The sequence below is a fragment of the Caldimicrobium sp. SLHALR3 genome (assembly GCF_058692735.1).
This window is the reverse complement of sequence record NZ_CP182484.1, coordinates 57,672-170,531: the sequence shown is the minus strand read 5'-3', so window position 1 is coordinate 170,531 and position 112,860 is coordinate 57,672. Positions and strand designations below refer to the sequence as shown.

The window sequence follows — 112,860 nt, the reverse complement described above, 5'->3', positions numbered from 1 at the left end:
TGCCACATTGTCATTAACAGTAATTGCACGGTTCATAAACTCTTCAACCTTAACACGCTCGGTAAAAGGCTTTTTAACTCCTGCAGTGATAAGTGCCACTTCATTAAAGACATAACGAGGATCTATATAGCCTAAGATTTTTTCATTTTTGTCTACCACAGCAATACCTTTAACTCCACTTTGTTGGATTAGTACTATGGCATCAATAATTCTTGCTGAGTCAAGAACTGCGTCAACATCAAGCTTAACATCTTTTAGTGGAGTATTTATAGTATGTCCAGCAACAAGGGCTTTAAGGAGTGATCTTTCTTCTACAATACCAACATATTTTCCGTTTTCAGCAACTATAGCAACGCGGTGTCCCTCTTTTTGCATTTCTTTCATCGCTTCACCAATACTCATGTTAGCAGGCAAAATAAGAGCTTTTTGAACAAACTTTCCAGCAGAAAGCTCTTCCCAGAGTCTTTCCCCCTTGGTTTCCCATCCTTTGAAAATATAAAGAAGGCCCATGATCATGGGCACAATGGTTGTCCAAATTATTACGGCCAAATAGTGATTTCCTGTCCACTTATAGAGCAAGGTAATTACAAAGGGAGTAAGTCCACCGAATACACCATAACCCATGTTATAGGTAAAACCAATGGCAGTGGTTCTGATTTTGGCAGGGAAGAGCTCAAGGAGAAAGGCAGGCATAGCCCCACTATAAGCAACTCCATTCATAAAGGTTCCTGCATAAATCAAAAGGAAAATCATATTTGTATCTACTGGATTTACATAGTTTTTCATAAGGGCATAGGTAATGGGGAAGATTAAAGCATTGAGATAGATACCTGCAATAAGAATGGGGCGTCTTCCAATTTTATCTGAAAGCCATCCGAAGAAAATATAGGTCCACATAGCAGCATAGGTTGCATAGGCAAGAAGCTGATTGGTTAGTTTATCAGGAACTCCAAGGTCTTTAAGATAATATTTTACATAGAGCTGGTTATTGTAAAAGACAGGACCGTGAGCACCAATTACGCCAATCCAAGCAAGCAAAAAGAGCCAGAAATAATGCTTATTTGTAAAAAGCTCTTTAACAGGGGCACTGGTAACTCTTCTGATTTGTTTTAAAGCTGTAAAAACGGGAGTTTCCCTATAGAGAAGATGAATAATAAGGGCAACGATAAAGACCACAGAACCTGCAATAACAAAAGTCCATCTCCAGCCAAAGGCTTTAAAAGCTTCCTCCCCAAAATATCCTTGAAGAAAAGCAACCAGATTAGCAGCAATTCCCATTCCAAGAGCTGCAGTGGTAAAGAGAAAGCCAGTAATGAAACCTCTACAATGATCAGGGGTAAATTCTCCAAGATAAGTAACAGCTGCTCCAAAACCTCCACCTAAGGCTAATCCCTGAATAATTCTCAGAATAAAAACTCCAAGTGAAGCTATAATTCCAAGAGAAGCATAGCCTGGAAGCAGGGCAATTCCTAGGGTTCCAATTAGCATCATCGAAATAGCTGTTAAAAAGGCAATTTTTCGCCCATACTGATCACCAATTTTTCCAAAGAGAAGAGCTCCAAGAGGACGAAATAGAAAACCAACTGCCAGAGCCCCAAAGGAAGCTAAAAGCCCTGCAAGAGGATCCTTGGAAGGAAAAAAGACATCTGCAAGAAGTTTGGCTAAAATAGCATACACATAAAAATCTACCCATTCAAGTAAAGCACCTGCCCAGGCCACAATGGCAACTGGTACAACCTCTTTAAATTGAACTCTCTCTTCTTTCATACCCCACCTCCTAACTTAATTTAAAACCATTTAATACTTATTAGAAATTTTTTTCACAATCTTTAGATAAGCATTTCCCATTTCACCTCCTCCTTTTTATATTTTGATACTCTATTTTAGATAACATATTTTTTTTAACTTAAAATAGATAAGAGAAAAATTTCACAATAGAAGTTTTTAAAGCTCTTTATAGGTTTTGATTATACGATAATGTTTAAGAGGTTCTTCTATCTTTAGATTTTCTTTTAGGAACTTCATAATTGAAACGCTTTTATCTGAAAAGCTTATAATGTAAGGTTTTTCTCGGGAAGCTTTTTTATTAAGAGGATAAAGTACATAAACAACCTCTCTTTTTGGTGAGGAAGGTTTAATTTTTCCTGTAAACCTTGCATCTTTAAAATATAATCCTTCGTAAATTTTTAAACCTTTTAAAGCTTCTTCAGAGATTTTTTCTTTTAAGGCAATTGCAAGAAATTCTCCTTCAACTTCAATTCCTACAGGAGGGGCTTCAGCGCATACAAACCTTGGTCTTGGATTAAACCCTTGAGTATAAGAAATAGGTATTTTTTTTCTCCTCAAAATAAGTTCAATCAGTCTTAAGATTTCTAACTGAGATAAAAATTTAGATGGACCAACTTTATCGTAATAAATTTCATACCAAAACTCTTCTAAAGGCTTATCTATTTCTGCAGTATCTACTGAGGTTTTTACTTCAAATTTTTCGTTAAAATTTTTACTCAAATAATTTTTAATCTCACCCTTGCAAACCCCGCATTTTACACAATCATTCCATCTGCAATCTTGAGTATAAAGCTCTTGATAAGCTCTTTCTCTCTCTTTTAAAAGAAATTCTTTTTTCACTCCAAGATCAATATGTTCCCAGGGAAGACTTTCTTCTAACTTTCTTTCTCTTAAGTATTCTTTTAAATCTATTTCAAGTTCAGAGGCTGCAATTTCCCACAAAGAAAAATTGAAATATTCTCTCCACGAATCAAGACGAGCCCCTTTTTTAAAAACATTTTCCAGATATTTAAAGATTTCCCTTCCACTTCTTGCTATAACACCTTCAAGAAAACTCTGCTCAGGCTGATGGTATTTAAAGTTTTTGCCAAGTTCTTTTTTAATGTATTTTATTTTTTCAAAGGCTTCTTCAACAGTTATTTGTCTTTCCCACTGAAAGGGTGTATGTGGTTTGGGAACAAAGATTGATGCAGAAATGGTTATATCAAGAGTTTTGAAAGTTCTTTTTAATTCTCGGTAAAACTTAACTAATTCTTTTAAATCTTCTTCTTTTTCTGTGGGAAGACCTAACATGAAATAAAGTTTTATTCTTCTAAAGTTAAACTTTTGAGCAAGTTCTAAATCTTTAAAAAGAGCTTCTATTTCTACTTTTTTATTAATAACCCTTCTCAACCTTTCTGAAGCTGCCTCAATTGCAAGGGTAATCGTTGAGGTTTTACCTTTTTTAAGAAAGTTAAGGATTTTTGGGGTTAAACTTCCAACTCTCAAAGAGGGCAGGGAGAAGACATATTCTTTTTGAGCTGAAGAGTAAAATTCTTTTTCAAGAAGGTCAATCAGTTTTTCAAGCGAAGAATAATCACCAGCAGAAAGGCTCATTAAAGAAGCCTCTCTATAACCTGTAAGTTCAAAAGCTTTTTTAACCTCAGCAACCAATTCTTCGGGTGTTTTTTCTCTTACTGGGCGATAGTAAAATCCTGCTTCACAAAAACGACACGATCTTGTGCAACCTCTTGAAATTTCAAGAGATACCCTATCATGAGAAAGAGGAATTACAGGAATAGAACTTAAGAGAGGAGTTTCTCTTTTAAAAAGATAAATTCTTCTTTTTGTCTTATTTTTAAAAAGAGGAACGTAAATCCCTTCAATATTTTTAAGGATTTCCCAGAGGGTTTCTTTGCTAAGTTTTTCTTTTTTCCATTCTTCAATTTTTTTAAGAACCTCAATAATTACTTCCTCTCCATCTCCTATTATTACGGCATCAAAAATATTAAAAAGAGGTTCTGGATTACCACAACAAGGTCCACCTCCCAAAATTACAGGATCAGATTCTTTCCTTTCTTCAGCTTTTATAGGAATCTTTGAAAGCTCAAGAATTTGGAAAATTCCTGTTACCAGAAGTTCATAAGCATAACTTAAGCCAACAACATCAAATTCTTTTAAAGGTTTTTTATAGTTACAACTTAAAAGCGGAATTTTTCTTCTTTTTAGCTCTATTTCCATATCTGGAGAAACTGCATACGCAAGATCACAAATATAGTTAGGTACTTCATTAATTATTCCTGCAAGAATGTTAATTCCCAGGTGAGATCTTCCAACTTCGTAAAGATCTGGATAGCAGAGGCAGACCTTAATTTTTGTCTTATTCCAGTCTTTATAAGGAAAAAAAGGCTCCTTACCTAAATATCTTGAAGGTTTTTTGACACAAATTAATAATTCATCTGGATAATCTTGATACATTATTTTTTAAATTTTAATATACGAATTATTTTTTGAGGAGTAAAATTTAATTTATGCTAAAAAAAAGATTTGCCCAACATTTACTTATAAGTTCAGGTGTTTTACAAAAATTGGTAGAGCTTGCTGAAATAAAACCACAAGAAGTGGTGGTAGAAATCGGACCAGGAACAGGAAATCTTACTAAAGTACTTTTGAATACTCCACTAAAAAAACTATATCTTATTGAAATAGATTCTGAAATGATAGAGCATTTAAAAAAGACTATAAAAGATGAAAGGGTAGTTTTTATTAAGGCAGATGCTACAAAGTTTGATTTTTCATCCTTAGGAGAAAAGGAGTTAAAGTTAATAGGGAATCTTCCCTATAATGTTGCAAGTCTTATTATAGAAAATACGGTTATGCAAAAGGATCTTATCCCTTATGCTTTTTATATGGTTCAAAAGGAGGTTGCAGAAAGGCTTATTGATGGAAAATCCTGGCTTTCCATTTTTGTAAAAACCTTTTACGAAGTCAAATACTTAATGAGTGTTCCTGCAAGATTTTTTATTCCTCCACCAAAGGTGGTTTCTGCTTTTATAAAACTGGAAAGAAAAAATTTTGAAGAAATAAAAGATCTCAAAGAATATAAAGAATTTTTAATCAAGCTTTTTTCTCAAAAAAGAAAAATGCTTAAACATAAAATAGAGGAAACCCTTTTAAAAGAAGCCGGGATTTTAGGGGAAAAAAGAGTAGAAGCTCTGGAACTTAAAGATTTTCTATCTCTTTACTATGTTTTTCAGAAATTAAGGAAGAATTTGAATTCTGATTGAATTCATTGTTTCTAATCTTTTTAATCATTTCTAAATGTTCTTTATAGGTTTTTGAAAAGTAATGCGAACCGTCACCTTTAGCAACAAAATAAAGATAAGGCACTTTAGCAGGAAATAGAACTGCTCTTATGCTTTCCTCTCCGGGGTTACATATAGGAGTTGGAGGAAGTCCAGAATTTAAATAAGTATTGTAGGGACTTTTCACTAAATAGTAATCCTTATAGGTAAGTCTTCTAAAATCTTTTAAAGCATAATTTATAGTTGGATCAGCTTGAAGAGGCATTCTTTTTTTGAGTCTATTTAAATAAACAGCTGCAATAACAGGTTTTTCCTCAGAATAAAACGCTTCTTTTTCTACTATAGAAGCCAAAGTTATAACTTTTTTAAGAGGCATTTTTTGTTTTTCTGCAATTTTTTCAAATTTTTTCCAGTGTTTCCAAAAATTTTCTACCATAGTTTTAATGACAACTTCTGGGGGTGTATTTTTATGAAAAAAGTAAGTATCTGGATACAAATAACCTTCTAAAGTTGGACCTGGAAGACCAAAACTTTCAGCTACTTTAGAATTTTCAGCAAGAGACAGAAAAGATTCACTCTTACAAATTTTGTTTTTTTCTAAAATATCTGCTATCTGCCAAAGAGTTGTCCCTTCTGGAATTGTAATTTTATGAAGATAAACTTTTCCTTCTTTAAGATAAGTAAGAATTTCTTCTATACTCTGATAGGGATAAAAAGCATATTCTCCTGCTTTAATTTTGTTATAAGCTCCGGTTTTAAAAGCTTTAAGTATAAAAATGAGCTCACTCTTTATAAGCCCTCTTTCCTTTAATTTTTTAGCAATCCTAAATATACTGTCTCCCTTTTCTATCTCTACTATTACGGGTTCAAGATTTGCGTTTTTTAATAAAGGGGGTTTACTTTCAAAATAATAAAACACAGTTAGAGTTATCACAAAAATACTAAAGATTATAAATAGGTAGCCCACAACTTTTATTTTTTTATATCTTGAGAACTTCATAATTAATGGTATCTTTTACTTAACTTTTAGGAGGTTAGATATGATAACAGAAGAAATTCTTATAAAGTTAGAAAAAGAAGCCATGGAAAATCCTCATTCTGTTTTTGCTCAGCATAGGCTTGCTATAGCTTACTTTAATTTAGGAAAAATTCAAGAGGCAAAAGAAACCCTAAAAAAAGTTCTTAAACTTGACCCGTTTCATTTTGAAGCTATGGTAAATTTGGGGATTTTATTTGCACAGGAAGGAGAACTTGAAGAGGCAAAAAAAGCCTTTACTTTTACTCTTAAGTATTATCCAAAATCTATTGAAGCATGGAATAATCTTGGTTTAGTAGAATTTGAATTGGGGAATCTTGATGAAGCTGAAAAGTGCTATAGAAAAGCTCTTGAAATAGACGAAACCTTTGCAGATGCTTGGGTAAATCTTTCAACCGTTTTAATTGAAAAAGGGTTATTTAAAGAAGCTATAGAAGCGTTAGAAAAGGCTAAAACCTATGCACCTGAGATGTCTGTCATTTATAATAATCTTGCTGTAGCCTATTATTATTTAAAAGATAAAGAATCGGCTAAAAAAAATTTGAATTTGGCAAAAGAAATGGGATATCCTGTAAACCCGGAATTTGAGAGAAAATTAAATGAAGAACTTTAACTCACCTACCTGTCCTTTTTGTGGAAGGGTTATAGCAAGACCTACCTATTTACCTATTGGTTTTTCTGATTTAGAAGCAGGGATTTGTGAGTGTGGAAGTGTGTATGTATGCGATGTTACTGGATACAACAGAGGAACTGCCTTTGTTGAAGCACTTCTTATAGCCTGCGCAGGAGATTGGGATTTAGCTTGGGATTTAGAATATGGAGAAGATTATAAGGAAATCTGGATTGAAAACTATGATCTTGCCTCTCATTCTATAGTTTCTTCTTCGGAGAAAAAAAGAGGAGTTCTTTGTTTTATAAAGCTTGCTGATGAAATAAGAGAATTGAAATCTTCAAAACTGAGGAATTTGTTAGATAGAAAAGTTAAAAAAGAAGAATTTCCAAAAGTTGAAAAAAGAAAACTAAGTAAGCAAGAATTAGAAGCTTTGATACAAAAAGAGGAAATTTCATTGTTGATTGCCTATCATATTGCTGAGCCTTTAAATTTAAATGTTTTTCAAAAATTACTTTATCATCCCGACATAGTTTTTAGGAAAAAAGCCATAGTAGCTCTTGGAAAGGTAGCTCAGGTTCTTGCAGGTGTATATCCAGAAAAGGTGCTTGAGCTTTTAAAAAGATTAATTTATGCCTCTGCAGATTCAGCAGCTTCTGCCTGGGGAGCTTTGGAAGCAGTTGGAGAAATTATAAGAAATACAGAGGAAAGATATTCTATCTTTATAAGAAATCTTTTAGCCTTTATGAATTATCCAGAATATCGTCCTTATGTGCTCTACGGACTTTACAGAATTTCTGAAAGAAATCCTCAGGCACTTAAAAAACACAGCTACTTAAAACTTTTAAATTATATTGAAAATAGCTCTCCTGAAATACAGGGACTTATTCTAAAAATTTTTGAAAATTTAAATTCTAAAGAAATACTTTCTTATTTGACAAAAATCAATCCTGAAAAGCAGTTTGATTTTTTCAATTATAAAACCTTTTCCTTTGAAAAAGTAAGTCTTAAAGACTTAATAAAAAGTTTACAAATGGAGTCTTAAATGGATAAAACTCTTCTTGAAAGAGAAAAGGAATCTATTTTTAATCTTGCAGGAGTTCCAGAGAGTCTAAAACCTGCTTATGAACTTTGCATAAAAGGTTATAAATGCTGGAAAGAAGGTCGTATTCTTGATACTATTGAGTTTCTTGAAAAAGCTCTTGAAATATTTCAAGAAAACAATTCCTACAAAGAAATAGCCAACATACTTGATTTTCTTGGAGATCTTTATAGTATGAGGGAAAACTTTGAGAAAGCTCTCAGGGCTTATAAAGCCTGCTTAGATATTTGTGAAGATTTTGAAGATGAAATTAGTACTGCAATCATTGCAGAAAAAATTGTGCGCATTTATAGAGAATTAAAAAAATATGACAAAATGCTTCCCTACTTATACAGAATTCTCGAAATAGCAGAAAAGTACAGAGATGCTCATAGAGCTGCAAGGGCAATGGTTGGGATAGGGGATGTATATCGGCATAAAAATGAAATTAATACAGCTAAGGAAGCTTATGAAATAGCCCTAAAGATTTATAAAGGATTGGGAGCTGGGGAACTTGCTGATATTGTAGAAAAGGCACTTAAAGAGTTGAATAACGATTTTTGATGAATTTCAATAAATTCTCTTGATTCTTACTTTATAAACCGACTTTTTTCCTTTTCTAAAATAAAAGAGCATTAATCTGATTAGAAAAAAAGCTATATAAATTCCCAGAAAAGTAAAAAAGAAAAATAAAAAGCTTCCCAGTGCTATTCCGAAGAGAAAAAAGAAGAGCACAAATAATAAAGGAGACAATATTACGAGAACCCAGAATAGGAAACGAGACATTTAAACCTCTAAATTTAAAAAGTTATTTGCTGTAACCCGGTAATTCTATATGGGTGCAAGTTCCGGTTGGGCAGGAATGGGTCTCTGTAATTCTTGGTTTATCCGAGGAACTTCCCGAATCTCCTATAATAGAATTGACAACACTCATAAGTCTTTTAATATTTTTACTTTGACAATTTTTACATTTAACTTGAGAAACCTCTTCTTTATTTTTTAAAAATACTTCAAATTCATTTCCACAGTCTTCACATTTAAACTCATATATAGGCATTTTTAAAAGCCTCTAATAAAAAATTTTTTAAAATTTATTTTAAATACAGAATCCAAAATTTCAAGAAGAAAATTTCTGGTTTTGCTCTTGACAAAATTGATTTTAATTTTTATTTTGAAAATAAATCTCAATTAACGGAGAGAATTATGGAATTGATGTCTCAAATCATAAAAGATTTTAAAAACTTTATAAAGAAAAAGGGATTGAAGTATACTCCAGAAAGAGAAGAAATATTAAGGGAAATTTTAAAGTTTAAGAATCATTTTGATGCAGATAAACTTTACACGGAGTTAAAGAAGAAAGGTAGCAAAGTCTCTAAATCTTCAATTTATAGAACTATTCCCCTTCTTATTGAAGCAGGGTATATTCAAGAAGTTTATAGACAAGATGCAAGATCATATTATGAACTTACTTTAAACAAAATTCCCCACCTTCACTTTATATGTATTAAATGCAAAAGAGTTGATGAAATAGTAGATGAGAGCCTTGTTGAACTTATACAAAAAGAAGCTAAAAGTAGAAATTACACACCACTTACCTATCATCTTGAGATTTTCGGAATATGTGAAGCCTGTAAAAAAGAGAGGGTATAGAAATGTTATTAATTGATGCAAAATGTGGAGATAAAGTAGAAATTAAGGAAATTCTTGGAAACGACACAATTTTTAAAAAAGTAGAAGCTATGGGATTGAGAAAAGGAGATATCTTTGAAGTTATACAAAAATGGGGGAGAAATCTTATAATTAAGAATGGAAATAATCGGATTATTATTAGTTCAGATATAGCCAAAAACATTGAGGTAAATCTAATAGAAATAGGAACTGCCTTAACTCCCTGTGGTTGCAAACCTTGTAAAAGAAAAAGATGGAGATGGGGTTGGTTTAAGTGAAAAGAAAATTTACCAGAATACCTGTTTCTAACACCGTAGAATTTTTGTGGCAAAATGAAAGCTATAAAGGTATTTTAAAAAATTTGAGCTATGGTGGATTATTTATTGAAAGTAAAATTATTCCTTCCTTAAACGAAGAAATACCTATAATACTTTTTTTAGAGGGAATCCAACCTACAATAAAACTTTTTCTTAAGGGAAAAGTAGTAAGAATAGAACCAGAAGGATTTGCTGTTAAATACACCTATATTTCTCCTGAAAGCTTTGAACATTTTAAAAACTTTATAACTTACAATTATCCATCTGTAGAAATAGCAGAAAGGGAACTTTATAGATTTCTTGGAGAAGCTCATCCTTTGTTTAAAGGTTTTATAAGTATTAATATTACTGCTTTGAAGAATGAACTTTTGAATCACATCTTAGATAGAGCTTTTTTGTATAATGCTGAAAATCCATTTGTTCTTTCAAGTGGAAAAAAGAGTCCCTATTACCTTGATTGTCGAAAAATAACGCTTTTTTCTCCTTCTTTTAATCTGATAGGTGCTTTATTTTGGCAGAAAATTAAATATCTTGGAGTAGACGGAGTTGCAGGGATGAGTATTGGTGCAGATCCAATTGTGTGTGCTATTCTGGCAAAATCTGCAGAAGATAACCTTCCTTTAGAAGGTCTTTTGATAAGAAAGGAACCTAAAAAGTATGGGACTCAGAAACAAGTTGAGGGGAATGTTAAAGAAGGGATGAATGTAGTTTTAGTGGAAGATGTAGTAACTACAGGTGGATCAGTTCTTAAAGCTGCTGAAATTCTTGAAAAAGAAGGGTTAGAAATAATTAAAATTTTAGCTCTCATTGACAGAGAAGAAGGGGGAAAAGAGAATATAGAAAAAAAAGGATATGAATTTGAGGCTTTTTTTACTTTTGGTGAGATATTAGAAAAAGTTAAGAAAAAATAATGTATTTTAGATTTGGGAGGAAGAAAATGAAGAAAATAATATTTGTTTTTCTTTTTTTAATAATAGTTGCAGTTTTTGGTTGTAAGAAAGCTTCTGAAAAAACAGAGGCTAAAAAGTTTATTAATGGAGCTGGTGCAAGTTTCCCATACATTCTTTATGCAAACTGGGCTAATGAATATTACAAATTCTCAGGGATAAAAATTAATTATCAATCCATAGGTTCTGGGGGTGGTATAAGACAGGTTATAGAAAAAACTGTTGATTTTGGGGCAAGTGATATGCCTCTTGATCCAAAGGAAATAGAAAATAAAAAACTTTTGCAGTTTCCTACAGTTATAGGTGCTGTTATTCCTGTGGTCAATCTTCCTGAACTAAAAAATTCCCTTTTAACCCTTGATGGAGAAACTCTTTGTGAAATTTATATGGGAAAGATTACCAAATGGAATGATCCCAAAATAAAAGCTTTAAATCCAGATCTTGAACTTCCTTCTACTTCTATAACTCCTGTATACAGAGCTGATGCATCTGGAACAACTGCTATTTTTACAAAATATTTAAGTCAGGTGTGTAAAGTTTGGGAAAAGAAGATCGGATTTGGAACTTCTGTAAACTGGCCTGTAGGAATAGGGGCTAAGGGTAATGAGGGAGTGGCAAACTATGTAAAAAGAACCCCTTATACCATAGGTTATGTAGAATTAGCTTATGCAATCCAGAATAAGCTATCCTATGTCAAGCTAAAAAATTCTTCTGGGAATGTAGTTGAACCTAAGGAAAAAAATATTAAAGAAGCAATACTTCACGCTGAGCTTGATCCTTCTAAACATTTTTATGCTTGGTTCACTAATACACCTGGAAAAAAAGCTTGGCCTATTGTAGGAGCAACTTACATCCTTCTTCATAGAGATAATAAAGAAATTAATAAAGATGTGGTTAAATTTTTTGATTGGGCTTTTAAAAACGGAGATAGAATTGCGGAAAGATTAACCTATATTCCTTTACCTGAAGAGATTAAAGAAAAAGTCAGATTTTACTGGAAAAAATATGAAATATATTAAATTATTCAGTCAATTTAAAAAATTTTCGGCTTGAAAAAAAATCATAAATTATTAGAATAAAATCAGATTTTTGGAAAAGTCTGTTTTTCTTTTCTAAGGTTTTAGGTGGAAAAGAAAAATTATTATTTAGAAAGGATAATAAAAAATTTTTTGGGATTTTTGGCTTTTTTTTCAGGAGCTATCTTTCCTTTAACAGTTTTTCTTATACTTTTTTATGAATCCCGTTTAGCTATTAAAAACTTTGGTGTAGTCAAATTTTTGACTACTTCTACTTGGGATCCTGTTTCTGAAACCTTTGGTGGTCTCACTATGATTGTAGGAACTCTTATAAGCACTTTTATTGCTATCCTTATTGCTGCTCCTGTAGCTATAGGAATAGCAATTTTCATAACTGAACTTGCTCCTTCTTGGCTTAAAGGAATTATTGCAAGTGCTATTGAGCTTCTGGCAGCTATTCCAAGTATAATTTACGGAATGTGGGGATTTTTAATTCTTGCTAACTTTATGAGATCTTATGTAGAGCCTTTTTTACAAAAAATATTTTTACCTATTCCTTTGTTAGGTAGACTCTTTTCTGGAACCCCAACGGGAATTGATGTTTTAACCACTTCTTTGGTTCTTTCAATAATGGTTATTCCTTTTATGGCTTCAGTGGTAAAGGATTCATTTAATCTCGTTCCCTCTGTAATGAAAGAATCAGCTTATAGTCTTGGAGCAACAAAATGGGAAGTAATAAAAGATGTGGTAATTCCTTATACTGCTTCTGGGATAACAGGTGGTCTTGTTCTTTCAACAGGAAGAGCCTTGGGAGAAACCATGGCAGTTACTTTCTTAGCAGGAAATGTAGCTCAAATTCCCACATCTTTATTTTCTCCTTTTACCACCATAACTGTAGCTTTAGCAAATCAATTTACAGAAGCAGATACCCCTCTTTACCTTTCTTCTCTTTTTTACCTTTCTTTCATACTTTTTGTCGTTTCTTTTATAATTCTTAGTCTCGCAAAACTTATGGTTCTTCGCCTGCAAAAAAGATGGAAATAAGAGTTTTTAAAAGAAAATTAGTAAATAATTTAATGTTATTTATTTCTTTGCTTGCTGCATTTTATGGTTTATTTTGGCTTTTTTGGATTCTTGGGACTTTATTTATTAATGGATTTAAGTATCTTAGTTTAGATCTTTTTTTACAGGATCCTACTCCTCCAGGAATTGAAGGAGGAGGGTTAAGGCATGCCTTTATAGGACACTTTATTATAACTTTCTTCGCTACTTTAATTGGTATTCCCATTGGGATTTGTTCCGGGATTTATTTTGCTGAATATGGCAGAAATTCAAAATTTTTTATGGCATTAAAAAATATTACTGACATAATGGTAAGCACTCCCTCTATTATTATGGGAGCAGTTATGTATGCTTTGATGGTAGTGCCTTTTAAGCAATTTAACGCTCTTTCTGGAATATTTGCTTTAGCGCTTCTTATGATTCCAGTAATAAGTGTAACTACTTACGAAATGTTAGATCTTGTTCCACATACCTTAAGGGAAGCAGCCTATGCTCTTGGAGCTTACAGATGGCAAATTATAAAAGATATTACTTTTAGAGCTGCTAAAGTTGGTATTTTAACCGGTGTGCTTTTAGGGGTTGCAAGAATTTCTGGAGAAACTGCTCCTTTACTTTTTACAGCATTCAATAATGCTTATCTATCTTTTGATCTTTTTAAACCAATGGCAACTCTCACTGTAACTATTTTTAACTACATTATGGGACCTTATGAATATTGGCATAAACAAGCTTGGGCCGCCTCTTTATTTTTGACACTTTTTGTTTTAATCCTCTCTCTTTTTGCAAAATCTCTTCTTCATTTTGGCACACTTAATCCCTTTAGGTGGAAAATAAAAAATAAATAAGGGTTTTAAAATGGAAAAAAATGTAGAGATAGAAGTAAGAAATTTAAATTTTTACTACGGAGAAAAGCTAGTTTTAAAAAATATAAATTTAACTATCTACAAAAATAAAATTACGGCACTTATAGGACCCTCTGGTTGCGGTAAAACTACTTTTTTAAGATGCTTAAACAGAATGCACGACCTCTATGTAGGAAATAGATATGAAGGAGAAATAATTTTTGAGGGAAAAAACATTTTAGAAAGAAATATAGACTTAATTGCTTTAAGATCTAAAATAGGAATGGTTTTTCAGAAACCTACTCCTTTTCCCATGAGTATATTTGACAATGTAGCTTATGGACTTAGGCTAAAAGGTATAAAAGGTTCTGAGCTTAAGGATAGAGTTGAGAAAGCTTTGAAAGATGCAGCTTTATGGGATGAAGTGAAAGACAAACTTAAAGAAAGTGCCTTTTCTCTTTCTGGAGGGCAACAACAAAGGCTTTGTATTGCAAGAGCCATTGCTGTAGAACCAAAAGTGCTTTTATTTGACGAGCCAACCTCTGCACTCGATCCCATATCCACCTCAAAAATTGAAGAACTTATAGTAACTCTTAAAACCAAAGTAACTGTCGTGATAGTTACTCATAATATGCAACAGGCAGCAAGGATTTCAGATTATACAGCTTTTATGTATCTCGGAGAATTAATAGAAGTTGGACCTACAGAGAAAATCTTTACCACACCCGAAAAAAAGCTTACAGAAGATTATATTACAGGAAGATTTGGTTAAAAAGAGGTGATCTGTGTTTATTCCAGAGGGTTTTCTTTTTTCGGCAGTTAGTTGTGGAATAAAAGAAAAAAATAAGTTAGATTTAGGATTAATCTATTCTTCGGAAAATCTTACTGCCTGGGGTGTGTTTACCACAAATACGGTTAAAGCTGCTCCTGTAATTTTAGGAAAAAGATTTATTAGAGAAGAAGAAATCCACGGAATTGTTGCTAATAGCGGTGTTGCTAATGCCTGCACAGGGGAAGAAGGAATAAAAAAGGCACTAACTGTTTTGAAAGAAATTGCCAAAAAATTAAACATTTCTTATAAAAGTCTTCTTCCCGCCTCAACAGGGGTTATAGGTAAACAATTGCCACTTGAAAAGATTTTGCCGAATATTGATAATCTGATATCCAATCTTTCAGCTGAAAATTATATTCAATTTGCTAAAGCTATTATGACTACAGATACTTTTCCAAAGGTAGTCTATAGAAAAACGAAAGAAGGAATAATTATACTTGGAATAGCAAAAGGCGCTGGAATGATAGCACCAAATATGGCTACCATGCTTGCTTTTATTTTAACAGATGCAAAGATTTCTAAAGATTATCTCAGAAAACAGCTTCCTAAAATTGTAGAACAAAGCTTTAATAGAATAACTGTAGATGGAGATACAAGCACAAATGACACAGTTTATATGCTTTGTAGTAACTTAAAGAAGGTTGAAGATTTAAAGGGGTTTAAAGAGAGTTGTTTAGAAGTAGCTAAGGAGCTTGCATATCTTATAGTAAAAGATGGGGAAGGGGCAAGTAAAGTTATAAAAATAGTTGTAAAAGGTGCAAAAACTAAAAAAGAAGCTAAAGCTCTTGCAAATTCTATTACTAACTCCTTACTTGTAAAAACAGCTTTTTATGGAGAAGACCCCAATTGGGGAAGAATATTTGCAGCTCTTGGCAAAACAGGAATAAAATTTGATCCAGAAGAAATTGAAATTTATTTAAATGGAATACCCTGGATTATTAATCTTAAAAAGGTTAAAAATGAAGATAAAATTAGGGAAGAGATGAGAAAACCTGAACTTGAACTTTGTATTAAACTTAAACATGGGAAACTAGGCTATGAGGTTTTAACCAATGATTTAACAGAAGAGTATATCAAAATAAATGCTCGCTATACAACATGAAGATACTTCTTACTAATGATGACGGAATTTATGCAGAGGGTCTTTGTGCTTTATATGAAGTTTTAAGTTTAGATCATGAAATTTATATAGTTGCTCCTGAAGTTGAAAGAAGTGCTGTGGGTCATGCCATTACTATTGACCAGCCACTAAGAGTGACCAAGGTAAAAAGGGGGAAATTTTTCTGGGGATATGCCATAAACGGAACCCCTGCAGATTGCGTTAAACTTGCAATTTATGAACTTATAGGACCTGTAGATTTGGTTATTTCAGGGATTAATAAAGGTGCAAATGTAGGAATTAATCTTTTGTATTCTGGAACTGTTTCCGCAGCAACTGAAGCAAAAATATTAGGATATTCTTCTATTGCTGTTTCCATAGATGCCTATAAAGATATAGACTATTGTTTTGCAGCAAATTTTGTAAGTAGGTTTATAAATTATGTATTTGATTTACCTCTTGATTTACCCTTTTGTTTAAATATAAACATTCCTCATATAAATCCTTATAAAATTAAAGGGGTGAAATTTGTGAGACAATCAACTGCTAAATTGAAAGAAATTTTTGATAAAAGACTTGATCTTCATGATAAAATCTATTACTGGCAGGGAGCAGAAGAATATACAGAAAAAGACCCTGATACAGATGTTGTTGCATTAAAAGAAGGATATATAACTATTACACCAATTCAATTTGACCTAACTAATTACTCCACATTAAATAATCTTAGACAAATAAGCGACAAATTAATCATAAACTTTTAATCTTGAATTTTGTTAAAATTGGTTTATTTTTTAATAAAAATATTTAAGTTGTAATGTAGGAGGGGCTGATAATAATGAGAAAAAGGGGAAGAATAGTAACCATTGATGATGTTAGATTTGTATATGAAAATTATGCTAATATGAGTGCTTCTGAAATTGCTGAAAAACTTGGAATAAGTAAGTTTCAGGTAAATAAAATTGTAAATGAGTTGAGAAAAAGAGGGGTTAATATTCCTAAAAAAATTGGAAAAAAAGTTAATGTATACGATAAATTTGTAGAAGAATTGAAAAAAGCTAATAAGCTTTAATATAAAACTTGGTCAATTAACTGACAATCTTTCTTAATTTGATTTTTAAGTTCATCTATGGATGAAAATTTTCTTTCTTCTCTTATGTATTTTACAAGTTCAATTTTTAAGATTTTTCCGTAGATGTCTTTATTAAAATTAAAAATGTGAACCTCAATGGAGGTTTCCTTTTCCTCAAAGGTGGGTCTTTTTCCTATATTTAAAGCCCCTTTAAATCTTTCGTTATCTATGGTTACCCACACAGCATAAACTCCTGCTGGCGGGAGTAGTTTATCAGGAGAAACCTCTACATTAGCTGTGGGATATCCCAAATGTTTTCCTCTTCCTTTTCCCTTTATCACTTTCCCCAGAATAATATAAGGTCTTCCGAGAAGTTTGTTAGCTTCTTCAATTTGAGCTTTTTTAATAAGATTTCTTATTACTGTGCTCGAAATTATAATACCATCTAAAATTACAGGGGAGATAGGTTTTAATATAAAGTTGTATTTTTGTGCCAGTTCTTTTAAATATTCTATATCTCCCGTTCTTCCTTTACCAAATCTAAAGTTAAACCCCACCACTACTCCCTTTGCTTTGAGTTTGTCTACTATATATTCTTGCACGAAAAGATCGGCAGAAAGATCAGAAAGTGCTTTAGTAAAAGGGATTAAAGCGACATCCTTTATTTCTAATTCAGAAAATAAGTAAAGTTTTTCTTCCAAAGTGGTTAGAAGTTTAAAATTGGACTCGGGAAAAAGCACAGTGCGAGGATGGGGGTTAAAGGTTACTACTAAAGGTTTTAAATTTAAACTTTTTGCAAGAGAGATAGTTTCTTCAAAAAGGACTTTATGTCCTAAGTGAATTCCGTCAAAGCTTCCTATAGTAATTACAGTTTCAAAGGAAAGTGGGAAGTCCTTAGGGGTATAAATTTTCAACTTTTCCCTCCACAAGATTGAGAAAGCTATCAAATAGATAAATGGAATCGTGAGGTCCTGGAGCGTTTTCAGGATGATACTGAACAGACATGGCTTTGAGCTCTGGAACAAATATACCTTCTAAAGTATTATCATTTAAGTTAATGTGTGTTATTATGGCTGATTTAGGAAGTTCTTCTTTTCTAACGCAGAATCCGTGATTCTGAGAGGTAATTTCTACCCTTTTGTTAAAAAGATTTAATACGGGGTGATTTATTCCTCTATGTCCAAACTTGAGTTTATAAGTTGTTGCGCCAAGAGCCTGACCTAAAATTTGATGCCCCAAACAAATTCCAAAAATTGGCTTTTTACCAAGAAGCTTTTTAACATTTTCAACTATTTTAGTTAGTGGGGCAGGGTCACCTGGACCATTTGATATAAAAATTCCATCTGGATTGTGAGAAAGAATTACTTCTGCATCTGTATAGGCAGGAAAAACTAAACACTCACAATCTCTTTCAGTAAAAAGCCTAAGCTGATTGAATTTTAAGCCACAATCAATAACAGCAATTTTATATTTAGCTTCTCCTTTAAATGTTTTAAAATTCTCTTTTCCATTTTTACCAAAGTAGTATGTTTCTTTACAAGTTACATATTTTACCAGATCTCTTCCTACATAATCAGGGCTTTCTTTAACTTTTTCTAAAAACTTTTTAGGATCAAGGGTTTCCGTAGTTATACCTCCCTTCATAGCTCCATAGAGTCTGATATGTCTTGTAAGTGCCCTTGTATCTATACCTTCAACCCCTATTATATTGTTTTCTGATAGCCAGTCTCCTAAAGATTTTTCAGCTCTCCAGTTGCTATAAAATGGTTGATACTCCTTTACTATAAATCCTGCTACCTGAATTTTTTCACTTTCTACATCCTCATGATTAACCCCATAGTTTCCTATTAAGGGATAGGTCATCGTAACTATTTGTCCATAATAAGAGGGATCGGTAAGTATTTCCTGATAACCAGTCATTCCTGTATTAAAAACTATTTCCCCAAAGGTTTCACCTTCTACAGTAAAAGAATATCCCCAAAAGTGCGTTCCATCTTCTAACATAACAAGTGCTTTCTTTTTTTTCATTTTTTCAAATCTTAAACTAATTTTTTAATTTATTTTTTGACTCCCACAAAAGGTATTCTCTTATAAATTCGTCAATTTCTCCATCAAGAACTTCCTCAACTTTATAGGTTTCGTATTGGGTTCTATGGTCTTTTACCACTTTGTAAGGATGTAAAATATAAGATCTTATCTGATTTCCCCAGCTTATTTCTTTTTTTTCTCCAATCAAACTTTCTTTCTTTTGCTCAAGTTTTTGTTTTTCCAATTGATATAATTTTGATTTTAATATTTTAAGGGCGGTCATTTTATTAAGATATTGACTTCTCTCATTCTGACAAGTTACTACTATTCCTGTTGGAATATGAGTTATTCTTACTGCGGTTTCGGTTTTGTTAACATGTTGTCCACCGTGTCCACTTGCTCTCATAGTTTCAATTTTTAAATCTTCTGGTTTTATTTCTACTTCAATATCTTCTTCAATTTGTGGTATAACTGTAACTCCTGCAAAGGAGGTATGACGTTTTGAATTTGCGTTAAAGGGAGATATTCGTATAAGTCTGTGGACACCTTTTTCTCCCTTTAAATATCCATAAGCATTTTCTCCTTCCACAAGGAGAACTGCATTTTTTATCCCTGCTTCTTCTCCTGGAAGAATATCAACTATTTTTACCTGATATCCTTTTTTTTCAGCCCATTTTACATACATTCTAAGGAGAATTAATGCCCAGTCCTGTGCATCTGTTCCACCTGTGCCAGCGTGAATACTTAAAATCGCAGATAACTGATCGTATTCTCCAGAAAGTAAAAGCTTTGATTCCTCAGTTTTAAAATTCTTTTCAAAAAAGAAGAGCTCTTCTAAAAGAGTATTGAATAGCTCCTGGGTTTTTTCTTCTTTATAAAGAGAATACCACTCTAAAAGTTCTTGAAACTTTTTATTAAGATTTTCAAAAATAGCCAATTTTTGCGAAATTTGGGCTCTTTTTTTGAGTAGTTTCTTTACTTCTGGAGAATCCCAATTTACTTCTCTTTGAAGTTTTTCTTCAATTTCAATTAATTGACTTTTTAATTTTGGGGGTTCAAAGACACCCCCTTAAATCTTGCAATTTCTCCTCATAAGTTTTTATCAATTTTTCTAAATCTACATTTTTATAAACTTGATAAGCTACCTGCATAGCAGATAAAATATAATCCATTTTTGAAGAAAATAAAGTTTTCAGAAAAATTTTAGAGAATCTTTTAATTGAGAAATATGCTTTTGAGAAATTTCTTTTCCGTCAAACATCAAATAGCTAAAATCCTTTTTAAAAAGAAGTTCTACCACCTTTTGAATTTCCTCAGAATCTATTTTAAAATCTTTGGGAAAAGGAAAAAGGTTGTTTAAACTCCAGAGACTTAAAAATTTTACTGCCAAATCTGAAGAATTAATAAGATGTTTATATATATGATGATGCACTTCCTTTTCTAAAAGTTCGTTTCTATACTTTTGGGCAAGTCTTCCCAGTCCCCATATAACACCTCTTTGAGCAGGGGGAAATTCTAAATAATTGTCAGCCTTATATTTTTGTACATCTCCCGGATCCCATATATAAGATACAAAAATGGAAAGATATTCATTTTTAAGTCCAGTATGATTATATAAAGCTTCAGCAAACCCTTCTGGAACACCCCAAGCCATACCTCCTGACTCTTCGTTAAGCATCCATATAAGACGCCTTATTATTATCCTTGCCTTTTCCATGTCTTTTTTAGCAATTTGAGAAACTATGTATCCAAATCCGATTATAGCTTTCCAGCGTATTTCTTCCTTAGGATGTAAAAAAGCTGCAATGAGATGACTTACGATTTTGGTATGAGGAAGTTGACAAAGAGAACTTAAAACGCTATTAATATCTTCTTTTTCAAGTATTTCCCAAACTTCTCTTTTTAAATAAACAGACAACTTTTCTCTAAGAACTTTCTTTTATTTTTTTAGCAACGTCTTTCCTAATTCCTCACATTGTTTTAATGTGTCATTATCAGGCGCAAACTTTACTTTTATACCTTCATGAACTACCTCAGCTTTTATTTCAGTTAAAATCTCATTTAAAATCTTTACAGATTCTCCGCTCCAGCTATAGGAACCAAAAGCAGCTCCTATTTTACCTCTTGGTCTTAAACCTTTCATGTAGTGTGTAAAACCAGCTACTGTTGGCATAATTCCATTATTTAAAGTAGGTGAACCAAGCACCAAACCCTTTGCAAGCATTACCTCAGTCATCACCTCTGTAATATCTGAGACAGAAAGCTTAAAAATTCTTGTCTCTAAGCCTTCCTTTACCACTCCATCTAAAATAGCATAAGCCATTTTCTCTGTGCTTTTCCACATAGTATCATAAACTATTACTACTCTTGGATCAGCAACATAATTGCTCCATTTATCATAAAGAGTAATAATTTCTTTAATGTTTTTTCTCCAGATTACACCATGATCAGGACAAATAAGCTCTATCTCAAGACCGAGATCCTTTATAGTTTTTAAAAGGTTTTGAACTTTGGGAGAATACGGTAATACAATGTTGGCATAATATTTAGCAGTTTCTTGAATTAACGCACAATAATCAACCTCATCGTCAAACCTTTGGGAAGTTGCATAATGTGCTCCAAAGGCATCCTGAGAAACGAGTATTTTTTCTTCAGGAATATAGCTTATCATACTGTCCGGCCAGTGAATCATAGGAGTTTCTATAAATCTAATAGTTCTTTTTCCGACTTTCACTTCTTTTCCTGTGGTAACTTCTTCAAAGGGGAAATCGTCTCTATGAAAATAACCTTTTAATCCATCTTTTCCTCTTTTGGTGATAAAAATCTTTTCTGGTTTTATAATTTCTACTAACTTTAAAAAACCACCAGCATGATCTGGCTCTATGTGATTTATAATTAAGTAATCTATTTTTTCCGGATTGATTATGCTTTTAATTCTTAAAAGTATTTCTTCTTCAAACCCATGTTTCACCGTGTCAAAAAGAGTGATTTTCTCATCTATTAGTAAATAAGCATTGTAGGTTGTTCCTCTTATTGTTGAATATCCATGAAAATTTCTTACATTCCAATCTATGGCTCCAACCCAGTAAAAATCTTCCTTTATCTTAACTCCCTCCATATTTAACCTCCATTCCTTTAAACTATTTCAGAACTGGCTCAGAATCCTCTTTAGGTGCTCCACAGGAAGGGCAAACCCAATCATCTGATAAGCTTTCAAAGGGTGTTCCAGGAGGAATGTTATTTTCTGGATCTCCTTCATTAGGATCATAAATATAACCGCAAACACTACATCTATATTTTTTCATAACCTACCTCCTATTTTAATGGTCACAGACTTTGGAAGATTCCCAAAGTCCGTGGAGATTGCAGTATTCTTTGGCAAGCACTTTTTGAGCATCAACTTCAAAGGTGGCTTCTGGTGCATCTCCAGGCTTTAAAAATTTGATGTAAACTCGGTCTTCATTTGCATGAAGCTCAATCCACTCAATATAATGCTCTTCGCTCATAGGATGAGGAGTGCTTCCCACTTTTACTTTGTATTCATTACCCCTCTTTTCAATTACAGGAACATGCTTTTCAGTAGCAGCATCAACTGAACCAGCAACTTGCAGTTTCATAGGCTGACCGCAACATACAAGCACACCCTTCCCACCGTGCATAACTAAAACTATATTCCCGCATACTTCACACTTATAAATCTCTAATTTCTCAGCCATCTTTTACCTCCTTGTTTAAAATTTTTTTAATTTTCAAATTAATACAAATTTGAATTTTGTCAATGAAATTTTTACAACTTTTCGTAAATATCTTTAAGTTCTCTTAAGACTTCCTTTATAACCCTTTTTAGAGCTTCCTCTGAGGAAAGTTTTTTCATTTCTTCTTTTTTGAGAAGGTTTTTAATACCATCAAGAGAATATCCCTCTTGAAGAAGTTCTTTGACTTTGGCAAGAAGAGCAACCTGTTCTTTTTTATAAAATTTTCTGTTAGAAATACGATAGGGTTTAAGCTGAGGAATTTTTTTCTCCCAGTAAAGAAGAATATGAGGTTTAACTTTAAGAAGATTTACAACCTTGCTAAAACTTATATAAAGTCCTTCATCCTGATTATTTTTGATTTTCATTATGTAGGTTAGCTCTAAATTGTGGAGCTATACGAAATACTACCTTTTTAAACGGTTTTATTTTTACTTCTTCTTTGGTTTTTAAGTTTCTACCCTTTTTTTCTTTTGTCTTGTAGGGAATAAAGCTTCCAAATCTTACAATTTTAACCTCTTCACACAATTCTAAAGCTTTTTTAATTTCCTCTAAAAGTTCATCAACTAAATTTTTTAAAACCCTTTTAGAAAGTCCAACCTTTTTACTTAACCTATCTACGATATCTTTTTTGCTGACGGTTGACATTATCTCGGTTTAGCAGAAAACCTTTCAAATATTTTTTTAGCAACATCTTCCTGTATTTGATTAACTTCTTCATCTTTTAATGTTCTATCGGGAGCTCTATACCAAAATCTTATGGTTACACTTTTTTCTCCTTCTGGTATAGGAGGCCCTTTATAGATTCTAATACAGGATAAATCTTCTAAATAAGGAATTGATAGAGTTTTCACAAAATCTAAAATGTCTCCTATTTTTATCTCCTTTTTAATTACGCAGGTTACATCTCTTACTGTTGAGGGATATTTCGGAGGCTTTTTAACAGTAAGTTTTTCTTGTAGCAATTCGTATTTTTCAAAAAGAGACTCTAAATTTATCTCTGCTACCAAAACATTGGTTTTCAAATCAAACTCTTTTAAAACCAGATTTTTCATCTCCCCTGCAAAACCTATTTTTTCTCCTTCAAGATAGAGATCAAATGAAACCCCCCTCTTGAGAAAAGGTTCTGTAGAATAGGGTTTAAACTTTACTTCTACTCTCAAAACTTCAAAAAGGGAGCTTAAATAACCCTTAAGATCATAAATGTCAAATTTTTTTGTTTCTTCATACCATACCTCTTTATTAGCATTTCCCATAAGTAAAATTCCTAAGCAAAGAGGCTCATCTGCTAAGAGATTTCCAGTTGGGAAAAATACCTTTCCAATTTCAAAAATCTTAAGAGAATTTACTTCTCTAAAAAAGTTAAAGCAGGCACTTTCAATAAGTCCAGGAATTAAAGTGGTTCTCATAATTGATTGAGAAGAAGAAAGAGGATTTGCAAGTTCTATAAATTTTAGCCTTTTATCATTTTTTTCTAAATTAAGTTTTTCTAATGATTTAGGATCTATAAAGCTATAGGTTATTACTTCAGAAAATCCAAAAGACTTAAAAATGTTTTTAATCTTTTTCTCAAATTGTAGTTTTTTTGAAGGTGCTTTGCAATAAAGTTCGCTTCTTGGAAAGGTGAAAGGAATTTTTTCGTAACCGTAAATTCTCGCAATTTCTTCTACAAGATCCTCAGGAATTTTTAAATCTTGACGATAGGAAAAGGGAATTACCTGAAATCCAAAACCACTTTTTCTAACCTCTCCAACTTTGCTTAAAATCTTTTCTACTTCCTCGTCCGGAATTGAAAACCCAAGCATTTTAGTAAGTTTTTGTTGAAAAAGAGAGATATGAGTAGGATTAAAAACTTTAGGATAGACATCTACTATTTCAGAATATGTTTCGGGTTTGGCAATTTTTAAAATAAGTTCACTTGCTCTGAGTAATCCCAATAAAACTCCCTCAGGATCTACATTTCTTTCAAATCTATAAGAACTTTCTGTGGTTATTTTATGCCTTTGAGAACTTTTTCTGATTCTTTTAGGATTAAACCAGGCAGATTCGAGAAATATGTCCTTTGTATTTTCTGAAACTCCGGTTTCTTCTCCTCCCATAATGCCAGCAAGAACCATTGCTTTTTTAGAATCTGCTATTACAAGGTCTTCCTCAGTAAACTCTCTTTCAACTCCGTCAAGCATAAAAAGTTTTTCTCCTGGATAGGCTTTTCTCACGAGGATCGTTTTCCCTTCTATTTTTTCCCAGTCAAAGGCGTGAAGAGGTTGTCCAAATTCTAAAAGAACATAATTTGTTATGTCAACAATATTATTTATTGGTCTTAGACCGCACAACCAAAGTCTTTTTTGTATGTAGAAAGGACTTTCCTTAACTTTTACTCCGCTAAAATATCTTCCTGCATATCTAAAGCATCCGTCTGTATCTAAAATTTTTATTTCTCCAGGGAACTTTTCTCCATATCTTAAAGATTCTTCAAAGTTAGGTAGTTTTAGTTCCCATGAAGTAAGAGTGTGCAATTCTCTTGCTACTCCTATAATTGAAAGTAAATCTCCTCTGTTTGGAGTTATGGCAAGATCAAGGATGGTCTCAGAAATTTTGAGAATTTTGTATATGGATTCTCCAAGAAGAGAATCTTCTGGAAGAAGAAGTAGTTTGTCCTTTTCTTCTCCTATTCCTGCTTCATAAGGAGAAAGAAACATTCCGTAGGATTTGTATCCTTTAACTGATTTTATTTCTACTTTTTCTCCGCTGAAAATAAAACTACCAGGTTTTGCAAGTCCCACAATTAAACCTGGCTTAACTTGGTCTTTAGCAGTAGTGAGAACTGAGTAAACTTCTTTTCCATCTGTAACTTTGCAGAGAGCAAGATCCTTAAGGTCTTCTGGTTTTTTAATTTCTAAAATTTTAACAGAAATAAGTTCTCCAAGGCTTTCATAGGGATTTTCTATTGCTTCTACTTCAACCCCTCCCATAGTTAAAATTTCTGCAATTTTTTCCGGAGGCGCTTTTAATTCAATGAATTCAGAGAGCCAGCTTATAGGGACTTTCATTTAAATTCCCCTGAGTTTATGTTTACTTAAAGCTCTGTAAAAATACTAAGTGATTTTCGAAAAACATCCTTATGTCTTCTATTCCATATTTTATCATGGCGATTCTTTCTATTCCCAATCCAAAGGCAAAGCCCTGCCAGATCTCTGTATCGTAATTTACGGCTTTAAATACCTCTGGATGAACCATGCCTGCTCCGAGTATTTCTAACCATCCTGCGGATCCACATACTCTACAACCTTTTCCCTTACAAATTACGCACTCTATATCCATTTCAAGACTTGGTTCAGTAAAAGGAAAATAACTCGGTCTGAATCTAACCTTTGTTTTTTCTCCAAAAGTTTCCTTAGCAAAATAAAGCAAAATACCCTTTAAATCTGTAAAACTTACATCTCTATCTACCATTAAACCTTCTAATTGATGAAACATAGGTGAGTGTCTGATATCGGCATCGCAGCGATAAACTTTACCTGGAGCAACAATTCTTAAAGGAGGTCTTCTTTCAAGCATAGCTCTAATTTGCATAGGGGAAGTATGAGTTCTAAGTAAAGCTCCATTTTTAAGATAAAAAGTTGCCTGCATATCCCTTGCAGGATGCCAATCAGGAATGTTTAAAGCTGTAAAATTATAATAATCAGTTTCTATTTCTGGCCCTGTAACTATTTCAAAACCAAGTCTTGAAAATATTTCACATAGCTCATCTATAATCTGAGTTAGGGGATGAAGGGTTCCAATAGATGGAGTTCGTCCAGGTAAAGTAAGATCTAACCCTAAATCTTTGTCCTCTTCCTTTAAGAGAATTTCTTTTTCTTTTAGCTTTAGTTTTTCCTCTAAAAGTTCTTTTAGTTCATTAAGTTCTCTTCCTAAAAGCTTTTTTTCTTCTAAAGAAAGGTCTTTTAAAGATTTAAGGGCTGAAGTGATTTTGCCTTTTTTCCCTAAGTATTTAATCCTAAAATTTTCTAATTCAGAAAGACTTTCTATTTTTTCGAAATCTTCCCAAATTTCCCTTTTTAATTTTTCTATATCCTCAGAAACCATTTTTAAGATTTTTAACTATTGCCACTGTGCTTTAGCAATTTCTACTAACTTAGAAAAAACTTCTGGTTCGTTAATAGCAAGATTAGCAAGAACTTTTCTGTCAAGCTCAATACCTGCCTTTTTAAGTCCTCCCATAAACTTACTGTAATTTATTCCATTCAACCTTGCAGCTGCGTTTATTCTAATTTGCCACAACCTTCTGAAGTCTCTTTTTTTCTGCCTTCTATCCCTATAGGCGTATACCAATGCTCTTTCAACAGTTTCTTTTGCTCTTCTAAAAACATTCTTTCTTTGTCCCCAGTATCCTTTAGCAAGTTTTATGAGTCTCTTGTGTCTTCTTCTTGTTTTAAAACCACCTTTTGCTCTTGGCATAAAAATCTACCCCCTTTAAAGATTGATGAGAAATTTTAAAACTTATAGGGAATACATCTTTTTACATGAGAATAATATCCAGAAAAAAGTTCTTTTTCCTGTTTGAGATGTCTTTTTCTCTTTTTGCTTTTTTTTCTTAATAAATGACTTCTTCCAGATTTTCTATGCATAATTTTTCCAGTAGCAGTAATTTTAAATCTTTTTGCTGCTGATCTATTAGTTTTCATCTTTTGTTTTGCCACTTTCTCACCTCTTTCCTCAAATTTTATAACTTCAACACTTTACACCAATTTTTATTTGTTTCAACACCTCTTCAGAAATTTTGAAGCTCTCTTTTTCAGAGGGGAATTTTTTGTTTTTGCAATCTTCTATAAAATCTTCTAAAGCTTTTTTAAAAGTTTTATAACCATCAAAATAGGTTTTTACAAATTTAGGACGCATCATAGGATAAAGTCCTACTACATCGTGAAAAACAAGTATTTGTCCATCTGTATATGGTCCTGCTCCAATTCCTATAGTTGGGACTTTTACCCTTTCTGTAATAATTTTAGCAAGCTCGGCAGGAACACATTCAAGAATAATAGCAAAAACACCACAGCTTTCAAGAATTTCAGCATCCTTTATAAGTTTTTGTGCACTTTCTATAGTTTTTCCCTGAACCTTAAGTCCACCAAGTTCCATACTTCTCTGTGGTGTAAGACCAATGTGACCCATAACAGGAATTCCTGCCTTTACAATAGCTGAGACAATTTCAGCTACCTCTTCTCCTCCCTCAACTTTTACTCCGTGACATCTCCCCTCCTTTATAAATCTTCCTGCATTTAAAATAGCAACTTCTTTAGAAATCTGATAGGACAAAAAAGGCATATCCCCTATGCGAAGTATATTAGGAGCTCCTCTACTTACAGCCTTACAAAAAAGAAGCATCTCTTCCATTCCTATGGAATAGGTATCCTCTTCCCCAAGAACAACCATGGAAACGGAATCACCTATTAAGACAAAGTCAAATTGAGCTTCCTCAGCAAGTCTTGCTGAAATGTAATCATAAGAAGTTATGGCAACAATTGGCTCTTTCCCTTTTTTCTCTATTAAACTATAAGGACTTAACTTGAAAAGAGACACTGCTTATCCTCTTTGTAAGGAAGATTAAATTTTTCTTTTAGATATAAATATCCTTTTTGAGTGAGTATTCTTCCCCTTTTTGTGCGAGCAATAAAACCTAATCTTATTAAAGCTGGTTCGTAAATGGTTTCAAATTCTTCTTGAGTTATTTCTGCAGAAAGTGCAAGGGTATTAACTCCTACAGGACCTCCGTTAAATTCCTTATAAAGAGTTAGAAGACATCTTCTATCTTCAGGAGTAAGTCCCCATTCATCAATGTCAAGAAGCTTTAAAAATTTTTCAAATTCCTGCTGAGAAACCTTTATCGGCTTTTTTTCTGAAGATTTAGAATTAAGGAGAACAAATTCTCTTAATCTTCTTATAAGGTTTAAAGCCTGTCTTGGGATTCCCTTTCCCGCTCTTGCAAGTTTAAGGGCTGATTCCTCATCTAAGTCAAGCCCCCATTGTTTACTAACTTTTAGAATAATTTTTTTAAGTTCCTCATCTTTATAATAATTTAGCTTAAAAGTTAACTGAAATCTATCTCTTAGAGGAGCTAAACAAAGGTTGGGTTTGTTTGTAGCCCCAATTAAAGTAAACTTAGGAAGATTAAGTCTTATGGTCTTTCCAGTGTTTCCTTTTCCTATGACGATATCAAGAGCAAAGTCTTCCATAGCAGTATATAAGATTTCCTGACAGGGCTTTGGCATCCTGTGAATTTCATCAATAAAAAGGATATTTCCTTCTTTTAAATTGGTAAGAACTGCAGCAAGAGTTCCTGTTTTATCAAGAACAGGACCTGAGGTTATCTTTAAATCTCTTTTAAGTTCATAGGCTATAATTCTTGCAAGGGTAGTTTTGCCAAGACCAGGTGCTCCAATAAAGAAAGTATGAGGAAAAATGTCATTTCTTTTTTTTACCGAAGATATGTAAATAGAAAGTTCCTCTTTAATCCTTTGTTGTCCTATAAATTCGTCAAGACTACAGGGACGATAATAAATCATTAAAAAATTATTATAAAAGATTTGCCTAAATATACAAGAAATTAAATTCCTAAGTTACAACTCCTTTCTCAACTCTTTTAAATAAACTTCTTTCATTTTTTCAAATAAAGACATCAGCTTTGAATATAGGGAATCTTTTTCACTCATTAAACTTTTGAGCTTTTCTTTATTTCCACTGTTATAGGCAAGAACTATGTCTTTGCAGAGGAGGTGAAACCTTTTGTGCACTTCTTCAAATTCTGAAAAGATAGCATGTCCTTTAAACTTTTCTCCTTCATCTCCGTAATACCACTTACCAATTCCACAGGTTTTATAATCTCCGAGAAGTTCTGGATCAAGGGTATCAAGTCCCATAAGATGTCCCTCAACCCTGATAACTATTCTTTCGTCATCAGACTTAAAGATGTCAAAAAGAAGTTCCTTCAATTTTTCCGTAGTTACGGAGGTTGCAGTGTGTCTTAAATCTGAAGATATGCTTACTAAGTTGTAAATATTTTTTGCAAGCTCTTCTGTCAATTTAGTTACTTCTTCGGTTAGCCTTGCAGTTTCTGTTATGTTTTTACTTATCTCTTCACTTGCTATGGATTGTTCCTCAGTTGCTGCAGCAACCTGAGCTATAGCGTCTTTTACTTTTTGAGAAGACTCAACGATTTTTTCAAGGGCATCTCTCACTTTGTTTAAAGATTCCACTGCTCCTTCAACCTCTTTTGCAGTGACTTCCATGTTTTCAAAGGCTTTTACCGATTCTTCCTGTATGGTTTTTATTTTTTCTGCAATCTCGTCAGTTGCTTTAAGGGTTCTATCTGCAAGTTTTCTTATTTCTTCAGCAACGACTGCAAAGCCTTTTCCATGCTCCCCTGCACGGGCTGCTTCAATGGTGGCATTAAGAGCAAGAAGATTTGTCTGATCTGCAATATCTTTGATGAGTTGAACAACATATCCAATTTCACTGGCTCTTCTGTTAAGCGCTTCAATTACAGTTTTTAAAGTCATGGTATCCTCATTTGCTTTGATAATGGTATTTCTTGCTTCTTCAGAAATGCTTCTTCCCTCCATTGCAGCATTTATGTTTTGAACTGCAAGTTCTGAAACGCTTGCTGCATTTTTAGCAATGTCTGCAACTGTTGCACTCATTTCCTCAATAGCAGTGGCAACTTGAGATGCCTGTTGACTCTGGATTTTTGTATTTTCTAATGTTTTTTTAATGAATTTAAAACTCTCATCGGTTGATTCAGAAAGCCTTTGAGAATAAATAAGGGATTTCTCATTAAGAAATTTAAAAGACTGCAGTAGCTTATTCATACTTCTTGCAAGTCTTCCAACAACATCAACTCTATCCTGAAAATCAATCTTTATAGTCAGATCACCTTCAGCCATTTTTTCAAGAAGTCTTGCAAGTCTATTAAGTGGATTGTGAGTCACTACATAGGCTATGTAGAGAATTACCGGAGTAGCAAGAATTCCAAGAAAACCAAGAAAAGCAAATAATACCTGTATTTTTCTGATAGTAGAAAAAACTTCTTTAAAGCTCATATCTATTACCACACCCCCAAGAACGTCTCCCACTTTAACCCTGTGACAAGAAGTGCACATACTTTCAGCTTTTAAAACATAAATACCCTTTAAAACTCCATTAGTCTCGTAAACTATTCCTTCTTTTTTTTCTAAAAGAGCTCTGTCAAGAAGATTTTTTTCTTCAAGGGCGGGATAAAATTGAGGACCTTCAGTTCCAAATTGAGAATCAACCTTTTCGGTTCTGAAAATTTTTACATTTTTTAAAGTATTAAGGTAATAATTTCTCAGCTCTCTGTAGTTTGGGCTTGCCATGTCTTTTACCAAGGATGCTTTGATGGAAGAAAAGTAAACAGGAAAGGTTTTTGTCTTTGCGTGATAAAGAGTTATGTAGTGAAGAGAATATCCACTAACGAGAACAGTTATTAAGACTCCTATAAAAACGATAAAAGTAATAGGTATGATAAGTTTCCAGCGAATTTTCATTTTTTTATCAAGATTGCTTAAAAATCCCATCTTTCTCCTCCTTATGAAAATTTTAGTGTTATCAATATATTTAAAATCGGCATATATTTAAAATTATTTTAAAAATAGAGAAAAAAGTCAAGAATATTTTGAAATCTACAAGCTTAGATGGAGTAGCCTTTCATTTGGTTCTAAGAAGGAATTTAAGCCAGTCTTTCATGTTTTGTAGATTTTTATTTAAATACCACCTTCCACTTTCAAATACTCCATAATCTGCTCCGCCCATGGCTGAAGAAAATCTTACAGAATTTGCGTAAAACAGCCACTGTTCAACCCACATCTTTTCTATTGCTTCATCAAAAGGATTTGAATTATCAGCAACGCCTTTTTTCCACGCTTTGAGAACTATCATTGTAGCATCAAGAGTTTGTTTATTGGTTGTTTCTATACTATTAAAAAATTTTTCAAAATGTCCTTCAACCCATGAATTTGAATGACAGCTCAAACATACACTTTTCATTTTATTTTCCCTTTTTTTCATTTCTTCTTTATCTATCAAGGCTTCTTTTACAAACCCTCCTGTTAACTCTGTAGGAAGATTAAGACCAGCTTTATTTTTGATTTTATATGTTTCAGATTCCTTTGGATGAGGATGGGCATATGTAAGTCCAAAGATTCTCCAGGCAATTCTGTCATTCATCTGGTGAGTTCTTTCAACAATTATATTATCATTGCTATCTACTATTAAACTTACATGACATACAGCACAGGTAGGAGCTTTAAAGTCTTCTCCAGCCTTCCAAGGAGTATTTTTAAAATTCATTTCCTCTTGTTTAGAAAAAAATATATTTCCGTGTTTGCTTACAGAGTAAACTTTATAGGCTGGGACATCTGGTCCTTTATGACACTGAGAGCAGGTATATGGTTTTCTTGCAATTTCAATAGAAAATGAATGTCTTGTATGACAGGATGTGCAGGCTCCTTTGGAATTGTCAGGATTTATTCTTCCCACTCCATTATTAGGCCATTCTGAAAGAAGTGGAAATTCCATCTCTCCAAACACAGTCTTTCTAATTGTTTTATCTTTTACCTCAACCTTTGTTCCGTGGCATGCTAAACATGAATCATTTTCAGAATATTCATTTGGGGACATTTCAAGAATTGACTTGATAAGTTTTTCGTATAAAGGATTTTCCTTTAAATTAACATAGGCTTTTGACATAAGATTTTTTTCATATTCTTCAAATTCTTTTGTATGACAAATTTTGCAATCTTCTGGAGAAACTACGATATGAACTTTAAATCCATTATGATTGAAGGTGTCTTTATGAGATTGAGAATTCAGAGTGTGACACTCGGCACAACCTATTACTTTTTCTCCATTTTTTACCAAATTGAGATCTGCATTCACTTTACGGAAAAGTGGTTTCTTGTTTAGAGCTTCTTTTAAAGTTGTCTGAGAATGTAAACTTGCTTTCCAGTCTTTAACTATTCCAGGTGTAACTACTTCGTGGCAAGAAAGACATATCTGCGTTTCTTCACTTATCATCTTTTGAGCAAATACTATGTTAACAAAAGAAAATATAAAAAAGAAAAAGAGAATAACATTTTTAAACATAGCCCCTTCTACTTTTTATGTAATTTTCTAAAAATATTAACCCTTTTCCAAATTTTATCAGGATTTTAGATTTAGTCCAATAGATGCAATAACACACTAACTTAGAACTTGACTAAAATATGAGGATCTATATAATCTTATACTATGTTACGGTTTAAAATTTTAGTCTTTTTATTAATTTTTAATGCTTCAATTTGCTATGCAGACATTTACAGATGTGAAGATCCTATAACTGGGGAAGTTATTTTTACCAACTTTAAAGGAATCTTTCAGGATAGGATTTGTCAAGTATATGTAAGAGAACCAAAAAAACTTTATTCGCGAAATAGACTTAAAGTAAACTACTACAATATAGAGGAGAGATGGTTTGAAGAAGTGGGTAAAGCCTATTCTATAGATCCGGCTTTACTTAAAGCTGTAGCTAAGGTTGAGTCTTCTTTTAATCCAAAAGCAGTTTCTCCTAAGGGAGCGCTTGGGCTTATGCAACTTTTACCAACAACTGCTAAGCTTGTAGGAGTTGAAGATCCCTTTGATCCTTTAGAAAGTTTAAAGGGGGGAGCTCTTTATTTAAAAAAACTCCTTGAGGAATTCGGAGACCTTTCTCTTGCCCTTGCTGCCTACAATGCAGGTCCTGATAAAGTAAGAACCTATAGAGGAATTCCACCCTATCCAGAAACAAAACAGTATGTGCAAAATGTCCTTTACTACTACAACCTCTTTCGCTCATATTAAATTACCACTTACGAAGTGGTAGATACTCAAATTTTGGGTTGAATATGGCAGTAGCTATGCTTCTTTTAACCTTCGGTCCAAGAGGATAGACTTTTGTTTCCAAAAAATTTTCTATTAGCTTTCTTTTTGTTTTTTCTACAAAGGGACAAGGATTTTTGATAATCCTCCAGCCGTTTTTTTCCGCAAAACGAGAAATCAAAGCCTTTTCAACAAGGATAAGAGGTCTTATTATGTAAAGCTTTCCTTTAAACATCTCCTGAACGGGTAAAATCGTAGAAAGCTCTCCGTGATAAAACATGTTTATAAAAAAAGTTACAATTGCATCATCCAAATGATGTCCCAAGGCAAGCTTATTTGCCCCTTTTTCTTGTGCAAGTTTGAAAAGATGCCTTCTTCTATGCCAAGAACACACAAAACAGGGAGAAGTTATGTCCTTTTCGTAAACCTCCATAGCCTGTATCCCGCAATCAGTTTTTAAAAAATAAAATTCAATTTCCAAGGAATTACAAAAATCTTCAAGCCACTTTACCTCTTTTTCGTACTCTTCCTCATCTTTTGGGAATCCCATATCTAAATGTACCCCTAGAAGTCTGCAATCTATCCTCATTTTTTTTCTCCAATCGCTTAAAAAATAAGCAAGGGCTAAACTATCTTCCCCTCCAGAAAGAGCAAGAATTACGATGTCTCTATCCTTTAACATTTCATAACGAAAAAGAGCCCTTCCAATGAGTCTTTTTATCTTGGTATAAAGATTCATAAAACCTTATTTAATCTGGAATCTTTACCTCAGGATTTAAAATGCCATCTGGATCAAAAACTTTTTTGAGCTTTTTCATTATTTCAATCTGTAAAGAATTTAGCTCAAGGTTAACAAAGTCTCTTTTTATGTATCCCACTCCGTGCTCTCCTGAAATAGTTCCAGAAAGCTCTAAAACGGTTTTTAAAATTTTTTCTCTAATTTTAAAAGCAGATTCTTCTTTTTCAGGATCAAAAAGGATGTTCACATGAAGATTTCCGTCTCCAGCATGCCCAAAGCAACTTATAGGTAAACATCCTTCTTTCTCAATATTTCTTATTCTAAATAAAAGCTCTTTCATAAATCTTCTTGGCACAACCACATCTTCTGCAAATCTCTTTTCCCCAAGAAGTTTCAAAGAAGGAGATATAATCCTTCTTATTTCCCAAAAAGCTTCAATACTGTCTTCATCTTCCGCTTTCTCAAAAGGGATTCCTAAGCTTTGGTAAAAAGCCTCTACAAGCTCTGATTCTTTATTAACAGAAGCTTCTTCTCCGTCAAGCTCTAAGTAAAGAAGAGAAGAAAAGCTTTTTCCTTTAAAAACACCTAAGGCATTTTTTTTAGATAAGGCAAAAAGAGTGGTTTTATCTATAAATTCAGCACAGGCAGGCGTTATTTTTTTCTTAAGAATTTCTGAAATTACTTCAAAAGGTTCTTCTTCTCTTTCATGCGCAGAAACAAAAAGAATCCTTTTTTCAGGAAGAGGAACTACCTTTAAAACGATTTCTGTAAATACTCCCAAAGTTCCCTCAGAACCCACAAAAAGTGGAGTTAAGTTGTAGGGAACTACACACTTTAAGGTAGAAGGTCCTGTTTTTAAAACTTTTCCTCCTGGAAGAACAACTTCTAAAGAAAGCACATAGTCTTTTGTGGTTCCGTATTTTAAACCTCTTGGTCCTCCTGCACCTGTTGCTACATTTCCTCCTATGGTTGAAAAGGCATAACTTGCTGGATCAGGAGGATAAAAAAAACCGTATTTTTTTAAAAAACTTTTAAGCTCTCCGTTTAAAACTCCTGGCTCAACTCTTACTATTCTTTCTTCTTCGTTAAATTCAAGGATTCTATTCATTCTGGAAAAACAGATTATAATTCCACCTTTGTGGGCAAGAGGACTTCCTGTGGTTGCTGTTCCTGCTCCTCTTGAAATAACAGGAACTTTATATTCCTGAGCAAGCTTTAAAATCTCAACTACTTCTTCCTTTCTTTCTGGTAATGCAACAGCTGAAGGAATTCTTATTAAAGAGGAAGAATCGTAAGAATAACTTAAAAGGTCTTCCTCTTTGGTAAGAAATCTCTCCTTTCCGAAAAGAGCTTCTAATTCTTTAAAAATTTTAGAAGGAATTTTCTGTTCCATTTACTTTGATACATTCTACCTCAAAAGACTGATCAGACAACTCCTTTGAAAGCTCCCTTAAGAGATAATCCAACTTTATTTTTAGGCTAAGATCCTTTGCCAGTTTGTTTTCAAGTGCTTTGATGTTATAGATTATCGTTGAATGCTCCTTTTTAAAAATACTTGAAATTTCCTTTAAAGGCTTGTTTAACACATTTCTTAAAATATACATAACTATCTGTCTTGAAAGAGAAAGTTCCTTTTTCCTTGAAGAAGAGAATAAATCTTCCCTTGAGATGCCAAAAAACTTACAAGTTGTTTCAATTATTAATTCTATCTGATTAGACCCTTCTTTTATTCCTATTTCGTTTATAAGTTCTTTTGCCAGAGAAAGGGTAATAGGTTCTTTGAGAAGAGTTGAGCGGGCAATTAAACCCAGAACAGCACTTTCAAGCTGCCTCACATCTCCTCTTATTTGACGGGCTAAGTATTCAACTACCTCATAAGGTAGCTCGTATCCGTGTTTTTTTGCCTTGTGCCTTATAATTTTTTTTCTTGTGGCAAGATCAGGAGCATTTAACCTTATTAACAAACCAGAAGAAAGTCTTGACCTCAAAGAATTTTCCATTTTTTGAAGTTCCTGAGGAAGTTTTAAAGAGGTAAAAACCACAGTTTTTCCCTGATCAAGAAAATAATCCAAAAGAAAGGCAAGCTCAGTTTGGGTGTATTCTTTTCCAGAAAGAAAATGAATTTCCTCTAAAAGAAGAATTTCACACTCATTTTTTATTTTTTCCTTAAAGCTTTCAAGCATTCCAGTGCGAAGGTATTTCATCATGTAATTTAAAAAGTCCTGGGCAGTAAGATAAAAAACCCTTTCAAACCCCTTTGAAATAAGTCCATTTCCAACAGCTTGAACTAAGTGAGTTTTCCCAAGCCCAAAATTTCCGTAAAGATAAACTAAATAACCCTTTGGTCTTTCTTCAGCTATTTGGTAACAAACATTAAAGGCAAATTCATTGCATTTTCCTACAATAAAGTCCTCAAAAGTATACTTTGGTGAAAGTCTTCTTCCTATTACAGAGACGGGACTGTAGGGAATAATTAACTGCTCTGCCTTTGGTTTTTCACGAACAAAAAACTTTAACTCACTTAATCCAAACTCACTTAAAACCTGACTTAAAAGACTTTTGTAATTTTCCTCAAGCCAGTTTTTCGTAAATTCATTTGGAACCTCAATAACTAACCTATTTTCCAAGACCTCTCCCTTTAATGGGGAAAACCAAACTTTAAAGATGGTCTCAGGTAATAACTCCTTAAGCCTATCTCTAATCTTTTCCCAGTTTTGACTCATAGATAAAATTAAAATACTTTAAAAAATTTTTAATACAAACTCAAATAAGGGAAATTAGAGCCAGATTTTAAAACTCAATTCATATTTTAAAAATATCAAAAAATCAATAATTTAAGATTAATCAATCTTTAAAGCCTTGTTAATTCTAAAATCTTTTTCTTGATTAATAAGGAAATTAAAAGGGATATTATTTATGAGCTTTAAATTTCTAAAGTTTTCTTTAAATTTTTTTAATTTTCTCTATTTTTATTTTTTCACTTTAGATTAGGAACTTAAAAAGAACCGATTTATCTTTTGAAACAGGCTATATACTGAAAGTCGTTTATTTTTCTTAGCTCTGGGAGTTTTTCTGAACAAATTTTTTCCTTTTCTTCGCATCTTGGATGAAATTCGCATCCAGAGGGTCTAAAAATAGGGCTTGCAATCTCTCCTCTAATTTTTTTAAAAAGAAAGGTTTTTGGTAAGAAGGGATCAGGAGATGCGTTTAAAAGCATTAAAGTGTAGGGATGGTGTGGAGTTTGAGAAAAAACTTCTTTTTTACAGATTTCAACTATTCTTCCAAGATACATTACTACAATCCAGTCTGAAAGATAAAGAACTACAGGCAAAGAATGGGTTATTAAAAGATAGCTAAGTCCAAATTTGCTTTTAAATTCTTTAAGTAATTCAAGAATTTGAGAGGCAAGAGTTGTGTCAAGTGCTGAGGTTGGCTCATCAAGAACGATAAGAGAAGGTGATACCATAAGTGCCCTTGCAAGGGCAACTCTTTGCCTTTCTCCACCACTTAAGGCATGGGGATACTTTTTTAAGACTTCAGTTCTCAGTCCAACAAGATTTAAAACCTCTTCAGCCTTCTCAATCCCTCTTTTTTTATTCTTTTCCACATTTATGAGATAAGGCTCAAGAAGAGTATCTATAATCTTATACCTTGGATTTAAAGAAGAATAGGGATTCTGGAAAACAGCCTGAATCTTGGCTCTTACTTTTTTATACTCTTCTTTTGAGAAACTTTCAAGACTTTTTCCAAACCAGAAAACCTTTCCTCTATCAGGCTTTTCAAGATTAAGAATGATTTTTCCAAGGGTAGTTTTTCCACATCCACTTTCTCCCAATAACCCAACTGTCTCTCCCTTTCTTATAGAAAGACTGACCTCTATTAGGGCAAAAAAAGAAACTCTTTTAAATCCCCATCTTTTTACTTCGTAACTTTTCCAAATGTTTTTAGCTTCGACAACAGTATCAGCCATATTTAAAACATCTTACCAAGTGATTTTCTTTAACTGGAATAAGTTCTGGATGAATTTTTTCTCCCTCTTTGCAGGGACTTTCACATCTTTCAAAGTATCTACACCCTTCTGGTTTTTCAAGCAGATTAACCACCATTCCCTTTAAAGTTCTTTTTATTTTTCCTTCTTTTGGATAAGATTCAATCAGAGTTTGAGTGTAGGGATGTAAGGGATTATTGAAAAGTTCCTCTGTATCTGCCATCTCAACCACTTCTCCTGCATAAAAAACGCATACCCTGTTGGCAATCCATCTTATAATTCCGAGGTCATGACTTATAAAAACTATAGTTAAGTTCTTTTTTTGGTTTAATTCGTAAAGCAATTCAAGGATTTGAATTTGAAGGGTGACATCAAGAGCAGTGGTTGGTTCATCAGCAACGAGGATCTCTGGCTCACCTGCAAGAGCCATAGCAATCATAGCCCTTTGACGAAGCCCACCAGAAAGCTGATGAGGATAACTCTTTATCCTTATTTCTGGATCAGGAATCCCCACCTCTTTTAAAAGCTTATAAATCCTTTCTTTTATTTCTTTTTTACTGAGATTAAAGTGATATTTTAAAACCTCTTCTATCTGTTCTCCAATCGTTAAAACAGGATTTAGAGAACTTAAGGGATCTTGCAAAATAATAGCAATTTTTTTTCCTCTTAGTTTTAAAACCTCCTCTTCTTTAAGGCTGTAAAGGGATATTCCATCTATAATAACATCTCCAGAATAATGTGTTATTCCAGGAGGAAAAAGCCTGAGAAGAGCAAAACCCGTAAGAGATTTACCGCATCCGCTTTCTCCAAGAATACCAAGGATTTCTCCTTTCTCTAAAGAAAAACTAACTTTGTCAACTAAAGGGACTTTTCTTTCTCTAAGACCTATAACAAGGTCTTTGACCTCTAACTTCATCCTCTCTCACAGCTACAGGCTTTAAATTCAGCAGAAAGAATCTCAAAGGAAGTTGCAGGTCTTGCTTCTAAGATTTTAATTTTCATAATAACTGTTTTTCCCGCAGCAGGATGATTGAAATCTGCTTTAATTTTTTCTCCCTTTATTTCAAGAACCTTAAAAGAAACCGTTGAGCCGTATTTATTTACTTCTTCATACCATTCCCCTTCCTTTACTTTTTCAGGATGTTTAAGTGTATTTATGTCAATTTCTTTTACAAGATAAGGCAGATGTGGTCCGTAAGCAGATTCTGGAGGAATAACAACCTCAATTTCTTCCCCTTCTTTTTTCCCCATTACCGCATCTTCTATAATCTTAAGAACAGGTTCCCTTCCCAAAATAAAACTTACTTCCATAGGTTGAGAAAACCAGGAAGGAGCCTTTTCATCTTTCAACTCTAAATGATACACTATCTTCACAAAAAAATCCTTTTTAATGAAGTCCATGGCAAATACCCTCAAAAATTTAGTTTTTTATTTTATAAATTTAATTACTTTCTAATAAAAATTCAAGAAGTGCCATGTGAAACCACATTTTATTTTCTGCCTGATCCCAGACTACAGATTGAGAACCCTCAAGAACTTCTTCTGTGATTTCTTCATCTCTGTGAGCAGGAAGGCAATGTAGAACTATTGCAGTAGGAGATGCCAATTTCAAAAGCTCCTTATTTACTTGAAAATCTTTAAAAGCAGAAATTCTTTTCTGAGTTTCTTCCTCCTGTCCCATGCTTACCCATACATCAGTATTAATAACTTCTGCGTTTTTAATAGCCTCCTTGGGATCGTAAACAATCTCAATTTGGGCTTTAAACTCTTTTTTTGCCCTCTCTATTAATTCCCTTTCAGGTTCAAAGCCTTCTGGACAGGCTAAGACAAATTTAAAGCCAAGAAGAGCTGACGCCTCAATCCAGGACTGTGCTACATTGTTTCCATCTCCTATCCACACTATTTTATCTTTATAAAGGTCTTTTCCCATTTCAACCACCGTCATCACATCAGACAAAGCCTGACAGGGATGAAATCTGTCTGAAAGACCGTTTATAACTGGAATGGTAGAATATCTTGCAAATTCTTCAATGGTTTCGTGCTTGTAAGTTCTCAAAACCAATATGTCAATGTATCTTGAAAGCACACGAGCGGTATCCTTTATAGGTTCACCCCTACTTAACTGCAAATCCTTAGAAGACAAAAAAATGCTATCTCCTCCCCACTTTACAATGGCAGACTCAAAAGAAATCCTCGTTCTGGTAGAAGGCTTTTCAAAAATTAATCCAAGAATTTTCCCGACAAACTTTCTCTCCCAGCTTTTATTTCTTTTAAGTTCTAAAGCCCTGTTAATGAGGCTTAAAGCCTCCTCTTTTGTTAAATCCCAAACCCTTATAAAGTGCCTTGCCATTTCTCTTCCCTTTTATTTAAAATTTTCTAAAAATTTAGAAATTTAATTTTTAACCGAAATTTAAATTTTGCCAATCTACAAATTTAAAAATTTTTTAAAAATTTTTTAAAATACCTCTAAAGTTTTTCATCAACTTGCCGATTTTATATAATGATAAAAAGGAGTCTGAAAGATGGAAATAAGAAAATTAGATATATTGCCTGTAAACTTAAATTTTAATGTTTCTGGAGATAAAGCTCTATTACCTTTAAATAAACCTAAAGGATCTTACAATTTAGACATTGATTTAGCCATTCAGAGAAGAAGAGAAATTCAAAAAGAGCTTGAAAGACTTTCTAAAGATATAAATCAGTTTCTTGAAAAACTAAATGAAATACTAAACCCCCTTAACAAGGAATTAAAAGTAGAAATAGATCAGGAGCTAAATATTCCCATTTTTAAAATTATTAATAAAATAACCAACGAGGTTGTCAGACAAATTCCTTTAGAGGAAGTTTTAAAAATTATGAAAAATATAGAAAAGCTTTTAGAAGCTCAAAAACTTAGCAAAAATCATCTGAAAGGTCTTTTATTAAAAGTGGAGGTATAGCTTTATGGCTGATGTTTATATGAGCAACATTACTGGTCTTCTTGATGTAGATTCACTCGTTAAGGGACTTCTTCAGGCAAAAACCAAAAACATTCAGAAATTGCAAAATGAAAGGGCAACTCTTCAGGCTCAGGCAACCTCTTTAAGTAATCTCTTGTCCGCTTTAAATGACTTAAATGACTTCGTAGAAGGCTTAAACACAGCCTCCCTTTTTACAGGGAAAAAAGTCACTGTCGGAAATGAGAACATTCTTTCAGCCAAGGCAGAAAGCAATACCCCAAACATTAACATAAAAAATATAACGGTTTCCAAACTTTCTCAGGAAGAAATAAGAATATCCTCAGCAGGAGTTACAGATTTAAACTCTACCCTTGACCCTCAAACATTTACTCTTAGGTACTGGACTTCAAATACCAATTACGAAGAAACTGTAATTAACTTTTCAGGGGGAACTCTGCAGGATCTCGTTTCTGCCATAAATTCAGCTCAAAATAAGGTTTTTGCATCTATCCTTTTTGACGGAACTACCTATAAGCTTATGCTTTCTGAAAAAAATGTGGGAAATTCTACTAAAGAAACCTCAGCTAATAGTGCAGTTATAGAAATAGGGAGTGGTAGTTTACCCACCCAGCTCGGAACCCTTGAAACACTTCAGCAAGCTCAGAATGCAGAGGTTCAAATAGGTAGCAATACCTTTACGAGTGCCTCAAACACTTTTGAAAACATCATCTCAGGACTCAGTATAACTGTTTATCAAACAGGCTCAACTGACCTTTCTGTAGAAAATGACTATTCTCAAATTTCATCAACCTTAAACAATCTCATAACCAAAATAAATGGCGTTATAGACCTTATAAATTCTCAAACCTCTAAGGGTGGAATCTTTCAAGGAAATGCAGTTATAACCCAGATTAAACCCCAAATATTTTCTCTTATGAGTCCTCTGGTAAATCTTGGCATTATAAACCTTGACGATAACGGAAAGTATTCCTTAAATACCAGTGAGTTAAATAGTGTTATAGAAACCAACCTTGCAACCTTACAGTCTTCTATCTCTCAGGTAAAAACCAATTTTACTTCCTCCCTTGGAAACCTCATAACTACCATAAACACTTACAAATCCGTTCAAGACAGACAAATCCAAAGAATTACCGATAAAATAAATGAACTTCAGCAAAGTTTAGCTAAAGAAGAAGAAAAACTAAGGCTTGAGTTTTCCAAAATAGAAGCGCTTATGTATAATAACGAACAGTTAAGGACGAGACTTGAAAACCTTGTAACTCCCCTTTCTGAGATACTGAAAAAAGACTAATTTAAAAGGATCTAAAGGAGGACCTATGCAGGTTTATAGCTATCTTGAAAATCAGGTAAAAAATGCTCATCCCCTTGACCACATCATTATGCTTTACAACAAAGCCATAGCTTGCTTAAAAATAGCTAAAAAATCTATAGAAGAGGGACTTAACAATCCTGAAAGTATAAAAAAGAAGGCAGAAAGTATAGGAAGAGCAACAGAAATAATAGCCTACCTTCAAGGCTCTTTAAATATGGAAAAAGGAGGAGATATTGCCAAAAATCTTAGTGAGATTTATGATATACTTTTATCTGAACTTGTTAAGGCAAACATAGAAAATGATACGGAAATTATTGTTAAGTCTCTTGAGATACTTGAAAACCTTAAAAAAGCCTGGGAAGAGGTAAAAAGGAACTTAAATGTCAGATTATAATCTCAGAGAAACCCTTGTTAAAGTGGAACTTGCCATAAAGAAAAACGAATTTGATAAAGCCCTTGAGCTTTACGAGAAAATAAATAAACACTGGGAAGAATACCAGAAAAACCTTAATCAAAAAGAGATAAAAGAACTTATTAAGCTTTTGGAATACATAAAAAATCTTCTTTTGGAAAAACAAAAAGAGCTTTTTGAGCGTAAAAAGCTTTTTCAGCTAAGAAAAGCCTACTCAAAATTTTAAACTCTTTAGCTTTAAAAAAATGAGAAAGCTAAAAATTTTTTACATTTTCTTTTTGAGTCTTTTTTTAATTTTTATAGGTTGTCAGAAATCTCCCTTTAGTTCAAAAGAAAAGCTAATCAGAGTAAGTGTTGAAAGGGTAATAGATGGAGACACGGTGGTTCTGGGAAATGGAGAGAGGCTTAGGTATGCTGGCATAAATGCCCCGGAACTTCATACAGAAAAAGGAATTCCCCAGCCCTTTGCTTTGGAATCTTACGAATTTAACAAAAAGCTCGTTGAGGGAAAAACCCTTTACTTGGAATTAGCTTTAAGAGAAAGAGACAGATACGGAAGGCTTCTTGGGGAGCTTTATTTTGAAAACGGAACACCTGTTTCAGAGCTTCTCGTAAGAGAAGGGCTTGCTTTTGTTTGCTATTATCCTGGAAGCGGAAAATACTACGAAAGGTATTTACCTATCCAAAAGGAAGCAATTAAAGAAAGAAAGGGCATATTTTCTCTTCTTGACAAAGAGCCAAAAGGCTTGGTTTATGTAGGAAACAAGGAAACAAAAAGATTTCATCATCCAGATTGTCCTTCTGCAAAAAAAATAAAAAGAAAGGTCTATTTTAAAAGCATTGAATCTGCTCTGTTAAACGGGTATTGTCCTTCAAGGGAGTGTTTTGACCTTATTTTTTCCTTTTAATAATTTCAAGCCCTCCCATGTAAGGGCGAAGAACCTCTGGAATGACAACGGATCCGTCTTTTTGCTGATAGTTTTCTAAAATTGCCATAACTGTTCTTCCCACAGCAAGCCCGGAGCCATTAAGGGTGTGCACAAATCTTGGCTTTCCCCCGTCTTTTGGTTTGTATCTTATGTTTGCCCTTCTTGCCTGATAGTCTTCAAAGTTTGAGCAGGAAGATATTTCTACAAAGCGATTTTGCCCAGGAGCCCAAACCTCTATGTCATAGGTCTTTGCTGCAGCAAAACCAAGATCCCCTGTGCAAAGAACTACAACCCTGTAAGGAAGCCCAAGAAGTTGCAAAACCTCTTCTGCATCAAGAAGAAGACTCTCAAGCTCATCATAAGAAGTCTCAGGAGTGGTAAACTTAACAAGCTCGACCTTATTAAACTGATGCTGTCTAATTATTCCTCTCACATCCTTTCCGTAAGAACCTGCTTCAGATCTGAAACAGGGAGTATAGGCTGTGTAGCAAAGAGGTAAAACCTCTTCTGGCAAAATCTCATCCTGATGAAGATTTGTTACTGGAACTTCTGCAGTTGGAACAAGGTAATATTCCCAGTCTTCAAGCTTAAAAAGGTCTTCTCTAAATTTGGGAAGCTGAGCCGTTCCAAAAAGGGCTTTCTCATTGACGATAAAAGGAGGTAAAACCTCTTTATATCCGTGCTTTTTAACATGTAAATCAAGCATAAAGTTTATCAAAGCCCTTTCAAGAAGTGCTCCCTCATTCCAATAGACAACAAATCTACTTCCAGTAATTTTTCCTGCCCTTTCAAAATCAAGAATGCCAAGAGCTTCTCCTATATCCCAGTGAGGTTTTGGCTCAAAGTCAAACTCAGGTAAATCTCCCCACCTTTTAACCACCACATTTTCAGTTTCGTCCTTTCCCACAGGAACGCTTTCGTGTGGAATGTTAGGAATGAGACTAAGCTTTAACCTTAAGTTTTCCTCAACCTCTTTAAGCTCAGCCTCAAGAGTTTTAATTTTTTCCCCTATCTCCTTAACCTCCTGAGATAAGACCTTTGCCTCATCCTCCTTTCCTTCCTTTTTAAGCTTTCCTATCCTTTCTGACTTTTCTCTTCTTTCGTGCCTTAAGCTTTCAACCTCCTGAATGAGCTCCCTTCTTTTTTTATCAAGAGAAAGCACCTCATCAATGGGATAATCTTCCCCTCTTGTCCTTAACCTTTCCTTAACCCACTCAGGGCGCTCCCTTATAATTTTTATGTCAAGCATGCCTTAAAATTTATCATACAATCCAAGTTTGTCAAAAATTTTTACAATAACTAAGAAAGTAAAAAATTTTTAAAATATCTTGATATATTTCAATTTTATATTACAAATTTTATATTATAAATTAACTTTTATTAATTTTGGGGAGGTGAAAAAAGATGTTTAAGTTATCTACTAAAGGAAGATATGCGGTAAGAGCGATGTATGAGATTGCCAAGGCTTATCCAAAGGAAGTTACTCTTGATCAGATTTCAGCCAATCAAGAAATTTCCCGGGTTTATCTTGCTCAAATACTGAACCGCTTAAGGCAGGCTCGTCTCATAAAGTCCTCCCGTGGTCCAGGAGGAGGTTATGTGTTGAGAAAAGAGCCTTCAGAAATCTCCCTTTACGACATACTTGAGCCCTTAGAGGGTCCTGTCTGCATTGCCTCTTGCATTGACCCTTCTGAAGGATGCGACCAGACAGAAGAATGCATAGCATATCCAGTTTGGGAAAAAATTGCCCACTACATTGAATGCCTTTTAAAACAGGTAAAGCTTTCAGATCTTATTCAGATTGAGACAGAAGAAGACAAAAAAGAATTTATTGAGAAAATCACCGCAAAGTGCTTGTAATGAACCTTTCAAACTATCAGGAATTCGTTAGAAATTCAAGAAAAATTGTTTTTCCCCTTGAAAAGAAAGAAATCCTTTATGATTTAAGGGAAGGAGACTTTCTTTTAATTTCAGGATGGCTTCTCTGTGCAAGAGACGAAACCCACAGAAAAATTATGGAAGCTTTGAAAGAGGGGTTTTTTTCTTTTGATTTTACAAATCAGGCAATTTATTATGTTGGTCCAACTCCAGCTCCACCTGGAAAACCTGTAGGCTCCTTTGGTCCAACAACCTCAGGAAGAATGGATGCCTACATGGAGTTTTTCTTAAAACTTGGGATCTCTGCAACCATAGGAAAGGGAAAACGCTCAAAGGAGGTAAGAGAGCTTTTAAAAAGGTATAAGGCAGTTTATCTTGCAACCTTTGGAGGAGCAGGGGCATTTTTGAGTCAGTTTGTTAAAAAAATAGAAATTCTTGCTTTTGAAGAACTTGGTCCAGAAGCCCTTTTTAGAGTAAAGGTTGAAAACTTCCCAGCTCTTGTTATAAATTCAATTTACGGAGAAGACTTTTACGAAAAAGCCCTTTTAAAGAAATGAACCCTTATTCAGAAGTCCCCTTTTATCGTACTCTCGTTTCAACTCCTTTAAAAGCCTTTAGAGTAGTCTATAAGGAGACAGATCTTTATGTCCTTGCAGAAAAAGAGCTCATCTCAGAAACCCTGGAATTTGTAAGAAAAATAAGGCTTCCTCTTGAGGCATACATCTTAAAAAATCCCCTTTTTCTAAAGAGCCTTGAGCCTCTTCCTGAGGATGAAAATGCTCCAGACATTGTAAAAGTGATGCTTAGAGCAGGAAGGATTGCAGGGGTTGGACCTATGGCTTCTGTTGCAGGAGCCATTGCTGAAAAAGTCGGAAGACTCCTTCTTGATAAGGGCTTAACCAGTCAGGTGGCAATCGAAAACGGAGGAGACATCTTTTTGAGCCTGAAAAAAGAGGCAAGAATTGCCGTTTTTGCAGGAAATTCCCCCTTTTCAGGAAAAATTTCTCTTGTCGTAAAAAAGGAGCTTATGCCCTGTGGAGTTTGCACCTCATCAGGTAAAGTAGGGCATTCTTTGAGTTTAGGTTTAGCTGATGCCGTAACAGTTATTCACAAAGATACCGCAACTGCTGATGCTCTTGCCACAGCCTTTGGAAACCTTCTGAGAGACTCAAAAGACTTTAAAAAAATTGTGAGCAAAGCCAAAAAAGTTGAAGGTCTTTTTGGTGTCCTTGCGGTTTTAGAAGAAAAGGTTTTTCTTTTTGGCAAAAATCTTAGAGTTGAACCAATTTGAATTTAAGCAAAAAATTTGAATTTAAGCAAAATTTAAAAAATTTTAAAAAATAAAGAAATTTAAAGAAAATGAAAGAAAAAAGCTAAAAATAAGCTCATAATTTTCACGAATAGAGAATTATATATGTTGACAAAAGTTCTCAATTCTGCTATAAATTTTAAAAACTACTAAAAATCGTTGTTAAAAATTATGGAAAAATTTAAAATTTTGCAAAAACAGGTCTTGACAAAAATGGCGAGATGAATAAAATTTAATTTATGATTAGTAATCAAAAAGAAAAAAATAAAGGAGGTGTAGTATGAAGGTAAGCAGATGGAAAGTTTTAAGTATTGCAGGAGCTTTAGTTTTAGGTTATGCAGTTTCAAGTGATGCTGCTCAAATCAAGGTTAGTGATGATACCTTTGCAGACCTTGGCTTTTGGATGAAGGTAAGGTATGTAAATCTTGATGAAAGAGCAAAAGGTGATCAAGGTACACTTTCTGCACCTGATTACAACAGAAATGTATTTGATGTGGTTGATGCAAGATTTAACATTGAGGGTCAGATTAACAAAATTGTTCAGTTCTATGGTGAAGTAGTAACAAGCGGTGCCTATACTTCAGATGTTTATAATGCAGTTGGTATTTCTGGTCGTGACACAAGTGCTAAACTTTCTGAGGGCGGTGTTAACTTAGTATTTTTACCTGAGCTTCAGTTGAGACTTGGAAAAATCCGTATTCCCTTCACTAGAGAACAGCAGGAACCAAGATATTCTTACATCGTTCCGACAGAATGGATCTACGATCCTCAAGGACTTTTTGGTTACTGGAGAAATGGACTTTTAAGACTTGCTGAGGGTGGAGCAGTTCTTCATGGAGAGATTGCAAAGGGAATGTTAAGATACGATGTTGGTATTTTCAACCAGGCATCAGATGATGAGCCTTTAAACAGTGTAGCCTGGTCAGCAAGAATTGAATTTACTCCAACCATGCTCGGATTCAATCCTGAAACCAAGACAACAGGAAGAGGATGGTTGCCTGGAACCTACCTTGGCAAGAAAGGAGACATTTTAACCATTGGACTTGGATACTTCACTCAGGATGTAGCTGTAGCAGATATGCAAACAGGAAGGGTTTATGGTGGAGCTTTGATACCGGGTGTAAGTGATAAGGCTCTTAAATACCTTGGGGTATCTCTTCCCAATGTCCCCACTTCAGTGTTAAAAGGTCTTAAAGAATTAGATGTTGATGCCTACACTGTTGACCTTTTCTTAGAAAAGAAACTTGGTTGCAGTGTTCTCAATCTTGAAGGTGCTTATGTCTATTTTGATGATAGTCACCTTGTACCAAGATATGATGCGGATTTAAATATTATAGGTAGTAAGAAAGAAGATTCCTATTACTGGTATATTAAGGGACAGATTCTCTATGATCAGGTAGTTGGAATTGGGAAGCCAGCTCTTTATGTATTGTATGAATACATGGAAGCTGATAAGATGTATAATAACAAGGATTATGAGCTTAATCGCTGGGGAGTTGGAATTAACTATTACATTGTAGGTAATGCAGCCCGCTTAACTGCTGGAGTTGATTTTGTAAATTATGACAGCGGTGCAGCAAAATTTCTAAAAGACTATGGTCTTGAAGACAACCTTACTGACTACTACATCCAGGCTCAAATCATGTTCTAACCAACTTAAACCCCTCAAAGAAAGAAAAAAAGGGGCTGGGGGGGGGAACCCCCAGCCCTTTTTTTCTTTAATCCTCTCCCTCATAAAAAACCTCATTTTAGAATCTACCACTTTGTATGTTATTAAGAAGTAGATTTTAAATTTTAGAAAATAAGTATATTGGAGCACCTTTTTAGGTTGCTCGGTTGCGAGATTGGTCAGCCTCCTCTAAGGATTAAAAGTTGTGAGTTTAAATCCAAGGAAAATTCCAAGACTTCTTGAAGTTGATTGCTTACTACAAAAATTCTAAAAATTTTGCCTTTTATCCTCTTGACAATTAACACATCTCTACGATGTGGTAGAAAGGTCTATTTTAGTAAACTCTTACAGTTGTTATAGTAAAAAGTTTTTTCTTGCTTGCTCCGCAAGAAGGAGGACGTAAAAAGTTAAAGCCGAGTTGAGTAAAGTAATTGTAAATCTTTTCTATCGTCCTGTAATTAAAACGAATTTCAAAATTACCGCTTATGTCAATTCGATTGTTATTACTTAAAGAATTGCTTATTACAGCTCCGTGGATTTTAAAGTTTCCATTCCCAATAGTAAAGTTGTTGTTTGCAGACGTAATAAATATTACCCCCCAGATATCAGCATTACCTGTTCCGCTTATACTGATATTATTGTCCGAAATGATAAGAATGGGATTTGTTGAGGTTCCGAGCTGGGTGTTTGACTGCAAGTCTATTTTCAGATTTCCTGTACCGCTTCCTCCACTGTAAATTAGTCCTCCTGCGACTATTAAATTATTGGCGTCTATCACGTAATTCTTGGCAAACATAAAAGTGTTTGATATATTCAGATTGTTCTGAGAAATATTTATTTTATCTTTTGCTACCAGAACGAGTTCTCCGTTAGGGTTCACATTTCCACTGAAATCAACCGTATTTGCTGACACGTAACCACCTCCAGAAAAATTCTGAAAAGTTATGGAAGCGCCTGGAAGCTCAACTTTAGAGTAGTACTTTTTGTCTTTATTGTATTGATAAGCTTTTTTGGCGGAATCCCAGGTAAATACGTCTTCATCACTTTCAGTTCCACAGACTATTTGAGATCCGCTTGCGGTACAGCTGTTTACGGTGTTAAGTGTTTTTTTGTCTTCGCCTTCAGTTCCGTTTAATCCGACAGGAGTTCCGTTATCAAAATTAACCTGAAAGTTACTGCTTAAGGCTGAAAGCAATTCACTTCTATCATTAGCACTGAAAAGTTTCGAAGTAAGATCTCCCATATTTGGATCATACACATAAGGATCTACTGTTGAAACAAGACCAGAGCCAAGGTTATTGAAATCGGTCTTACAGGCATTTAACACTTTTCCTGGATCAACTTTATTTCCTGTAACGAGAGCTGGAGATATGCAGGGGTTCCGATCATTACAGCTGTTTCCGTTTTCAGGACTGTCGTATCCTACGATAGCAGCATTACCTCCCAGAGAAAAATTGCCTAAGTTTCTGTATATTGCTGCTGCCCAGTTAGTTAAAGGAAATACGGAAGTTTTAACCACCTTTGCCCCTTTATACGTCCCTTCACTCCACAAAAAACAGTAATTGTGTCCGTCGTCTTTTACAGCTTTCACGTTTATTCCCTCTTCACTGTAATCACTGCAGTTTCCACTTTCAAGAACAGTAAGGAGTCCTTTTTCTGCTCTCTTTTCAGCAATCTGAAATTTAGCCTCTGCACTTACAGAAAAAAAGCCTATCTGAGTTATAAAAGCCGCACCTATTCCGATTAAAAGAAGAACTAAAAAGAAAATGAGAACTGTAAAAAGTGCAAATCCTTCGTCTCTCTTGCGAGTTTTTATTTGTCTTCTCATTTTTCACCTCCTATCTTGCAAAGTATCTTTCTACTTTAAAGGTTTTTTCTGGTTTTGACTGGCTCTGAAAGGTTACTTCCATTTTTATTCCTCTTCCATTTATTTTAATCTCACCATTTATTTTAATCTTAAAAAAGTCTGGTATTTTAATCTTAAAGGAGTCTGAATCCTTTACCCTTGCAAGTTTTGTAGGTGGGATATTTACATCCGGACGAGCCATATCAGTAATTTTCATAAAAATCCAGTATCCACTGGTTTCTGAATCGTAATCAACATACAGCCTTACCCTGTAAGGAACTCTAATTATTATATCTCCAGAATGAAGCTTATAGGTATTGTTAGAGCAATCTATGGTTTCGTTACCCCAGAGTCCCATGATAGCACTCGTGCTTAAATTCGGAGTTCCGTTAAAATTTATGCAATCTACAGAAGGAATGTTTCCACAAAAACCATATACAGGAGGATTATCTATCCCGTTCCAGTTTGCAATTTTATCTCCCTGCCAGATATAGTAATAATTCTCACTTTCGTTATCTTTACTCGTATATCCATCTTTTTCAAGTCTACAGCTTATTAAATTAGCAGAGGTTCCGTTCGTGCTTACTACGAATCCTGTTCCTTCAAGACTTGCATAAAACTCTACCTCACTACATCCATCAGAGGTTAAATCACCTCTTATACAGGTCATACACATAGGATCTGAGGGAGGGAAACCATCACAGGGAACGACGGAATCACTTAAAGTGCAGTTATTATTTTTGCAGGGAACCCCCGCTCCCCATCTTGAAAACACGAAATCAAGAGTGGCTACAGTACTTCTCATTTCTTCTAAAACATCAGAAACTGGTTTTGTTTGTTTAAAATATTTGTCGGCAACAAGATAAATTCCTAAAACAGCTATTAAAAGAATGGCACAAAGCACAATAACTACCAGAATTTCTACGAGCGTAAAACCTTTCGTTTTTTCAGCAAATTTTTTCACTTCAAAATCCTTCTCATTGGATTCAGTAAAAATTGCAAACTTTATCAGTTAAAGAAAAATTCCATCCCTTTGCTTTAGCAGTTACCGTAACATCTGAACAGGTTCCCTCAGGTGGATTACAAACTCCCTGGGTTATTTCTACATCAACTTTAATGTCTCCACACTCAATTTGAAAGTTCGTAAAGTTTCCGCTTTTACATGCGTTTATTCCTGAAGAAGCTCCTTCAATAAGACAGGACATAAGAATTCTATCAGAGGTTTTAGAGGCAAAACTCGTAACTACTCCAGCAACAATTGCAGACAAAACAGCTGCAATCAGTATGGCAATAAGAGCTTCAAGTAAAGTAAAACCCTTAATTTTTAACATCCCCCACTTCCTGCTTCAGTTATTATTGCACCTCTATTATTTTGTAATTTTACTTTAAAATAATTTTCTCCATCTGTAATACATACATTTCCTCCAAAAATAACTAAACCCCTTGGATCAAACATAAGCCCAGACTTACCTAAAGCTACATCAATATCTGAAGTCACCCAGGAGTCTGAAATCACCAGTGTTTTTAATACCTCTCCGGAGCAAGACGGATTTCTTGAAGTTCCCTCATTATAAACTACAATACTATTGTCTTTCTTACAAATAGAAACTCCTATACTTCTTTCTACAGCCGTTATTTTTGCCCACTTTACGAGGCTTTCAAGCTCAAATGCATAACTGTTAAATTTGTATGTTCTATAAAGTTTTCTTATGGCAGGAAATCCCAAGCTTGCCAAAATGGCAATTATTCCAAGGACTATGAGAAACTCTAATGTGCTAAATCCTCTTTTTTTAAGGTTGCTCATTTTTGCTTTTTATAATTCTATAAAATTAATTATAATAATGAGAAAAATAAAGTAAAGAGTTTAATATTTTTAAATTTTTAATCTTGTTTCAGGAATACCGTTCTTATAGGAAATGGAATTTCAATTCCTTCTTCTTTGTAGCGTCTGTGAAGTCTTTTTACAAATTCGTGAATAACGGCATATCTATCTGTATAGCTTTGAGCTCTCAATATAACCGTAAACTTAATGCTAAAATCTCCAAAGGTGTGATATCTTATAAACGGCTCAAAATCAGGCACACCTCCTGGAACTTCTTTCATCACCTCCTTTGCCACCTCAATGGTCACTTTTTCAACTTTCTCAAGATCACTATCATAGCTTACTCCCACCTGAACAGGCACGGCTAGATCCTTATCAGGAAGAAAATAATTGGTTACGATAGAGGAGGCAAGTTTAGAATTGGGAATAATTACTAAGTTGTTAGAAACTTGCCTAATAGTAGTATTTCTCCAGGTAATATCTTCTACAAAACCTTCCACCCCTCCTTCAATGGAAATAAAATCTCCTGGTTTTATCTGTTTTGTCATTAAAATGTGAAGTCCTGCAAAAAAGTTGCTTAAAGTATCCTGCAAAGCAAGTCCCACAGCCAATCCTGCAATTCCTAAAGAGGTAATAAAAGGCGTGATGTTTATATTCAAAGTGTTTAAAATAAGAATAAAACCTATAAAAAAGATTAAGACCTTAATAACTATTTCAAAAATAGAAACCTTTGGGGGAAGTTCGGTTTTTTGCTGAATGTAAAAATTTAAAATGTTTATGATAACTTTAGAAGAAATCCAGACTAAAGAAAGAATAAAAAAGATAAGCAGGAATTTGTTTATAATGCTTACAAGGTTGTGGTATTTTGGTGGTATTTCAGCAATAGAAATAGAAATGTGTATGCCTAAAAAAATTATCCATAAAAAGCAGATGTTTGAAAAAGAGGAAATGGTTTTTGAAGAAAGCCCCAGTTTGAATTTTTGATTTGCTAAAGAAAGCCTATTTTTGAAAATTAATTTAACAAAAAATCCGATAAGTATAGAAGAAAAAACTGTGATAAGGGAATATAGATAATCTTTAAGCATCGGTATTTAGTATATCTAACTTTTAAAACAAAGTCAAACTTTTCCGAGTGTGTTTTAATAAATAAGTTAAAAATTAACCCTGGCACAAAAATCAAAACTACTTTTTCGCCTTCTCCTCACTATTTTTAGGTTATACAACTCCTTTTGCCCGCATTGGCACCGCCAGAATAAACCCATATCCTATATTTTATATTAAACAAGCACCGGAAAACAAAGGCAAAAATCGGCAAATATTTCCACCTATGGACAATTTTTAGATGGCACATTTTTGGCACATGATAACTTTTGAAAAATAATGATACCTGAAATCCTGAAAAGAAGTGGGCCGTGGAGGACTCGAACCTCCAACCTATGGATTAAGAGTCCATTGCTCTACCACTTGAGCTAACGGCCCAATTTTCTTTTTAAAAATAATCTACTCTCAGGATTTGTCAAGTTTTTGTAAAACATTTTCTTTAGCCAAAAATTTTTAAGTAAAGCAACAAAAGTAATCCAGTAAAAACTGTAATAAATAAAACAGGAATGATGACAGTTTTTATAAACTTTCCTTCTTCTTTTCCAGTAACTCCTATAGTTGCAGCAGCATTAGTAATCTTTGAAGGAGTAATGGCTGAGGCTATACCCCCTCCTACAGCATGTGCAACAAAAATCCACATAAAAGCTGGTGCTCCAAGGGTTACAAGAGTTGTTTCCCATTGGATTTTAGCAAAAAGAACATTAGAGGCAGTTTCACTTCCTCCAACAAAAGCTCCTAAAAGACCGATAAAAGGAGCAACTAAAGGATAGGCACTACCGAAAATATTAGCAAGTGTAGAGGCTATTATTATGTTCATGTTATAATCTTTAAAATAGGGACCGGGAACCAGTTTATCATTAACTACTTCCATACCAGACCAAGCCATAATAAAGGCAACTGCAAAAAATAAAGAATAAGCAATAAAAGGACCACCTATACGAGTAATCCAGAGTTTCAAAACTCTTTTCATAACATCTGAAGAGGGTTTTAAAATTGGAATTGAAATAATTGATACAACAAGAATCCAAAACCATACATTTGCCATAATATTCAAATCTTCTTTTTTATCAGCAAAAACCTTAATAACTTCATAAGGTCCCAAAATATTTGCAAAGAAGTTTTTTTGCATCTGGCAAATTAACAACCAAAGAAAAAAGAATTAACAGAATAAAAGGAGAGGATGATTTAAAAACCTCTTTATTAAAAGAAAGTCTTTGGATATCTTTATTATTCTTGTTGCGGTAATATATGTTTACAAAAAGCATAGTGAGAAATCCGGCAAAAATGCCAATTACCTCTACGGGAACGATTCTTGTCCAAGCCATGAATAAGGCAGAAAGAGATAAAACAAGACCTGAAATGAGAGCTGGTTTCCAGTGCTTTAACAGAGCTTCTTTCCCACCCACACTCCAGAGCATAAGAAAAGCAAATAACACTGAAATAGGAGGAAGAAAAGCTGTAATTTTAAAGGTAAAATCCCAGATAAATTCCTGAAGGTTTTCTATACCTGGAGGTTGGATGTGAAAAACCTTAAAAGCTACCTCAGCAGGCAAAGTAATGGGTATGGAAAATAAGGCAAAAGAGGTAAGTGGGTCGTAGCAAAGAATACTTACTGCTATAGCTGCTACAGGTGTAAAACCAAGAAGTCTAAAAATAGGAGGAAACATAGCAGGAGTAACCATTCCTAAGGCTGTAGAAAGTGAGCCAAAACCCATCCCAAGAAAAAGTGCTTATTCTTCCTTTTCTTTAGCGATACCCTTTATGTATTCAATAACTTTACTTAAAGCTCCTGTTTCTTTCATCAAAAAAATTAGAAACATAGTGAAGGCAACTGCAAGGGTAATACCAAAGGCTTTTATTATTCCAACTAAACTTGCTCCCAGGACTACATTCCAGGGAGTGTGAAAATAATAGACTGCCAAAAAAATAGCAAGTATCCAGCCAATTACTGAAACAAAAACCCCTGAACGATAAAATACGATCATACCTATAAGAACAATTAATATAGGAAAAATTGCCAAAAAGAGCTTCATAGATCACCTCTTTCACGCTTTTTTATAGCTTAAAAGCGGATTATAGAACAAATTTTTTATATTTACAAGATAATTTTATATTGACTTGTTTAAAATTTATTATTAAACTTTGAGATGTTTTATGAAAGAAAAAATTACTAATTTAATTCTGGTAGGAACTGGAGGGCAAGGAATTGTCCTTGCAAGTAGAATCATAGCTTGGTGTGCTTTTAAAAGTGGATTTGATGTCAAAGAGAGTGAAATTCATGGTATGGCTCAGAGAGGAGGCTCTGTAATAGGGCAGATTCGTTTTGGAGAAAAAGTCTATTCTCCCTCAATTCCTGTAGGCAAAGCTCACATAATGCTTGCTCTTGAAGAAATGGAAGCTTTAAGATATAGCTATTTTCTTAAAAAAGAAGGAACCATTATATTAAATCTTAAACAAATCCTTCCTCCATCGCTTGATCCATCTCTTTATCCACAAAATGTTTCAGAAAAACTAAAAGAAAAAGGATATAAAGTTTTTGAAATAAAGGCAGAAGAGCTGGCAAAATCTCTTGGAAGCACAAAAATTGAAAATACCGTACTTCTTGGGGTGTTATCTCTTCTTTTACCCTTTCCTGTTGAGATCTGGAAAGAGGTATTGAGAAACTCAGTTCCAGAAAAAATGGTCGAGCTTAATATTAAAGCCTTTGAGGAGGGAAGAAACCTTGGAGAAAAGATACTTCAATCCTAAAATTGAACTACTTCCAAAAGAAGAATTAAAGGCACTTCAGTTAAAAAAACTAAAAAAGGTTTTAAATAGAGTATACAAAAATGTTCCTCACTACAGAAAAAAATTTGAGGAAGCCAGCGTTAAGCCTTCAGATCTTAAAAAGCTTGAAGATATAAGGCGCTTTCCTTTTACAACCAAAGAAGATCTTTTTGTTGACTATCCTTTTGGTTTGCTTGCAGAGCCATTAGAAAGGGTGGTAAGACTTCACACATCAAGCGGAACAACGGGAAAACCAAAGGCTTTATTTTTTAGTAAAAAAGACATCTGGGCACAGGCTGAACTCATTGCAAGGTCTCTTGTTATGAGCGGAGCAACTTCGCAAGACATACTTCAAAATTCTATGACATACGGACTTTTTACAGGAGCTTTAGTTATGCACTACGGAGCTGAACTTGTAGGAATGCTTGTTATACCAGCTGGACCAGGAAATACAGAAAGACAAATTGAACTTATGAAAACCTTTGGCACAACCTGTATTCACATGACACCAAGTTATGCACTATATGTGGCAACTGTAATTCAAGAAAAGGGACTTAAACCAGGAAAAGACATAAAGCTAAAAAGGGCTTATTTAGGAGCTGAACCTTATAGTGAGGAAACCCGTTGCAAAATTGAAAATATGCTTAAAGTTGATGTGTTTAATTGCTACGGTCTTTCTGAAATGGGAGGACCTGGGGTTGGATTTGAGTGTCCTGTAAAAAAAGGACTTCATATCTGGGAGGATGCTTTTTATGTAGAAATAGTTAATCCAGAAACAGGGGAACCTGTTAAAGAAGGAGAAGTGGGAGAGCTTGTTCTTACAAGCCTTGAAAGAACTGCTATGCCCTTAATTAGGTATCGTACAAGAGATCTGACCTACTTTATAACTGAACCTTGCCCATGTGGAAGAACTCACATAAAAATTGCAAGAATTCTGGGAAGAACAGATGATATGTTTATTGTAAGAGGGGTAAATATCTTTCCTCAACAAATTGAGTCAGTTCTTATGAGCATAAAAGGAGTTGCTCAAAACTATCAGATAGTGCTTGAAGGATACGATGAAATGATAGTGAGAGTTGAAATAGATAGAGACTTTTTTGATGGAAGAATTGAAAGACTTCTTAAGCTTAAAGAAGAGATTACGGAAAAATTAAGGCAGGCTATACAGGTTCGTCCAAAAGTAGAACTTGTTGAACCAGGAACACTTCCTATAAGTGAAGGAAAAGCAAAAAGAGTAATTGATAAAAGAGTGCTTTAAAGGAGGTAATAAAGCTATGAATTATGTGGAAATTATAAGCATTTTTGCTGAAAACAAACCTGGTAAACTTGAGAAAATAACAGAAGTTCTGGCAAAAGAAAATATAAATATTCTTGGTTTTTCCATAATAAGCGTTAAAGATTTTGGAGTTATAAAGTTTTTGGTGGATAAGCCTCAAAAAGCCTATGAGAAGTTTAAAGAAAGGGGATTTACAGTTGCTAAAATTCCTGCTATAGGGATTGAGCTTGAAGACAGACCAGGTGGGCTTTATGAAGTAGTCAAACTAATAAGTTCAAAGGGTATTAATATAGAAAGTGCCCTTGTTTATGTTGCTGAAACAAGGAAAAAAGCCTATTTTGTTTTTGAAGCTGATGATTTGAAAAAGGCTTTAGAATCTTTGAAAGAAGAAAAGGTTAAATTTCTTGAACCTTCTGATTTTATTAAAGAATAAATTTAGGAGGCTAAAATGTTTTGGAATAAAGAAATTGAAACACTTCCAAGAGAAAAGTTAAAAGAACTTCAGCTTGAAAGACTTAAAAAAGTAGTTAAATATGCCTATGAAAGAGTTCCTTATTACCGAAAAAAGTTTGACGAAGCCGGTATTAAGCCTGAGGATATAAAAACTCTTGAAGACATAAAATACATTCCTTTTACCAGCAAAGCTGACTTAAGAGAGGTTTATCCTTTTGGAATGTTTGCAGTTTCTCTTTCTGAAATTATTGAAATTCATTCATCAAGCGGAACAACGGGGAAACCTGTGGTTATGGGTTATACCCAAAGAGATATTGAAATCTGGAAAGAAGTTATGGCAAGATCTCTTACTATGATAGGAGTGACAAAAGATGACATTATTCAAATTGCTTATGGTTATGGTTTATTTACGGGAGGGCTTGGTTTTCATTACGGAGCTTTAGCTATAGGAGCAACTGTCGTTCCTACCTCTGCAGGAAATACAAGAAGACAAATTGAGTTAATGAGAGATTTTGGGACCACTGTTCTTGCCTGCACCCCTTCCTATGCACTTTATCTTGCTGAATATGCAAAGGACGAAATGGGTATTGATCCAAGAATTCTTAAACTGAGAGTTGGAAGTTTTGGGGCTGAAATGTGGACAGAGGAAATGAGAAAAGAAATTGAAAATAGATTTGGCATCAAAGCTTATAATGTTTATGGATTAACAGAAATTATAGGTCCAGGAGTAGCCCATGAATGTCCAGCTCAAAAAGGGCTTCACATATGGGAAGACCACTTTTATCCAGAAATAATTGATCCAGAAACAGGAGAACCTCTTCCTGAAGGAGAAGAAGGAGAGCTTGTTTTGACTACTTTAACTAAGGAAGGAGTTCCGATGATAAGGTTTAGAACAAGGGATATTACTTCCTTTGTTCCGGGAGAATGTTCATGTGGAAGAACATTTGTAAGAATTGAAAGAATTAAAGGAAGAACTGATGATATGATTAAAGTAAGAGGAGTTATGATATTTCCTTATCAAATTGAACAAGCTATTCTTGAGGTTCAAGGAGTAGAACCTCATTATCAGATTATTCTTACAAGACCGCATTATCTTGATGAAATAGAAGTTCAGGTTGAAATGTCAAAAGAGGTTTTTTCAGATGAAGTAAGAAAAATTGAAGAGCTCAGAAAAAAACTTGAAAAAAGAATAGAAGAAACTGTGGGAATAAGGGTTAAGGTTACCCTTGTTGAACCAAAAAGTTTACCAAGAAGTGAAGGAAAAGCAAAAAGGGTAATTGATAAAAGAAAACTGAGTTAGGAGGTGAAACAAAGATGAAAATTAAACAGATTTCTGTTTTTTTAGAAAATAAAAAAGGAAGACTATATGAAGCTTTAAGTGTGTTAGCCAAAGCAAATATAAATATTAGAGCTCTCTCCATTGCAGATACTTCAGATTTTGGAATTTTGAGAATGATCGTTAATAAACCTGAAGAAGCAAAAAATGCTCTGGAAGATGCGGGTTTTACTACTAAAATCACCAATGTTCTTGCTGTAGGAGTAAAAGACAGACCGGGTGGACTTGCTGAAGTTCTTAAAATACTATACGAAGGAGATATAAATGTAGAATATGTTTATGCTTTTGTTGAAAAAAGCGGAGAAGAAGCTCTTGTAGTTCTTCGGACAAATAACCTTGACAAAACCATAGACTTACTTCAACAAAAGGGTATAAAACTTTTAGATAGTAAAACTGTAGAGGCTCTCTAAGCTTTCTTAAACTTTTTAGCCACAAATATACAAGGTCTTTTTGAAATAACGACATGAACTCCCAGGGGTTTCAAGTCCTTTTTTTAAGGCTGAAACCATTTCCTCTTTTTTAAAGGGATCTATTTCTATCACAGAATCTACTCCACAGGCTTTACAAATTTCAACAAGACTTAATTTTTTAGTATCTTCTAACTTGGCAGTTAAACCAAGATGAGGTGTAGGCTGATGTCCTGTCATGGCAACAACAGAATTATCAAGAATACACACAAGTATATTAGCTTTGTTATAGACTGCGTCTATAAGTGCAGGTATACCTGAGTGCCAAAAAGTTGAATCTCCTATCACTGCAGCCACTCTCTTTACTCCCTGTTTAGAAATACCTATGGCTTTACCTATGCTTGCACCCATACAGAGACAGGTATCAAGCGCAGAAAGAGGGGGAAGACATCCCAGAGTATAGCACCCAATGTCTCCTGTAACAAAACTTGGCTTAGCTTCTAAAAGTGCTTTATAAAATTCTCTATGAGGGCATCCTGGGCATAAAAAAGGTGGTCTTGGAGGAACATTTTCAGAAGTTATCTCTTCTTTTTTCCCAAAAAGCTTTAAAACTGGATCAGGACCAAGTTCTCCTTCCATCGGTAAATCACCTGAAAGTTTTCCTCTAACTCTTGAATGAAAACATCTAACCTTTTTTTCTATAAAAGGATATCCTTCTTCGAGAACTACAACCTCTTCAAGCTCTTTTACAAATTCTTTGAGAAGGGCTTCTTCAACAGGATAGGCGGTTATCTTAAGAATAGGGAGGTTTTCTTCGAGTTCAAGAGCATAGGTAAAAGCAAGTCCACAGGCAATAATACCTGTTTTTCCTTCTCCAGGGATTACTTCGTTAAAACCATATCTTTTAAAAATTTCAAGTATTTTCGTTTGTTTAGCATTTAACTCTTTATGAAGTGGTATAACATGTTTGGGAATTGCAATAAGATGCTCTGGATCTTTATTAAGGTTTATCTCCGTTTGGGAGATTATATCTTCAAGAGTGACAGGGCTATAGCAGTGAAGAAGTCTTGTTTGGCTTCTAAGCATGACAGGAAGACTAAGCTCTTCTGAGATGTCAAAAGCTATTTTGGTATAAGATTTAGCAGTCTCACCATCGTAAGGCTCAAGGCAGGGAATTTTAGCAAAATAGGCATAAAAACGAGAATCTTGCTCATTTTGAGATGAATAAGCTCCTGGGTCGTCTCCTACTGCAAGCACAAATCCACCTCTAACCCCAAGATAACTTGAAGTCATAAAAGGATCGGCTGCTACATTAAGACCTACATGTTTCATAGAACACAAAACTCTTCTTCCTGTTAAGCTAACTCCATATGCTACCTCAAAAGCCACCTTTTCATTTATTGACCATTCGCAAGGAACTGAACTATTTTTGGCAATATATTCCAGAATCTGGGTTGCAGGTGTTCCTGGATAAGAGGTTGCATAAGATATTCCTGCTTCAATAGCTCCTCTCGCTATGGCATCAGCTCCAAGCATAAGAACTCTTTCCATAAGATTTCCTCCACATTTAAAAATAATTTTCTAAAAACAAATATAACATTAACATTTACTCTAAACAACTTAACTGTCCCTATAGGGACAATTTCAATTTTTAAATTGGTCCAATTTCTCAAAAATGCTAAACTATAATTAGGCATTAATTTTGCATAAATATCTTATGAGAATTTAAGGCTTGAGGGAGGAAAAATGAGGAAACAGGTCTTTTCAGTATGTGGAATGTGTTCTGCTCGTTGTCCTATAAGGATTGAGGTTGAAAATGGAAAGGTGGTCTGGATTGAAGGTAATCCTTATGTTCCTGGAATAGAAAGAGCTCTTTGTGCAAGAGGTTCTGCTGGACTTGTTCATCTTTACGATAAAGAAAGACCTCAGTATCCAATGATAAGAACTGGAGAAAGAGGTTCTGGAGAGTGGAAAAGAGCTTCCTGGGATGAAGCTTTAAACTATATAGCAGAAAAGCTAACTGCTATAAAAGATAAATACGGAGCAAAGGCTATAGCACTTCTTGATAGAGGAGGGGGTATTTTTGGGGAGATGCAAAGGGTTTTTATAAGAGCTATAGGTTCTCCCAATTACTTTAATCATGACGACCTTTGCAGAAAGAATGTGGACCTTGCTGCCCAAAGTCTTTTTGGAATCCCAAGAAATCAAATAAGTTATGATTTTAGCAATGCTAAACATATAGTATCTTTTGGTAGAGCTTTTTTTGATGCATTAGCTGTTAGAGAAGCAAACAATGTTTTAAAAGCCATTGAAAAAGGAGGAAAGTTCACCTACTTTGATCCAAGAGTTAATGTAACAGCTACTAAAGCTACTAAATATTTCAGAATTCGTCCTGGATCAGACTATGCCATAGTTCTTGCACTTATACATCAAATTCTTAAAGAAAATCTTTATGATAAAGATTTTGTAGACAGGTTTTTCTTAGGAATAGAGGAGCTTGAAAATTTTGTAAAGCCCTATTCTCCTAAGTGGGCAGAAAGTGTTTCTGAAGTGCCAGAAGAGGAAATAATCAAGCTTGCAAAAGAATTAAGTGAGGCAAAACCCCAAGTAATTATTTATCCATACTGGTTTGGTGCAAGATATATGGACTCTTTTTATTATGCCAGAGCAGTCTACATTCTCAATGCCCTTCTTGGGAATATAGAACAGAAAGGAGGATTAATTTTTGCTAAATCTCCTAAAGAAGTGGGAGCTAAGCCTTTGAAAAGCCTTCTTGAACCCATTCCTTCTCCTAAAGAAAAACGCATAGAAGAAGAACTTGGTAAAGGATTTCTTTACGATGGAGCAGGTCATATGCTACATCTTTTTAAAGCTATTAAAACAGGAGAGCCCTATCCGGTTAAAGCTTTAATTGTTTACAGATATGATCCCTTTGCAGGTATGCCCCTTTCTGACATTAAAGAAATTCTTAGTGGACTTGAGCTTCTTGTTCACATTCCTGTAGACTACGGAACAACAGGCTGGTTTGCAGATGTTATTTTGCCCGAATCTACTTACTTAGAAAGGGATGACATAATAGGACTACAAAGAGGGGCAAAACCTGCTTTTATCGTAAGAAAAAAGGCAGTTGAACCTGTTTACGATACCAAACCAAGATGGTGGATTTTTACCGAGCTCTGTAAAAGAATGGGAGTAGGTCAGTATGCGCCTTATGAAAGTATAGAAGACATCTGGAACTATCAGCTCAAAGATACAGGTATAAAAATAGAAGATTTTGACGAAAAAGGATTTGTTCCTCTGTGTAAAGAACCGCTCATTTATAGCCGAGAAGAATTAAAATTTAAAACGCCTTCCGGGAAAATAGAAATTGTTTCAAGTAAAATGAGAGAAAGAGAAGTTCCTTACTTTATACCTTATGAAGAGCCAGAAAGACCAAAAATTGAAGAAGGAGAATTTAGATTAATTTTTGGAAGAGTAGCCATTCACACCCACACAAGAACCCAAAACAATCCTGTGCTTAACGGAATACTTCCTGAAAATGAATTGTGGATAAATAGTGAGATAGCTGAAAAACTTGGAATTAGAGATGGAGAAATAGTTGAAGTCTCTTCAGGAGATTATTCAGGAAAGATAAAAGCTAAGGTTACTCCTTTTATACATCCAGAGTGTGTTTTTATGTATAGAGGTTTTCAAAACGACATACCCTGGCTTAGCAGAAGTTATGGGAAGGGACTAAATGAGGGGCGTTTGTTGAAAGGTGCTTTTGAGAAGTTTGGCAAAGGAAGTCATACAGGGGTATTGTTTGAAAACTTTGTAAGGGTAAGGAAAATTTAAAGGAGGAGGGATAAAGTGAGTATATATCTTATTGTTCAAAATTTGGAAAAATGTATAGGATGTCATGCCTGTGAAGTTCACTGTGTAATAAATAAAGGCTTGACCTCAGGGATCAAAATTTGCGAAATTCTTCCTTCTGAAATAAAACTTTCTGGTAACAAAGTGCTTCAGAATTTTGTTTTTGTTACCTGTTTTCATTGCGGTCGTCCTTTTTGTGTGGAGGCTTGTCCTACAGGGGCTATGCAAAAGAGGGAAAAAGATGGCATAGTATTTGTAGATAAAGATTTATGTATAGGATGTAAAAATTGTATTGAGGCTTGTCCATGGGGTATTCCTCAATATAATCCAGATGAAGGAGTAATTATAAAATGTGATCTCTGTAAGGATAGAATTGATCAAGGGCTTGAACCAGCTTGTGTTACCAAATGCACAACCCACGCCCTGAAATTGACAACCGTAAAGGATATTTCCTCAGAGAAAAGGAAAAAACTTTTAAAATAGATTATTAAGAGGGAAGCAATCCAAATTTTTTCATTTTTGTTCTTAGTTGTTTGCGGGATATTCCTAAAATTTTTGCAGCTTTACTCTGATTCCATCCTGTTTCATTTAAAGCTTTTATTATCAACTTTTTCTCTATTTCTAATAAATTAAGAGTTTCTTCTTTATTTTCTTTATTTTCGTTTTCATTTTCACTCTTCAATTTTTCTAAGATTCTTTTAGGCAAATGTCTTATTTGAATTATCCCTGAAGGAGACAACACGACAGCCCTTTCAATAACATGAGCAAGTTCTCTTACATTTCCAGGCCAGTCATATTCCATCAATATATCTATAACTCCTGGTTCTATTTCAGGAATGGGTTTGTTATTTTCTTGAGCATATTTGTTTAAAAAATGTCTAACAAGTAAAGGAATATCCTCTTTTCTTTCTCTAAGAGGGGGAAGATGAATTCTAACTACATTAAGTCTCCAGTATAAATCTTCTCTAAATTTTCCTTCTTTAATAGCTTTTTCTAAATCTTGATTTGTAGAAGCAATAACTCTAACATCAACTTTTATTCTGTTTAAACTTCCAAGTCTTTTAATCTCTTTCTCTTGCAAAAATCTTAGGAGCTTTTTTTGCAAAGAAAGAGGCAAGTCGCCTATTTCGTCTAAAAATAATGTTCCGCCATTGGATAATTCAACAAGTCCTTTTTTACTTTCGGTTGCTCCAGTGAAAGCTCCTTTTTCATAGCCAAATAACTCAGCCTCTAAAAGGTTTTCAGGAATAGTTGTACAGTCAACTATTATAAAAGGTTTTTCTTTTCTTAAAGAATTTTTGTGAATAGCTCTTGCCACAAGTTCTTTTCCTGTTCCTGTTTCTCCAGTAATAAGGACATTAGCGTTACTTTCAGCAACCATTTCAATGATTTTTAAAACTTCTTTTATGGCTCTACTTTTTCCTATTATTTCAGGAAACTTTCTTTTATAATACTCGTCCTCGTCTTCAAAAAATACTTTTTGTTTTAAAGTAGCTTCTTTTAATATATTTATCAGTAAATCTGTATCTACTGGTTTGACAAGAAAATGAAAAGCTCCCAATTTCATTGCTTCAACAGCTCTTTCAATGGTCCCAAAAGCTGTAATAATGATAACAGGAACATGATAATTTTCTTTTTTTAACCATTTTAACATTTCAATTCCACTCATACTAGGAAGCAAATAATCAAGTAAAATGCAGTCAGGTGTAAAATTTTGAAGTTTTGCTATTCCCTCCTCAGCTGTTTTAGCAGTAGTTACTTCAAATCCAGCTTTTTTTAAGATTAAAGATATAGTTTTCAAAGCATTTATTTCATCATCAATAAAAAGTACTTTAGGCTTCATATTCTTTAGGCTTCACATTTTAAAGGTATTTTAATTACAAATTCTGTTCCCTTATTAATCTCACTTTTAACTTCAATTTCTCCTCCGTGTTCCTTTATAATCCTTTCTACACAAGCAAGTCCTAATCCAGAACCTGAGGATTTAGTAGTAAAAAAAGGCTCAAAAATTTTCTTTAAATTTTCTTCTGATATCCCTATTCCAGTATCTTTCACAATTATTTTAACAAAATTATTTTCTTTTTTAGTTTTAAGAAAAATTGTATCTCCCTTTTTTGTAGCTTCCTCTGCATTTATTAAAAGATTTAGTAAAACCTGTTTAATTTGTCCTGCATCAAAATAAAACTCAGGAATTTGTAAGTCTAATTCAGTTCTAAAAATTTTTCCCTCCTTTTCAAATTCAGCTTTGATTAAATTAATTACTTCTTTTATCACTTTATTAATATCATTTTTTTCTAGCTTTAAAGGTAAAGGTTTTGCATAAAAAAGAAAACTGTTTACAAGATCGTTTAATCTGTTTACTTCTTTATCAATGATAGACAAAAATTCATTTAATATTTTTCCTTTAAAATTATTCTTTAAATAATTGGTAGCAGCTTTAATTGAGTTTAGAGGATTTTTTACTTCATGAGCAACAATTAACGCCATTTCGGCTATCGCTGCACGTTTTTCAAGTTTAAGTTTTTCTAAAGTGCTCTCTTTAAGCTCATTAAATGCTCTTTTTAATTTTACTAGCATTTCGTTAAAAGTTTCTATAAGATAACCAATCTCGTCTCCACAAGAAACTTTATAAACATAGCATTCATGACAATCTAAATTATATTTTTTTTTACAAATTTCAGGAGCTTGAAATATTAACCAGCATCTCGTTTTTCCGAAAGCAGGACAGTTTTCTTCATCACATTCATAAAAATCTTTACAGAGAATTAAATTTTCATTCTCACACAATTCAAGTGAATTGGCTTTCAAACCTTCCAATTTTTCTTTTAATTTCAAAAGAGGTCTGGTTAAAGTATTTGAAATAAAATAAGAAATAGCAACTGTTAAAAATATTGTGAATAAAGATATTAAAAAAATGTAATTTCTAAGTTTGGTAGAAGAATTTTTAACATAATCTTCTATTTCTCTTTTTGAAATCCCAATTCTTATAATCCCTAAAGGATAATCAGTTTGAAATATGGGAAGATTAATTTCCTTCAGCTCCCGACCTTCTTTTTCCCAATACAAAAAAGTATCTTTATCAACTTTTATATAGTTTCCTAATTCTTTACGATTACTATGAGCAATTATTCTGCCACTTAGATCAGCAATCATTACATACCGAATTCCTGGATAATGCATCAATGATTTTACTTTTTCGTCAAGTTTTAAAGGATCAAAAAATACTATATGGTCTACAATTTCGTAGTTAAAGTTTTCCAGATTAGCTTTTAATCTGTTATAAATTTCTTTTTTAAGTGTATATTCTTGATATTTAATTAAACAGAAATTTACCAAGGAAATCATGGTAAAAATTATTACAAAAAAGGAAAAAAATATCTTTGTTCTTATACTGAAAGATCTCCAAAAGATTAAAAAATTTTTTATAATATTTGTTATTTTATTTAATAAGACTTTTGAGAAATTCATAATCTTTATCTGATACCTTAGCAAAACTTTTAATTTTAGCTTTGTTTAAAATTTCTTTGTTGTTTATATTAAGTAATAATGTTTTTACCTTTTCTGCAAGCTCTGAATTTACATTAACTGCACAAAAAGGCCAGTTTGGAAGATACGAAGTAAAGGTAAGAATTTTTATCTTAGAAATATCAATTTCTCCAGAAAAAACAGAGAGGGCAGATTCTCTTACAAATCCTGCATCTGCTTCACCTCTATATACCCCTATTATTACTTTTTCTAGTCTTTTAGCATTAATAAGTTTTAAATCTTTATAAACATTAAATCCCTTTTTTTCTAAAAATATTTTTTGAGATAAAAATCCTCCTGCAGAATAAGGAGAGACGATTAAAACTTTTTTTCCTTTTAGGTCTTTTAAAGTTTTTATTTTACTATCATTTCTTACAATGATAACCCCTCTAAATAATTTGTCGCCACAAATTGTTTCTAAATTATTTACTATACAATCTTCTCCTACAGTAATTGCGAGAACTTTTAATGGATACCTTTTAGCAATAATCGCATATACATAAGGATTCTGATAAGAAAATTGTACTTTACCTTGACTAACAATCTGGATAAATTCTTCAAAGTCTCTGGGAACAACCAGTTTAAATTCATATCCCGTTTTTTTCCGTAAGATATCTCATCAAAGGTTCAAACCTTTTATAAATAGTTAAAGGACTATAGAGTGGAAGAATCGCAACTTTTATGGTATTTTTGGAATATTCTATATAATCTTTTCCTTTAAAATTGCGAATAAGAAATCTTATGTAGTCAAAATCTCTATCTTCTGCAGAAACAAAAGCTTTTATATTAAAACTTTGTAAAACCTCTTTATCAATTTGATTCAGCAAAAGTGACTTAATCTTCTCTTTTTCTGGAAAATCAGCTCTTGCAGCAATAAGAAATCTGGGAGTGAGTTCTGATTCTTTAATGATTTTAAGTCCATCTTCCAGATATTTTTTAGCCGTAAATTCACTAAGTGCCCCAACTTCGTACTCTCCTATGAGAACAGAAAGGGCAATATTTTCCTCATTTTTAATAATGTCTACTTTTTTAAAATCCTTTAAACTTAATCCTACATCCCTCAACATAGAAATGGGAATCAGATAAGAAAAGGAAGATTTTTCGTCTCCAATAGCAAGCTTTTTACCTATAGCATCAAAAATCTTTTCTATAGAAAAACTTTTTTTGGTTACAAAAACACTTTTTGTCTCACCATCTCCTCCTTCTGGTTTAACCAGAGGTATAATGTATCCGCGTGTTTTATATCTTATTTCACAGTAAGTAGCTGGATCAAGAACAAGAATGTCTATTTTCTTATCCCTTACCTTCTGGTAGTATTCCTCAAATTCTCTTGATATATCAATCTTTATCGGTCTTTGAAGTTTTTTTTCTAAAAAGACCTTAAGGGGATAAAGGGTGTTTAAAATGTTTCTGGGAGATTCCCGAGATAAAATACCTATTGTAAATGGATTACCTGTAACCTTTTTAAAATTGTTAAATTGAGTTTTTTCAGCTTTATTTTTACATCCAGCTAAAATCAGACCAAAAATAACTAAGAAAAACAAAAACTTCCTTGTGTGTGCATACATTGAATTTAATTTTATAAAAATTGCCTTAAAAATCAAGGGGGGGAATCCCCCGACTCTGTGTTAGACTTAGGTTAGACTTAGGTTAGAACTGTGCGTATATACCTATATACCACTGAGTAGTTGAATCTTCATAGTTTTTATCTTTAAAATATTTCTCTAAAGCATCCTTTGCATTCATAAAATCTATTCCAATGGCTATTCTCGTTGATAAAGTAAACCAGTAGTCAAGGCAAAAGCCCCAACGATCGTATACTAAGTCACTATGGATGTTATTGTATTTGTCTTTGTATTTTCCATCAATATCAATATATTCGTATCTAAAGGCTACTCCTGGATAACCCATACCAATTTTTTCACCATAGATAAAATGTCCACTCACATACCAGGTATAGGCATCTCCTTTCTTATAGCTATTGTTAGCAACCTGATAAAAATGAGTATCGTCAAAATACATATACCCTGCTTCTCCACCTATGATGTATTTTTTGGCAAGCTTCTTTTCAAAGGCGATGTCAGCCGCCCAACCCTCTCTTGTAAGGTCACTGCTTCCGTATATAGATTTGTTTGCACTGTCTAAGTGTTTTTCTCTGTGATAACCAAATCCAATGGTCATGAAATCCTGTGTGCCAAGATAGGTTTCTAATTCTCTTAAATCAGGTCTTAAAGGGGTTCTTTCAGCTTTAAAGCCCCAAATAGGTGGTGTAAATTCAATTCTAACATCGTATTCAAAACTATTTTTATCTTTTAATGTATCTAAAATTGTTGCATTATTCCACTTACCAGAAAGAGTCCAAACTTTATTAGTATTTGATCTATCTTCGTTAAAAACTCCGATGTAATATTTAAAAAGCCCATCTTTGACAAAACCAGTTAAAACTGCTCCAAAATCCGTTCTCTTAAAAGGATCATCGCTTTTATAGCCTCCTGGATAAGGGTTTATAGCTTTTAAAGCGTCTTTAAATTGACTCAATAGGAACATATTACCACTACTTGACATAACAGGGCTTACATAACGAGCTCTCATATTATTCCTGCTAAAGGGAACACGGAGTTTCCCTGCCTTCAAAACAAATTCAGGAGCAAAGGTAAACTGAACTCCTCCTTCCCATAACTCCATAGGTGATTCATTCGTATCTTCCTTATAGTTTGCATCAAACATCGCATAAAACTGCACAAGTTTATTAATTTGACCTTGTGCTGCTAGTCTTGTTTTTGTTACCTGAAAGCGCTGGTATCTATAATCATGTGTTTTATCTTCATCCTGATTTAAATAGTTAACCCTTATCTGAAAAGAAACATCAGCAAAAGTGTCATTATCAACTTTTATCTGAAAAGCCTTTGAAGAAGATGATAACCCTAAAACCATTAATCCTGCCAATCCTAAAACTCCTAATTTTTTCTTTCTCATAATTCCCCCCTTTCAATTTTTTATTTAAAATAATCCTAAAAGACTCAAAGCAAGTATAAGCAATCCAGCCACTGCTATTCTTTTAACAGCAATCGGACTAATTTTTTTTGCAATTTTTGGTCCAATGAATCCTCCAATTATAGCAGCAGGAAACATTAAAGCAAAAAGGACAGGATCAAAGTTTCCAAATCCATAATGTCTTGCTGTTCCCATAAGAGTATTAAAAAATATTGCAAGAAGCGAGCTTCCTACAACAACATACATAGGAAGCCTCATAAAAACTGTCATGAGAGGAACCATAAAAGGTCCTCCACCAAAGCCAAACATTGATGACGCAATAGCAATTAAGAAAGCTCCTGGAATACCAATTAACAAGTTAGCTTCAAATTCTTGTCCCCAAAATTCAATTTTAATTTTCATAACTAATCACCTCCACTTTTATTTTTTTTCTTTTTTTCTTCTTGCTTCTTCTTCCGCTCTCTTTCTAAACTCTTGAAGAATAGCTTGTTCTTTTTTGTGTTTCTCAATATAGCCTGGGGTTGTCTGCCAGAACATTAAACCTGCCAAAATTATCAAAATAATTCCAAAAAGAAATTTGTACTGCTCAAGGGTAATTAGCTCTGTAAGTTTTGGTCCGATAAATCCACCAGCTGCCATAGACAAACCGAGAATAATTCCAAGTTTCCAGTTAATAAACTTTATTCTGGAGTAGTTATATATTCCTGTTGCTTGAGAAAAAAGAACTGTAGGCATAACAGATCCTGCAACAACTGTATGGGGAAGACCAAGCATTACCAATATAGGATTTAAAATAAATCCACCACCTGCACCCATTAATACACCAAAAGCAGTAATAACCAAAGCAAGAATAAAAGGCAAGAAAATATTCACAGTTCTTCCAGCATTTGGAAGATATACATGAGGAAATGAAACTACATTTTCAAAAGAAAGTTGTTCACTTTTTGTATCTTTATCCACTTTTGCCACCACAAAGTATTTACCAGGTGCTGCATTTTTTGGAAGAGAAACTTCAGCCTTAAAAGATCCATCTTCTTCAATCTTTAAATTTGCTGAAAAAATAGCATCTACCTTTCCAAATCTTGCTTTTAATAATTGCATAGATCTTTTTTTGTTTTCTTTTTCGTCCATTGGTTCTAATTTTTTTCCTCTTGAACCAATTATACTTGCCCACAACGAGGTCTGATATCTATCAATTTTAATTTTTGCGGGAACACCGTATATAGCATCTGCTCCAGTGTTTTTTATAACCTCAGAAACGCTCCACTTTTTTCCTTTAGCCTTTGCATCCTCAAGAACAGATTTAAATTTTTCTGGAACAATAAGTTTATAAAAAGCAGGCATCTCATCTGTAATATAGAAAATATAAGGTCTTTTACCTGTTTTTGGATCAGGATCTGTATCAAGTCTTGCAGCCCTAACTTTCTTTTCAGCCCACACTTCAATATATACATCCCTTCCAGGTGGAGCTTTTCCGGTAATCGTTACTTTTCCTCCGTGAGAAAGCTTAGCCTTATCAACCTGAATTGTTACCGTTTCCTGAGAAAAACCATTAACAGTAAAAAAAACAATTGTTAACATAAATATTAAAAAGCTCAGAACATACTTCATATCTTCCACCCCCTATCCAAAGTAAAGGTTTTTAAAAACATTTATGCAAAAAATTTGCCAAATTTAAATTAGTAAATTTTTGAGGAGAACCTTTAATTAATTAAACATTTTTGATCTTTATAGGACAACTTAGAATTGAATAATTGTGCCAAATGGAACAATTAAATACATTTGATTTCGTAATTACTTTATGATAGCAATTTCAGCTAAAGCACGAGAATTTGATGAATTTTTAACTTTGAGCTTGGGTTAAGAATTTTTATCGTAAAACTCTTTATTTTCCGAAAAAGAAGCTATCTTACTGAAATTTTTTGGTTTAAAATGCCCGGGGCCGGACTCGAACCGGCACGGAGGTTTTACCTCCAGTGGATTTTAAGTCCACAGCGTCTACCAAATTCCGCCACCCGGGCAAGAAGAAAGCCCTAATCAATTACAAATATAACACAGCTACACATATTATCAATACTTTTTAAAATTAAATAAACATATTCACATCTGCATCAAGGGCAAGCTTCATATAACCCTCAGCGTCAATAATCTCAACTCCTTCAATAAAGTCTTCTTTTTTAAGGTTCATCATCTGAATGGTCATAAGACAGGCATAAAATTTTACTCCCTCAAGCTGACACATCTCTAAAAGATCTTCAGGTCTTGGAACACCTGCCCTTTCTTCAGCAAGTTTAATCATCATCTTTGTGAAAAGTTTGGGTATACCAGGTATAGCTCCTAAAAAACCTTTGGGATAATACTTAACCTTTTTAATGCCACCTTTAAGCACGACCTTAATCCCATCAAAGGTAAAAAATACCATAGATTCAGCACCTGCCCTTGCAGCTTGAAGAGAAAGAATTAAAGCTGGATAAACAGTATCTAATGTGTTGTCAGGGCAAATCAAAAGCACTCTCTTTTTTTTTCTTTTCTTCCATGTCCCCCCTCTATTTATTTACTATTTATATTTATTTTGTGAGCTAATATAAATTATTTCCAAATTTTTTCAACCGTCAATAACTTATTATTAAAATTCAGATTGAAAGTAAACTAAGTTGAATTAAAATTTTTAAAAGAGGGGCAGGGTTTAAGAGGTGGTTGCTCTGGAAGATCTTTGAAAGGATCTTCCAGGGAGGAAAGTCCGGGCTCCACAGGGGAGGACGCCGGGTAACACCCGGAGGGAGTAATCCCTGGAAAGGGCCACAGAAAACAGACCGCCAGCGGCTAAAGGAAGGCTGAGCCTTCCTTTAGTGCGGGTAAGGGTGAAAAGGTGGGGTAAGAGCCCACCGCACAGGGTGGTAACACCCTGTGGCACGGTAACCCCCGTCCGGAGCAAGGCCAAACAGAGCGCAAGGGTGCCCCGCCCAGAAGCGCTCAGGTAGGCCGCTTGAGGAGAGGAGTAATCCTCTCCCCAGAGAAATAACCACCGCCCGGGATAATATCCCGGGTAACAGAACCCGGCTTACTTAAACCCTGCCCCTCTCCACTTCTAAATATGTTTAAACACATAGAATTTGTTAAAAGCGTTTACGACTTAAAAGATCTTCCACCTCCTGAATTCCCAGAAATTGCCTTTCTTGGAAGATCAAATGTAGGAAAATCCTCTCTGATAAATGCATTTCTTAATAGAAAAAATGTCGCCCGCGTTTCCTCAACCCCTGGATTTACTAAAGCTATTAACTTTTTTCGCATAAACCATCAATTTTATCTTGTTGACCTTCCTGGATACGGCTTTGCAAAAGCACCTATAGAATTGCAAAAAAAATGGAAATACCTTGTTGAAGGATACCTGAAAGCAATAAGGGATTTTCGTCTACTTATCCTTATTTTTGATATAAGAAGAAAACCTGATGAACTTGATATCAATCTGATAGAATTTGTAAAATATCTTACAAAGCCCTTTTGCATAGTTTTAAACAAAATAGATACTCTTTCCAAAAATGAAATAAAGAAACAAAACGAAATTTATATAAAAGCCTTTAATCTAAAGCCTGATTTTCCTTTATTTCTTACTTCCTGCAAAAAAAAAGAAGGTACAGAACTGCTTAGAAAGTTCATTTTATCAAAAATTGCAGACTAAATTTTTAAACTCATCCCGTCATAACAGGCTCTTATTTTTATCCCGAGTTCTTTACTCAGCTCCTGAGCCACCTTAAAAGGATTTGCCTTAAGCATAGTCATACCAAAATGGGTAAGAATCACCTCTTCTGGCTTAATCTTCTCAAGTATTTTTTTTACATCGGGTATGCTTAAGTGCAAAACCTCTTCTTTTGGTGTATACCTTACAGTATTGATAACAAGAATATTTGCCTCTGAAAATTCTTCTTCCAATCCTTCAAAATAAGCAGTATCAGTTATAAAACCTACCGTCTTTCCTTCAGGAAAATAAAAAATAAATCCATAATTTTCTGCTGTGTGTTTGAGTAAAGATGTAGTTTTAAATTTAAAAGGGAGTTCTTCGTAAACCGTTTTTGGTTTTAAAGTTTCTATCTTTTTGAGATAACTTCTCAAGTAAGAAAGTAGAATTCCTTCTTTTAAGGCACTTTCTGTTAAATAAACAACTCCTCTTTTTTTGAAACCTCCTTCAGTTATGGCATCAACAATTACATTTAAATCTGCTGAATGATCTAAGTGCTGATGAGAAACCACAACAACTTCTATTTTTTCTACAGGTATTTTTCTTTTTGCAAGATAAACAAGAGTTCCAGGACCAGGATCTAAAAGTAAATAGGAGTTTTCAACCTTTATGACAGTTCCAGCAGAAGCTCTAAGTTGTTTAGCAACCACATAGCGTGCACCTGCTGTTCCAAGAAAAATAATTTCACTCATAAATGTTAAATTTTAAAAAAACTTTTGGTTCTTAACAAGCTTTATGATAAAATTAAATGCAAAATTTCCGTATGAGTAGGTAAATATGTTTAATTTTGGTTTTATAGGTTGTGGAGCTTTAAATTGGGATATGTTCTTTGAAGTAGAAAACCTTCATTCTCTAAAATTTGAAAATATTGTTATCTCTGCAGGAAGAGAAGTTGTTTTAGAAAGAGAACAATTTTTAAGATTTTTAAAATTTTTAGAAAGAGAAGGAAATTTTCTTTTTGAGTGTGGAGGGGGCTCATCAGCAAATACCATTTATGCTCTTTCCTGCTGGGGATTTAAAAGTGCTTTTATAGGAGCGGTGGGAGAAGATGAGGTAGGCAGGAAAATAGTTGACGAGCTTGAAGGGGTGGGAATAAATACGGAATTTATAGTGAAAAGTGGAGAAACAAGTCTTGCCATAATCCTTCTTGATAAAAGAAAAGATAGATTTATAGCTGTAAGCCCGGGGAATAGTGAAGTTTATCTTTCCCAATCAAAAGTCAAGTTATACGGGCATAGTACCTTATTTCATTTTTCCTCCTTTGCCAGCAAAACTGGTCAAAAATTTCAAAAAGACCTTTTATCAAAAATCAATACCAAAATTTCCTTTGATCCTGGAGAGATTTATGCGGGACTTGGAAAAGAATTTTTAATTCCCTTTTTTGAAAAAACTGAAATTCTATTTATTACCGAATATGAGTTAAAAAAAATTGGAGTGTCTGTAGAAGAACTATTTAATTTGGGGGTTGAAAAAATTTTTTTAAAAAAAGGAAAAGAAGGAGCAGAGTGTTTTACTAAACAACAAAAAATAGAAATGCCTGCTTTTAAAGTCAGAAATATCGTTGACAATACAGGTGCCGGAGATTATTTTAATGCAGGAGTTCTTGCGGGGCTTAAAATGGAATTTCCAGAAGAAAAGGCTTTAAAACTGGGAATTTATTCTGCAGGTATAAGTTTAAGAGACTACGGAAGGAAGGGATGTTTAACCAAAGAGGAGTTTCAAAATTATGTTAATTTGTTAAAATAAATTCTGTCTAAATTAACTTTTTTCAAGCATAATGGAACTTAAAGACAGGATTCCTAAAAATATTGAAAAACTTTTAAAGATTCTTTCTCGTTCCGCTCTTTTCGGAGAAATATACTTGGAACACAGGGAAGATTTTAGATTAGTTGTTGAACCAGAAAGGATTGATGAAATAAACTGGGGAGAAGAAAGGGGAATAGCCTTTAGAAAGATAGATAATAACTTGAAAATTCACTTTGCTTTTTCTTCTGATTTAGAAAACCTTTCTCTTTTAGAAGATCTGGCAAAAAACATAGACAGAGAAATAAATCTACCTCAAAAAGAGGTCCCAATTTTAAAAGAAGAATCAGAATTTTATAAAAATTATCTTACAGAAAGATTTGCAATTTTAGAGGAACTTAAAAAGCGGGTTAAAAAAGCAAGAGAAATTAAACACTATAAAATTGGATTAAGTGAGGTAAAAAAAGAGGTTCTTATTGTAAATTCTGAAGGTCTCTTTCTTGAAGATAAGCGGTTTTATACTAAAATTGTCGCCGTTGTCGTTGCAGAAAAAGAGGGAAAACTTGAAAGAGGATACGAAGTTTTTGGGGCATCCCTTTCTTTTGACAAAATTAAAGATTTACCTGAAGTATTAAATCTTTCTGAAAGGGCAAGTGATTTGGCTCTTATTATGCTTTCTGCAAAAAAAGCTCCAGCAGGGGTTATGCCTGTTATTCTTTCTGGATCTGCAGGTGGAACAATGATTCATGAAGCAGTAGGGCATGGTCTTGAGGCAGATCACGCTGAAGAGGGATTATCTATCTATTCAGGAAGACTTGGAGAAAAAGTAGCAAGTGAGCTTATTACTGTAATTGATGATGCTACCATCCCCTCTCTTTACGGATTTTACAATTTTGATGACGAAGGAACAAAAGCAGAAAAAGTTGTTTTAATAGAAAGGGGTATTTTAAAAAATTTTCTTTATGACAGATATTTTGCTTTAAAATATGGCAAAAAATCAAATGGACATGGAAGAAGGCAAAATTATAGATATATTCCTATTCCAAGAATGGCAAATACTTACATAGAGAAGGGACCGCATAAGCCAGAAGAGATAATAAAAAGTGTAGAAAAGGGGCTTCTTGTTAAAAAAATGGGAGGAGGGGAAGTAAATCCTTTAACTGGAGACTTTGTATTTGAGGTAAAAGAAGGATACTATATAGAAAAAGGAGAAATAGCTTATCCTGTAAAAGGAGCAACACTTGTAGGAAATGGACCAAAAGTTCTTGAAATAATTGATATGGTGGGAGACGATTTAAAATTTATTCCAGGAACCTGTGGAAAGGATGGACAAGGTGTTCCTGTATCAGATGGGCAACCCACTCTTAGAATCCCTGAAATAACTGTAGGTGGTATCTTAGATTGAGGAGGAATAAAATGTGTGGAATTTTTGGAATATATGGAGTAGAAAATGCTTCCAATTATGCCTATTTTGGACTTTACGCACTTCAGCATAGAGGTCAAGAAAGTGCTGGAATAGTAGTTTATGATGGAAAAAAGGTAAGGGAGTGGAAAGGGTTAGGATTAGTAAGTGAAGTTTTTAACGAAGAAATCCTAAAAAATCTTCCCGGATTTGTTGCTATAGGGCATGTAAGATATTCTACCACAGGTTCTACAACCTTTCAAAATGTTCAGCCCTTTTGCGTAAATTTTGCTAAAAAAACTATTGCCATAGCCCATAATGGAAATCTTGTTAATGCTTATCAAATAAGATGCGAACTTGAAGAAAATGGCCATATCTTTCAAACCACTATGGATAGCGAAGTTATTGTTCATTTAATAGTTAAAAATCTGAAAAAAGGATTGGTTAATGCAATTATAGAAACTATGAAAAAAATAAAAGGTGCTTATTCGGTTTTACTTCTTTATGAAGATACCTTTGTTGCTTTTAGAGACCCTTGGGGATTTAGACCTCTTTCTTTTGGGATGTTTAATGGCGGATATGTGGTTGCTTCAGAAACCTGTGCCTTTGATCTCATAGGAGTTCAGTATTTAAGAGATGTAGAACCAGGAGAAATACTTGTGATAGATAAAGATGGACCAAAATCTTATAAAGCTTTTAAAAAAGAAAAATTTTCTTTAAGTCATTGCATATTTGAATTTATCTATTTTTCAAGACCGGATAGTTACATTTTTAATAAAAATGTATATATGGTAAGAAAAAATCTTGGAAAAAATCTTTATAAAGAGTGTCCTCTTTCTGCGGATTTTGTTATGCCTTTTCCAGATTCTGGAAATTATGCCGCTTTAGGTTATGCACAGGCAAGTGGATTACCTCTTGAGTTTGCTATGATAAGAAATCATTATATAGGAAGAACTTTTATAGAACCTTCAGAAAAAATAAGAAATATTTCTGTAAAGATGAAGTTGAATCCTGTAAAAGATATTTTAAAGGGAAAAGAAGTAATAATAATTGATGACTCCTTAGTAAGAGGAACTACCTCAAAAAACAGATTAAAAAGTATTAAAGAAGCTGGAGCAAAAAAAATTCATTTTTTACTTTCCTGTCCACCTATTAGATTTCCTTGTTTTTTTGGGATTGACTTTCCTACTGCTTCAGAACTAATTGCTCATAAACACTCGGTAGAGGAAATAAGAAAATTTTTAGACATTGATACTTTATACTATTTAAGTGTTGAGGGACTTCTTGCAGCAGTTGAAGAATTGAGAGATAAGGTCTGCTTAGCCTGTTTTACCGGAGAATATCCCGTTGAAGTTGATTTTAGTTTTAGGAAAGATATAGCTGAAGTATAAAGTAATATGAGGGCATATAAAAATTTACAGGAATTTATAGAGGTTTTAGAAAAAGAAAAGGAGCTTCTAAAAGTAGATGTTGAAGTTTCTCCTGAGCTTGAAATTACAGAAATAACAGATAGGGTCTGTAAGTTAAAAGGTCCTGCACTTTTTTTTGAAAAGGTAAAGGGGCATAAAATTCCTGTAGTAACCAATCTTTTTGGGAGTTTTAAAAGGGTTTGCCTTGCCTTTGGAGTAAAGGAAATTGATGAACTTGCAAATGCTTTATTAGAATTTATAGAAATTAAAGAGGCTGAAGGCTTTTTTGGCAAATTAAAACTTATTCCCAAGCTTTGGCAAGCAAAAAATATTTTTCCGAAGATAGTTGAAAAAGCCCCTTGCCAGGAGATAGTATGGGAGGGTAAAGAAGTTGATTTATTTAAACTTCCCATTTTAAAGTGCTGGCCAAAGGATGGAGGACCTTTTATTACACTTCCCTGTGTAATCACTAAGGATCCTGAAACAGGCATTCGTAATGTAGGAATGTATAGAATGCAGGTTTTCAGTAAAAACGAAACGGGTATGCACTGGCAGATTCACAAAGTGGGGGCAAAACACTATCAAAAAGCAGAAAAACTTGGGAAACCACTACCTGTTGCTGTTGCTATAGGACCTGATCCGGCAGTTATTTATTCAGCAACAGCACCACTTCCAGAAGATTTAGATGAGCTTTTACTTGCAGGTTTTTTGAGAGGAAAACCTGTTGAATTGGTAAAATGCTTAACTGTTCCACTTGAAGTTCCTGCTGAATCTCAGATAGTTCTTGAAGGCTATGTAGAACCCTTTGAAAGAAGACTGGAAGGACCTTTTGGAGATCATACAGGATACTATACTCCTCCTGATTTATATCCTGTTTTTAAAATTACTTGCATTACTATGAGAAAAGATGCTATTTATCCAGCTACCATAGTTGGCAAACCTCCTATGGAAGATTGTTATCTTGGTAAAGTTACTGAAAGATTGTTTTTACCCTTAATAAAAAAGATTTTGCCAGAAGTTGTAGATATTTGCCTTCCTTGGGAAGGGGTTTTTCATAATTTAGCTTTCGTTTCCATTGATAAACGCTATCCTGGACATGCATTTAAGGTTGCTTCTTCTCTCTGGGGACTTTCTCAAATGATGTTTACCAAAATAATTGTTGTTTTTGATAAAGAGGTTAATGTCCAAAATCTTAGTGAGGCTCTTTTTTACATGAGCGGAAATGTAGATCCAGAAAGAGACATAATGATTGTAAAAGGTCCTGTTGATGTCCTTGATCATGCAAGTCCCTATCCTGCTTTTGGCTCAAAAATGTGTATAGATGCAACAAGAAAATGGAAAGAAGAAGGATATAATAGAGACTGGCCAGAAGAAATAGCTATGACACCGGAAATTAAAAAAAAGATTGATAAAATCTGGAAGAACCTTAAAATATAAACCTCTTAAATTGGAGGGAAAAAGTTTATGAAAGTTGCTATAATGAGCGATAGCCACGACTCTATTCCTAACTTGCAAAAGGCTGTAGAAATATGTATAAAAGAGAAAGTTGAAAAAATATTTCATTGCGGAGATCTTATCTCTCCTTTTATGGTGCCTGTACTTGGAAAATTTGATAAAGAAGTTCATTTAATCCTTGGGAATAATTCCGGAGATATTTATCTTCTCATGCAAAAACTTTCAGAGTTTCCTAATATTAATTTTCACGGAGAAAGTGCAGAGCTTAAAATAGATAATTATAAAATTGCTATGTTTCATTATCCCAAAATAGCTTATGCCTTTGCAAAAACAGGGGAATATGATTTTATTTTTTGTGGTCATACCCATAAATATGAGATCAAAAAGATAGGAAAAACTCTCGTTATAAATCCTGGAGAAATACTTGGCAAAGAGGGTGCTCCGAGTTTCGTCATACTTGACTTAAAAACAGGGGAGCACAAAAAGATAACTTTTTAAGGAGAGGTTAACCTATGCGTTGGAGAGAATACTTTATTCCGACTTTGAGAGAAGACCCCTCTGAGGCTGAAGTAATAAGCCACAAACTCCTACTTAGAGCAGGTATGATAAGAAAACTCGCTTCGGGGATTTATACCTTTTTACCCCTTGGATTTAAAGCTTTAAAAAAGATAGAAAATATTGTGCGAAGAGAAATGAACAATGCTGGAGCCCTTGAAATCCTTATGCCCCTTGTTCAACCTGCTGAACTTTGGAAAGAAACTGGTCGCTGGGATAATTACGGAAAAGAACTTTTAAGATTTAAAGACAGAAAAGAACACGATTTCTGTCTCGGTCCTACGCACGAAGAGGTCGTTACTGATATAGTAAGAAGAGATGTGAAATCCTATAAAGATCTTCCCCTAATTCTTTATCAAATTGCAGTTAAATTTAGGGACGAAATTCGCCCGAGATTTGGAATTATGAGGGCAAGAGAATTTATTATGAAAGATGCCTATTCTTTTGATGCAGATTGGGAAGGACTTGATAAAAGTTATCAACTGATGTATGAAACCTATGAGAAAATTTTTAGAAGCTGTGGTCTTAAATTTAAAGCAGTTGAAGCTCATACAGGAGCTATTGGTGGAGATGTTTCCCATGAATTTATGGTGCTTGCTGAAACAGGAGAAGATATTATTGCCTATTGTGAAAAATGTGGATATGCCTCAAACATTGAATTAACACCTGCTATTTTAGGAGAAAAACATCCTTCTGAATCAGAAAAACCACTTGAAAAAGTTCATACACCAGGTGTTAGAACTGCTCAAGAAGTGGCAGACTTTTTAGGACTCCCAGTTTCTAAAATAACAAAAACATTAATCTACATAATTGACGAAAAAGAAGCAGTTGCTGTATGCGTAAGGGGAGATCACGAAGTAAATGAGGTAAAACTTGAAAAGCTTTTTCCTAATAAAACTTTAAGAATGGCAACAGAGGAGGAAGTAAAAAAGATTGTGGGAGCAAGTCCAGGATTTATAGGTCCTAAGGGTTTAAAAATTAAAGTTATTGTTGATAAAGCACTTGAAGGATATCCCAATTTTGTTATAGGAGCAAATGAAGATGAATACCATTACATAAATGCTAATATGGGCTCAACCTTTAAACCTGATGTTGTAGCTGATATAAGAAAAGCTAAAGAAGGAGATCTTTGCCCAAAGTGTGGGAATCCTTTACAGTTTACAAGAGGCATAGAGGTTGGGCATATTTTTAAGCTTGGAACAAAATACAGTGAACCTATGAAGGCTACCTTTCTTGATAGAGATGGAAAAATGAAGCCATTTGTAATGGGATGCTACGGTATAGGAGTGAGCAGAGTTCTTGCTGCAACCATTGAACAAAACCACGATGAAAACGGAATAATTTTTCCGTGGGAGATTGCGCCATTTCAAATAGGTATAGTTTACTTAAAAGAAGAGTTTAAAGCAGATGCAGAAAAAATTTATACAGATCTTTCTCAAAAATGGGATGTCATTTTAGATGATAGAGACGAAAGACCTGGAGTAAAATTTAAAGATATGGATCTCATAGGGATTCCTATACAAATTATTTTAGGAAAAACCTATGAAAAAAATAGAGAAATAGAAATAAAAATTAGGAAAACTGGAGAAAGGAAATATGTTAAACCTGAGGAGCTGGAAAATTTTATAAAAGAGTTTGAAAATGAAAAGAATTAAAATTTCAGAAATTGCAAAAAAAATAGGTGGTGTCTTAATTGGAGAAGATTTGGAAATAGAGGGAGTTAATGCTATACCTCTTGCCAGTGAAAAAGAAATAATTTTTGTTGATTCTTTAAAATGGATAGAGCCTGCAAAAAAATCAAAAGCAAAGGCAGTTCTTTGTCCTGAGGGATTTTCTCAACATTTTTTAGAAAAATCAGTGATAGAAGTAAAAGATGTAAGGATTGCATTTGCTAAAATTACGGAATTATTTAAAAAAAAGATAGAACCAAAATGGGGCATAAGTCCACAAGCGGTTATAGAAGAAGATGTAATAATAGAAGAACCTTGTGCTATATACCCTTGGGTTTACATCGAAAAAGGAGCCAAAATAGGAAAAAATGTAATCCTTTATCCAGGAGTTTTTATAGGAGCTTATTCAGAAATTGGGGAGGGAACAATTATTTATCCTAATGTAGTAATTTATCCTTATACTAAAATTGGTAAAAAATGTATAATTCATGGAGGAGTTATTTTGGGAGCAGATGGATTTGGTTTTGCTCAAGAAAAAACTGAAGAGGGATTTATCCATCTTAAAATTCATCATCTTGGAGGTGTGAAAATAGAAGACAATGTAGAGATAGGAGCAAATACAACTATTGATAGAGCAGTTTTTGGAGAAACGACTGTTGGGGAAGGAACCAAAATTGATAATCTTGTTCAAATAGGGCACAATGTGAAAGTGGGGAAACATGTTATTCTTGTAGCTCAAGTTGGTATTGGAGGAAGCTCTATTTTAGAAGATTATGTAATGCTTGCAGGACAGGTAGGAGTAGCTCCTCATAGTATAATCAGAAAAGGGGCAAAGGTAGCAGCTAAATCAGGTGTTGTAGGAGAAGTTTCTCCAGGAGAAGAGGTTGCAGGTATTCCCGCAATAAAAGCAAGTATCTGGAGAAGGGCAACAGTTATTTTTGCTAAACTTCCTGAACTTTATAAGGAATTTAAAAAATTATTAAAACAAGACTCTAAATAAAATCTCTCAAAGCTCCCGCTACAGCTATTGCTCCCTGAGTGCTAACTGTTTTTATATATTCAGGATCAAAATTATTAGAAAATTTTATTTTTTTATTTAGCTCTATTAATCTGGTTTCAATTTTTAAAAATTCATTAAAAATATCACAGATATTAGGAATTTTTGCTCCTCCACCAACTAAAAATATATTTTCAGGAGTTAAATTAAACTTTTCTCTGACAAATTTAATGGTAATATCTACTTCATTGAGCACATTTCTAATATATTCTTTATAAACCTCTTTTGCCTTGGAATAGCCCTCTTTTTCTGGATTTACTATTAAAACCTCAGCTGTGTCTGCATCTACCTTCAGTTCTTTAATCATTTTTTTTCTAAGATTTTTAAATCCCAAATTAAAAAGTTCTCTACTGTATAAAGGAGCATCCTTTTCACAGAAAAGTAATCTAATTTTGCTATCCCCCCAGTCTATAATAATTTTAGGTTTTTCTCCATAAAGTGCTTCTGCAAGATTATGTAAATTTATAAAGTCTGCATCAATATTGTTTGCCTGATAGCCTAATTGCTTCATAAGTTCTTCATAACTTTCTACTATATCTTTTTTAGCTACAAGATAAAAAACTTGATAAAAATCTTTTTGGGGAATTAAATAATAGCTATAATAAACATCTTTAATTTTGTAAGGAATTTCTTCATTTATCTTATTTCTTATTTCTTCTTCCGTAGGGATATGTGGGCTTTTAAAGAAATCAAAAATTACGAGTTCATAAGGAAGGGAAAGGTTGGCTATTTTTACCTCAGCTTTAAAAACATCCAGAATATTCTTAACATTAGAAACCAAATATTGAAAATCATTAATTATTCCATTTATAATAACATTTTTATAGGTCCTTCCTTGAATAAAATTTGTTATAACCGGTTCATCTTTAATTATTTGAACTTCCGCAATTTTTATAGAATAGCTTCCCAAATCAAAACCCAATACCCCTTTTTTACCTACTCTACCTATAGTTACAATGTTTTTAACTGTTGAAAAGAGTTTGTTTATCATATACTTAGAACTCCTTTAAAAATTTTTGATTTTTGCATAGTTCATATCATTTTTATTTGTTATACTCTCAGGAGAGGCAGAGCTAATTTTTTTGCGAAATGTTTCCCAATCTTTCAAAAAGTTATCCTCAATAGATAAAAGCCATTTTTTTAGATCAATTTTTGAAGCCTTAAGATACGAATTAATCTGTTTTTTCCAGATTTTTTTAAGTCTCCTACTTTTTTCCTTTAACTTTTTAATTATATATACAGGTCCAACCAATGTAGAAACAGCAGGGATAGCCTTTAAAGGAATTGTTTCAGGGATGGCTACAGTAGCAATAATTCCTCCCGCACTTACTGCAATCCCTGGAGCTGCAGTTAAGGTTTTATCAAGTAATCCTTCTTCTTCCTTTATTTTTAAGGGATGTGGTTTGAAGCCTCCATTTTCTGAAAGAGCTTTATTTTTAATTTTTTCTCTAAGATTTTCTTTAAAAAATTCATATTGATGATCAAGATGCATACCCTTTATTTCCTCAAGTGCTTCTTTCATAAGATAGTTTAAAAGAGTATCAAGCAAAACCTCAGCCTTTTCTTTAAGAAGCTTACGGGGATAATATTTTATAAACTCCTTTAAAAAATAAGGATCCAAATCTTTATCCAAAATAAAATAAATCTCGTTTTTTATAAGTTCGATCTCTTTAGAAATATCTTCATCCAATTTTTTTTCTATCTGTTTAAGGGCTTTAGAATTTATCATTGCTATAGCCTGTTTAAAAATCCATCTATTATTTTTAATTCCCTTTCAATTAAAGCAATTTTTTTCTCAAGCATTAAAATTTCGTAGTCAATTCTTTCATTTGATTTTAATTCTTTTTTTAAATTTTCCAAATAAAGCCTTTTTCCTTCTAACAGATTCCCAATTTCCTTTTTATAAAATTCAAAAGCCTTGTAAAACTGATCTCTTAAGTTTTCAATCACATCTCCAAAACTCTCTATAAGATTATTTCTTAAGGCTTTAAAAAATGCTTCGTTGTCTAAAACTTCTCTTACTCCTACTACGACTTTTTTTGTTCTTCCAGATTTTAACCATTTCCAAGGTTTTAGAAAGTTCCAGTTTTCCATAATACTTTCTACGACCTCTTTTGTAATCTCCTCTTTTTTAGCTACTTCTTTTTTACACCGTTCCTCTATGGCAGAAAAATCTATTTTAGGAATTTTAATATTATATTCTTCGCTGAATTGCTCTCCCACCTGTTCAAGCTTTTCTTTGAAAAATTTGCTTATATTTTTTAAATTTTCCTGAACAATTAAGTTAAGGTCATTTTCTGCATCTCTGTAAAATTTTCTTAACTCTTCTATATCCTTAGCCTTCAAAAACCTGTCATAATAGTCTATTTTAAGCTGGTCAAGGGAATTTTCTATAGGAGAATGCACCCCCATAAAAATGGTAGCTGCTTCTTCTAAGACAAAATAACAGTAAGTTTCAAGTTTTTTTAATCCCTTTTGTCTTCTTTCAATTTCAGCTAAAAACTCCTCTCTATCTTTTTTCTGACTTTGAAGTAACCGAATGGTTTCATTATGGATATTTATCTGCTCTTTATATCCCTCTTTTATTAATTCAAGAATTTTTAACAATTCCTTAAAAGGAGCAGAAACTAAGAAATTTTCAAGAACTGTTACCAGCTCTTCAAATCCTGAATATTTGAGAAATGCCTCTTTTTCGTCTAATCCCTCTTCCTCTGCAAGATCCTGAAAATAGACAATCCACTTTCTTTTGTGCTTTTCTTCTTTTTTTATCTGAGCAAGGGTTTTACCCCTTTCCAGATCTTCATAAATTAATTTCAAAATACTGTCTACTGCAAAAATCCTATCAGGAGGAATAAGAGAACTATAGATACGCTTAGCCTCCTCTAAAAGTCTTTCCTTCTCTTCAAAAAACACTGCTGAATGTGTAAGGATTAAAAACAGATTTTCTTTGCTCTTATTTGTTATCACTGAAGAAATAAATCTTTTAAAGGATTCTGATTCAACTGGCTTTATTGGGTGAATAAAAAGAACTGCATTAGCTCTATCCAAAAAAGAAAAGGAAATATCATGAACTCCTCCAATAGCATTAACCCCTGGCATATCAACAAACCTTATCTCATCAAATTCCCAAGGAAAAGGATATCCAAGCTCTATTTTCACAGGAATGTTGTCTTTTGATCTTCTCATAGCATAGTTTTCCAATTTATACTTCAATTCCCTTAGATTTTCCATACCCGATCTTTCTTCTAGATATTTAAGAAATTCCTCATCTATTCTTGGGAGATCTCCATTTTCAAGTATATAAAGATTAATCAGATTAACAGGAATATCTCTGTATTCATCAGGAATTGAAGCTATCTCTTTTAATTTTTCTTTTAAAACCTCCTTTGCTTCATCCTCAATTGTTTCTATTCTTCCAGAAGCATAAGTTATTTTTAAATAAGGTTTTTGAGAATAAAAAATTTCTATTAGTGCATTAGTAGCTTGAAGAACATCTGTAGGTAAAATCTCTTCTTTTATTAAGCTATTAATAAAGGTTGATTTTCCTGCTTTTACCTCCCCTGCTACAGCAACAAGAAATTGATTGTTTTTAAGATTTTCTATTCTTGTCTCCAAATTCCTTATATCTATTCCATCATTTATTTCTTCTCTCAAATTTTTATAATTTTTAAACAACTCCAGAACTTGCTGTTTGTAAAGTTTATAATCACTTAATTTTAAACCATTTTTATGGAGAGCTCTTTCCATAAACATTCTGCTATCCTTTTAAGTAATATTCTATGTATTTTTCCCTCATATCTTCTAATTGTAGTTTTAATCTTCTGCTTATAGTTCTCAACTGTTGAAAGAGTCTTTCCACCTTTAAAGTATCTTCCATATTATAGGCAATTATCAACTCTTTTCCTATACTATGAAGAGTTTTATATGTCTCCTCAAATTCTCTAAAATCAAAATCTTTAACAATTTGTCTAAATCTTTCACCCTCTTCACTGTAATACCATTTACCAATAGGAAATGCCTGATAGTCTCCCCATCTTTCTGGATCAAGTCTATCAATTCCTTTAATATGTGCCTGCAAGCGAAGTATGTAGCGATCAACATCCTTTTCAAAAAGATCAAAAAGAATCTCTTCCATTTTTCTTGTTTTAACAGTTGAAGCTATGGTTTTTATGTAGGAAGAAATTAAAAGGGTTTCATAGGTGCTTTCGCTTATTTTATCCATTAACTCACTTATTTCGGAAGATATTCTGTTAATCTCGTCAAATGCTTGATTAATCACTTCTGAAGTTTTTACTCCTTTTTCAATATTGGTGGCTATTTTCAAGCCAAGGTCACCTATCTTATCACCCAAATTAAATACCTCGGTTAAAATTTCTTTTAATTCCATCTCACTTGAAACTTCTTGACATCTTTCAATTTTATTTTTTATTTCTTTAGCAATATTATTAATATTGCTCGTTATTCTTGAAATTTCACTTATAGTCAGTCCAAAATCATCAACCACTATAGAGGTTTGAGCCACCTTAAGGTTCTGAAGTTTTATTCTTTCATTTACATTATCTACTAATTTAAATATATCGTCAACTTGTTCAACTAATTTAACTGAGTAGTCAAGAGTCTTAGAAGAAAAATTTCTCATATATTCCAGAACTTTATCCACGCTGTTAGCAATTTTCCCTACAAGGTCCTCTCTATCTTTTAATTTTTCCTCTAAGGAAACAGTAAGGTCTCCTTCTGCTACTCTATTTAGAATGTTAGTTACTTTTTCTAAGGGTCTGTGAGCTATAAAGATATAAGTAAAGTATACTAAAATAGAAGCAGTAATAATTCCACCAAGTCCAAGAAAAATGTAAAGAGGAACAATTAGCTTAAGTTCTTTAAATATGTAATCTATGGGTAAAGTAATACTTACCGCTCCTATAACTTCGTTCTCTGACACATTATAATGACACCTCAAACAATCAGCCTGGGTTTTAATTGGGTATATTCCTCTTATAATCTCGTTTTTAAAATCAACGAGAAATTTTTCGTTCCCTTCTAATAATACTTGTTCCTCGTTTTTATCCATTGGATAATATTCAGGACTTTCTTTACCAAATAGTTCATCTATTTTTGAGGTTCTAATAATTCTTACATTTTTCTGTTTCTTCAAAAATTCATCTCTTATAGTTTTGTAATTTGTAATCGGAGCTCCCTCCATCTTCTCAATAAGTGCTCCGTGTTTGATGATAGTATCACTTATAAGGTTAAACTGATTTTTAAGAGCAACATCCTTTGCATGCTTAATACCAAAATAGTAAGCCATAAAAGAAGTAACCACAATGGTTAAAATAACTAAAATAGAAAAACAAATAACAATAATGGGAACTATTTTTTGATGAAGCTCTAAAGTTCTATTTAATCTTCTAAACCAGCTTCTTAATCCCATTTTTAAAAAACCTCCTTTGTTTACTTTTTTATTTTAGTTGCAATATAAGGACCGTATTTTTTATCCATAGTCATTATATGATTTAGCCACCAGTTTTTTAGAAATTTTAAAACTTTTAAGAAATTTATTTCTTCTTGTTGATTTTGTAAAATTTTTTCAAGCGTTTCTTTAAAATTTTTATGTTCTTCTTTGTGAAGGTCTGTCTCTGGATATTCATATTTTTCAAGAAGTTCTTCCTCCAGAGCAAAGTGTTTATCAAAATACTTAATTAAAGAGTCAAGAGCATCTTTAAGTGCCTTTTTATCTACACCCAGTCTTATAGCATCATAAATAGCATTAAACATATTAATAAGCTTTTTGTGTTGCATATCACATTCAGGTATACCTGTAGCTAAACTATCATTCCAATCTATAAAACGCATTTTCTCCCTCTTATTAAACAATTTTAGATAAAATTTATAATTGCGTCAAGTAACGAAATAAAGTTTAACAATTAAGGTAAGATTTAGATTGACAATTTTTCAAATTGTTATATTTTTAATAAAGATTTTTAAGATGCCCCCATCGTCTAGTGGACTAGGATACTGGCCTCTCACGCCAGAGACACGGGTTCGAATCCCGTTGGGGGCGGATAAAAATTATGATAAAAAAATTCCTTAAATTTTTACCTTTAATTTCTTTTTCAATTTTCATCTCACCCTTAATAAATCTTTCTATGGCTGAAAATCTAAACTTACCCGAAAATGGAAAATGGGAATTTCTTGGTAAAAATGAAAGAGAAGAAAAACTCTTTTATGATAAAACTTCATTAAAAAGAAAAACACCCTCTAAAATAGAGCTTGAACTTCTTTATTTACCCTCAAAGGATATATCTAAAAGATGTGAAGATTACTGGACAAATTGGTTTTTGATGAATGAATATAGAGAGGTTATGTGGATAGGTATTCCAGAAGAAGAAAAATTAAAATGTGAAAGTTTAAAATATGGTATTTATAAGTGGCAACTTAATTGCAAAAACAAAATATATAAAGAATTAGACTATTCTTGGTATAACGAAAAGGGAGAACCAGTTTATACCAGAAAAAATACAGGCATTTCATTTTTACCAATTCCTAAAACTTTGACAGAGAATTTTCCTTTTGAGAAATTCTGCCAAGATTAACATTAATTCTTAGATGGTTTATGATTTTCTTCTTATCAATCCCTGGATTTACGATTTTGCAGCTTATGACTTCTGGCTAAAACCCTATGGGCTTCTTTTTCTTGGAGGGAAATTAAGAAAACTTGGTTATTCTATTTACTATATAGACCTTCTTGATCCCTTTCATCCTGAACTCCCTAAAAACCTAAAAGAAAAGAATTCGGAACAGGTCACTTTTACAAAGAAAATATTCCAAAACCTGTCTATTTTAAAGATGTTCCAAGAAGGTTTTACCGCTATGGTATGCCTTTTAAAATTTTTGATAAAATCCTTTCAAAACTCCAATTTAAAGCAATTCTTTTAGGTATTACTATGACTTATTGGTATCCAGGACTTATAGCCTTGCTTGAAATTTTAACTTCTAAATATCCAGACACCCCCATTTACATAGGTGGAATTTATGCAAAGCTCTGTTATGAACATCTAAAATTTCAAATAGAAAGATTTTATTCAGATTATCCTATTTATATATTTAAAAATGAAGCAGAGGATTTTTTAGAGTTTATTGGAAAAAGATATAAACCCTCACAAGAAGCTTATGTAAATGACTATCCTATTTTTGATATGCAAACCTATATCCCCTATGTGGTAATTATGACAAGTTATGGTTGCCCTTTTAATTGTCCATATTGTGCCTCAAAAAAGCTTTATCCGAGATTTAAACCAAGAAATCCAGAAGAAGTATTTGAAGAGATACTTTTTTGGCACAAAAACTATGGAGTTATAGATTTTGCTTTTTATGATGATGCTTTACTCTTTAATTTTAACTCTCACTTAGCTTTAATTTTAGAAAAAGTGCTTTCCCATAATTTGAATCTTCGTTTTCACACTCCAAATGCTATACATGCAAGATTTATTACTCAGGATGTGGCAAAAATTTTGAAAAAAGCCGGATTTAAGACTATAAGACTTGGACTTGAAAGAGTGGAAAATAGATTTGACAATAAGGTGAGTGTTGAAGAATTCTTACAGGCTGTAGCCTATTTAAAAATAGCAGGTTTTAAAGAAAAGGAATTGGGAGCTTATCTTCTTTATGGAGTGCCGGAAGAAAATTTTGAAGAAGTAGAAAAGGGACTTCTTTTTTTAGAAAAACACAGAGTTCCTCCTTATTTGGCAGAATTTTCCCCTATCCCTGGGACTCCCTTTTTTGAGCTTGCCAAAGAGACTTCTCGCTATCCCATTTCAGAAGACCCCATTTTTCACAACAATACTGTATTTCCAGCTTTAAAAAATCCAGACTGGGAAAAAATAGAAAAATTAAAGGCACTTTCAAGAAAGATTCGTCACGCGCTTTTTGGTTCTCAATAGTTATTGGTTTTCTGAAAAAACAAACCATAAAAAGCTCCACTCATTCTCTTTCTGATGCTTTAAAAGGCTGAACCCTTTTTCCTGATAAATTTTTACGATTTTTTCTGCATCCTCAGTGAGTATTCCACTTAGAAAAAGATGAGTTCCTTTTTGAGAAAGAGCCTTTATCTTATCAGAAAGCTTTTTGAGTTCTCTATATCCGATATTGGCAAGGATTAAGTCAAAATTTCTTTTGGGAAGCTCTTTTTGGATATAAATTTTAGATTTTACTCTGTTAAGCCTTGTATTTAAATTGCAAGCTTTGAGTGCCTCTTCATCTATATCTATTGCCCAGATTTTACAATTTTTAAAAAGTTTTGCGCAGGCAATTCCAAGAATACCTGTTCCGCAGCCAAGATCAAGTATTTTTAGACTTTTTTGTTCAGTTTTTTCTAAGAAAATTTCTATGTTTTCAAGCATCATCTGAGTTGTAGGATGATGCCCTGTTCCAAAAGCCTGAGCTGGCTCAATAATAATTAATACTTCATTTTCATTAGCTTTGTATTCTTCCCAAGGGGGAATAATCACAAGTTTTTTACCCACTTTTAAAGGTTTAAAATTAGCCTTCCATAGCTCTTCCCAATTCTTTTCTTCCAAAATTTTAAAATCTACTTCTACATCTAAGTGTTTTGCCAAAAATTTTTCAATTGAAGCTAACTCAGGAGATTTATCTTCTAAAAAAATGTTAAATAAACAATAAGACCCTTCCTCTATTGTTTCCCAACCTTGAGAAATATGAAAATAGAGATAATCTTCAATAATTTTAACTTTCCTTTTTGGAACTTTTAATATAATTTGATAATACATAAACTTTAATTATAAACTCGTTTTTTAAAAAATGTTTAACAGAAAGCTTTTTTACATAGCTTTCATATATTTTTTTTCTGGGTTTCCCTTTGGTTTTTTTTACACCTTTATTCCTGTTTTTTTTAGAACCAAAGGTATAGACCTAAAAACCATAGGGCTTTTCTCTATAGCGGGACTTCCCTGGAGTTTTAGACTTCTTTTTGCTCCTTTAATAGATAGATATTTTTATAAAAGTTTCTGGATGGGTATTTCTCTTATTGGAATTTCTTTAAGTATTTTTGCCCTTTCCTTTTTTTCTCCAGCCACCCTGCCTTTTTTTCTATTTCTTTTCCTTCTCACCTTTTCTTCAACAATTTTTGACACCTCTTCTGATGGATTTGTAGTAGAATGGATTCCGCAAGAAGAACTTGGCAAGGCTAATGGGATCCGCATTTCAGCTTACAGAATATCTCTTATCCTTTTCGGAGGAGGAATTGTAGCCATAAGCCATTACTTAGGATTTACACCTATATTTTATCTCCTTTCCTGTATAACCTCTTTTGCAGGTATATTTCTGATTTTTAATCCCTTTTTAAAAACAAAACTTCAAAAAACCTCTATATCTTTAAGCTTACAGTTTATTCAACCTTTAAAAGAAATACTTAAAAGAGAAAAGGCTTTTTTACTTCTTCTTTTTGTTCTAACTTATAAAATTGGAGATGCCCTTCTTGGAGCTATGGTTTATCCTTTTTGGGTTGACAGAGGTTTTACCAGACTTGAAATAGGGCTTATTTCTGGAACCCTGGGAAGCATTTTTACCATAATTGGCTCTCTATTAGGAGGTTTTTTAACAAGTAGATGGTCCATTAAAGCTTCCCTTTTTTATTTGGGACTTTTTCAATCTGTCTCTAACATAGGATATGCTATTGCCTCTTTACCTCAATTACCAAAGGAAACAGTTTACTTTGCCTCTATATTTGAAAGTTTTAGTGGTGGTCTTGGAACAGCTGCTTTTCTAACCTTTTTAACAAGTCTTTGTAAAAAAGAATTTTCTTCCACTCAATATGCAGTCTTTTCAACCTTATTTAGCCTTGCTCTTACTTTTTCAAGAACCTTAGCAGGATATGGAGTAACCTACTTGGGATATACCAACTTTTTTCTCTTTACTTTTTTTATCTCAGTGCCACCTCTTTTTCTTGTCTTTTTAGTAGCCCAAAGCAAAAATTAGTAAATTTCTTCTGTCCAAAATTCTTTTTTAAACCTTACCACTCTATTTCTACCCAATTCTTTTGCCTTGTATAAAGCTACATCTGCAAATTTTATAGCCTCCCAGATAGCTTTCGTATCTACAGGAAATTCAGAAATACCTATAGATATAGTCCTTTTGATAGCTCCTTGAGGTATTTTAAATTCATGGGTCTCAATGATACTTCTCAATTTTTCTGCAATTTTAACGCTTTCTCCCTCTTTAACATCAACAAGCAAGATCAAAAACTCTTCTCCACCAAATCTTATTACCATATCAGATTTTCTCACATTGGAAGACAAAATTCTTGCGGTTTCCTTTAAAACTAAATCACCTACATCGTGTCCATATTTGTCATTTATAGATTTAAAGTAATCTAAATCGCACATAAGAATTCCAAGAATAGTTTCTCTTCTCAATATTTGAGCTACAAGGTTTTCTAAAGTTGCTTCAAGAAAATGCCTATTATAAAGCCCTGTAAGAGCATCTTTGAAAGTTTTTTCTTTTAAAGCTTCTGCGTATCTTTTAGCTTCAATAACAGGAACGGCTTCTTTTATAAAAAGTTTTGCCTTTCTGATAGTTTCTCTTATACTTTTAGGGTCTTTAAACATTTCTTCTTTGGGAATATATACAGCTAAAACACCTATGCACTTTCCTCCATAATTCATAGGGATGCAACAATGCTCATAAGTATCTTTAAGAGGAAATATTTTACAAATACCTGGAAACACAAGAGAATTGACCATCTCTCCCGTCCTTTTTGCTCTGCACTTATTAGCATCAAATATTATCTCCGAGGAATAGGTTATTTCTGGAGTAGAAATATACATAGGTTGCATGGTGTTTTGAGAATTTGAAACCTGATAAAGAATGAAGTAATCAATACCCAAATTATGCTTCAAATAATATCCAAGTCTTTCGTAAACCAATTCCAATGTTTCGTCATTTTCAATGGTTCTCTTAAATACTCTTAGGGTTTCATATTCATTTAAAATGTTATTAAGTCTGCTTATTATTCTTCCTATTTCATCTCTTGAAGAATAATCAAGAAGACATATTTCTGAAAAACTTAATTCTTTAGTTTCTTCCTTTGTAAAATATTCCAAACTCTCAGATATTTTATCAAGCGGTTTTTTGACCATATAATAAAAAGCCCATGTTCCCCAGAACAAAAAGGCTAACATAGTAAGAATAAGCAAAATTTGAAAATATTTGGAAAGACTTTGGTATGCGCTCAATTTTTTTTCTAACTCAAGTCTTTTGGCTTCAAAAAACCTGTTAAGTAAGGTTAGCTCTTGTTTAAGAATATCAAAATGGTTAGAATTATTTTTTATTTTTTCAACATGTAATTTAATCTGAGGATAATCTTTCCCTGCGTTTTCAAGTTCTTTTAAAATATTTTCAAGTTCCTCTTTAGCTTCAGAAGAGAGGTTTTTGTCTTGAAGTAAAGTAAGGGCTTTAGTTGTCAAAATTTCGTATTGATAGGGGATACTTTTATATAGTTCTGCTGTATGGTCAAAAAGATAGTAAAAATAAAGGGCAATAAAAAGATTAACAAAAAAACAGGATCCTATAAGAAATCCCACTTTCCAATAAAGGGATAGATTTAAAAACCAAGAAAGATAAGAGCGAATTTTAGTTTTTGTTAATTTAAAAATTTTTGAAAGTATCATTTTATATACTTAAGAATTTCTTTAAATTCTGGTGTTCCTGCCTTTTTAAGTAGCTGAAAAATAAGTGTTTCTGTAGTGGTAACAATTCCTCCAGCTAATTTTATCAAATCAAGTCCAGCTTCCCAGTCAAGTTTTTTTCTGCTACACACAGCATTCTTGGGAACAAAAACTATATATCCTCTTTTTGTCAAATCTAAAAAAGTCTGCCATACACAAATATGGGTTTCCATTCCAGTTAAAATAATTTTTTTTCTATTAGAATATTTTATAAGCTCCTTCTCAAATTCTGGTTCTAATAAAGAACTAAAAGTAACTTTTTCTATGGGTTTATATTCAGGTAATGAGTTTTTAATTTCTTCTACAGTCTTCCCCAATCCTTTGGGATATTGCTCTGTGAGAATAAGAGGAATGTTAAAAATCTTTGCTACTTCAATAAGAAGTTTGTTATTTTTTATAACCTCTTCTGCCACATCCTTTTTCATTGCATTAACAAGTTTTTCTTGAATATCGGTAATAATAAGCAAGGTTTCCTCTGAACTGATACAAAACTTATCACACATTTTAAAAACCTCCTAATTAGGTTAAATTTTCACTCCTTTAATAGCTTCTTTTTCTATTGCTCTATCTAAATTTCTACTTACTACTACATCAACTGGTTTACCTAATAAATTCTCAAGTTTGGAAGCCATTTTAATTTCTTTTTTAAAGAGATCGGTTTTATCTTTTAGAATTACAAAAATGTCTATATCTCCTCTTTTTTTTCTCTTAAACGGCTCCCAAATATAAATATTCTGCATTCTCCAAAAACCTCTTTTGCAACAGCTTTAATAGCTTTTATCTCCCACTTACTTAATCTTAGTTTCAATTTTTCTTTCAATTTTTTTTACCTCTATAAAATTGGTGAATGCTTGAATATGCCCCAATCAAATCCTGAAGCTTTGCAAACCTAAATGCAAGAGAATCAAGTAGATTTTTTCCTGAAACATCTAAATTATTATATTTTTTCACATCCAAAGGATAAAGACTTTTTAATGCATCTAAAACTTCTTTTAATCTTTCAATATGAATATACGCTTCTAAAAGATAATTTTTCAAACGACCGGAAACCATTTTAAAATTTTGCTTTTTAATTTTCTTTAAAGGTTTCCTCTTTTAATTTTGGAGAAAATTCCTTCAAAGCCTTTTTAAGTAAAGTTTCTAAGGTATCATTTTCTTCAAAAACTTTATATAAAACATTTTCTACTTCTTTGCTCTGAAATCCTAAGCTCATAAGACAACTTTTAGCCTCTTCAAGAAGCAATTCCTTTTCTGGAGGAATAATTATACCCTTTTTAGAGGGTTTTAGAAAGATACTTTTTAATTCTAAATAAAGTTTTTCTGCTCTCTTAGGACCTATACCAGGAACTTTAGAAAGTTCTTTTATACTTTTGTTAAGGATAATTTCTCTTAATTTTTCTGGTGTAAAAACAGAAAGCATATTTAAAGCAAGCTTTGGTCCAATTCTTGATAAAGTATTGAGTTTAATAAAAAGTTCTCTTTCTTCTTTTGCTAAAAAACCGTATATCTCTATATATTCGTTTTTTCTCAAAATAGGAACTACATAAAATAGGGCTTCCTTTTCTAAAAAATTTTCTTTTATAATGCTTGTAAGATTTAGAGGAATAAATATCTCCCAGAAGATATTTTCATTAGTTTGCAAAATAAGTCTATTAGGAGGAATTAGTTCTTTAATTAATCCTTTAAGTTGATAAAGCATTTTAGGATTGAAACTCCAGAGCCAAAGTTAAAGCAATTGCAAGGGCATCCATTTTGTGAGAATCAGATTTCAAACCAAAATCAGAGTTAATTATGTTTTCTTTTAAAAAAAGATTTAAGATATGGGAAATGTCTTTTTTTTCTGCTCTTCCATATTTAGTAAGAATTTTTTTAATCTCTGTGGGGTGATAGGTTTTTACTGGGATATTGTATAAACCTGCAACAAGAAGGGCTATTGCTTGAGCCTGAGCAAGTCTGCTTCCTGCTCTCGGATAAGTTTTAGCAAATGTTTCCTCTATTCCCATTATATCAGGTTTAAAATCTTCTACAATTTCCTTGAGTTTGTTAAAGATATAAGCAAGTTTTTCTGGGATATTTTTTTGGTTTTTAGTATTGAGTGTTTGCCAGTCCTTTAACTGGTAAGTTTCGTTTTTGACTTCAAGAAGAGCAAAGGCTAAATTATTTATACCAGGGTCAATTCCTAAAATTCTCATTTATTTAGGGCTTCCATAATTTTTTCGGGAATGTCAAAATTAGCATAAACCTGCTGAACATCGTCGTGATCATCTAAGGCTTCCATAAGTTTTAAAAGATTGTTTGCCGTAGCTTCATCCTCTACAGGCACAACGGTTTTTGGAACCATAGTTATTTTTGCGGAGGTTATTTCAATTCCAGCTTTTTCTAAAGCTTTTTTGATTTCTTCAAATTGAGAAGGATCGGTGATAACCTCTATTTCACTTTCATATTCTTTAGTATCTTCTGCTCCTTTTTCTATAGCAATTTCAAGAACCTTTTCTTCTTCCTTTTTAGGAACTACAATTAGTCCCTTTAGTTCAAATATCCAAGAAACTGCTCCTGGTTCTGCAAGACTTCCACCGTATTTACTAAAAAGATGTCTTAACTCAGAGACTGTTCTTCTTCTATTATCGGTAATGGCATTAATAAGAATTGCTACTCCACCTGGACCATATCCTTCAAAAACCGCCTCTTCGTAGTGAGTTCCCTCTTCCAATCCCAGAGCTTTTTTAATTGCTCTTTCTATATTTTCTTTAGGCATGTTGGCAGCTCGTGCTGCCTGAATGGCAGCTCTTAAGCGTGGATTAAGCTCAGGATCTCCACTTCCACCTGTTCTTACAGCAACTATGATTTCTTTTATAAGTTTGGTGAAAAGTTGTCCTCTTTTTGCGTCTTGAGCTGCCTTTTTTCTTTTTATCTGTGCCCAATGAGAATGTCCTGCCATAAAAACTTCTCCCTTTTAGGGATTATAAGGTTTTTAATTAAATATAATAGGTATTGTAAAAATTTCAAACTTTATTAGAATATATTTTTGTAAAAAGCCGAGGTGGCGGAACTGGAAGACGCGGCGGACTCAAAATCCGCTGGGGGTTAACCCCGTGCGGGTTCGACTCCCGCCCTCGGCATTCTTTACTATCTCAATCTTTTTAAAACTCGTAACTAAATTCACTTTTACTTTGACTTTCTAAAATTTTTACTTATAATAATCTTTCCAAAATTTTTGGTAGAGGTTTAAAAAAAATGAGGGATATTTTTGAAGAGTTTATAGAAATAACAAAATTGGAAGATTCGGAAAAAGAAGAAAAATTTCAAAAATTTTTTGAAAAACTTAATAAATTAAAAATTGAAAAATTTAATTGGGCTCAAGAAATTTTTGAAGGAATTCATGTTAAGAATAACGGTGAAAAAATAGCACTTTACTGGGTTGATTTAGACACTGGAGAAGAAAAAAAATATACTTACAAAGATTTTGCTAAGATTTCAAATGGTATAATAGAGTTTTTAAGGAAAAGGGGAGTTAAAAAAGGTGAGTTTTTTCATTTTATGTTGCCCTTAATTCCTGAAGTTTGGTTCTGCCATTACATTGCTGTAAAAGGTGGATTCATAGGTGTTCCCCATGCAAACATACTTAAAGAAAGAGATTTAGAGTATAGATTTAAAATTGCCAAACCTTCTGCAATCATAGCAGATGAGTATTCAGCAGAAATTGTTGATAAGGTTTTGGAAATTATTAAATTTAAACCAAAAGTAAAAATTGTTGTTGGGGAGAAAAAAGGATGGGAGTCAATAAACTGTATAGAACCGACAAATTGTGAAGGGGAAAATACAAGTGCAGATGATCCTATCTTTTGTTTTTTTACTTCAGGAACTACTGGATTACCAAAAGGTGTAATTCATACGGCTGTAAGTTATCCACTTGGGCATCTTTCAACCGCTTCTATAATAAACATAAAACCAGAGGACCTTCACAACAATTTAAGTGCAGCAGGGTGGGCAAAATTTGCTTGGAGTTCCTTTTTTGCTCCTTTTTCTGTAGGGGCAACTGTTTTAGGGATACATTTCAAAAGGTTTAATCCAGAAAAATACTTAGAAACTATAGATTATTACAAAGTAAATACTTTCTGCGCTCCACCTACTGCTTGGAGAATGTTTGTTCTTGTGGATATTGAAAAAAAGGGACTAAAATTTAAAAATTTAAGAGAAGCAGTAAGTGCTGGAGAACCTTTAAATCCAGAAATAATTAAAAAATGGAAAGAATGGACAGGAATCGAAATCAGAGATTTTTATGGACAAACTGAAAGTACTGCAATGATTGGTAATCCTCCTTGGTTTAAAGAAAAAATATCCCCTGGTTCTTTTGGGAAACCCACTTTTATGTATGAAATAGTTCTTTTAGACGATAATTTAAAAGAAATTCAAACTCCAAATACTACAGGTAATATAGCAGTTAAATTGAATAGAAAACCTTTGGGTCTTTTAAAGGAGTATTTTGGCAACAATAGAGAGGATGCCTTTATTAAGAACTATTATTTAACCGGAGATAAAGCCTATTTTGACGAAAACGGCTACTGGTGGTTTGTAGCAAGGGCAGATGATGTGATTAAAACCTCAGATTACAGAGTAGGACCTTTTGAGGTTGAAAGTGTTCTACTTGAACATCCTGCAGTGGCAGAAGTAGCAGTGGTAGGAAGCCCTGATCCCATAAGATGGCAGATAGTAAAAGCTTTCGTAGTTTTAAAACCAAGATATCAACCCTCTGAAGAAATAGCCAAAGAACTTTTTAAACATTGCCAAGAAATTCTTGCTAAATTTAAAGTCCCAAGAATAATAGAATTTGTTGAAAGTCTTCCAAAAACTATAAGTGGTAAAATAAAAAGAAAAGAACTTAAAATGTTTGAAGAAGAAAAGAAAAAAAGAAACGAAAGAGGAATTTACGAATATTTCTACAATGAACTTTTCAAAAAATAGAATAAATTTTTAAATCTTTATAACAAATTTTTTGGTTTTTCTTGCCCACTCAGAAAAAATAAGCCATAACAAAATAATTGCAACGATAGTTAAAATAGCTCCAGAATAAGTTAAATACTCTGCTAAAAAGACTTTTTTCCAAAAATAATTTTTTCCCCAGAGCATTAAGATATTATTTAAATAAGATTTTGACACAAAATTTCCCAAAATAAAAAATACTAATACAATTAACATCTTAAGTTGTCCTTCTCCAAGCTTCCATAACATACTCAGAGCACAGCTATCTGCTAAAATCATACCCAAACCAAATAAAATACCTCCTATAAAAGAGCCTAACATAAATGCGGGAAGTACATAAAATCCTGGATCCTGAATTTTTGCAAATTTTAAGTAAGAAATACCAACCACTGCTATAAGCAAACTTACAGCAAAACCTCTTGTCATGAAAGATTCTCCAGAGACAAAAGGTTCTCTTAATGCCTTTGCCATGCAAAGTTTACTTCTATGGAAGAAAAATCCCGCCAAAGCTGAAAAAATTAATAAAAATTGCTTTAAACTTCCCCATAAAATAATAAAAATAACAGCTAAACCCATAAAAAATCCAAATTTTTTAATATAAACATTTATTCCACCTTTAGAAGGAAATTTTTCTGATTCCCAGATTAAATACCTTATTCCTATTAATGTTCCTACAATTAGTCCTCCAAACATGGTAAGTCCGCTTGCCGAAAGATTAGCTGTAGCAGTATAAAATCCTCCTATATTATCTCCAAAAGCCAAAGCAGAACCCATTCCCATTAAAATTCCTGCGAAAATTGCTTTAAATACTTCAATTTTAGGAGGTATTTTAAATCCAAAGTTATTGCTAAAACAAGAAGATATAAAAGCTCCTCCTATAAGACCTAATACAATTAATATTAATGAACTGTTATAAAAGCTTTCTATGATATTTAGAGGAATACCATAAAATTCTAAAAGAATTACCAAAACACTCAGCACTAATCCACCGATGACAGAATTCCAGCTCATTTTCTTCTATCTATAAAGTAGTTGCTACCTTCTAAGGATTTTACTACCTTTTTAACTTCTGCTGCCCTTGCAGAGATTTCTCCAATGTGTTTAAACTTTCCCTTCCAGACAGGCACTATAGCTATAGAAATTGAGGGAAGGGGTATTTTAGAGACCTCTCCTGTTCTACTCAATGAAACAAAATATCCTCTTTTTAAATCCTCCTCCTTTAAAAATGAAGGTAAAAGAAGCTCAAAACGTTTTATAATTTCTTTAGAAATTTCTTCGACCTTTTCCAAAGGTACAATAAATACAAAATCATCCCCTCCTATATGTCCAACAAAATGATCATTCTTTGAAAATTCAGATAAAGCGTTTACAAGGATTCTTGCCAGATTTTTAATCATTTCATCTCCTGCAGTAAACCCGTAAGCATCATTATAAGCTTTAAAATTATCAAGATCTACATAAGCTACTGCATAAGGTTTTAAACTATCCATTAGTCTTTCTATTGCCTTTGAAATTGATGTATTTCCAGGAAGACCCGTTAAAGGATTATTATCTGAAATTCTGTCAAGCTTTTTTAAAGCATATTCAATTCTGAGATAGGCTTCTTCAGTTTTATCACTTAAAATAAAAAAGTCATCTGTCCAGTCAGCTATAGAAAATAAAAGATCAAAATCAAGCTCATCAAGGATTAAGATCAGAGGGATACTAATTAAATTAAAACTCTTTTTAATTTCTATAACCTTTTTTAAGCCCTCTTTGTCTTTAGGATAATAGTACAACACTATAGAAGGAGGATTAAAGAAAAAAGCATTTAGAAATTTTTTGAAATCGTAGAAAGTTTTGAAAGCATACTTGCTTTTTAAAAATGGAATGAGGGCATTTTTCCACTCTTTTAAAGGTTTATTCTTTTTAATAAAAGCATAAATAAGTTTTTTTGAGAGAAACATTTTAACTAATTGGCTCTATTTCTCTTTTAAGCTCTTCGGTAAAAAATTTTAATTCGTAAAGCTTGGGTTCCAATTTAAAAAAGATGTCCTTTATTTCTAAAAGGTTTAGTTTTAAAATTTTTAAAGCCTTTTCCTGTAAAGGTGGCACTTTTTTATAAAGAGATGTTCCATAACCTCTTACATGAATCAAAATATCTGAAAGATGAACTATAGCTGCTTCTTTTTTAAATTCCTTAGCTCTTTCAAGCTCGTGATGAGCATCTACTGCTTCTACTAATCTATCAGGTAAATTCCAGCTTCTCATAAGGAAGCTCCCCATTTCTGCGTGATCAATTCCAAGAATTTCTTTTTCTGCAGAAAGGGCATCCATACCATTTTTTACCAGTTCATTTATTTTTTCATAATCATCTTTAAACACCACTTTTTGGATAATTATTCCGAGGTCATGGAGAAGACCAGATGTGGCTACCTCTTGAGGTTCTTTCAATCCCAGTTTTTCTGCAAGAATTTTGGAACAAGCTGCAACACCTATAGAATGTTCCCAAAGCCCTACATCTTCTTTATAGATAATGTCAAAAATAGAGGATGTAAGAATTAAAACTTTCACTACATTGAATCCAAGAAGCATGAGTGCATTTCTCACAGTGCTTACTTTTTTGGGAAATCCATAAAAAGCTGAGTTAGCTAATCTTAACAATTTTGTAGTTATGACCTGATCTTTTTCTATGAGATCTGCAATTTGATGAATGGAAGTTTTTTCGTCCTCTATCATAACATTAAGTTTTTGAACAATGGGAGGAAGTGTAGGGAGTCCTTCAAGTTTTCTAAGCTTTTTCTTAATTGCTTTTCTTTTTTCCAAAAGATCAGGGTTCATTTTTAATTACTATTTTGTGGTGTCTTCAGAAATTGTTAGTTTTTTATGCTTTTCTTCTAAAAATTCTTTAAAAAGTCTTTTTATTTCAAGAAGATTTTCGTCTTTTATGCCTTCAAATCTTTCTTCCAGCTCTTTTAACTCTTCTTCCAAGCTTTTTTCCCAAGGAAGTTTAACTGGATTTCCTTCAACGGTAACAAAGGTTACCCCAAATTCTTCAAACTTTTTGATATGCTCTTCGGTTATTTCTACTCCTTTTCCACATAGAACTCTTCCATTAGCATCAATAACTTCTTCATAAGTTCTCATGCCAGGTTTTATGTAATATAAAGGAAGTCTTTGCATCTGCTTTCCTATATAACTTTGTTAAGACTATACTCAATAATTCCTTGAACTCCCAGTTCTAAAAGCTTTGGCACAAGTTCTCTTACCTCTTTCTCAGAAACTACTACCTCTAAAGCATACCATTTTTTATTATAAAGTGGAAAAATGGTAGGAGAAGTTATGCTTGGTAAAATTTGAATTACCTTTTCTAAACTTTCTTCAGGAACATTCATTTTTAATCCTACTTTTTTATGAGCATTTAAAGCACCTTTGAGTAAAACTGCAATTTGCTTTATTTTCCTTCTTTTCCATTCATTCTGCCAGGCTTTTTCATTAGCAATAAGCTGAGGGTAAGTTACAAGAAGTTCATAGATTATTTTTAGTCCGTGGGCTTTTATAGTAGTTCCTGTTTCAGTTACTTCAACAATTGCATCTGCCAAATTTTGAACTACCTTTGCTTCTGTTGCTCCCCAAGAATAACTTACTTCAACAGGAATCCCCCTTTGTTCAAAAAACTTCTTCGTAAAATTAACAAGCTCGGTGCTTATTTTTTTATTTCTGAGATCTTCGAGTTTTTCAATACCTGAGTCTTCTTTTACTGCAAGAACCCATCTTGCAGGTTTTTTACTTATTTTTGAATAAATAAGATCCTCAACAACTACTACTTTTGATTCATTTTCTAAAATCCAGTCCTTTCCTGTAATTCCTGCATCAAGAATACCAGCCTCTACATATTTGCTCATCTCCTGAGGTCTGCATATTACCATTTCTAACTCTGGATCGTCAACTTCTGGAAAATAATTTCTGTGATGCACCTCTATTGTCCACCCAGCTTTTTCAAAAAGTTCAATAGTTGCTTTTTCAAGGCTTCCTTTGGGAATTCCAAATTTAAGCTTTTCCATAAACCTCCTCCGGATTATACAATTTCTCTTCAACAATTTTAAGCCTATTATTTTCAAGTTTTCTAAAAAAACAACTCATATATCCCTCGTGACAAACAGGTCCTTTTGGTTCAACTTTAAAAAGAATAGTATCTTCATCACAATCAACATAAATTTCTTTTACTACTAAATAATGCCCTGAGGTTTCACCTTTAAGCCAGATTTTGTTTCTCGTTCTGCTATAAAAATGGACAAGCCCAGTTTCTAAAGTTTTTTCCCAGGCTAATTTATTAATAAAACCAAGCATCAAAACCTTTCCAGAATTATAATCTTGCACAATTGCAGGGACCAAACCCCCACCCTTTTCAAAGTTAGGACTGTACTGCATTCAACCCCTCCACAAATTCTCTGAGTTTTTTTTCAGGATCTAAACTTTTTACCAAAGAAGTTCCTATCAAAACCCCTTTGAATCCCAATTTTTTTAAATTTTTAAGTTCCTCAGCACTATTATAACCACTTTCTGCAATTACAGGAATACCTTTAGGAATAAGAGGGAAAAGTTTAAGACTCTGTTTTATATCTACCTTAAGATTAGCAAGATTTCTGTTATTTATACCTATAATTGAACTTCCAGCATTTAAAGCCTTTTCAAGATCTTCTTCATTATGAATCTCTACAATACTTGAAAGATTGAGTTTTTTTGCATACTTTATTAGTTCTGAAAGTTCCTTTTCATCAAGAATTGAGCTTATTAGTAAAACTACATCTGCTCCAAAAGCCTTTGCTTCTTCAATTTGAATAGGATCAAGAATAAAGTCCTTTCTTAAAATGGGAAGCGTGGTTCTACTTCTTATACTTGCTAAATATTCCAAAGACCCTCCAAAATATATTTCTTCAGTAATTACTGAAATTGCCTTTGCTCCTCCTCTTTCATAAGCTTCCGCTAAAAAAAGAGGATTGAAATCAGCTCTAAAATCGTCATTTAGAGGAGTTCTTCTTTTTACTTCTGCAATAATAACAAATTTTTCTCTTAAAAGATATTCTTTAAAATCAATGGGTGTTCTATCCCAGAAGGGTCTAAAGTAAAGCCCTTTTTGTTTTCTTTTTAAAACCTCATAATATTTTTCTACTAAAATCTGATTTAAAACCTCGTTGATTTTATAATTTTTCATAGTAACCTTTAAAAGGTTTTTTCCTTATTTTAAACTGTAGAAAAATTTTTAAAAGATGTTAATATCTTTAAAAATTTAGAAAAAATTTTTCTTGTGGGGGATCTTATGAAAAGGACCTATCAGCCAAGCAGAATAAAGATGAAAAGAAGACATGGATTTAGAGCAAGAATGAAAACCCGTTCTGGGAGAAGAATTCTCAAAAACAGAAGAAGAAAAGGACGCTGGCGTCTTACCGTCTAATTTTAGTTTAAACTTCGTGCGTGAAAAAAGAAGGACTATCTAAAAAAGAGAGACTCAGAAAAAATAAGGAATTTGAAAAAGTTTTTAAAAATGGTAAAAAGCTTTGGATTGATTCAATTTTGTTAATTATGTATACGCCAAACGAATTGAATTATAGAAGGCTTGGGATAGTTGTTTCTAAAAAAATCAAAAAAGCCACACAAAGAAACAAAATAAAAAGGTGGATAAGAGAACTTTTTAGAAGAAACAAGGATTGGTTCCCTGAAAATTGTGATATAATAATAATTCCTCACCCAAATTTGCTTAATTTGAAATATAAAGAATTTTTGGAGATAGTAAAAGAAAAACTTCTTTCCTTGAGGAAAAAAGAGATTTCTTTCCATGATAAAAGAGTTGATAATTAAATCTATTGCCCTTTATCAAAGATTTATTTCTCCTGTTTTTTTCACTTACTTTGGTGTTAATTGCAGGTTTTATCCTTCCTGTAGCGAATATATTAAAGAAGCCATAGAAAAATTTGGTATCCTTAAGGGTAGTTATTTAGGTTTTAAAAGACTTCTTAGGTGTCATCCCTTTTCTTCAGGAGGTTATGATCCGGTTTGTGCGAATTCTTCAAAAAAGGAGGAAAAAATTCCATGGAAAAAAGAGTGCTTTTAGCTGTTATTCTTTCAATTGCGGTTATTATCATTTTCAACTATTTTTACATGAAACTTGTGCCCTCTCCACAACCACTGCAAAATGTTACCAATAACACACAAGTTCAAAAAGAAGAAAGCTTTTCTAAAAAAGAAGTAAAACTTGAAAAAATAAATATTTCTAAAACCTTTACAGATAGTTTAAACACTTACACTATAAATTCCCCCAAATATGAAGCAGTAATCACTTCCTTAGGTGCAAGATTTAATAAATTTCAGCTGAAAAATTATTCTAAAGAAAAAAACAAAAACGAACCTGTAGAACTTGTATCTTCTCCCTCTGAATCACTTCCTTTAGAAATTTATTTTGCAAGAGCTCCAGAGGTAGCTATAATAAACTATAAGGGTCCTGAAAAAAACAATTTTTCCTTTGAAAATTCAACTATTGAGAACTTAAATTTCACAAGTGCTTTTAAGGATATAATCTTAGAAAAGAGCTTTATTTTTAAAAGAGATTCGTATTTTGTTGATGTTTCTTTTAGAGTACTAAATAAGGGAAATAACATCATCAAGGATAGAATTCTTGTAAGAGGAGTTTTTTCTCCATTTTCAGATGGAACAAAATATGTGTTTAAAGGTCCGTTTTACTATACAGATCATTTGAACGAAGTAAAGTTAAGAGATAATATAGAAGAATATGAAGGAATTTTGAAGTATTTAGGATATGAGGATACCTATTTTATGGTAGCAGTGATTCCCCAAAATTCTGAAAAGATGAATTATAGAGCAACTTTTAGAAAGATTGATAAGAATACTCAGGAATTTATTTTATGGTCTCCTGCCTTTGAACTCAAACCTGGAGAGGAGATAATTTATAAATTTAAACTCTATATGGGACCTAAGAAAATAGAGGAAATGAAAAAAGAATATCCACTTTTAGGGAAGGCTCTTTATTTTGGAATTTTTGATTTCATAGCAAAACCACTTCTTTATATTTTAAAATTTAGTCATCAGTTTACCCACAATTTTGGCTGGGACATTATTTTTGTAACCATTTTATTAAGGGTTTTGTTTTTTCCTTTAAATCACATAAGTTATAAAAGTATGAAAAGGATGCAGGAGATCCAGCCTATTATTCAAAGACTTAGAGAGAAATACAAGGATGATCCTCAGACCTTAAATAAAGAATTAATGAATGTTTACAAAGCATACAAAATAAATCCCTTTTCGGGATGTCTACCTATACTTATTCAAATTCCCATATTTATAGCCTTTTATAAGGTATTACTTATGGCAATTGAATTGAGACATGCTCCTTTTATGTTGTGGATTGATGATTTAAGTGCTCCTGAAAGACTTTATGTAGGGAATTTTCACATACCCTATTTAGGGGGAATACCTCTGCTTACTCTTTTAATGGGTGCTTCTATGTTTATTCAGCAAAAACTTACACCTACCTCTACAGATCCTTTACAAAATAAGCTGATGCTTTTTATGCCTCTGTTTTTTATAATTCTTTTTGTAAATTTCCCTTCTGGATTAGTTTTATACTGGTTTGTGAATAACATCTTATCCATTATACAACAAATTTTTACAATTAGACTTCTTAAAAAATAATTTTAAAATGGAGGGGTTATGATGGAAAAAGAACTGGAGGGAAAGAGTTTAGATCAATTGCTTGAAATTGCTTGTCAAGAATTGGGTTGTGTTCCAGAGGACTTAGAATTAGAAATTTTAGAAGTTACTTCTTCTTCAGGTCTTTTGGGTCTTCCAGGTAAAAAAATAAGAGTTAGAGCTAAAATAAAAGCTGAGAAAGTTCTTTCAGAAAGGGCAAACCGTGCACTTATGTTTGTCAAAGATGTGTTAAATTATGCAAACCTTCAGATTGAAGCAAAAACAAACATCCTTAAGGATAAAATGCAAGTAGAAATTCTTCTTTCAGGAGAAGATGTAAAGTATTTAATTCAAAATGGTGCAGAGCCTTTAACAGCACTTGAGTTTTTAACCAATAAAGTAGTAGCCAGAGCTTTAGGAGTTGGACCAAAAATAGTTCTAAAACCAGAAGGTATTGACATAGAAAAAGAAAAAAAGCTGGTTAATGCAGTAAAAAAAGCCATTGAAAAAATTAAAAATACTAAAGAACCTCAAATAATAAAAATAAGCTCTCAAAGAGAACAAAAAATTGTAATAAATCTTATAAAACAGGAAGAAAACATAGATTACAAAATTGAAGGAGAAGGAAAACAAAAGAAGGTTATATTAAATTGGAAAGATTAGTTGAGACCTAAGCTTTACACAGAAGATACCATAGCTGCTATTGCAACCCCTCCTGGAAGGGGGGCTATTGGTGTAATTAAAATAAGCGGAGATTCTGCTCTTTCTATACTCAAAAAAATATTTCGTCCACTTAAACCAAGAACTGATTTTGAGTCGCATAGGCTTTATTACGGTTTCATTGTTGATCCAAGGGATGGAAAGGTTATAGATGAAGTTCTTGCTGTTTATATGAAAAAACCAAAAACTTACACTCGCGAAGATGTAGTAGAAATATATGCACACAGCGGATATTACATATTAAAAAAGATATTAGAACTTGTTTTTTTGGCAGGTGCAAGACCGGCAGAACCAGGAGAATTTACTCTCAGAGCCTATCTTAATGGTAGAATAGATCTTTCTCAAGCAGAAGCCATACAAGAACTCGTTTCAGCAAAAACTGAAACAGCCCTTAATCTTGCTTTAAATACACTTATGGGAAAACTCTCAGAAAAGATAATTTATCTAAAAAACGAACTTATGGAAATTCTTGTTTTGGTTGAAAGTGCTATAGACTTTCCAGAAGAAGATATAGAAATAATGGAACCAGAAAAACTATCTCAAAAAATAAAAGAAAAAATCTTACCCACAATTGATACCCTTATTAAAAACTATGAAGAGGGAAAAATTTACAAAGAAGGGATAAGTTTAGTTATAGCTGGAAAACCCAATGTAGGAAAATCCTCTTTAATGAATGCTTTTTTAAAAGAAGAAAGAGCTATCGTTACTCCTATTCCAGGAACCACAAGAGACTTTTTGGAAGAAGAAGCAACTATTGAAGGACTTCCAGTAAAACTTATAGATACAGCAGGACTCAGAGAGACAGAAGATATAGTAGAAAAAATAGGAGTAGAAAGAGCAAAAAAGAAGTTTAAAGAGGCTGACCTTATACTGTTTTTAGTTGATGTGAGCGAACACCCCTCTGAAGAAGATTACAAGATTTATAAAGAAGTTAAAAATTTTCCTCACTTAGTGGTTTTGAATAAAATAGACATCAAACCAAATCACTTAGAAGAATGGAAAAAAGAGCTTGCCAAATGGGGTATTGAGGAATTTTTAGAAATTTCAGTTAAAGAGGGGAAAAATCTTGATGTTTTGTGTAAAAAAATCTCTGAAAAGATAACCTCAGAAAAAGGGAGGGAAGTTCCGGAGGTAGTTCCTAACCTTAGACAAAAAGTTGCACTTGAGGCTGCTAAGGAGTATCTTTTAAATGCCCTTAAAGAACTTGAAAAACCTAATCCACTCCCAGAGCTTGTAGCAATTGAAATAAGATCTGCAGTTTCAAGCCTTTCTGAAATAATAGGAGAAGTAACCACTGAGGATGTTTTAACTCAAATCTTTTCAACTTTCTGTATCGGAAAATAAAATGAAAGAATTGGGAAAAAAAGGAATAGTTTTAAGTGTAGCTGGATTTGACCCAACAGGCGGAGCAGGAGTTCTTCTTGATATCAAAGTTTTCGGTCTTTTTGGGCTTAAAGGAGCAGGTATTCCTTTAACTTTAACCTTACAAAATACTTCAGTTTTCAAAGGATGGGAAGCTACTTCTTCAGAATACCTTAAGGATTCTTTAAACCTTATTTTTGAAGATCTTCCTGTTTTAGGAGTTAAAATAGGAATGATAGGAACTCCTGAAAACGCAAAAATTCTTGGAGAATTTTTAAGAAAAGAAAGAAAAAACATTGACTGGGTTGTTCTTGATCCAGTGCTTAAAGCAACTTTAAATTACGAGCTCTTTTCTTCCTCAGATTTTATAGAGGTTTTAAAAGAGGAAATCTTACCCTTTGTCGATTTTATAACTCCAAACATATTAGAGGCAGAAATTTTAACAGAAAAACCTATTAAAAGAAGAGAAGATATGTTAGAGATAGCTAAAAAAATAACTAAACTTGGTCCAAAAGTAGTGATTATAACTGGCTGGTTAGAATCTCAATTCGTATGGGACTTATTTTTTAGCCAAGAAAAAAATTTCTTTTTTAAGAAAAAAAAGATAGCTGGAAACTTTCACGGAACAGGATGTGCCTTTTCTTCAGCACTTCTTTCTTATTTAATATTAGGTTATAACCCGGAAAAGGCTTTTAAAAAGGCAAAAAATTGGTTATACTTAAAACTTAAAAAAGCAGAGAAAGAAAAATTGGGAGGAAAGATATGGCTATTTCTTTAGAAGAGGTTTATAAAATTGCTCATCTTTGCAGGCTTGAACTTAACGAAGAGGAGGCAAAGGTCTTAACTGAAGAACTTTCAAGAATTTTAGACTATTTCAAAAAACTACAGACTCTTGACACAGAAAATGTAGCTCCCACCTTCCATACCTTAAAAGTTGAAACACCTTTTAGAGAAGATGAAGTTAAAGAATTTCCGTATATAGAAGATATTCTAAAAAATGCACCTCAACTTTATGAAAGAATGATAGTTGTTCCTAAAGTAGTAAAAGCTCCGTAAAAATTTTTTAAAAAATCATTTATCTTTAATCTATTTCAAGTATAATTAAACCAAAAAATTATTTAACCAGAATAAAAAATGGGAGAATTTTCAGAATGGAAAGAACTTATTTTAGAAGTCAAAAAATTAGATGAACAACATAAAAAGTTAGCTGAATTAACATATTTACTTTATTCTTCTCAAAAACTTGGTTATTCAAAAGAAAAGATTAATAAAATTATTGACGAACTCATTGATCAGATAGTAGAACATTTATCTACCGAAGAAGCCTTAATGGAAAAAGTGCAATGGCCAGATTTTGAAAAACACAAAAAAGAACACGAATTTATAAAAAAGGGAATAGCAGAAATTTTAATAAAAAGAAAAGAAGGAAAGGAATATTTAGTTGATGCTTTAGAATTTTTTGAAAAGGCTACTTATGAACACTTTAAAACTTTTGACAAAAAATTTCTCAACTTTGTAAATGAAAAGTTAAAAAAAGAACAACCCTTTGAAAAAGAAGTTTTAGATAGCATAGAGGAGCACATTCTTACAAAAGAAGAATTTTTAAAGCTTTTAGATGAATATATATTACTTTTAGGGAAAACTAAAACCATTGCTGTTATTTTACTTGATATAGATGACTTTTTAGAATTAAGCTTTGAAATTGGGTTTAAAATCGGAGAAATACTGCTTGAAAATTTTGGCATCTATTTAAAGAATAATTTAACCTATCCAAAAATATTTTTAGGTAAAAGAAAAAAAGATGAATTTTTAATTGCCTTTTACGATTGCACCTTCCTTGAAACTTTTGAGTTATTAGAAAATTTAATGGATTTAATAAAGAAGTATGAATTTAAGCATAAAGGGTCATTTATAAAATTTACAGCCTCCTTGGGAGTTGCTTTTTATCCTCACGATGGTGAAACAGCTTCTGAGCTTTTAGAAACCTGTGAAATTGCATTGAAAAGAGCTAAGACCAAAGGTAAAAACAGATGGGAAATTTTTAATAAAAAGTTTGTGGAAGAATCTAAGGAACATTTCCAAATTAAAAATTTAATAGAAAAAGCAATTTATGAGAAAAGGGTTTTACCTTTTATTCAGCCTATTTTTGATTCAGAAAAAAGAAAAATAGTAGGAGCTGAGGTTCTTTTAAGAATTCTTGATGAAAAAGGAGAAATAATAAGTGCAGGAAAATTTATAAAGGTTGCTAATGAAAAAGACTACATTGACGAACTTGAAGATATAGTTTTTGAAAAAATAAATAAAGATAAGGTTTTAAAACTATTTAAAAACAAATATCTATTTATAAATAAAACACTAAGGGGATTAAAAAAGATAAATAAACTAATTGAAGAGATTAAAGTTTTGAAAGAAATAGTTGAAAAGTATGAAGTTTATCCAGTTATTGAAATCACCGAACATTCCCTTATTGAACATGTGGAACTTTTATTACCTTTAAGTAAAGCTATAAAGGAAGAAAAAATATACTTTGCTATAGATGACTTTGGTATGGGATATGCTTCTTTGTCTTATTTAGTGAATGTTGAAGCTGATTTCTTAAAAATAGATGGATCTATAGTTAAAGAAATTTTGAAATCAAAAAGACATGTAAGTGTAGTTAAGGCAATAAACTTTATAGCAAAGGAACTCGAGATGAAAACAGTTGCTGAGCATGTAGAGGAAGAAAGGCTTGCAGACTTATTATATATTCTTGGGATTGATTACTTACAGGGTTTTTATTTGGCAAAGCCCATACCTTTAGAGGAATTTGAAAAAATTGTAAAAACCTTAGATTGATGAATTTTAAATTTTTTCTTTTTAAAAAAATTACATTCTTTTTTCTGTATTAATTGGGCTTAGTGTAGGGATTTCTGCTATTTTCTTTATGTATGCTATTAAAATCGTTACTCACCTTGCCCTTGAAGGATTGGTAGGGTATTTTCAACCAAAACCCGCAGGCGAGGGTGGGAATAGCGAAACTTATATTTTCATTTTTAATAACCCCTATATAGATTACCTTTAATTGTTGCTCTGGGAGGATTTTTTCAGGAATTATCACTTATTTTTTATCTCCTCACTCTGCTGGTGTTGGAACAGATGCAGCCATTCATGCCTTTCATCAGCAAAAGCCATTATCCTTAAAGGATTCCTTTGTTAAGCTACTTACTTCAGCTATTATTATAGGTACAGGAGGGGTTTCTGGAAGAGAAGGACCTATTGCTTTTATTGGAGCAGGAGTAGGCTCAAATTTAGCTAAGTATTTTAAACTTTCTGAAAAAGAAAAAAGACTCTTTCTTGCAGGTGGACTCGGTGCAGGTATTGCTGCCATTTTTAAAGCTCCTCTTGCAGGAGCTGTTATAAGCGGTGAAGTCTTTTTTTAGAAAGGACTTTGACAT

Annotated in this window: 121 protein-coding genes, 4 tRNA genes, 1 other RNA gene and 1 pseudogene (2 of these 127 running past the window's edge); 58 read left to right on the top strand and 69 right to left on the bottom strand. The window is 33.1% G+C overall.

The genetic code is table 11. The features are described 5' to 3' along the window. Together ACLGLP_RS00935 and ACLGLP_RS00930 are read right to left on the bottom strand one after the other, a co-directional pair. On the bottom strand, window positions 1-1,767 hold the 5' portion of the coding sequence (locus ACLGLP_RS00935) for an MFS transporter (RefSeq protein WP_492113072.1). The gene continues 312 nt to the left of window position 1, outside the view; only the first 1,767 of its 2,079 coding nucleotides appear in the window; it begins with the start codon at window positions 1,765-1,767; its stop codon lies beyond the left edge, outside the window. A gap of 177 nt (window positions 1,768-1,944) precedes the next feature. After that, window positions 1,945-4,245 (bottom strand): TIGR03936 family radical SAM-associated protein, encoded by a 2,301-nt coding sequence (locus ACLGLP_RS00930; protein WP_492113071.1) that lies wholly within the window; start codon window positions 4,243-4,245, stop codon window positions 1,945-1,947. A 53-nt stretch (window positions 4,246-4,298) separates the two neighbouring features. On the opposite strand from ACLGLP_RS00930, the gene rsmA reads away from it, so the two are divergent. Then, window positions 4,299-5,054 (top strand): 16S rRNA (adenine(1518)-N(6)/adenine(1519)-N(6))-dimethyltransferase RsmA, encoded by a 756-nt coding sequence (gene rsmA / locus ACLGLP_RS00925; RefSeq protein ID WP_492113070.1) that lies wholly within the window; start codon window positions 4,299-4,301, stop codon window positions 5,052-5,054. Here the strand turns inward: rsmA and mltG are convergent. Beyond that, on the bottom strand, window positions 4,990-6,072 hold the full coding sequence (gene mltG, locus ACLGLP_RS00920) for an endolytic transglycosylase MltG (RefSeq protein WP_492113069.1): 1,083 nt from the start codon (window positions 6,070-6,072) through the stop codon (window positions 4,990-4,992). The two genes, rsmA and mltG, sit on opposite strands and share 65 nt — an antisense overlap. 40 nt (window positions 6,073-6,112) lie before the next feature. Between mltG and ACLGLP_RS00915 the strand changes: the two genes are divergently transcribed. The 3 genes from ACLGLP_RS00915 to ACLGLP_RS00905 are packed head-to-tail and all read left to right on the top strand — an operon-like array spanning window position 6,113 to window position 8,363. Continuing rightward, window positions 6,113-6,721 carry a tetratricopeptide repeat protein gene (locus ACLGLP_RS00915; protein ID WP_492113068.1) on the top strand — a complete coding sequence of 203 codons (609 nt, stop codon included), beginning with the start codon at window positions 6,113-6,115 and terminating at the stop codon, window positions 6,719-6,721. Next, window positions 6,708-7,763 carry a DVU0298 family protein gene (locus ACLGLP_RS00910; protein WP_492113067.1) on the top strand — a complete coding sequence of 352 codons (1,056 nt, stop codon included), beginning with the start codon at window positions 6,708-6,710 and terminating at the stop codon, window positions 7,761-7,763. The genes ACLGLP_RS00915 and ACLGLP_RS00910 overlap by 14 nt, the downstream gene beginning before the upstream one ends. After that, the gene (locus tag ACLGLP_RS00905; RefSeq protein ID WP_492113066.1) at window positions 7,764-8,363 is read left to right on the top strand and encodes a tetratricopeptide repeat protein; all 600 of its coding nucleotides are present in this window, start codon (window positions 7,764-7,766) and stop codon (window positions 8,361-8,363) included. Window positions 8,364-8,607: 244 nt separating this feature from the next. Here ACLGLP_RS00905 and ACLGLP_RS00900 read toward each other — a convergent pair whose 3' ends face one another. Beyond that, entirely contained in the window at window positions 8,608-8,856 is a 249-nt protein-coding gene (locus tag ACLGLP_RS00900) for an FmdB family zinc ribbon protein (RefSeq protein WP_492113065.1), read from the bottom strand. A gap of 146 nt (window positions 8,857-9,002) precedes the next feature. Here ACLGLP_RS00900 and ACLGLP_RS00895 point away from each other — a divergent pair, with 146 nt between their 5' ends. The 10 genes from ACLGLP_RS00895 to ACLGLP_RS00850 all read left to right on the top strand — a co-directional run bounded on the left by ACLGLP_RS00895 (window position 9,003) and on the right by ACLGLP_RS00850 (window position 16,654). Next, entirely contained in the window at window positions 9,003-9,449 is a 447-nt protein-coding gene (locus ACLGLP_RS00895; protein WP_492113064.1) for a Fur family transcriptional regulator, read from the top strand. 2 nt (window positions 9,450-9,451) lie between these two features. Then, window positions 9,452-9,745: a FeoA family protein gene (locus ACLGLP_RS00890; protein ID WP_492113063.1), complete on the top strand. Its 294-nt coding sequence runs from the start codon at window positions 9,452-9,454 to the stop codon at window positions 9,743-9,745. Then, entirely contained in the window at window positions 9,742-10,695 is a 954-nt protein-coding gene (gene pyrE, locus ACLGLP_RS00885; RefSeq protein ID WP_492113062.1) for an orotate phosphoribosyltransferase, read from the top strand. The genes ACLGLP_RS00890 and pyrE overlap by 4 nt, the downstream gene beginning before the upstream one ends. 26 nt (window positions 10,696-10,721) lie before the next feature. Further along, window positions 10,722-11,750, top strand: coding sequence for a phosphate ABC transporter substrate-binding protein PstS (pstS, locus tag ACLGLP_RS00880; protein ID WP_492113061.1), 1,029 nt, complete (start codon window positions 10,722-10,724; stop codon window positions 11,748-11,750). Between the two features lie 105 nt (window positions 11,751-11,855). Then, a complete protein-coding gene (gene pstC / locus ACLGLP_RS00875; protein ID WP_492113060.1) occupies window positions 11,856-12,791 on the top strand; it encodes a phosphate ABC transporter permease subunit PstC in 936 nt (311 codons plus the stop codon). Continuing rightward, window positions 12,782-13,654, top strand: a complete 873-nt coding sequence (pstA, locus tag ACLGLP_RS00870; protein ID WP_492113059.1) for a phosphate ABC transporter permease PstA — start codon at window positions 12,782-12,784, stop codon at window positions 13,652-13,654. Before pstC ends, pstA begins: the two co-directional genes overlap by 10 nt. A 10-nt stretch (window positions 13,655-13,664) precedes the next feature. Continuing rightward, entirely contained in the window at window positions 13,665-14,423 is a 759-nt protein-coding gene (gene pstB / locus ACLGLP_RS00865; protein ID WP_492113058.1) for a phosphate ABC transporter ATP-binding protein PstB, read from the top strand. Between the two features lie 13 nt (window positions 14,424-14,436). After that, a complete protein-coding gene (argJ, locus tag ACLGLP_RS00860) occupies window positions 14,437-15,585 on the top strand; it encodes a bifunctional glutamate N-acetyltransferase/amino-acid acetyltransferase ArgJ (protein WP_492113057.1) in 1,149 nt (382 codons plus the stop codon). Then, window positions 15,582-16,346 carry a 5'/3'-nucleotidase SurE gene (gene surE, locus ACLGLP_RS00855; RefSeq protein WP_492113056.1) on the top strand — a complete coding sequence of 255 codons (765 nt, stop codon included), beginning with the start codon at window positions 15,582-15,584 and terminating at the stop codon, window positions 16,344-16,346. The genes argJ and surE overlap by 4 nt, the downstream gene beginning before the upstream one ends. A gap of 74 nt (window positions 16,347-16,420) precedes the next feature. After that, the gene (locus tag ACLGLP_RS00850; protein WP_492113055.1) at window positions 16,421-16,654 is read left to right on the top strand and encodes a winged helix-turn-helix transcriptional regulator; all 234 of its coding nucleotides are present in this window, start codon (window positions 16,421-16,423) and stop codon (window positions 16,652-16,654) included. Here ACLGLP_RS00850 and ACLGLP_RS00845 read toward each other — a convergent pair. The 17 genes from ACLGLP_RS00845 to ACLGLP_RS00765 all read right to left on the bottom strand — a co-directional run bounded on the left by ACLGLP_RS00845 (window position 16,651) and on the right by ACLGLP_RS00765 (window position 32,592). Then, window positions 16,651-17,568 (bottom strand): bifunctional riboflavin kinase/FAD synthetase, encoded by a 918-nt coding sequence (locus ACLGLP_RS00845; protein WP_492113054.1) that lies wholly within the window; start codon window positions 17,566-17,568, stop codon window positions 16,651-16,653. The genes ACLGLP_RS00850 and ACLGLP_RS00845 overlap by 4 nt on opposite strands. Next, on the bottom strand, window positions 17,549-18,682 hold the full coding sequence (gene carA / locus ACLGLP_RS00840; RefSeq protein WP_492113053.1) for a glutamine-hydrolyzing carbamoyl-phosphate synthase small subunit: 1,134 nt from the start codon (window positions 18,680-18,682) through the stop codon (window positions 17,549-17,551). Before carA ends, ACLGLP_RS00845 begins: the two co-directional genes overlap by 20 nt. Before the next feature lie 16 nt (window positions 18,683-18,698). Next, window positions 18,699-19,833 (bottom strand): peptide chain release factor 2 gene (prfB, locus tag ACLGLP_RS00835; RefSeq protein ID WP_492113713.1). Its coding sequence is split into 2 segments (ribosomal slippage): window positions 18,699-19,739 and window positions 19,741-19,833, totalling 1,134 coding nucleotides; the frame shifts between segments, so codons are not numbered across the junction. A gap of 41 nt (window positions 19,834-19,874) precedes the next feature. Continuing rightward, complete coding sequence (locus ACLGLP_RS00830; protein ID WP_492113052.1) at window positions 19,875-20,600, bottom strand: DVU0298 family protein; 726 nt, start codon at window positions 20,598-20,600, stop codon at window positions 19,875-19,877. 21 nt (window positions 20,601-20,621) lie between these two features. Continuing rightward, on the bottom strand, window positions 20,622-21,800 hold the full coding sequence (locus tag ACLGLP_RS00825; RefSeq protein WP_492113051.1) for an FprA family A-type flavoprotein: 1,179 nt from the start codon (window positions 21,798-21,800) through the stop codon (window positions 20,622-20,624). 22 nt (window positions 21,801-21,822) lie between these two features. Continuing rightward, window positions 21,823-21,987, bottom strand: coding sequence for a rubredoxin (gene rd / locus ACLGLP_RS00820; RefSeq protein ID WP_492113050.1), 165 nt, complete (start codon window positions 21,985-21,987; stop codon window positions 21,823-21,825). 15 nt (window positions 21,988-22,002) lie between these two features. Beyond that, on the bottom strand, window positions 22,003-22,398 hold the full coding sequence (locus ACLGLP_RS00815; RefSeq protein ID WP_492113049.1) for a desulfoferrodoxin: 396 nt from the start codon (window positions 22,396-22,398) through the stop codon (window positions 22,003-22,005). Window positions 22,399-22,469: 71 nt separating this feature from the next. Continuing rightward, a complete protein-coding gene (locus ACLGLP_RS00810) occupies window positions 22,470-22,802 on the bottom strand; it encodes a MerR family transcriptional regulator (protein ID WP_492113048.1) in 333 nt (110 codons plus the stop codon). Beyond that, complete coding sequence (locus ACLGLP_RS00805) at window positions 22,786-23,082, bottom strand: HU family DNA-binding protein (RefSeq protein ID WP_492113047.1); 297 nt, start codon at window positions 23,080-23,082, stop codon at window positions 22,786-22,788. The genes ACLGLP_RS00810 and ACLGLP_RS00805 overlap by 17 nt, the downstream gene beginning before the upstream one ends. Then, the gene (gene pheT, locus ACLGLP_RS00800; RefSeq protein WP_492113046.1) at window positions 23,082-25,484 is read right to left on the bottom strand and encodes a phenylalanine--tRNA ligase subunit beta; all 2,403 of its coding nucleotides are present in this window, start codon (window positions 25,482-25,484) and stop codon (window positions 23,082-23,084) included. The genes ACLGLP_RS00805 and pheT overlap by 1 nt, the downstream gene beginning before the upstream one ends. A gap of 22 nt (window positions 25,485-25,506) precedes the next feature. After that, on the bottom strand, window positions 25,507-26,520 hold the full coding sequence (gene pheS, locus ACLGLP_RS00795) for a phenylalanine--tRNA ligase subunit alpha (RefSeq protein WP_492113045.1): 1,014 nt from the start codon (window positions 26,518-26,520) through the stop codon (window positions 25,507-25,509). Window positions 26,521-26,535: 15 nt separating this feature from the next. Then, the gene (rplT, locus tag ACLGLP_RS00790) at window positions 26,536-26,892 is read right to left on the bottom strand and encodes a 50S ribosomal protein L20 (protein ID WP_492113044.1); all 357 of its coding nucleotides are present in this window, start codon (window positions 26,890-26,892) and stop codon (window positions 26,536-26,538) included. A 35-nt stretch (window positions 26,893-26,927) separates the two neighbouring features. Further along, on the bottom strand, window positions 26,928-27,134 hold the full coding sequence (rpmI, locus tag ACLGLP_RS00785; RefSeq protein ID WP_492113043.1) for a 50S ribosomal protein L35: 207 nt from the start codon (window positions 27,132-27,134) through the stop codon (window positions 26,928-26,930). 31 nt (window positions 27,135-27,165) lie between these two features. Next, window positions 27,166-28,014: a 3-methyl-2-oxobutanoate hydroxymethyltransferase gene (gene panB / locus ACLGLP_RS00780; protein ID WP_492113042.1), complete on the bottom strand. Its 849-nt coding sequence runs from the start codon at window positions 28,012-28,014 to the stop codon at window positions 27,166-27,168. Continuing rightward, window positions 27,996-28,997, bottom strand: a complete 1,002-nt coding sequence (gene ruvB / locus ACLGLP_RS00775) for a Holliday junction branch migration DNA helicase RuvB (protein ID WP_492113041.1) — start codon at window positions 28,995-28,997, stop codon at window positions 27,996-27,998. Before ruvB ends, panB begins: the two co-directional genes overlap by 19 nt. Window positions 28,998-29,051: 54 nt before the next feature. Continuing rightward, window positions 29,052-31,025 (bottom strand): methyl-accepting chemotaxis protein, encoded by a 1,974-nt coding sequence (locus tag ACLGLP_RS00770; protein WP_492113040.1) that lies wholly within the window; start codon window positions 31,023-31,025, stop codon window positions 29,052-29,054. 130 nt (window positions 31,026-31,155) lie between these two features. Further along, a complete protein-coding gene (locus ACLGLP_RS00765; RefSeq protein WP_492113039.1) occupies window positions 31,156-32,592 on the bottom strand; it encodes a multiheme c-type cytochrome in 1,437 nt (478 codons plus the stop codon). A 144-nt stretch (window positions 32,593-32,736) separates the two neighbouring features. Between ACLGLP_RS00765 and ACLGLP_RS00760 the strand changes: the two genes are divergently transcribed. Continuing rightward, entirely contained in the window at window positions 32,737-33,324 is a 588-nt protein-coding gene (locus tag ACLGLP_RS00760) for a lytic transglycosylase domain-containing protein (protein ID WP_492113038.1), read from the top strand. 1 nt (window position 33,325) lies between these two features. Here ACLGLP_RS00760 and ACLGLP_RS00755 read toward each other — a convergent pair whose 3' ends face one another. From ACLGLP_RS00755 to argF, 7 genes are all read right to left on the bottom strand, one after another. Then, complete coding sequence (locus ACLGLP_RS00755) at window positions 33,326-34,081, bottom strand: tRNA lysidine(34) synthetase (RefSeq protein WP_492113037.1); 756 nt, start codon at window positions 34,079-34,081, stop codon at window positions 33,326-33,328. 10 nt (window positions 34,082-34,091) lie between these two features. Then, complete coding sequence (locus tag ACLGLP_RS00750; protein WP_492113036.1) at window positions 34,092-35,474, bottom strand: FAD-binding oxidoreductase; 1,383 nt, start codon at window positions 35,472-35,474, stop codon at window positions 34,092-34,094. Beyond that, entirely contained in the window at window positions 35,452-36,804 is a 1,353-nt protein-coding gene (dnaA, locus tag ACLGLP_RS00745) for a chromosomal replication initiator protein DnaA (protein ID WP_492113035.1), read from the bottom strand. Before dnaA ends, ACLGLP_RS00750 begins: the two co-directional genes overlap by 23 nt. 287 nt (window positions 36,805-37,091) lie before the next feature. Then, a complete protein-coding gene (locus ACLGLP_RS00740) occupies window positions 37,092-38,051 on the bottom strand; it encodes an ABC transporter ATP-binding protein (protein WP_492113034.1) in 960 nt (319 codons plus the stop codon). Further along, window positions 38,044-38,985 carry an ABC transporter ATP-binding protein gene (locus ACLGLP_RS00735; RefSeq protein WP_492113033.1) on the bottom strand — a complete coding sequence of 314 codons (942 nt, stop codon included), beginning with the start codon at window positions 38,983-38,985 and terminating at the stop codon, window positions 38,044-38,046. Before ACLGLP_RS00735 ends, ACLGLP_RS00740 begins: the two co-directional genes overlap by 8 nt. Continuing rightward, window positions 38,982-39,470 (bottom strand): FKBP-type peptidyl-prolyl cis-trans isomerase, encoded by a 489-nt coding sequence (locus tag ACLGLP_RS00730; protein WP_492113032.1) that lies wholly within the window; start codon window positions 39,468-39,470, stop codon window positions 38,982-38,984. The genes ACLGLP_RS00735 and ACLGLP_RS00730 overlap by 4 nt, the downstream gene beginning before the upstream one ends. A 40-nt stretch (window positions 39,471-39,510) precedes the next feature. Continuing rightward, window positions 39,511-40,419 carry an ornithine carbamoyltransferase gene (argF, locus tag ACLGLP_RS00725; protein WP_492113031.1) on the bottom strand — a complete coding sequence of 303 codons (909 nt, stop codon included), beginning with the start codon at window positions 40,417-40,419 and terminating at the stop codon, window positions 39,511-39,513. Window positions 40,420-40,591: 172 nt separating this feature from the next. On the opposite strand from argF, the gene ACLGLP_RS00720 reads away from it, so the two are divergent. Genes ACLGLP_RS00720 through ACLGLP_RS00700 form a run of 5 tightly spaced genes read left to right on the top strand, consistent with a single transcriptional unit; the run spans window position 40,592 to window position 43,661 of the window. Continuing rightward, complete coding sequence (locus ACLGLP_RS00720) at window positions 40,592-41,008, top strand: flagellar protein FlaG (RefSeq protein WP_492113030.1); 417 nt, start codon at window positions 40,592-40,594, stop codon at window positions 41,006-41,008. A 4-nt stretch (window positions 41,009-41,012) separates the two neighbouring features. Next, window positions 41,013-42,320 (top strand): flagellar filament capping protein FliD, encoded by a 1,308-nt coding sequence (gene fliD / locus ACLGLP_RS00715; RefSeq protein ID WP_492113029.1) that lies wholly within the window; start codon window positions 41,013-41,015, stop codon window positions 42,318-42,320. A 25-nt stretch (window positions 42,321-42,345) separates the two neighbouring features. Further along, a complete protein-coding gene (gene fliS, locus ACLGLP_RS00710; RefSeq protein WP_492113028.1) occupies window positions 42,346-42,735 on the top strand; it encodes a flagellar export chaperone FliS in 390 nt (129 codons plus the stop codon). Then, window positions 42,722-42,979, top strand: a complete 258-nt coding sequence (locus tag ACLGLP_RS00705) for a hypothetical protein (protein WP_492113027.1) — start codon at window positions 42,722-42,724, stop codon at window positions 42,977-42,979. The genes fliS and ACLGLP_RS00705 overlap by 14 nt, the downstream gene beginning before the upstream one ends. A gap of 19 nt (window positions 42,980-42,998) precedes the next feature. Beyond that, complete coding sequence (locus ACLGLP_RS00700) at window positions 42,999-43,661, top strand: thermonuclease family protein (protein ID WP_492113026.1); 663 nt, start codon at window positions 42,999-43,001, stop codon at window positions 43,659-43,661. Here the strand turns inward: ACLGLP_RS00700 and serS are convergent. After that, the gene (serS, locus tag ACLGLP_RS00695; RefSeq protein ID WP_492113025.1) at window positions 43,645-44,931 is read right to left on the bottom strand and encodes a serine--tRNA ligase; all 1,287 of its coding nucleotides are present in this window, start codon (window positions 44,929-44,931) and stop codon (window positions 43,645-43,647) included. The two genes, ACLGLP_RS00700 and serS, sit on opposite strands and share 17 nt — an antisense overlap. A gap of 155 nt (window positions 44,932-45,086) precedes the next feature. On the opposite strand from serS, the gene ACLGLP_RS00690 reads away from it, so the two are divergent. The 4 genes from ACLGLP_RS00690 to ACLGLP_RS00675 all read left to right on the top strand — a co-directional run bounded on the left by ACLGLP_RS00690 (window position 45,087) and on the right by ACLGLP_RS00675 (window position 48,520). Next, window positions 45,087-45,542 (top strand): RrF2 family transcriptional regulator, encoded by a 456-nt coding sequence (locus ACLGLP_RS00690; RefSeq protein WP_492113024.1) that lies wholly within the window; start codon window positions 45,087-45,089, stop codon window positions 45,540-45,542. Beyond that, window positions 45,542-46,117 carry a FumA C-terminus/TtdB family hydratase beta subunit gene (locus tag ACLGLP_RS00685; RefSeq protein WP_492113023.1) on the top strand — a complete coding sequence of 192 codons (576 nt, stop codon included), beginning with the start codon at window positions 45,542-45,544 and terminating at the stop codon, window positions 46,115-46,117. Before ACLGLP_RS00690 ends, ACLGLP_RS00685 begins: the two co-directional genes overlap by 1 nt. Further along, window positions 46,114-46,851 (top strand): UPF0280 family protein, encoded by a 738-nt coding sequence (locus tag ACLGLP_RS00680; protein WP_492113022.1) that lies wholly within the window; start codon window positions 46,114-46,116, stop codon window positions 46,849-46,851. The genes ACLGLP_RS00685 and ACLGLP_RS00680 overlap by 4 nt, the downstream gene beginning before the upstream one ends. Window positions 46,852-47,149: 298 nt before the next feature. Next, window positions 47,150-48,520 carry a hypothetical protein gene (locus tag ACLGLP_RS00675; RefSeq protein ID WP_492113021.1) on the top strand — a complete coding sequence of 457 codons (1,371 nt, stop codon included), beginning with the start codon at window positions 47,150-47,152 and terminating at the stop codon, window positions 48,518-48,520. A 352-nt stretch (window positions 48,521-48,872) separates the two neighbouring features. Here the strand turns inward: ACLGLP_RS00675 and ACLGLP_RS00670 are convergent, their stop codons facing one another. The 9 genes from ACLGLP_RS00670 to ACLGLP_RS00630 all read right to left on the bottom strand — a co-directional run bounded on the left by ACLGLP_RS00670 (window position 48,873) and on the right by ACLGLP_RS00630 (window position 55,340). Beyond that, complete coding sequence (locus tag ACLGLP_RS00670; RefSeq protein WP_492113020.1) at window positions 48,873-50,366, bottom strand: hypothetical protein; 1,494 nt, start codon at window positions 50,364-50,366, stop codon at window positions 48,873-48,875. A 10-nt stretch (window positions 50,367-50,376) separates the two neighbouring features. Further along, the gene (locus ACLGLP_RS00665; RefSeq protein WP_492113019.1) at window positions 50,377-51,348 is read right to left on the bottom strand and encodes a PilW family protein; all 972 of its coding nucleotides are present in this window, start codon (window positions 51,346-51,348) and stop codon (window positions 50,377-50,379) included. Between the two features lie 22 nt (window positions 51,349-51,370). After that, entirely contained in the window at window positions 51,371-51,715 is a 345-nt protein-coding gene (locus ACLGLP_RS00660; protein WP_492113018.1) for a type II secretion system protein, read from the bottom strand. After that, window positions 51,709-52,188: a GspH/FimT family pseudopilin gene (locus ACLGLP_RS00655; protein ID WP_492113017.1), complete on the bottom strand. Its 480-nt coding sequence runs from the start codon at window positions 52,186-52,188 to the stop codon at window positions 51,709-51,711. Before ACLGLP_RS00655 ends, ACLGLP_RS00660 begins: the two co-directional genes overlap by 7 nt. 77 nt (window positions 52,189-52,265) lie before the next feature. After that, complete coding sequence (locus tag ACLGLP_RS00650) at window positions 52,266-53,291, bottom strand: mechanosensitive ion channel family protein (protein WP_492113016.1); 1,026 nt, start codon at window positions 53,289-53,291, stop codon at window positions 52,266-52,268. 321 nt (window positions 53,292-53,612) lie between these two features. Then, window positions 53,613-53,685 (bottom strand) — tRNA-Lys (locus ACLGLP_RS00645). 61 nt (window positions 53,686-53,746) lie between these two features. Continuing rightward, window positions 53,747-54,436, bottom strand: coding sequence for an L-lactate permease (locus tag ACLGLP_RS00640; RefSeq protein WP_492113015.1), 690 nt, complete (start codon window positions 54,434-54,436; stop codon window positions 53,747-53,749). Beyond that, window positions 54,396-55,022: an L-lactate permease gene (locus ACLGLP_RS00635; RefSeq protein WP_492113014.1), complete on the bottom strand. Its 627-nt coding sequence runs from the start codon at window positions 55,020-55,022 to the stop codon at window positions 54,396-54,398. The genes ACLGLP_RS00640 and ACLGLP_RS00635 overlap by 41 nt, the downstream gene beginning before the upstream one ends. Window positions 55,023-55,037: 15 nt before the next feature. Then, entirely contained in the window at window positions 55,038-55,340 is a 303-nt protein-coding gene (locus tag ACLGLP_RS00630; RefSeq protein ID WP_492113013.1) for an L-lactate permease, read from the bottom strand. Window positions 55,341-55,461: 121 nt separating this feature from the next. Here ACLGLP_RS00630 and ACLGLP_RS00625 point away from each other — a divergent pair, with 121 nt between their 5' ends. Genes ACLGLP_RS00625 through ACLGLP_RS00605 form a run of 5 tightly spaced genes read left to right on the top strand, consistent with a single transcriptional unit; the run spans window position 55,462 to window position 59,548 of the window. Next, window positions 55,462-56,055 carry an indolepyruvate oxidoreductase subunit beta gene (locus tag ACLGLP_RS00625; protein ID WP_492113012.1) on the top strand — a complete coding sequence of 198 codons (594 nt, stop codon included), beginning with the start codon at window positions 55,462-55,464 and terminating at the stop codon, window positions 56,053-56,055. Continuing rightward, entirely contained in the window at window positions 56,030-57,331 is a 1,302-nt protein-coding gene (locus ACLGLP_RS00620) for a phenylacetate--CoA ligase family protein (protein WP_492113011.1), read from the top strand. Before ACLGLP_RS00625 ends, ACLGLP_RS00620 begins: the two co-directional genes overlap by 26 nt. A 16-nt stretch (window positions 57,332-57,347) precedes the next feature. Next, window positions 57,348-57,782 carry an ACT domain-containing protein gene (locus tag ACLGLP_RS00615; protein WP_492113010.1) on the top strand — a complete coding sequence of 145 codons (435 nt, stop codon included), beginning with the start codon at window positions 57,348-57,350 and terminating at the stop codon, window positions 57,780-57,782. 15 nt (window positions 57,783-57,797) lie between these two features. Continuing rightward, on the top strand, window positions 57,798-59,102 hold the full coding sequence (locus ACLGLP_RS00610; RefSeq protein WP_492113009.1) for a phenylacetate--CoA ligase family protein: 1,305 nt from the start codon (window positions 57,798-57,800) through the stop codon (window positions 59,100-59,102). 14 nt (window positions 59,103-59,116) lie between these two features. Then, window positions 59,117-59,548 carry an ACT domain-containing protein gene (locus ACLGLP_RS00605; protein WP_492113008.1) on the top strand — a complete coding sequence of 144 codons (432 nt, stop codon included), beginning with the start codon at window positions 59,117-59,119 and terminating at the stop codon, window positions 59,546-59,548. Window positions 59,549-59,563: 15 nt separating this feature from the next. Here ACLGLP_RS00605 and ACLGLP_RS00600 read toward each other — a convergent pair whose 3' ends face one another. Further along, window positions 59,564-61,096: a thiamine pyrophosphate-dependent enzyme gene (locus ACLGLP_RS00600; protein ID WP_492113007.1), complete on the bottom strand. Its 1,533-nt coding sequence runs from the start codon at window positions 61,094-61,096 to the stop codon at window positions 59,564-59,566. A gap of 195 nt (window positions 61,097-61,291) precedes the next feature. Between ACLGLP_RS00600 and ACLGLP_RS00595 the strand changes: the two genes are divergently transcribed. Together ACLGLP_RS00595 and ACLGLP_RS00590 are read left to right on the top strand one after the other, a co-directional pair. Then, the gene (locus ACLGLP_RS00595; RefSeq protein ID WP_492113006.1) at window positions 61,292-63,379 is read left to right on the top strand and encodes a molybdopterin-dependent oxidoreductase; all 2,088 of its coding nucleotides are present in this window, start codon (window positions 61,292-61,294) and stop codon (window positions 63,377-63,379) included. 15 nt (window positions 63,380-63,394) lie between these two features. After that, on the top strand, window positions 63,395-63,880 hold the full coding sequence (locus ACLGLP_RS00590; RefSeq protein ID WP_492113005.1) for a 4Fe-4S dicluster domain-containing protein: 486 nt from the start codon (window positions 63,395-63,397) through the stop codon (window positions 63,878-63,880). A 4-nt stretch (window positions 63,881-63,884) separates the two neighbouring features. Here the strand turns inward: ACLGLP_RS00590 and ACLGLP_RS00585 are convergent, their stop codons facing one another. From ACLGLP_RS00585 to ACLGLP_RS00550, 8 genes and pseudogenes are all read right to left on the bottom strand, one after another. Further along, window positions 63,885-65,240 carry a sigma-54-dependent transcriptional regulator gene (locus ACLGLP_RS00585; protein WP_492113004.1) on the bottom strand — a complete coding sequence of 452 codons (1,356 nt, stop codon included), beginning with the start codon at window positions 65,238-65,240 and terminating at the stop codon, window positions 63,885-63,887. 5 nt (window positions 65,241-65,245) lie between these two features. Beyond that, the gene (locus ACLGLP_RS00580) at window positions 65,246-66,742 is read right to left on the bottom strand and encodes an ATP-binding protein (RefSeq protein ID WP_492113003.1); all 1,497 of its coding nucleotides are present in this window, start codon (window positions 66,740-66,742) and stop codon (window positions 65,246-65,248) included. 94 nt (window positions 66,743-66,836) lie between these two features. Then, window positions 66,837-67,502 carry a phosphate/phosphite/phosphonate ABC transporter substrate-binding protein gene (locus ACLGLP_RS00575; RefSeq protein ID WP_492113712.1) on the bottom strand — a complete coding sequence of 222 codons (666 nt, stop codon included), beginning with the start codon at window positions 67,500-67,502 and terminating at the stop codon, window positions 66,837-66,839. Between the two features lie 7 nt (window positions 67,503-67,509). Then, the gene (locus ACLGLP_RS00570) at window positions 67,510-68,490 is read right to left on the bottom strand and encodes a PhnD/SsuA/transferrin family substrate-binding protein (protein WP_492113002.1); all 981 of its coding nucleotides are present in this window, start codon (window positions 68,488-68,490) and stop codon (window positions 67,510-67,512) included. Window positions 68,491-68,572: 82 nt separating this feature from the next. Continuing rightward, window positions 68,573-69,898: a hypothetical protein gene (locus ACLGLP_RS00565; protein WP_492113001.1), complete on the bottom strand. Its 1,326-nt coding sequence runs from the start codon at window positions 69,896-69,898 to the stop codon at window positions 68,573-68,575. Window positions 69,899-69,922: 24 nt separating this feature from the next. Next, window positions 69,923-71,017 (bottom strand): annotated as a pseudogene (locus tag ACLGLP_RS00560) (sulfite exporter TauE/SafE family protein). A gap of 832 nt (window positions 71,018-71,849) precedes the next feature. Beyond that, window positions 71,850-71,937: transfer RNA gene (locus tag ACLGLP_RS00555), tRNA-Leu, on the bottom strand. A 65-nt stretch (window positions 71,938-72,002) separates the two neighbouring features. Further along, entirely contained in the window at window positions 72,003-72,428 is a 426-nt protein-coding gene (locus tag ACLGLP_RS00550; protein WP_492113000.1) for a DsrE/DsrF/DrsH-like family protein, read from the bottom strand. Between the two features lie 169 nt (window positions 72,429-72,597). Between ACLGLP_RS00550 and rnpB the strand changes: the two genes are divergently transcribed. Then, window positions 72,598-72,994, top strand: an RNA gene (gene rnpB / locus ACLGLP_RS00545) — RNase P RNA component class A. 16 nt (window positions 72,995-73,010) lie between these two features. Beyond that, window positions 73,011-73,595, top strand: a complete 585-nt coding sequence (yihA, locus tag ACLGLP_RS00540) for a ribosome biogenesis GTP-binding protein YihA/YsxC (RefSeq protein WP_492112999.1) — start codon at window positions 73,011-73,013, stop codon at window positions 73,593-73,595. On the opposite strand, the gene ACLGLP_RS00535 is transcribed toward yihA, so the two are convergent. Beyond that, the gene (locus tag ACLGLP_RS00535) at window positions 73,592-74,344 is read right to left on the bottom strand and encodes an MBL fold metallo-hydrolase (RefSeq protein WP_492112998.1); all 753 of its coding nucleotides are present in this window, start codon (window positions 74,342-74,344) and stop codon (window positions 73,592-73,594) included. The genes yihA and ACLGLP_RS00535 overlap by 4 nt on opposite strands. 85 nt (window positions 74,345-74,429) lie before the next feature. Between ACLGLP_RS00535 and ACLGLP_RS00530 the strand changes: the two genes are divergently transcribed. Genes ACLGLP_RS00530 through lpxD form a run of 7 tightly spaced genes read left to right on the top strand, consistent with a single transcriptional unit; the run spans window position 74,430 to window position 82,886 of the window. Beyond that, window positions 74,430-75,398, top strand: a complete 969-nt coding sequence (locus ACLGLP_RS00530; protein WP_492112997.1) for a carbohydrate kinase family protein — start codon at window positions 74,430-74,432, stop codon at window positions 75,396-75,398. A 31-nt stretch (window positions 75,399-75,429) separates the two neighbouring features. Then, on the top strand, window positions 75,430-76,800 hold the full coding sequence (locus ACLGLP_RS00525) for a TldD/PmbA family protein (RefSeq protein ID WP_492112996.1): 1,371 nt from the start codon (window positions 75,430-75,432) through the stop codon (window positions 76,798-76,800). Between the two features lie 11 nt (window positions 76,801-76,811). Next, a complete protein-coding gene (gene purF / locus ACLGLP_RS00520) occupies window positions 76,812-78,188 on the top strand; it encodes an amidophosphoribosyltransferase (protein WP_492112995.1) in 1,377 nt (458 codons plus the stop codon). A 6-nt stretch (window positions 78,189-78,194) separates the two neighbouring features. After that, entirely contained in the window at window positions 78,195-79,643 is a 1,449-nt protein-coding gene (locus ACLGLP_RS00515; RefSeq protein WP_492112994.1) for a menaquinone biosynthesis decarboxylase, read from the top strand. A gap of 27 nt (window positions 79,644-79,670) precedes the next feature. Further along, complete coding sequence (locus tag ACLGLP_RS00510) at window positions 79,671-80,159, top strand: metallophosphoesterase (RefSeq protein ID WP_492112993.1); 489 nt, start codon at window positions 79,671-79,673, stop codon at window positions 80,157-80,159. 14 nt (window positions 80,160-80,173) lie between these two features. Then, on the top strand, window positions 80,174-81,871 hold the full coding sequence (locus tag ACLGLP_RS00505) for a proline--tRNA ligase (protein WP_492112992.1): 1,698 nt from the start codon (window positions 80,174-80,176) through the stop codon (window positions 81,869-81,871). Continuing rightward, window positions 81,858-82,886 (top strand): UDP-3-O-(3-hydroxymyristoyl)glucosamine N-acyltransferase, encoded by a 1,029-nt coding sequence (gene lpxD / locus ACLGLP_RS00500; protein ID WP_492112991.1) that lies wholly within the window; start codon window positions 81,858-81,860, stop codon window positions 82,884-82,886. The genes ACLGLP_RS00505 and lpxD overlap by 14 nt, the downstream gene beginning before the upstream one ends. Here the strand turns inward: lpxD and pilM are convergent. From pilM to ACLGLP_RS00475, 5 genes are read right to left on the bottom strand one after another with little or no spacing between them, the layout of a single operon-like run. Further along, entirely contained in the window at window positions 82,879-83,934 is a 1,056-nt protein-coding gene (gene pilM / locus ACLGLP_RS00495; RefSeq protein WP_492112990.1) for a pilus assembly protein PilM, read from the bottom strand. The genes lpxD and pilM overlap by 8 nt on opposite strands. 15 nt (window positions 83,935-83,949) lie before the next feature. After that, window positions 83,950-84,672, bottom strand: a complete 723-nt coding sequence (locus tag ACLGLP_RS00490) for a hypothetical protein (RefSeq protein WP_492112989.1) — start codon at window positions 84,670-84,672, stop codon at window positions 83,950-83,952. A gap of 2 nt (window positions 84,673-84,674) precedes the next feature. Continuing rightward, window positions 84,675-86,690, bottom strand: coding sequence for a dynamin family protein (locus ACLGLP_RS00485; RefSeq protein ID WP_492112988.1), 2,016 nt, complete (start codon window positions 86,688-86,690; stop codon window positions 84,675-84,677). 10 nt (window positions 86,691-86,700) lie between these two features. Beyond that, entirely contained in the window at window positions 86,701-88,371 is a 1,671-nt protein-coding gene (locus ACLGLP_RS00480) for a CZB domain-containing protein (RefSeq protein WP_492112987.1), read from the bottom strand. Between the two features lie 20 nt (window positions 88,372-88,391). After that, window positions 88,392-88,793 (bottom strand): bacteriohemerythrin, encoded by a 402-nt coding sequence (locus ACLGLP_RS00475; RefSeq protein ID WP_492112986.1) that lies wholly within the window; start codon window positions 88,791-88,793, stop codon window positions 88,392-88,394. Between the two features lie 135 nt (window positions 88,794-88,928). Here ACLGLP_RS00475 and ACLGLP_RS00470 point away from each other — a divergent pair. The 4 genes from ACLGLP_RS00470 to ACLGLP_RS00455 all read left to right on the top strand — a co-directional run bounded on the left by ACLGLP_RS00470 (window position 88,929) and on the right by ACLGLP_RS00455 (window position 90,880). Further along, window positions 88,929-89,001: transfer RNA gene (locus tag ACLGLP_RS00470), tRNA-Glu, on the top strand. A gap of 10 nt (window positions 89,002-89,011) precedes the next feature. Next, window positions 89,012-89,533, top strand: coding sequence for a hypothetical protein (locus tag ACLGLP_RS00465; RefSeq protein ID WP_492112985.1), 522 nt, complete (start codon window positions 89,012-89,014; stop codon window positions 89,531-89,533). A gap of 13 nt (window positions 89,534-89,546) precedes the next feature. Further along, the gene (locus tag ACLGLP_RS00460; protein WP_492112984.1) at window positions 89,547-89,876 is read left to right on the top strand and encodes a hypothetical protein; all 330 of its coding nucleotides are present in this window, start codon (window positions 89,547-89,549) and stop codon (window positions 89,874-89,876) included. Further along, window positions 89,816-90,880, top strand: coding sequence for a B12-binding domain-containing radical SAM protein (locus ACLGLP_RS00455; RefSeq protein ID WP_492112983.1), 1,065 nt, complete (start codon window positions 89,816-89,818; stop codon window positions 90,878-90,880). The genes ACLGLP_RS00460 and ACLGLP_RS00455 overlap by 61 nt, the downstream gene beginning before the upstream one ends. Here the strand turns inward: ACLGLP_RS00455 and prmA are convergent, their stop codons facing one another. After that, on the bottom strand, window positions 90,881-91,726 hold the full coding sequence (prmA, locus tag ACLGLP_RS00450; RefSeq protein ID WP_492112982.1) for a 50S ribosomal protein L11 methyltransferase: 846 nt from the start codon (window positions 91,724-91,726) through the stop codon (window positions 90,881-90,883). Window positions 91,727-91,757: 31 nt separating this feature from the next. Here prmA and ACLGLP_RS00445 point away from each other — a divergent pair, with 31 nt between their 5' ends. Beyond that, on the top strand, window positions 91,758-92,933 hold the full coding sequence (locus ACLGLP_RS00445; protein WP_492112981.1) for an MFS transporter: 1,176 nt from the start codon (window positions 91,758-91,760) through the stop codon (window positions 92,931-92,933). Here ACLGLP_RS00445 and ACLGLP_RS00440 read toward each other — a convergent pair. From ACLGLP_RS00440 to ACLGLP_RS00410, 7 genes are all read right to left on the bottom strand, one after another. Next, entirely contained in the window at window positions 92,930-94,624 is a 1,695-nt protein-coding gene (locus tag ACLGLP_RS00440) for a GGDEF domain-containing protein (RefSeq protein ID WP_492112980.1), read from the bottom strand. The two genes, ACLGLP_RS00445 and ACLGLP_RS00440, sit on opposite strands and share 4 nt — an antisense overlap. Then, complete coding sequence (locus ACLGLP_RS00435; RefSeq protein ID WP_492112979.1) at window positions 94,621-95,184, bottom strand: isochorismatase family protein; 564 nt, start codon at window positions 95,182-95,184, stop codon at window positions 94,621-94,623. The genes ACLGLP_RS00440 and ACLGLP_RS00435 overlap by 4 nt, the downstream gene beginning before the upstream one ends. A gap of 21 nt (window positions 95,185-95,205) precedes the next feature. Next, window positions 95,206-95,421 carry a nucleotidyltransferase domain-containing protein gene (locus tag ACLGLP_RS00430; RefSeq protein WP_492112978.1) on the bottom strand — a complete coding sequence of 72 codons (216 nt, stop codon included), beginning with the start codon at window positions 95,419-95,421 and terminating at the stop codon, window positions 95,206-95,208. Between the two features lie 76 nt (window positions 95,422-95,497). Then, on the bottom strand, window positions 95,498-95,719 hold the full coding sequence (locus tag ACLGLP_RS00425; protein WP_492112977.1) for a hypothetical protein: 222 nt from the start codon (window positions 95,717-95,719) through the stop codon (window positions 95,498-95,500). 31 nt (window positions 95,720-95,750) lie between these two features. Next, window positions 95,751-96,380 (bottom strand): Holliday junction branch migration protein RuvA, encoded by a 630-nt coding sequence (gene ruvA / locus ACLGLP_RS00420; RefSeq protein ID WP_492112976.1) that lies wholly within the window; start codon window positions 96,378-96,380, stop codon window positions 95,751-95,753. A 1-nt stretch (window position 96,381) separates the two neighbouring features. Beyond that, window positions 96,382-96,873, bottom strand: a complete 492-nt coding sequence (locus ACLGLP_RS00415; protein ID WP_492112975.1) for a crossover junction endodeoxyribonuclease RuvC — start codon at window positions 96,871-96,873, stop codon at window positions 96,382-96,384. Next, a complete protein-coding gene (locus tag ACLGLP_RS00410) occupies window positions 96,870-97,619 on the bottom strand; it encodes a YebC/PmpR family DNA-binding transcriptional regulator (RefSeq protein WP_492112974.1) in 750 nt (249 codons plus the stop codon). The genes ACLGLP_RS00415 and ACLGLP_RS00410 overlap by 4 nt, the downstream gene beginning before the upstream one ends. A gap of 96 nt (window positions 97,620-97,715) precedes the next feature. Between ACLGLP_RS00410 and ACLGLP_RS00405 the strand changes: the two genes are divergently transcribed. Together ACLGLP_RS00405 and ACLGLP_RS00400 are read left to right on the top strand one after the other, a co-directional pair. Continuing rightward, window positions 97,716-97,800: transfer RNA gene (locus tag ACLGLP_RS00405), tRNA-Leu, on the top strand. 115 nt (window positions 97,801-97,915) lie between these two features. Beyond that, entirely contained in the window at window positions 97,916-99,643 is a 1,728-nt protein-coding gene (locus tag ACLGLP_RS00400) for an AMP-binding protein (protein ID WP_492112973.1), read from the top strand. Between the two features lie 9 nt (window positions 99,644-99,652). Here the strand turns inward: ACLGLP_RS00400 and ACLGLP_RS00395 are convergent, their stop codons facing one another. From ACLGLP_RS00395 to trpC, 7 genes are read right to left on the bottom strand one after another with little or no spacing between them, the layout of a single operon-like run. Continuing rightward, window positions 99,653-100,672, bottom strand: coding sequence for a YeeE/YedE thiosulfate transporter family protein (locus ACLGLP_RS00395; RefSeq protein WP_492112972.1), 1,020 nt, complete (start codon window positions 100,670-100,672; stop codon window positions 99,653-99,655). Continuing rightward, window positions 100,669-101,607, bottom strand: coding sequence for a GGDEF domain-containing protein (locus ACLGLP_RS00390; RefSeq protein WP_492112971.1), 939 nt, complete (start codon window positions 101,605-101,607; stop codon window positions 100,669-100,671). Before ACLGLP_RS00390 ends, ACLGLP_RS00395 begins: the two co-directional genes overlap by 4 nt. A gap of 1 nt (window position 101,608) precedes the next feature. Next, entirely contained in the window at window positions 101,609-102,481 is an 873-nt protein-coding gene (locus tag ACLGLP_RS00385; protein WP_492112970.1) for an HDOD domain-containing protein, read from the bottom strand. A gap of 9 nt (window positions 102,482-102,490) precedes the next feature. Then, on the bottom strand, window positions 102,491-102,823 hold the full coding sequence (locus ACLGLP_RS00380) for a hypothetical protein (RefSeq protein ID WP_492112969.1): 333 nt from the start codon (window positions 102,821-102,823) through the stop codon (window positions 102,491-102,493). Between the two features lie 8 nt (window positions 102,824-102,831). Continuing rightward, window positions 102,832-103,704, bottom strand: a complete 873-nt coding sequence (hisG, locus tag ACLGLP_RS00375) for an ATP phosphoribosyltransferase (protein ID WP_492112968.1) — start codon at window positions 103,702-103,704, stop codon at window positions 102,832-102,834. Then, on the bottom strand, window positions 103,691-104,071 hold the full coding sequence (gene hisI, locus ACLGLP_RS00370; protein ID WP_492112967.1) for a phosphoribosyl-AMP cyclohydrolase: 381 nt from the start codon (window positions 104,069-104,071) through the stop codon (window positions 103,691-103,693). Before hisI ends, hisG begins: the two co-directional genes overlap by 14 nt. Then, a complete protein-coding gene (trpC, locus tag ACLGLP_RS00365; RefSeq protein WP_492112966.1) occupies window positions 104,055-104,855 on the bottom strand; it encodes an indole-3-glycerol phosphate synthase TrpC in 801 nt (266 codons plus the stop codon). The genes hisI and trpC overlap by 17 nt, the downstream gene beginning before the upstream one ends. 105 nt (window positions 104,856-104,960) lie before the next feature. Here trpC and rpmH point away from each other — a divergent pair, with 105 nt between their 5' ends. The 9 genes from rpmH to ACLGLP_RS00320 all read left to right on the top strand — a co-directional run bounded on the left by rpmH (window position 104,961) and on the right by ACLGLP_RS00320 (window position 112,261). Continuing rightward, window positions 104,961-105,095 (top strand): 50S ribosomal protein L34, encoded by a 135-nt coding sequence (gene rpmH, locus ACLGLP_RS00360; RefSeq protein ID WP_492112965.1) that lies wholly within the window; start codon window positions 104,961-104,963, stop codon window positions 105,093-105,095. A 20-nt stretch (window positions 105,096-105,115) separates the two neighbouring features. Further along, the gene (rnpA, locus tag ACLGLP_RS00355) at window positions 105,116-105,499 is read left to right on the top strand and encodes a ribonuclease P protein component (protein ID WP_492112964.1); all 384 of its coding nucleotides are present in this window, start codon (window positions 105,116-105,118) and stop codon (window positions 105,497-105,499) included. Further along, on the top strand, window positions 105,480-105,752 hold the full coding sequence (gene yidD / locus ACLGLP_RS00350; RefSeq protein WP_492113748.1) for a membrane protein insertion efficiency factor YidD: 273 nt from the start codon (window positions 105,480-105,482) through the stop codon (window positions 105,750-105,752). Before rnpA ends, yidD begins: the two co-directional genes overlap by 20 nt. Further along, window positions 105,731-107,347: a membrane protein insertase YidC gene (gene yidC / locus ACLGLP_RS00345; protein WP_492112963.1), complete on the top strand. Its 1,617-nt coding sequence runs from the start codon at window positions 105,731-105,733 to the stop codon at window positions 107,345-107,347. The genes yidD and yidC overlap by 22 nt, the downstream gene beginning before the upstream one ends. Before the next feature lie 21 nt (window positions 107,348-107,368). Then, complete coding sequence (locus tag ACLGLP_RS00340) at window positions 107,369-108,007, top strand: Jag family protein (RefSeq protein ID WP_492112962.1); 639 nt, start codon at window positions 107,369-107,371, stop codon at window positions 108,005-108,007. Next, window positions 108,008-109,408, top strand: coding sequence for a tRNA uridine-5-carboxymethylaminomethyl(34) synthesis GTPase MnmE (mnmE, locus tag ACLGLP_RS00335; protein WP_492112961.1), 1,401 nt, complete (start codon window positions 108,008-108,010; stop codon window positions 109,406-109,408). Between the two features lies 1 nt (window position 109,409). Next, window positions 109,410-110,204 carry a bifunctional hydroxymethylpyrimidine kinase/phosphomethylpyrimidine kinase gene (thiD, locus tag ACLGLP_RS00330; protein ID WP_492112960.1) on the top strand — a complete coding sequence of 265 codons (795 nt, stop codon included), beginning with the start codon at window positions 109,410-109,412 and terminating at the stop codon, window positions 110,202-110,204. Continuing rightward, window positions 110,189-110,482: an Asp-tRNA(Asn)/Glu-tRNA(Gln) amidotransferase subunit GatC gene (gene gatC / locus ACLGLP_RS00325; RefSeq protein WP_492112959.1), complete on the top strand. Its 294-nt coding sequence runs from the start codon at window positions 110,189-110,191 to the stop codon at window positions 110,480-110,482. The genes thiD and gatC overlap by 16 nt, the downstream gene beginning before the upstream one ends. Before the next feature lie 78 nt (window positions 110,483-110,560). Then, window positions 110,561-112,261: an EAL domain-containing protein gene (locus ACLGLP_RS00320; RefSeq protein WP_492112958.1), complete on the top strand. Its 1,701-nt coding sequence runs from the start codon at window positions 110,561-110,563 to the stop codon at window positions 112,259-112,261. A gap of 49 nt (window positions 112,262-112,310) precedes the next feature. Here ACLGLP_RS00320 and ACLGLP_RS00315 read toward each other — a convergent pair whose 3' ends face one another. Further along, window positions 112,311-112,523 (bottom strand): hypothetical protein, encoded by a 213-nt coding sequence (locus tag ACLGLP_RS00315; RefSeq protein ID WP_492112957.1) that lies wholly within the window; start codon window positions 112,521-112,523, stop codon window positions 112,311-112,313. Here ACLGLP_RS00315 and ACLGLP_RS00310 point away from each other — a divergent pair. Together ACLGLP_RS00310 and ACLGLP_RS00305 are read left to right on the top strand one after the other, a co-directional pair. Beyond that, the gene (locus tag ACLGLP_RS00310; protein WP_492113747.1) at window positions 112,477-112,845 is read left to right on the top strand and encodes a chloride channel protein; all 369 of its coding nucleotides are present in this window, start codon (window positions 112,477-112,479) and stop codon (window positions 112,843-112,845) included. The genes ACLGLP_RS00315 and ACLGLP_RS00310 overlap by 47 nt on opposite strands. Further along, window positions 112,829-112,860 carry the start of a chloride channel protein gene (locus ACLGLP_RS00305; RefSeq protein WP_492112956.1) on the top strand. The gene runs 208 nt beyond the window's last position, so 32 of the gene's 240 nt are visible here — the first part of the coding sequence; the start codon lies at window positions 112,829-112,831; its stop codon lies beyond the right edge, outside the window. The genes ACLGLP_RS00310 and ACLGLP_RS00305 overlap by 17 nt, the downstream gene beginning before the upstream one ends.

Bases quoted from the DNA above. Each gene is read 5' to 3' on its own strand.
- ACLGLP_RS00930 (WP_492113071.1), bottom strand. From the start codon at position 4,245: ATGTATCAAGATTATCCAGATGAATTATTAATTTGTGTCAAAAAACCT.
- rsmA (WP_492113070.1), top strand. From the start codon at position 4,299: ATGCTAAAAAAAAGATTTGCCCAACATTTACTTATAAGTTCAGGTGTT.
- mltG (WP_492113069.1), bottom strand. From the start codon at position 6,072: ATGAAGTTCTCAAGATATAAAAAAATAAAAGTTGTGGGCTACCTATTT.
- ACLGLP_RS00915 (WP_492113068.1), top strand. From the start codon at position 6,113: ATGATAACAGAAGAAATTCTTATAAAGTTAGAAAAAGAAGCCATGGAA.
- ACLGLP_RS00910 (WP_492113067.1), top strand. From the start codon at position 6,708: ATGAAGAACTTTAACTCACCTACCTGTCCTTTTTGTGGAAGGGTTATA.
- ACLGLP_RS00905 (WP_492113066.1), top strand. From the start codon at position 7,764: ATGGATAAAACTCTTCTTGAAAGAGAAAAGGAATCTATTTTTAATCTT.
- ACLGLP_RS00900 (WP_492113065.1), bottom strand. From the start codon at position 8,856: ATGCCTATATATGAGTTTAAATGTGAAGACTGTGGAAATGAATTTGAA.
- ACLGLP_RS00895 (WP_492113064.1), top strand. From the start codon at position 9,003: ATGGAATTGATGTCTCAAATCATAAAAGATTTTAAAAACTTTATAAAG.
- ACLGLP_RS00890 (WP_492113063.1), top strand. From the start codon at position 9,452: ATGTTATTAATTGATGCAAAATGTGGAGATAAAGTAGAAATTAAGGAA.
- pstS (WP_492113061.1), top strand. From the start codon at position 10,722: ATGAAGAAAATAATATTTGTTTTTCTTTTTTTAATAATAGTTGCAGTT.
- pstA (WP_492113059.1), top strand. From the start codon at position 12,782: ATGGAAATAAGAGTTTTTAAAAGAAAATTAGTAAATAATTTAATGTTA.
- pstB (WP_492113058.1), top strand. From the start codon at position 13,665: ATGGAAAAAAATGTAGAGATAGAAGTAAGAAATTTAAATTTTTACTAC.
- surE (WP_492113056.1), top strand. From the start codon at position 15,582: ATGAAGATACTTCTTACTAATGATGACGGAATTTATGCAGAGGGTCTT.
- ACLGLP_RS00850 (WP_492113055.1), top strand. From the start codon at position 16,421: ATGAGAAAAAGGGGAAGAATAGTAACCATTGATGATGTTAGATTTGTA.
- carA (WP_492113053.1), bottom strand. From the start codon at position 18,682: ATGAAAAAAAAGAAAGCACTTGTTATGTTAGAAGATGGAACGCACTTT.
- ACLGLP_RS00825 (WP_492113051.1), bottom strand. From the start codon at position 21,800: ATGGAGGGAGTTAAGATAAAGGAAGATTTTTACTGGGTTGGAGCCATA.
- rd (WP_492113050.1), bottom strand. From the start codon at position 21,987: ATGAAAAAATATAGATGTAGTGTTTGCGGTTATATTTATGATCCTAAT.
- ACLGLP_RS00815 (WP_492113049.1), bottom strand. From the start codon at position 22,398: ATGGCTGAGAAATTAGAGATTTATAAGTGTGAAGTATGCGGGAATATA.
- ACLGLP_RS00810 (WP_492113048.1), bottom strand. From the start codon at position 22,802: ATGAAAATCAAAAATAATCAGGATGAAGGACTTTATATAAGTTTTAGC.
- ACLGLP_RS00805 (WP_492113047.1), bottom strand. From the start codon at position 23,082: ATGTCAACCGTCAGCAAAAAAGATATCGTAGATAGGTTAAGTAAAAAG.
- pheT (WP_492113046.1), bottom strand. From the start codon at position 25,484: ATGAAAGTCCCTATAAGCTGGCTCTCTGAATTCATTGAATTAAAAGCG.
- pheS (WP_492113045.1), bottom strand. From the start codon at position 26,520: ATGGTTTCTGAGGATATAGAAAAATTAAAAAGGGAAATTTGGGAAGAT.
- rplT (WP_492113044.1), bottom strand. From the start codon at position 26,892: ATGCCAAGAGCAAAAGGTGGTTTTAAAACAAGAAGAAGACACAAGAGA.
- ruvB (WP_492113041.1), bottom strand. From the start codon at position 28,997: ATGATTTATTATCGTCCCTGTAGTCTTGACGAATTTATAGGACAACAA.
- ACLGLP_RS00770 (WP_492113040.1), bottom strand. From the start codon at position 31,025: ATGGGATTTTTAAGCAATCTTGATAAAAAAATGAAAATTCGCTGGAAA.
- ACLGLP_RS00765 (WP_492113039.1), bottom strand. From the start codon at position 32,592: ATGTTTAAAAATGTTATTCTCTTTTTCTTTTTTATATTTTCTTTTGTT.
- ACLGLP_RS00760 (WP_492113038.1), top strand. From the start codon at position 32,737: ATGTTACGGTTTAAAATTTTAGTCTTTTTATTAATTTTTAATGCTTCA.
- ACLGLP_RS00755 (WP_492113037.1), bottom strand. From the start codon at position 34,081: ATGAATCTTTATACCAAGATAAAAAGACTCATTGGAAGGGCTCTTTTT.
- ACLGLP_RS00750 (WP_492113036.1), bottom strand. From the start codon at position 35,474: ATGGAACAGAAAATTCCTTCTAAAATTTTTAAAGAATTAGAAGCTCTT.
- dnaA (WP_492113035.1), bottom strand. From the start codon at position 36,804: ATGAGTCAAAACTGGGAAAAGATTAGAGATAGGCTTAAGGAGTTATTA.
- ACLGLP_RS00740 (WP_492113034.1), bottom strand. From the start codon at position 38,051: ATGGCTGATACTGTTGTCGAAGCTAAAAACATTTGGAAAAGTTACGAA.
- ACLGLP_RS00735 (WP_492113033.1), bottom strand. From the start codon at position 38,985: ATGAAGTTAGAGGTCAAAGACCTTGTTATAGGTCTTAGAGAAAGAAAA.
- ACLGLP_RS00730 (WP_492113032.1), bottom strand. From the start codon at position 39,470: ATGGACTTCATTAAAAAGGATTTTTTTGTGAAGATAGTGTATCATTTA.
- argF (WP_492113031.1), bottom strand. From the start codon at position 40,419: ATGGCAAGGCACTTTATAAGGGTTTGGGATTTAACAAAAGAGGAGGCT.
- ACLGLP_RS00720 (WP_492113030.1), top strand. From the start codon at position 40,592: ATGGAAATAAGAAAATTAGATATATTGCCTGTAAACTTAAATTTTAAT.
- fliD (WP_492113029.1), top strand. From the start codon at position 41,013: ATGGCTGATGTTTATATGAGCAACATTACTGGTCTTCTTGATGTAGAT.
- fliS (WP_492113028.1), top strand. From the start codon at position 42,346: ATGCAGGTTTATAGCTATCTTGAAAATCAGGTAAAAAATGCTCATCCC.
- ACLGLP_RS00705 (WP_492113027.1), top strand. From the start codon at position 42,722: ATGTCAGATTATAATCTCAGAGAAACCCTTGTTAAAGTGGAACTTGCC.
- ACLGLP_RS00700 (WP_492113026.1), top strand. From the start codon at position 42,999: ATGAGAAAGCTAAAAATTTTTTACATTTTCTTTTTGAGTCTTTTTTTA.
- serS (WP_492113025.1), bottom strand. From the start codon at position 44,931: ATGCTTGACATAAAAATTATAAGGGAGCGCCCTGAGTGGGTTAAGGAA.
- ACLGLP_RS00690 (WP_492113024.1), top strand. From the start codon at position 45,087: ATGTTTAAGTTATCTACTAAAGGAAGATATGCGGTAAGAGCGATGTAT.
- ACLGLP_RS00685 (WP_492113023.1), top strand. From the start codon at position 45,542: ATGAACCTTTCAAACTATCAGGAATTCGTTAGAAATTCAAGAAAAATT.
- ACLGLP_RS00680 (WP_492113022.1), top strand. From the start codon at position 46,114: ATGAACCCTTATTCAGAAGTCCCCTTTTATCGTACTCTCGTTTCAACT.
- ACLGLP_RS00675 (WP_492113021.1), top strand. From the start codon at position 47,150: ATGAAGGTAAGCAGATGGAAAGTTTTAAGTATTGCAGGAGCTTTAGTT.
- ACLGLP_RS00670 (WP_492113020.1), bottom strand. From the start codon at position 50,366: ATGAGAAGACAAATAAAAACTCGCAAGAGAGACGAAGGATTTGCACTT.
- ACLGLP_RS00660 (WP_492113018.1), bottom strand. From the start codon at position 51,715: ATGTTAAAAATTAAGGGTTTTACTTTACTTGAAGCTCTTATTGCCATA.
- ACLGLP_RS00655 (WP_492113017.1), bottom strand. From the start codon at position 52,188: ATGAGCAACCTTAAAAAAAGAGGATTTAGCACATTAGAGTTTCTCATA.
- ACLGLP_RS00650 (WP_492113016.1), bottom strand. From the start codon at position 53,291: ATGCTTAAAGATTATCTATATTCCCTTATCACAGTTTTTTCTTCTATA.
- ACLGLP_RS00640 (WP_492113015.1), bottom strand. From the start codon at position 54,436: ATGCAAAAAAACTTCTTTGCAAATATTTTGGGACCTTATGAAGTTATT.
- ACLGLP_RS00635 (WP_492113014.1), bottom strand. From the start codon at position 55,022: ATGGGTTTTGGCTCACTTTCTACAGCCTTAGGAATGGTTACTCCTGCT.
- ACLGLP_RS00630 (WP_492113013.1), bottom strand. From the start codon at position 55,340: ATGAAGCTCTTTTTGGCAATTTTTCCTATATTAATTGTTCTTATAGGT.
- ACLGLP_RS00625 (WP_492113012.1), top strand. From the start codon at position 55,462: ATGAAAGAAAAAATTACTAATTTAATTCTGGTAGGAACTGGAGGGCAA.
- ACLGLP_RS00615 (WP_492113010.1), top strand. From the start codon at position 57,348: ATGAATTATGTGGAAATTATAAGCATTTTTGCTGAAAACAAACCTGGT.
- ACLGLP_RS00610 (WP_492113009.1), top strand. From the start codon at position 57,798: ATGTTTTGGAATAAAGAAATTGAAACACTTCCAAGAGAAAAGTTAAAA.
- ACLGLP_RS00605 (WP_492113008.1), top strand. From the start codon at position 59,117: ATGAAAATTAAACAGATTTCTGTTTTTTTAGAAAATAAAAAAGGAAGA.
- ACLGLP_RS00600 (WP_492113007.1), bottom strand. From the start codon at position 61,096: ATGGAAAGAGTTCTTATGCTTGGAGCTGATGCCATAGCGAGAGGAGCT.
- ACLGLP_RS00595 (WP_492113006.1), top strand. From the start codon at position 61,292: ATGAGGAAACAGGTCTTTTCAGTATGTGGAATGTGTTCTGCTCGTTGT.
- ACLGLP_RS00585 (WP_492113004.1), bottom strand. From the start codon at position 65,240: ATGAAGCCTAAAGTACTTTTTATTGATGATGAAATAAATGCTTTGAAA.
- ACLGLP_RS00580 (WP_492113003.1), bottom strand. From the start codon at position 66,742: ATGATTTCCTTGGTAAATTTCTGTTTAATTAAATATCAAGAATATACA.
- ACLGLP_RS00570 (WP_492113002.1), bottom strand. From the start codon at position 68,490: ATGTATGCACACACAAGGAAGTTTTTGTTTTTCTTAGTTATTTTTGGT.
- ACLGLP_RS00565 (WP_492113001.1), bottom strand. From the start codon at position 69,898: ATGAGAAAGAAAAAATTAGGAGTTTTAGGATTGGCAGGATTAATGGTT.
- yihA (WP_492112999.1), top strand. From the start codon at position 73,011: ATGTTTAAACACATAGAATTTGTTAAAAGCGTTTACGACTTAAAAGAT.
- ACLGLP_RS00535 (WP_492112998.1), bottom strand. From the start codon at position 74,344: ATGAGTGAAATTATTTTTCTTGGAACAGCAGGTGCACGCTATGTGGTT.
- ACLGLP_RS00530 (WP_492112997.1), top strand. From the start codon at position 74,430: ATGTTTAATTTTGGTTTTATAGGTTGTGGAGCTTTAAATTGGGATATG.
- ACLGLP_RS00525 (WP_492112996.1), top strand. From the start codon at position 75,430: ATGGAACTTAAAGACAGGATTCCTAAAAATATTGAAAAACTTTTAAAG.
- purF (WP_492112995.1), top strand. From the start codon at position 76,812: ATGTGTGGAATTTTTGGAATATATGGAGTAGAAAATGCTTCCAATTAT.
- ACLGLP_RS00515 (WP_492112994.1), top strand. From the start codon at position 78,195: ATGAGGGCATATAAAAATTTACAGGAATTTATAGAGGTTTTAGAAAAA.
- ACLGLP_RS00510 (WP_492112993.1), top strand. From the start codon at position 79,671: ATGAAAGTTGCTATAATGAGCGATAGCCACGACTCTATTCCTAACTTG.
- ACLGLP_RS00505 (WP_492112992.1), top strand. From the start codon at position 80,174: ATGCGTTGGAGAGAATACTTTATTCCGACTTTGAGAGAAGACCCCTCT.
- lpxD (WP_492112991.1), top strand. From the start codon at position 81,858: ATGAAAAGAATTAAAATTTCAGAAATTGCAAAAAAAATAGGTGGTGTC.
- pilM (WP_492112990.1), bottom strand. From the start codon at position 83,934: ATGATAAACAAACTCTTTTCAACAGTTAAAAACATTGTAACTATAGGT.
- ACLGLP_RS00490 (WP_492112989.1), bottom strand. From the start codon at position 84,672: ATGATAAATTCTAAAGCCCTTAAACAGATAGAAAAAAAATTGGATGAA.
- ACLGLP_RS00485 (WP_492112988.1), bottom strand. From the start codon at position 86,690: ATGGAAAGAGCTCTCCATAAAAATGGTTTAAAATTAAGTGATTATAAA.
- ACLGLP_RS00480 (WP_492112987.1), bottom strand. From the start codon at position 88,371: ATGGGATTAAGAAGCTGGTTTAGAAGATTAAATAGAACTTTAGAGCTT.
- ACLGLP_RS00475 (WP_492112986.1), bottom strand. From the start codon at position 88,793: ATGCGTTTTATAGATTGGAATGATAGTTTAGCTACAGGTATACCTGAA.
- ACLGLP_RS00465 (WP_492112985.1), top strand. From the start codon at position 89,012: ATGATAAAAAAATTCCTTAAATTTTTACCTTTAATTTCTTTTTCAATT.
- ACLGLP_RS00460 (WP_492112984.1), top strand. From the start codon at position 89,547: ATGGTTTATGATTTTCTTCTTATCAATCCCTGGATTTACGATTTTGCA.
- ACLGLP_RS00455 (WP_492112983.1), top strand. From the start codon at position 89,816: ATGCCTTTTAAAATTTTTGATAAAATCCTTTCAAAACTCCAATTTAAA.
- prmA (WP_492112982.1), bottom strand. From the start codon at position 91,726: ATGTATTATCAAATTATATTAAAAGTTCCAAAAAGGAAAGTTAAAATT.
- ACLGLP_RS00445 (WP_492112981.1), top strand. From the start codon at position 91,758: ATGTTTAACAGAAAGCTTTTTTACATAGCTTTCATATATTTTTTTTCT.
- ACLGLP_RS00440 (WP_492112980.1), bottom strand. From the start codon at position 94,624: ATGATACTTTCAAAAATTTTTAAATTAACAAAAACTAAAATTCGCTCT.
- ACLGLP_RS00435 (WP_492112979.1), bottom strand. From the start codon at position 95,184: ATGTGTGATAAGTTTTGTATCAGTTCAGAGGAAACCTTGCTTATTATT.
- ACLGLP_RS00430 (WP_492112978.1), bottom strand. From the start codon at position 95,421: ATGCAGAATATTTATATTTGGGAGCCGTTTAAGAGAAAAAAAAGAGGA.
- ruvA (WP_492112976.1), bottom strand. From the start codon at position 96,380: ATGCTTTATCAACTTAAAGGATTAATTAAAGAACTAATTCCTCCTAAT.
- ACLGLP_RS00415 (WP_492112975.1), bottom strand. From the start codon at position 96,873: ATGAGAATTTTAGGAATTGACCCTGGTATAAATAATTTAGCCTTTGCT.
- ACLGLP_RS00410 (WP_492112974.1), bottom strand. From the start codon at position 97,619: ATGGCAGGACATTCTCATTGGGCACAGATAAAAAGAAAAAAGGCAGCT.
- ACLGLP_RS00400 (WP_492112973.1), top strand. From the start codon at position 97,916: ATGAGGGATATTTTTGAAGAGTTTATAGAAATAACAAAATTGGAAGAT.
- ACLGLP_RS00395 (WP_492112972.1), bottom strand. From the start codon at position 100,672: ATGAGCTGGAATTCTGTCATCGGTGGATTAGTGCTGAGTGTTTTGGTA.
- ACLGLP_RS00390 (WP_492112971.1), bottom strand. From the start codon at position 101,607: ATGTTTCTCTCAAAAAAACTTATTTATGCTTTTATTAAAAAGAATAAA.
- ACLGLP_RS00385 (WP_492112970.1), bottom strand. From the start codon at position 102,481: ATGAACCCTGATCTTTTGGAAAAAAGAAAAGCAATTAAGAAAAAGCTT.
- ACLGLP_RS00380 (WP_492112969.1), bottom strand. From the start codon at position 102,823: ATGCAAAGACTTCCTTTATATTACATAAAACCTGGCATGAGAACTTAT.
- hisG (WP_492112968.1), bottom strand. From the start codon at position 103,704: ATGGAAAAGCTTAAATTTGGAATTCCCAAAGGAAGCCTTGAAAAAGCA.
- hisI (WP_492112967.1), bottom strand. From the start codon at position 104,071: ATGCAGTACAGTCCTAACTTTGAAAAGGGTGGGGGTTTGGTCCCTGCA.
- trpC (WP_492112966.1), bottom strand. From the start codon at position 104,855: ATGAAAAATTATAAAATCAACGAGGTTTTAAATCAGATTTTAGTAGAA.
- rpmH (WP_492112965.1), top strand. From the start codon at position 104,961: ATGAAAAGGACCTATCAGCCAAGCAGAATAAAGATGAAAAGAAGACAT.
- yidC (WP_492112963.1), top strand. From the start codon at position 105,731: ATGGAAAAAAGAGTGCTTTTAGCTGTTATTCTTTCAATTGCGGTTATT.
- ACLGLP_RS00340 (WP_492112962.1), top strand. From the start codon at position 107,369: ATGGAAAAAGAACTGGAGGGAAAGAGTTTAGATCAATTGCTTGAAATT.
- thiD (WP_492112960.1), top strand. From the start codon at position 109,410: ATGAAAGAATTGGGAAAAAAAGGAATAGTTTTAAGTGTAGCTGGATTT.
- gatC (WP_492112959.1), top strand. From the start codon at position 110,189: ATGGCTATTTCTTTAGAAGAGGTTTATAAAATTGCTCATCTTTGCAGG.
- ACLGLP_RS00320 (WP_492112958.1), top strand. From the start codon at position 110,561: ATGGGAGAATTTTCAGAATGGAAAGAACTTATTTTAGAAGTCAAAAAA.